This window comes from Bacillus sp. JUb11 (assembly GCF_024807925.1).
GTDB classification, from domain to species: domain Bacteria; phylum Bacillota; class Bacilli; order Bacillales; family Bacillaceae; genus Bacillus; species Bacillus altitudinis.
In genome coordinates, this window is sequence record NZ_JANUEZ010000001.1 from 288358 (window position 1) to 403700 (window position 115343).

Below are 115343 nucleotides of genomic sequence, written 5' to 3' on the forward strand. Positions count from 1 at the left end.
TGCGATCGAATCAGCTAAAACGGTTCAGACGATGGCGCCCTATGATGTGATCTTCATTGATGCGGCAAAAGGCCAGTATCAACGCTTTTTTGAGCTGTTTGAACCGATGCTGTCCGATGACGGAATGATTATTACAGACAACGTATTATTTAAAGGCTTAGTTGCGACAAATTATGAAGAAGAAATTGAAGATAAACGAAAAAAACAATTAATAGGCAAAATTGATCGATACAATCAATGGCTGATGTCAAATCCTGACTACCAAACGTGTATCATTCCGGTTGGAGATGGGATCGCTATTAGTACAAAAAGAGGTGACCAATCATGAAAAAACCAGAATTGCTTGTGACGCCAAGCAAGGTGTCGGATGTACTGCCGCTCATTGAAGCGGGTGCTGACGCATTTTTAATAGGTGAACAAACATATGGAATCCGTCTTGCAGGTGAGTTTTCAAGAGAAGATGTGAAACAAACGGTTCAACTTGCACATGCACATCACAAAAAAGTATATGTCGCCATGAATGCGATTTTTCATAATGACCGTGTGGCACTGCTTGGAGATTATTTAACCTTTCTCGATGGGTTAAACGTGGATGGTGTCGTTTTTGGAGATCCGGCAGTGATCATGGCCGCAAAAGAAACAGGTGTCAACTTGAATCTGCACTGGAGTACAGAAACAACTGGGACAAACTATTACACTTGTAACTACTGGGGCAGAAAAGGCGCAACACGTGCTGTTCTTGCCAAAGAACTCAATATGGATAGCGTGATTGATATCAAAGAAAACGCTGAAGTGGAGATTGAAATTCAAGTCCACGGCATGACCTGTATGTTCCAATCCAAACGGACACTTGTTGGCAACTATTTTGAATATCAAGGTAAACAAATGGACGTGGAAGGAAGAAATATGGAAGAAGGTCTATTCCTTCACGACCAGGAGCGTCAAAACAAATATCCTATTTTTGAGGATGAAAATGGCACACACATTATGAGTCCAAATGATGTATGTATGATTGATGAATTGGAAGAATTTGTCGACGCAGGCATTGACTCATTTAAAATTGACGGAATTTTAAAGTCACTTTCTTATATGACAGAGGTGACATCCCTCTATCGAAAAGCCATTGATTTACTAGTGACTGATAAGGAAGCCTATGAAGATCAGAAAGATGAATGGGTGGAGCGTATTGAAGAGATCCAGCCTGTCAACCGTTCAATCGATACAGGGTTCTTCTTTAAAGAAACGGTTTATTAAGATAAAAGGAGGCAGAGGAAATGGCACTTTTAAAAGATGGAATTTCTGAAATGATCGATGGAAAACGTGTCATTACAAAAAAACCAGAACTGCTAGCGCCAGCAGGAAACTTAGAAAAACTAAAAATTGCTGTGCATTATGGAGCAGACGCTGTTTTTATTGGTGGGAAAGAATTTGGACTTCGTTCAAATGCAGATAACTTTTCAATCGAAGAAATGGCAGAAGGTGTCGCATTTGCGAACAAATACGGTGCTCGTATTTATGTGACAACGAATATTTTCGCCCACAACGAAAACATGGACGGGCTGGAAGAATATCTTCAAGGGATTGAAGGAGCGGGTGTAGCGGGAATTATTGTCGCTGATCCACTCATCATTGAAACATGCAAACGAGTAGCTCCAAAGCTTGAAGTTCACTTGAGCACACAGCAGTCTCTTTCAAATTGGAAAGCGGTGCAGTTTTGGAAGGAAGAGGGGCTTGAGCGTGTGGTCCTTGCACGTGAAACAAGCGCCCTAGAGATTAAAGAAATGAAAGAAAAAGTGGATATTGAAATCGAAACGTTCATTCACGGGGCGATGTGTATTGCTTATTCTGGCCGCTGCGTGCTCAGTAACCATATGACAGCGAGAGATTCAAACCGCGGAGGCTGCTGCCAATCTTGCCGCTGGGATTATGATCTTTATAAACTAGAAGGCTCTGAGGAAGCGCCTTTATTCAGTGAAGAAGACGCACCATTTGCGATGAGTCCAAAAGATTTAAAACTCATCGAATCCATACCGCAAATGATCGAAATGGGAATTGATAGCTTAAAGATCGAAGGACGAATGAAGTCCATTCATTATGTAGCAACAGTTGTCAGTGTCTATCGTAAAGTCATTGATGCTTACTGTGCGGATCCAGACAATTTCGTCATTCAACAAGAATGGCTCGATGAATTAGACAAATGTGCCAACCGTGACACGGCTCCTGCCTTTTTTGAAGGTGTACCAGGAACGGATGAACAAATGTTTGGCATTCACGGAAAGAAAACGACCTTTGATTTCGTCGGTCTTGTACTTCATTATGATGAACAAGAACAAATTGTCACATTACAGCAGCGTAATTTCTTTAAAGCTGGCGACGAAGTTGAATTTTTCGGTCCAGAAATTGAAAATTTCACATGCAAGATTGAGACGATTTGGGACGAAAAAGGGAACGAACTCGATGCCGCTCGTCATCCACTGCAAATTGTGAAATTTAAGCTTGATCAAAAAGTATACCCTAGCAACATGATGAGAAAGGGGAAATAACCGGCACATGGGGAAAAAACCAGTGGTGATTGGAATCGCTGGCGGCTCGGGTTCAGGTAAAACGAGCGTCACCAATTCCATTTACGAAAAATTTAAAGGACATTCAATCCTCATGCTTCAGCAAGATTTATATTATAAAAATCAAAGTCATATGCCATTTGAAGAGCGCCTGCTGACCAATTATGATCATCCGCTTGCATTTGACAATGACCTGATGATTGAGCATGTAGAAGCGCTGCTAAAGTACGAGTCCATTGAAAAACCGATTTATGATTTTAAACTAAACACACGTTCAGAAGAGACGGTACATGTTGAGCCCAAAGATGTCATCATCGTTGAAGGAATCTTTGCTCTTGAAAATGAACGTCTAAGAAACTTAATGGATATTAAACTGTATGTGGATACAGATGCAGATCTTCGGATCATTCGCCGTATTTTACGTGATACGAAAGAAAGAGGCAGATCGATTGATTCCGTGATTGAACAATATGTATCTGTCGTCAGACCGATGCACAATCAATTCATTGAACCGTCAAAACGATACGCGGATATCATCATTCCAGAAGGTGGACAAAACCATGTGGCCATTGACCTCATGGTGACAAAAATTCAAACGATTCTTCAAAACCGCGGAGAGTAAATGGTGGAGAAGAACAAAGACCTTTACGACGTAAAGGTCTTTTCAACATCATGCTCTTGTAGTCAATACTTTAGTAATGGCTAGTCCGAAATCATCGGTGAGCATTGTAAGAAGCAGTCCTCTGAGTAAAAGATTTGATATGATAGGAAAACAATGCTGCGAAATGGAGACAGGAAAATCACGATGGGATGCTGAAAGTTTCAGTTATTCCTGCTTTGTAAAAGTATATTAAAAAAACGACAAACAAATCATCACAAATTTTCAAACAATTCTTGATCAAAATGCAATTTTGTAATAATATAGCATAGACATATCGTACACTGACCATATTATGTATTGGAAGATGGAGAATGGATAAGCTATTCTTCTACATATGATCGAAATGGCCGAACGAGGTACAGGAGCTTCCTGTGCCTTTCCACAGTTTGTGCGATGAAGATAATATATCATCATGAGACCGCTGCTGTTCCTGCCTAATAAAAAGGCATAATAGTTGCATCTAAAAGGGACGCCATGTAAGATGGACTTTTACGAATATGGGACAGAAGGAATGAGGGCCGGAATATGTCCTCATTCTTGTATATTTCAGTCGTCACTCACATGCAGAAAGCTTGTATGATGAGGATTAATAGAAGGAGTGAATGATTCATGGCACAAGAGAAAGTATTTCCAATGACAGAAGAAGGAAAGCGCAAATTAGAGGAAGAGCTTGAATATTTGAAAACGGTTAAACGTAAAGAGGTTGTAGAGCGTATTAAAATCGCTAGAAGTTTTGGAGACCTCTCTGAAAACTCGGAATATGATTCTGCTAAAGAAGAGCAAGCGTTTGTAGAAGGTCGTATTACAACGCTTGATAATATGATTCGTAATGCCAAAATTATTGAAGATGAAGGTAACTCAAATATTGTTTCACTCGGTAAAACGGTGACATTCGTTGAATTACCGGACGGTGAAGAAGAGTCTTATACGATTGTAGGAAGTGCAGAAGCTGATCCGTTTGAAGGCAAAATTTCAAACGATTCACCAATTGCAAAAAGCCTTTTAGGCAAACAAGTAGACGACAAAGTCACGGTTCAAACACCTGGCGGAGAAATGTTCGTCCAAATTGTAAAAATTTCATAATTACGTTTATACGATCAACACCTCGTCCACAATAGGGACGAGGTGTTTTTATGCTGAAAACAAGAAGAATCCAATGGACAGGTGTCATTATTTTTATCTTATTGCTCGGTCTCCTATTTAGACTAGCGGAAATTCAGTTGTTTTTCACAGAATCTTTTTCAAAGCTGGATATTAATTTGATCCAAGAAAGTGTCAGGCAGCGGACAGAAGAAGTAGTCATTTCAGACGGACGCGGCGAATTTTTAGATCGAAACGGCGAGGCACTTCTCACAAAAGAAGAGCCTGCGGTCATCATATTTCCTTTCCTGCAATATGACCTCCCTCACTTAAAACAAACCGCTTCTATACTTGAGATGGAAGAAGATGAATTGAAGAGCCAGCTGACAGAAACGAAGAAACCACTCATTTTAAAAGATGAGATCACGAAAAAAAAGCTAAAAGACATCAATGATATGAAATATTCAGGTGTTTACGGCGTATATATGAAAGAGAAGGACAAAAAAAGACTTGCCCTCCACACATTAGGTTTCACAAGCGAGAATCCAGAACTCTTGAGAAAACGTTATCCGGACAAAAAAGAACTTTCAATCCGCACTGAGATCGGTACATTCGGTTTGGAAAGTACATTTGACGAATTTCTATTACCAGAGCAAGACACAAAATTGTTATACCATGTGGACGGAAGGGGAAACCCTTTGTTTGGGATGGACGTCAAATATACAGCAGAAGCTCATTCGTTTTATCCGCTGCAAGTGCAGACAACCATGGACGAAGACATGCAAAGGGAAATGGAGAATGTTCTCAAAGCACAAGGTGTTGAAAAAGGCGGAGCGGTTCTGCTCGACATCCAAAATAGCAGTGTGCTAGCGATGGCGAGTGTTCCAAATGTGACCAGCAAAAACCGGAATGAGGCAAGAAATTACATGCTGACCGCAATGGCTCCCGGTTCTGTATTTAAAACGGTCGTGCTTGCCGCAGCGATTGAAAAAAACTTGAACCAACCACAAACGATGTATGATTGTCGAAAGAATTTATATGGAGAGCCAGAAGGAAAGCAGGAAGTACTGAATCTGTCTGAAAGCTTTGCGCAAAGCTGTAATTATACATTTGCGACACTCGCTGAGCAGCTCATCCAAACAGATGATCAAATCCTTGAAAAGACAGCTTCAAAGCTTGGGCTTGTGGATCGAGCTGGCTGGGAAGGGGATGTATACCATAAGCAACAATTCAAACAGTTTGATCGTGAAGAAACAGGCAGTGTGTGGGGAGATAAAAGAGACAAGCATGTCAAAAAAGCCATTGCGCAAACGGCAATTGGTCAAAAAAATGTCAAAACAACCCCCTTACAAATTGCCAATATGATGGCAACGATTGCAAGGGGTGGAGAACGAAAAGAAGTGAGGATTGCAGATAAAGTGATGTATCAAAACGGAACAACGATGCTATCCTTTCAAAACAAACGACCTGATGGTGACAGTATTGACCGCTATACAGCTCAAACCTTGCAAAAGTACTTAAGGCAGGTGGTGACGTCTGACAAAGGAACAGGAAGAAGATTTCAAGACCTGCCGTTCCATATAGCAGGGAAATCAGGCACGGCCCAAACCGGCAGCAAAGACAAACAGGGGAATCCACTTTATCACAAATGGTTTGCCGGATACTTTCCGGCAGAAAAACCAAAATACGCTCTCGTCGTTATTCACCTTGATGAGGCAAGTGGCCGGGCTAAGACAAATGAAGCGTTTTATGATATTGTAAAAAAGGTCAATGAAATTGAAAAGAAACAGACATAGAACATCCCTTCATGTCATGTTAGAATAGTAACGACTTAGGGAACAGAGGCAAAGGAGTGCAGAGATTTTGAGTAGAAATTCTCGATTTGAACATCGTGATAAGCGCAGAAAGGCGAATATGGTGCTTAACATATTAATTGGTATCGTTGTGGTGCTTATTTTGGTTGTCGCATCGAGTTTGTTAATTTTTAATAAACCGAAAGATACAAATGTAGCAGACGAACCATCCAAAACAGCACCTGCATCGAGTGAAAATAAACAAAACTCAGAAGAAGATGTGAAAGATCAAAAGAAAGATACATCCGATGATGCGGATGCGAAAAAAGACGATTCATCTGACAAAAAAGACGATACAAAGAAAACAGATGATGAAGAAGAGCCAAACAAAGATGCGTTAAAAGATGCCACAGAAACAGATGGCGGTAAAACAAGTGACGTAGACAAAACATATGAAAACGATAACTGGGAGCCTGTAGGAACAGAGCAATCGGGATCACATACAGCAACCTATGATGCTAACTCAAAAGACTGGAAAGAAATGATCAAAGCCATGTCCTATGCGACAGGAATCTCAGAAGATCAAATGACTGTTATTTGGTTAGGAAATAACGGAGGACCTCAAGATGCAAAAGGAACCATCCGTGATAAATCAACAGGTGAACGCTACCGTGTAGAAATTACGTGGGTGGACGAAAAAGGCTGGAAACCTGTGAAGGTTGAAAAATTAAAATAAAAAAGATGCATGCAAAAAGGCTAAAATGAACTTCATTTTAGCCTTTTTCTTCTTTTCAGCGTGATAGAAAACCTTTGCAGTCTAGGAAGGACTAGCACCGGCGCACAGACCTGACTGCCTATACGCTGATCTTTTTTTATGAGACATTCGCTTTAAAATGAACAACTGCTGTATACAAAATCTTATCATCAATGACAGTCGTTTGATGACTCACAGAATGAACAGTCAGCAAGATCGCCTGATTATGTTCAATTTGTTTTTGGATCTTTTGTTCAAGCTCTTTTAAAGACGTTGCTTCAAAAAATTCAATTTTGTCCTTTAAAAAATCCAGTTGAAAATCCATTTCATTCATCCCTCCATGCTCTAGATTCATCATAATCTCTCCCATTCAAAAGGGCAAATATTTTTCCACCCCACTCAGTATTTTTTAGTAGGAAAGAATCAGAAGATGTGGTAGGATAGGAACTGTTCGACGGAATAAAACATACTATACGGATAGGAATAAATAGATAAAGTGGAGGGAAAGAAAAATGGGACGTGAGTTTCTTTCTTTATTTGATCATTGGGCTGAATCTTATGATGACACTGTAAGTGGTCATGACGAGCAGTATAAAGAAGTGTTTCGCCGGTATCCGGCCATTCTAAAAGAGATTACTCGCCGTGCAGGTCAACATGTCATTGAGTTTGGAAGCGGCACAGGAAACCTAACGGCGGCACTGCTTCAAGCAGATAAGAAAGTGTTTGGCGTTGAACCTTCAGAGGCCATGAAGAAAGCGGCTCTTCAAAAAGGAATACCAAATGTATTTCATGACGGAGATTTTTTATCGTTTCCAGCCCCACCTTTTGAGCCTGATACGATCGTCAGTTCATATGCTTTCCATCATTTAACGGACGAAGAAAAAAAACAAGCCATCCACACCTATGGCAACATCCTTCCCTCAGGTGGTAAAATAGTCTTTGCTGATACAATGTTTCAAAATCAAGCAGCACATCAAGCTGCAACGAACAAAGCGAAAGCCGCTGGGTTCGATCAGCTTGCAGAGGATTTAGAAACGGAATATTATCCATCCATAGGTGTGTTAAAGCAAATCTTTGAAGAAGAAGGTTTTAGCACATCTTTTCATCAAATGAATGATTTTGTGTGGATCGTAGAAGCGAAGAAAAGGGAATGAAAGGATGTTTTTGATTTGAAAATCGCAGTGATAGGTGCAATGGAAGAAGAAGTGACGATTTTAAGAGATCAACTAAAGAATGCCACACAAGAAAACATCGCTGGGTGTGAATTTACAACAGGTGTTTATGAAGATAAAGAAGTGATTTTATTAAAATCAGGGATTGGAAAAGTAAATGCAGCGGTCAGCACAACACTTCTGCTTGACCGCTTTCAGCCAGATTATGTGATCAATACAGGATCAGCTGGCGGTTTCCATCACTCATTAAATGTAGGTGATATTGTCATCTCTACAGATGTTAGACATCATGATGTGGACGTGACGATCTTTAATTACGAATATGGACAAGTGCCAGGATTACCAGCTGCTTTCATCGCAGATGATCAGCTTGTGAAGCTGGCAGAGGAATCTGCTTCAGAAATCGATCATATTCAAGTGGCAAAAGGAACGATTGCAACAGGAGATTCATTTATGGATGATCCTGGTCGTGTCGCGTTTGTGAGAGAGAAATTTCCAGAGCTGTATGCAGTGGAAATGGAGGCAGCAGCAGTTGCGCAAGTTTGCCATCTATTTGAAACGCCATTTGTGGTCGTTCGAGCGTTGTCAGATATTGCTGGGAAAGAATCCAATATCTCTTTTGATCAATTTCTAGAGCAAGCAGCGATTCACTCAACAGACCTTGTCCTGCGTATGATAAAGCAAACACAATAAAAGAAGGGGTTTCCCCCTTCTTTTCCATACAAAGGAAGGGATTTATATGGCTGTCATACATGATATTACGGAATTAATTGGCCACACACCGCTTTTAAAACTGTCAGGGATGGGTGTGCCGGCAGGTGTTGATGTTTATGCAAAACTTGAAATGATGAACCCAGGCGGAAGTATTAAGGATCGCTTAGGTGATATGCTGATTAAAGAAGCGCTGGCATCGGGCAAACTGCGCCCAGGCGGAACCATTATTGAAGCAACTGCAGGAAACACAGGCATCGGGCTTGCGCTAAGTGCAAGAAAACATCAATTGCATCCGATCTTCTGTGTACCAGAACATTTTAGTCAAGAGAAACAACAGCTCATGAAGGCGCTTGGTGCAGAGATTATTCATACACCAAGAAAAGATGGGATGAAGGGTGCGATTGATCGAGCCCTTGAACTAGAGGCAAGCCTTGACAATGCTTATTGTGTCTTACAATTTAAAAACCAAGTAAATCCATTGACTTACTATAAAACGCTCGGGCCAGAAATATGGTCTGACCTCCAGGGAAACATAGACGTGTTTGTAGCAGGAGCGGGCTCTGGCGGAACGTTTCAAGGCTGTGCTGCCTATTTAAAAGAGCAGAAAGAAGCGCTAAAAACAGTGATCGTGGAACCAGAAGGATCTATTTTAAATGGCGGAAAGCCGGGACCGCATAGAACGGAAGGAATTGGCCTTGAATTTATTCCAGATTATATGGAATCGACTTTATTTGCCGAGATTTATACCGTCAGTGACGATGATGCTTTCCGAATGGTGAAAGAAGCAGCTGAAAAGGAAGGTGTTCTGATCGGAAGCTCGTCTGGAGCCGCTCTATTTGCCGCTTTAGAGGAAGCGAAAAAGGCATCACCTGGGACGGTGATCGTCACTATTTTTCCTGATAGCAGTGAGCGTTATCTAAGTAAAGGTATTTATGAGGGAGGAAAATAAAATGAAGCCAAAAACAATGATGATTCATAGTGGAATCACTGGTGATGAAAAAACAGGAGCCGTGTCTGTTCCCATTTACCAAGTCAGCACCTATAAGCAGCCTAAAGCAGGCGAGCACACAGGATATGAATATTCCAGAACTGCGAATCCAACAAGAACAGCACTGGAAACAGTCATTCGTGATCTTGAAGGCGGGGCAAACGGCTATGCATTCGGTTCAGGGATGGCTGCAATTACAGCTGTGATGATGCTGTTTAACAGCGGAGATCATATCGTACTGACTGACGACGTGTACGGCGGAACCTATCGTGTGATGACAAAGGTGCTCAACCGGATTGGCATTAAAGCCACATTTGTAGACACAAGTGATCCTGAAGCAGTGAAAAAAGCAATTTTACCAGAAACAAAAGCCGTCTATATTGAATCACCAACCAATCCATTGCTGAAAATGACCGATCTACAAGCCATAAGCCGGATCACAAAAGAAGCTGGCATCTTGATGATTGTCGATAATACGTTTTTTACCCCATATTTTCAAAAGCCGATTTCATATGGGGCTGACATTGTCTTGCACAGTGCCACAAAATATTTAGGCGGCCATAGTGATGTGGTGGGCGGACTTGTCGTGACAGCTACTGAAGAGCTTGGTGAAGAACTGCACTTTGTTCAAAACTCTACAGGCGGTATTCTTGGACCGCAAGATGCGTGGCTTCTAATGCGAGGGATGAAAACGCTCGGACTAAGAATGGAAGCACATCAACAAAACGCACAGAAAATTGCTGAGTTTTTAGAACAGCATCCTGCGATTACACGTGTCTATTACCCAGGTTTAACCGCTCACCCAGGTCATGAGCTTGCAAAAACTCAAGCAACAGGCTTTGGCGGTATGATTTCTTTTGATATTGGAAAAGAAGAAAATGTCGACGTGTTTTTAAGCCAATTGAAATTGTTTACAATCGCAGAAAGCCTAGGGGCGGTTGAAAGTTTAATCTCTGTTCCTGCTCGCATGACCCATGCATCCATTCCAAAAGAGCGCAGAGAAGAGCTTGGTATCACAGATGGTTTAATCCGTATTTCTGTCGGTATTGAGGATATTGATGACTTATTACATGATATTGAAAAAGGGCTCGACGCAGTAACGAATGGATAGATTTACATGCCCCTCACTTTCTCTCACTATGGTAAGCTATCAATAGACATTGATAACGGGAAGGTGAAACAAGTGAAGAAAAAGTGGGATGGTTTAGTGACAGATTACAAGCAATACGCTTTTATTTTGCTTGCTGTCAGCACCTTTTTATATATTGGTACGATTTTACCGAATCAGCACATAGAAGCATCACCAAAAATGCTGATGCTGGCAGTTGATTGTGTTTTCCTATTGGCTGCTTTTCTTTGCGTGAAACGTGCGATCTTTTTTCAAAAAAAGCTACAAGAACTAGATGAAGATTAAGCAAAAAGTCTCCTCATATGATGAGGAGACTTTCAGCGTGTAGACAAACCCTCGCATTCTTTGTCAGTCCTGCGTGCCGGTGCTCACGAATGTCAAATTCGCTCCGCGCCGGTACTCGTCCTTCCTAGAATTCAAAGGTTTTCTATCACGCTGAAAAGAAGACAAAGGGCTAAAATCAAGTTCATTTTAGCCCTTTGTCAACAGTCTGAAGTTTCCTCATGTGATGAGGAAACTTTTTTTAATTGCACTGGATAATCGGACAAGAATCACTGTAGAAATTTAGTCAAACACACAAAAATCATCTAATTTACTAAAAACAGGTTTACAAAATGGTGCTTGCTGGATATACTTACAAAGTAATTAAAAACGTAAAGGAGGCTGAAGAATATGTTATTCGTATCTACTTGTGATCAATTCAACAACCAATTTCATCATGTCATCAGCCTGTGGAAGAGTTCGTGTCCTTCCTTTACCTTTTACGGTTCACGCTACAAAACTGTTTAAGTAAACGAGGATTTCACGTATCATCCATCGCAGGTTAGAAGACACTGTCTTTTGATCTGCATTTTTGTGTGCCCGCAGGTCAACTGATAAAGAAGATCTGCGGGCTATTTCGCGTGCTGCGAACTGAAGGGAGGTGAGCGTATATGACAATCCATTTATTTTTTATTACTTTGACGATCCAACGTAAATACAAGGACATTGAAACCGTTCTTTATGAACAACAAGTCGAAACGTTTTATGAAGAAATGAAGCAGAAACAACTAAAGTACATGAACTAAAAAGGACAATAAAAACATGAAAAGGAGGAGATTGACATGTTTATGATGCTTGCAATGCTTGATTGTTATACAAGGGAGAAGGACCAGGTTTAGACACGCTCCACATTGATCACCTGCACATATGATAACCGTAAAAGGAGATTGTGAGGTGATCAATGAATGTCGATGTCACCATATATGAGATTTCCGTCAGTGGGGCACGGGTATGCGTCTATTCCGCATTCTTTAAAGCACGGATACGGCAATCCATACAGAATACAAAGAGAGCAAGAAGAAATGCTCAGACGCTATATGTACAATTATCCAACTTATTGGTATTAAAGAAAAGGAGCAGGAAACGTTATCGTTTCCTGCTCCTTTTACATTAGCAAATCCAGCTTGCACCGATGATGATTAACAAAATGAACAGTACAACAAGCAATGCGAATCCGCCTGCAAAACCGCCACCGTAGCCACCGCAGTAGCCTCCAGAATAACCGCCAAAGCCCATAATCTAGCACCACCTTTATCTAATCAAGATACATTCATAAAATATGCAGCTCATGCGGAAAACGAAATCAATCTGAGCACAATTAATGAAAATGCCTATTTGTTTAAATATTTTTCATTACGTGCGAAACATTTTCAGAAAAGGTGCCGTCTAATAAAAGACAAAGAAATTAGGACTAGGTCTTAACTTTTGTTAGGCGAGAGCCGATATGAAAAGTAAGAAAATTCGTAAATAGTTTTATTTACTGGTGCAAAGCAGGTGTTGACATTGATTCAAAGCTGGATTGGAAAACAAATGAGGGAACCAAAGGGCTTGTTCTCAAAATGGGTTGCCCGCTATATGGAAAAAAATCATCATAATATCAATCAATGGACGATTCAACTCTTAAATATACAAGAAAACGACCGGATTTTAGAAATTGGTACTGGAAGAGGTATGACATTATCTAAAGTAGCGGAAAAACTTGATCGAGGAAAAGTATATGGAATCGATGCTTCGCGTCATATGGTAAAATACGCGAAAAGAAAACATAAGAGGCTTGTCGAGCAGGAAAAAGCCGTTATCACACTTGGAAAAGCTGAGAAATTACCTTTTGAAGACAGATCATTCAATAAATTGTTCACAGTGCAGACCATCTATTACTTGCCAGATATCGAACAAGTCATGAAAGAGGTATATCGTGTTCTTCAAGTGGATGGAGAAGTATTCTTATCTTTTCAAAAGCAGGAACTAATGAAGGAACAAAAACGCTCACAGTCTCTTTCAACGTACAGTGAAGAAGACATCAGCTGTCTTTTTTCAGCGTATCACTTTAGAGACGTCTCTGTTTACCATTATGATACATACATCTGTATCAAAGCCTTAAAATGATGAAAATATTTCCCAGGTAATGAACAAGCACTCAAAAAAAGGCTCTTCGCCAGAAGGGCCTTTTTTGCATGTGGGAATTGATCATTCATCAATAAAAAAGACTCTTCACAAGAAGAGTCGATTGCATTCATTTCATATGTAGGGGCCAGCCAGGTGTGTAAGGAATGATAGTATATATAAGGAATTTGTTTGTCGATTAAGGATACCTGTCTGGCTTATTCCTTATATCGACAATGTTCTGCAAATGTTTAGCTTTTTTTTCAATATTTTCTTTTTTATTTGACTGGAAAATACATTTTTCTATCCTAGATAGACATTTGTCACTTATTTTTTGAGTCAATGTGCGGTTAAAAGAAGGAAAAAGCCCGAGAAAGAGAGAATTTTGGAGAGACTTCATTTTTAAACAAAAAGGGAGGAATGAAAACATGTCGGGAAACAAAGGTGTCGTTTACAAAGGAGCAGGAAATGTAGCAGTTGAGAATATTGGATACCCTGATTTGGTTTTAAGGGATGGCCCTGGTGTACCTAAAGCCAATGTTGGACGTAAGTGTGAGCATGGCGTCATTTTAAAAGTGGTGACAACAAACATTTGCGGGAGCGACCAGCATATGGTAAGAGGGCGTACAACTGCGCCTGAAGGACTTGTCCTTGGTCATGAAATTACTGGTGAAGTCGTTGAAGTTGGACGAGATGTAGAGTTTATCCAAAAGGGTGATCTCGTATCAGTTCCATTTAATATTGCCTGTGGTCGCTGCGTCATGTGTAAAGAACAAAAAACCCATGTGTGTTTAAATGTGAACCCCGATCGACCTGGCTCAGCTTATGGATATGTAGATATGGGCGGATGGGTTGGCGGCCAATCGGAGTACGTCATGGTGCCATATGCTGATTTCCAGCTACTCAAATTTCCGGACAAAGATCAGGCGATGGAAAAAATACTTGATTTGACGATGCTTTCTGATATATTCCCGACAGGTTTTCATGGTGCTTATACGGCTGGCGTAAAGCCGGGCTCTACCGTCTATATTGCTGGTGCAGGGCCAGTAGGTCTTGCAGCAGCGCATTCCGCTCAGCTCCTTGGCGCTTCTGCTGTCATCGTCGGCGATCTCAATGAACAAAGGCTCGAGCAGGCGAGAAGCTTTGGCTGCGAAACGATTAATTTACGAAAACATGATCGAATCGGTGAACAAATGACAAACATCCTTGGAGAGCCAGAAGTCGACTGTGCGGTCGATTGTGTCGGTTTTGAAGCTTCAGGTCATGGAGATCAAGGAGAAGCACCAGCCACCGTTTTAAATACAATTATGGATATTACCAAAGTTGGCGGTAAGCTTGGAATTCCAGGACTTTACGTCACAGAAGATCCAGGTGCTGTGGATGAAGATGCAAAAGTTGGATCTCTGAAAGTGCGAATTGGACTTGGCTGGGCAAAAGCCCATACTTTTGTGACAGGCCAAACCCCTGTCATGCAATATCACCGCAGCTTGATGAAATCTATTTTAAGCGGAAGAGCACAAATCGCCAAAGCCGTTAATGCAACCGTCATTTCCCTTGATCAAGCCCCTAAAGGATATAGCGATTTTGATTCGGGTGTGGCGAAGAAATTTGTGATTGACCCGCATGGCATGATTTCTAAATAATGATCCATCGAAAAAAACTTACAGGATTTTTCCTGTAAGTTTTTTGTGTTTTTAAATATAAAAAGGTGTTGCTATTTCTGATGCATTTCATGCTAAAAGCACAATCATCATAAAAGATTATGAAGATAACAAGTATTAAAAAGTGCCTCACTTGCTTTATTAGGGCCTAATGGTGAAGTAATTGATTGGCATGGTTCAATAAGTTGACTAGGTATCGTGTATACATGAGTGGTATGATAGACGACAACATCTCATGAGAGAAAGGATAGGATAAACGATGAACTTTCACAATAAAACAGTTGTCATCACTGGCGCAGCCAATGGAATTGGTGAGTCGATCGCGTATGGCTATGCGAAAGAAGGGGCGCGTGTTGTGCTTGCGGATATTGACGAAGAGAAGGGCAAGCGCTTGGAAGATCAGCTGAAAAAGGAGTCCTTTGAGGCTTTTTTTAAAAAAACGGATGTGAAACAAGAGAAGGATATTCAAGACATCATGTCGGCTGCTGTGGCTCGTTATCAAACGATCGATATTCTCATCAATAATGCAGGGGTTATGTGTACAAAATCGCCTTATGAGCTAACGGTTGATGAGTTTGATCATGTGCTACATACAAACCTACGAGGTGCTTTTTTATGTGCAAGGGAAGCGGCACGTTATATCAAAGAGAATCCAAACGGCGGTTCCATTGTGAATATTTCATCTACCCGTGCGACCATGTCAGAGCCTCATACAGAAGCGTATGCTGCATCAAAAGGCGGGATATCAGCACTTACTCATGCGCTGGCTGCTTCTTTTAGTCAGGATCACATAACAGTAAACAGCATTTCCCCTGGATGGATTGAAACGAAGGATAAGAAAAGCCTGCGAGAAATTGACCATCAGCAGCATCTTTCCAATCGAGTAGGAACGCCAAAGGATATTGTCAAAGCTTGTTTTTATTTAACAGATGAAGACAATCAATTTGTGACAGGAACAGATTTGGTTGTTGATGGCGGCATGACGAGAAAAATGATTTATGCGGATTAACATGAAAAAACATTGACGCCTTGACGGAGGCGCAGTACAATATAGAACAATTCAGCTGAAGATCGTGATGAAAAAAAGATAAAGCGCAAATAGAGAAGAGTATGTAATGGCTGCCTCACACAGAGAACTCCGTGAAGCTGAGAAGGAGCTGGGAAGCGTTACAGAACCAAGCCTCTTAGCTCTGCACCGGATTCATTGTGATGGTGGTGCAGCGGCATTCTCCCGTTATAGAGAAGGGTTAGCGATAACCTGCTAAGGTTCATCTGGTAACAGGTGAATGAACTGAGGTGGCAACGCGGAGTCAATCCCGTCCTCAAGACAGAAATGTCTTGGGGGCGGGATTTTTTTATGACAAAAAGGAGGGCACCACGATGAAAAAACATTGGCGGGATATGAGCATGTTACTTGGAGCGATTGGTATTGCGAACATAGGAGAATGGATTTATATGATTGCTCTCCATCTGCTGATTTTTCAGGAAACGGGCTCCGTTCTTGCTGTAACAGCCGTCTATATGTTAAGACCTGTCTCGGCTCTTTTAACAAATAGCTGGTCTGGTAGTTTAATAGATAGACTGAATCAGCGGAATGTCATGATCAGTCTAGATCTATGCCGGGCCATTCTGATTGCTTGTTTACCCTTTGCCTTATTTTCAGGCCACTTATTGATCGTATATGTGATGCTATTTCTCATTCATATGGCACAAGCCATGTTTCATCCAGCTTCGATGGTCTATATGACAGCACTAATCCCGGCGGATAAACGAAAACGGTTTAATGCCATTCGATCTTTGCTTCAGTCTGGTGGATTTTTACTCGGACCCGCCGTAGCAGGGTTGCTTTTTCTCATTGGTACACCAGTCCTTTCAATTTATGTAAATGCAATCTGCCTTTTGATATCTGCTGTTTTGACGATGTGTTTACCGATTTTGTCAAAAGTAGCCGGGGCACAAAAAGGCTTTTCTCTCTCAGTATTAAAGGAAGATGCAAAACTTGTGTTTCGTTTCAGTCTCTCATCCCGCCAAGTGATGGTGGTGTATTTATTATTTAGTGCCGCTATCACAGTGCTGCCGACTGCCATTGACTCACTTGAAGCAGCTTTTGCAAAGGAAGTGCTGATGTTGACCAATACCGAATATGGGTTTCTTGTCAGTGTAGCTGGAGCAGGGATTATCGCAGGGGCATGTCTTAATACGGTCATTGTCGAAAGGCTGCCTATTTCAGTGATGCTTGGTGCGGGGAGTTTGTTTGTGGCTTTTGGATACTTGATCTATGCTTTTTCAAGCACATTGACTGTCGCAGCAGCTGGCTTCTTTGTTCTCGCTTTCTTTTTAGCATTTGCAAACACCGGTTTTATGACTTTTTATCAAACGAATATCCCGGTAGAGGTTATGGGGAGAGTGGCAAGTTTTTATGCGTTATGTGAAGCTGTTCTGACGATGATGATGACAGGAATATGCGGCGCATTGGCGCATGTTTTATCGATACGTACTTCTGTCATGATTGGCTGCCTATGTATGCTTCTTATTTGTCTGTTGCTATGTTTTGTCATTTTTCGTCCATTGACTGTCAAAAAAATAGTGCATCTTACTTAGAAAATTAAAAAAATTATGTTATCATTATTTAAGTAAGTTAATTAAATTGATGAGAAAAGGAGTCTTACAAATGAAAGCACTACGCTGGCACGATCAAAAGGACATTCGACTAGAGGAAATTGACGAACCAACAGTTGCTCCAGGAAAAGTGAAACTGAAAGTAAAATGGTGCGGCATTTGTGGTAGTGATTTACATGAATATTTAGGCGGACCGATCTTCATTCCTGTGAATGAACCTCATCCACTTACAAAAGAAAAAGCACCCATTACACTGGGACACGAGTTCTCTGGTGAAATTGTAGAAGTTGGAGAAGGCGTGAGTAATTACAAAGTAGGCGATCGAGTGGTTGTTGAACCTATTTTTGCAACTCACGGGCACCAAGGTGCTTACAACTTAGATGAAAACATGGGCTTCTTAGGACTTGCTGGTGGCGGCGGAGGATTCTCTGAATATGTATCTGTCGATGAAGAATTACTTCATTTGTTACCAGACGAAATTTCATATGAGCAAGGTGCACTTGTTGAACCTTCTGCAGTTGCTTTATATGCCGTTCGTTCTAGTAAAGTACAAGCTGGGGATACAGCAGCTGTGTTTGGCTGTGGACCAATCGGTTTACTTGTCATTGAAGCATTAAAAGCAGCTGGTGCTACTGACATTTATGCAGTGGAATTATCAAAAGAGCGCCAAGAAAAAGCAAAAGAACTTGGAGCGATCATTGTAGATCCTTCTCAGTATGAAGATGTTGTTCAAGAAATCTCACGCCGCACAAATGGTGGAGTCGATGTTTCTTTTGAAGTGACAGGTGTACCTGTTGTATTGAAGCAAGCAATCCAATCAACTAGAATTTCAGGTGAAACAGTCATTGTAAGCATTTGGGAAAAAGGCGCAGAAATTATGCCGAATGACATTGTCATTAAAGAACGTACAGTCAAAGGAATCATCGGCTACAGAGATGTTTTCCCATCTGTATTAAACTTAATGAGAAAAGGCTATTTCTCTGCAGATACACTCGTCACGAAGAAAATCAAGCTGGACGATGTGATCGAAGATGGCTTCCATGCATTAATCAATGAAAAAGATCAAGTGAAAATTTTAGTCAGTGCTGAATAAGTAGGACGATAAAGAGAATGGCAGATGCCGTTCTCTTTTTTTAACGTCCAAGAGATTTTCCGTACACGCTGACTCGTTTCTCTAACAAAGCAAAAGCGAGTTCAAAGAAAATACTAAGCATCCAATAGATCAAAGCAGAGACAAGATACGTTTCTAAAAATTTGTAGCCGTCATTTGCAATGATTCGAGAGATCCCCATGATTTCCAGTACACCAATTGTAAACGAAAGGGATGTGGCTTTTAACAGCTGAATGAGCTGATTCCCTAGGTTTGGCAGGGCAACCACAAACGCTTGCGGTAAAATAATGCGCATCATCGCCTGTCTGGTGGTCATGCCAACGATTTTCGCCGCTTCAAGCTGCCCTCTGTCTACCGCAAGGAGTGCGCTGCGGGCCACTTCTGTTAAATGTGCGGCTGAATGCAGGCTGAAGGTGATAAGGGCAACGGTAAGCGGGGAGACCATATCCGGGTGAAAGGTCAACCCAAAAGTGCTATTCATTTTGGTCAGAACAAATGGAATGCCATAAAAGAAAGCAAACAACTGAACAATGAGAGGTGTTCCTCTAAAAAATGAGACATAGAGCGTGACCAGCTGGCGGAGCACAGGGATACGAAAGAGGCGAATGAAAGCAAAAACAGATCCAATCAAAAGGCTCATAGTCATAGAAACAAGTGCAATCAATAAGGTAAAGGGAACGCCTTTTAGAATATGTGGTATTTGATCAATCGCAAATGATATATCAATGGTTTGCATCAAATCGCCTCCTTAGCGTGACAGGCTGGTACGGCCTTTCACAAATTTTCTTTCCAGTAGCATCGTGATCAGTTCAATACTGATGCAAATCAGCCAATACACAATTGCAATGATGACGTACACTTCAAACATCCCTATCCCGTAGTTATTGCCTAGGATGATTTTGACCTGTCCCATCATATCAATGAGTCCGATTGTAAATGCAATGGCGGTATCTTTCACGAGATCAATGGTGTAATTTCCGAGGTTCGGAAGTGCAATGAGAAAGGCTTGCGGAATAATGATCCTCATTAATGCCTGCGAATCTGTCATCCCAACAATGTAAGCTGCTTCAAGCTGATCTTTCCCAACAGAAGAATATGCACTGCGAAAGACTTCAGATAAATAAGCGCCCGTATGTAACGAGAATGTGATCATCACAAATAACACACGATCCCAATGATTGATTTGAATTCCGGCCATGAGTAAAAGCTGAGGCAGGCCAAAATAAATGAGGAATAACTGAACAATGAGCGGCGTACTTCGTGTAAATGACAAATAAATGACCGCCAATTGTTTCAGCACTGGAATTTGTTTGATTCGAATGCAAGCAAACAGCAATCCGATGATGATGGCAAAAAACAATGACACCACAATCATCAGAAATGTGAGTGGCAGACGATCCACCACTTGTAAAAAGATTCTTAGCCAATCTCCAGCTGTAAACGTCATGGCGTTTCCTTCCTTTCTTCATATTGATAGCCTTGCTCTGATATATAGTCAATATCTTGAAAGAAATCAACGCCAAACCATTTCTTCGCAAGGTCAGGTAATGTTCCGTCTTCTATCATCTCTTGTGTCACTCGGTCCAATTGTGATGCTAGTTTCTTTTGACTAGGCTGTAAGACAAGATAAATAGGTTCCTTTGAGACAATGCCGCCCACTTTGACTTTCAGGTGAAGATGTTTTTGAATCGTATCAAAGGTCGAAATATTCATAAAAGCCGCATCGGACCGTCCACTTTCGACTCGTTTTAAATTGAGTTCGTTTGAAGGGCTTTCAATGGTCGTGAGCGGAATTTTCGGATCATTTTCTTCATTATATTGATTTAATATGGAACGAAGGCCGCCGCTAGGACTGACGGGAGCGAGCTTTTTTGATGTCATATCGTCTAGAGATTCAATATCTTGCTCTGATTCATTCACAATTAAACCTGTCATCGAATAGCCGTATGGAACCTTAGGATAAAGAAAGCGTTTTTCACGTTCAGGATTACTAAAAAACCAATTAGCCGCCATTTCAAATTTCCCAGCGCCGATCCCAATTAAATTGGATTCTTCCTCGCCAAAGATATAATCAAAATGAATGTGTGGCAAACGTTTCTCGACTTCATTTAAATAATCGATGTTATAGCCAATCGGTTCGTTGCGGTCATTTGTGGCTAAAAAAGGCGGATTGACTTCTGCGCTTAGTGCGACTTTGACAATTTGTCTGCCATCATCTGTTGTCGTTTTCACACTGCTGCAGCCAATGAGAGAGAGGAGAAACAGAAGGATACTAGCGGCAGTGAATAAAGTCTTGCGCTTCATCTGTCTTCCTCCAATCCTTGCCACATCCCGCGATGAATTCTTGATAAAAATTGTTTCGTCCGTTCATGCTGAGGCTTCATCAGGACGTCTTCTGGTGAGCCTTTTTCAACGATTTCCCCATCTGCCATAAAGATCACTGTATCCGCTACATCTTTTGCAAACGAGATTTCATGCGTCACAATGACCATCGTCATGCCTTGGCTCGCAATATCTTTCATCATTTCAAGGATTTCTCCGACCATCTCTGGGTCCAGTGCGGACGTTGGTTCATCAAACAAAAGCACCGCAGGATTCATGGCAAGAGCACGAGCAATCCCAATCCGCTGCTGTTGACCGCCGGATAATTCACTTGGAAACGCATCTTTTTTATGAAGTAGCCCAATTCGCGTTAACAATTGCTCTCCGATTTTTTCCGCCTCTTTTTTAGACATGTTTTGAGACACAATCAATCCTTCTGTGATGTTTTCAAGTGCTCGTTTATTTTGAAACAAGTGATAATGCTGAAACACCATAGACGATTGCTGTCTGAGTTTTAGAAGATCTTTTTTTCGATATTGTTCAAATTGAATCGTGGCTTCTCCAACTGTCAGCGTTCCTTTGTCTGGGATATCAAGGCTGTTTAAACTGCGGAGAAGGGTTGTTTTTCCTGATCCGCTCGGTCCAATAATGGCGACCACTTCACCTTCTTGTACGGTGAAATCAATTCCTTTTAACACATGAGTTGACCCATAGGATTTATGTAGATTAGTAGCAGAAATCATAAAAGCATCACGTTCCTTTGACATATGTACTTAATATTGATAAAATTTAACACATTAAATCCTATAAGTAAAGTGTGTTTTAATAATACCCATTGGATAAATCGGATATGATAGATTGCGAGAAACAGAGGAGTTGGATACGTTTTGTCTAAAGCATTATTTGTCGATACAGATTTTCAAAAAAATTGGCTAGATCAACTAGAATCCCTTCGTGAAACGATCGAACAATCTGCAAAAGAACATGATGAGGGTGCCTATTTTCCTAAACAGAATATCGAATCATTAGTTAAACTGGGCTATACAACGTTGTCTCTGCCTGTTGAGTACGGGGGCGGGGGTCAATCTGTAAAGGATATGGTCCTTTTTCAAGAAACACTAGGAAGTATGGATGGAGCAACTGCCTTATCGATCGGCTGGCACCAAGGAGTTGTTGGTGAAATTTATGAAAAGAAACTATGGAATGAGAAACAGCTGCAATTTTTTGCTGAAGAAATCAAAAATGGGGCTCTTGTGAACCGGGCTGTCAGTGAAGCGCAGACAGGTAGTCCAACAAGAGGAGGCAAACCTGGAACAACTGCAACGAGATCAGGAGATCAATGGGTGATCAGCGGCAGGAAAACATTCACAACGATGTCACCAGCACTCACATATTTTCTCGTCGGTGTATGGATCGAAGAAAAAGAAGCGATGGGCTTCTTCTTAATTCACCGTGATACAAAAGGTGTTTCTATAGAAGAAACTTGGGATGTTGTTGGCATGAGAGGAACAGAGAGCCATGATTTAATTCTAGATCATGTGGAAGTTCCAGATGACATGTTGGTTGAAGTGCAAAAAGGACCTCGGGGCGGTACGTTAAACCCTTGGATCGCACATATTCCTTCCTGCTATTTAGGGATTGCACAAGCGGCAAGAGACTATGCTGTTCAGTATGCCATCACCCATTCACCGAACAGTATTAGCGGAACGATTAGCGAACTGCCAAATGTCCAAACACTGATTGGCGAAATTGATTTACTACTAAAGCAAGCACGCCATGTCATCTATTCAACGACAACATTGTATGAGCAGCCAGAGAAAAGAGAGCTGTTAATCAATGAATTCGGTGCTGTGAAGCATACAGTCGTTAATGATAGTCTGCAAGTGGTCGATAAAGCCATGCGTTTAGTCGGTGCAAAAAGCTTAAGCCTTAGCTGCCCGCTTCAACGTTACTATCGAGACATTCGTGCTGGCCTTCATAACCCACCAATGGACGATATGACGATTTCGAAAATTGCAAAGCAAGCGATAGAAGAGAAAAAATTGAACGTACAATAAACAGAAAGCCGGATAAAACCGGCTTTTTTTATTGAAAAAGAGGACGAGCGGCTCTTATTTCTGATCAGTCAGCATGCTACAATCGATTGCAATCATGAGCAAAGAGGGTGATTGTTTGCAAAAAAAGAAGATGAAATGGCTGATTGCTGGCGTGATGCTTGCAGCACTTTGTATGAGCGAGCCTGCATCAAGTGAAGGAACATCTCCAAAATGGTCCGTCGATGAATTCATGAAAGAGCGGGCAGGCACATTTGTGATTCAAGAAGTAAAAGAAAAATCACCATGGGTGTATAACAAAAAAAGAGCGAACAAGCGCTTTGCACCACAATCAACGTTTAAAATAGCAAATGCCTTAATCGGACTTCAAACTGGCGCAGTTAAAGATGAATACGACATTAAATATTGGGACGGAGTAAAAAGAGAGATTGATAACTGGAATAAGGACCATACACTGGGCACTGGTATGAGAGATTCAGTCGTCTGGTATTATCAAGCTATGGCACGTGACATCGGGAAAGAACGCATGGGCCATTGGATAAAAGCCATTCATTATGGGAATCAAGACATATCTGGCGGAATTGATCAGTTTTGGCTAAGCAGTACGTTGCGCATTTCTCCAGTAGAACAAGTCCATTTCCTAAAACAGCTATATGAAGAAAGTCTCCCATTTGACCTATCGGTTATGAGAACCGTCAAACGAATGATGATACAAGAAGAAGAGAAACACACCACGTTATACGGAAAAACAGGCTCCGGATCAGGAATCGGCTGGTACGCAGGCTTCATCAAACATGAAAACAAAACCTACATCTTCACCACAAATATAGAAGGCACCGGACTAGAAGCAAAAGAAATCACCTATCGTATTTTGAAAAAATATCATTTGGTAGAAGCATCCGTTTAGGATGCTTTTTTTATGAGTAGAAATGGAGACTTTTTGATAAAATGATGATATATGGATTCGTTTGGATATGTCATATAAACGACATAATTGTCTAAATATCTTAAATGGGATAATGACGAGAAAAGAAGTTTCTATTATTTAAAAACTGTAAGAAACAGAGAAAGAATTAAATAAACTACTAGATCGTCTTAAAAGGTGAAAAGAGAGGAGCAAAGATTTGAAGCGGCTTGAACACTTATTTATGCATTCAGAAAATGAATTCAGATCCTATCAGTCTTTAGTCGAGAATGTGTTTTATCAAAATGAACATCTGCCACAACAAGTATTTCAAAAGAATTTTGATTGTTTTTTGTTTCAAGAGTTTGATTGGGCATTGAGTGATGAGGTTTTAACAACAATAAAAAAGCTATCAGTTTTAACACAAGATAAGGACTTTTTAACGGCGGTCCTTAAGCCAGATCCAGTAGAATACTATATGAAGGAATTTGGTTATTATAATTGGCTGAGGACGAGTGTTGACATTTCTGGTGAGGACTATGTAAATGCCTTATGGACCAGTCCAGAAAGCTCCATAGCTGATGCTATTATCACTAACTCAAATATCGTTGTTTGGTTATCTCATTCTTTGGAGTGGGCAATTTGGGGAGATAGAGAGCTGGAAATTTGTATATTAGGTTTGGCATCTAAAAAAGCACCAAAGACATTCTTAGAAGAAGGATGGAAACCATTAGATCATCCTAGCTTAACAGATTGGTTAGAGCTATTATTAAATGACAAAAAGAAAGTCAATGATTATGTCACTCAATTTGCAACTCATTATTCTTCAAAAGGGGCATAAAATTGTTTATCACTAATCCGAAAGAATTTGAACATTATTTATCATTTATTCATTCGCTAGTTCATTGTAAAAAACATTCCCTGAACAAGTGTTTAAAACGACAGCATGATTATTTATTTGAAGAATTTCATTGGTTATTATCTGATGACAGCTGGGATATGTTAAAGCATGTGGCTTTGATTCATGGTGACGACAATATATTTATGGCTGTATTAGAAGATTAGAAAAGTATGGATCATTTTTATCAGGATTTTGGTTATTATCCTTGGGTGAAAATACCGTTACATATCTCATCTAGTGATTACCTTGATATTTTAGCGGATTACCCGCAGCAGAGTTTGAATGACAGCATCATGAATACTGCATCTCGCATCTTATGGGTGTCTCCTTCTGCGAAATGGAAGATTTATGGAGAGAGATTATGAAATCGGAGTATTAGCAACTCATAAAATTGAAATCAAGGACAATCATATGTTGAAAACGTGGAGACCTTTAGATGAGGTTGTATTAGGTTGGGTTTCAGTTGTATTTCCGAATCAAAAACTTCCTGATGATTTTAAAAATAAACTCTTTAGAAACTATAAAAATTAGATGGTAAATTTCACGATCTACATTGTTCTGTGTATTCAAATATTAGGTTCCTTTCATTTAAACAGAGGTTACTATTACAGGAAAGTAGAAAATTTTAAATGAATCTGTAAAAAGGTGGACTTTATTTCATTTGAAGAATATTTACAAACCCTGTGACAGAATAGGATTCATTATCAAAAAACAAGAGAATACGTTAGAGAGTGAATGAGTTGTTTAGTAGTGTAGAAAAATGGATCGATTATCTAGATGGGGTTGTAATGTACTCGGAGTCACATTTGATTTGTTTCATAAAGAATTAGTACTGAGCTTAAAAGTATCAGAATTAAATAAAGTTACTCAACATGAATTGCGATTTATGAATGTGGCGAGTCTTTATTATAATGGGGGTGAAGGTAATGATAGATTTGAAGAATTGATACAAGAAGAGATGAATTGGCAAATTTTTGAATGCAGTTACCATCCTAATGGGATAGGGAACCTTAAAAATGTACTTCTTGAAGAATTTGATTCAAATGCAAATTTTCTATTTAACATCAATGGGATGTTACTCGCAATAGAATCGAAAAACGTATGTTTCGATTCACAAGAATTTATTTGCAGTGTATAGGAAGATCTCATTAGCGTCTAAATAAGAATTAAAAACAATGAGAGATTGGGGGAAAATCCATGAGAATCAGCCGTGATAAACAAGGTTTATTCGATGATGTAAAACAACGTTATCAATACTTATTAGATTCATCTTATCCAGATGAAATCGTCTCTTTTGAAGCAGAAACTGGTATATTTTCAGATGACTTTTATTTATTTTTTTCACTTGTTGCAGGTAGCCTAAGTTATGTGATCGATCATAAACGAATACCGAAAAAACAGTTAAACGTGCTACGTCAGTCATTTGAAGAGCAATATCCCCAAATCAAATCATATCAACAGATCCTTGAATCGTATCCTTTATTGCATTCCTATGTTCAATACCATGAAGAAACAAGAAAACGAATCATTGCACTTATACAATAACCTCTTGGAGGCCAAACAATGACATGATTTTTAGATGAAAAAATCCAGAAACAAATCCCTGATTTCAATATCAACCATCTAAAGCAAATCAATGAATTTCACTACTTTAAAGAGTATAATGAACATTACGACTTGATCAACTGTATTGTAATGCACATCCCATATGATTCCCCGAATCTGCAAGCAGACATTCATCTGAAATTTACCAATGTCTCTTCTGTTCAAATCAAAGATTTGGAGTTAACAAACGATTCCTATCTTTTTTTGAACATTCAACTTTTGGATAGAGGCTGGGAATATTTGAATTACTTTGTCGAAGATTATGAAGAACAGTATTTTTCTTTTTACTGTCAGATGGTTCAAGTCATACAAGTCGTATCAAATGAATCGGGCTAGTCGCTCTACATATGTGCGAATCATGCTTCCCCATCCCAACACAGAAAGGTGCAATGACATTGAATCGAATCATGAAATGGCTCTTATTTGCGGCAGTCATCGCTGGCTTATTGGTGTGCGCATTTTTTGTGTTCCGCTTCAACCAGCCTAAGCCGACGACGAACATCCATTATGCAGACACACAAAACAAACAACAAACACTGGATATATATATGCCAAAGGGAAAAGATGAAGACAAAAAGAAGAAGCATCCAGTCATGATCTATCTCCATGGCGGCGGCTGGACAGGCGGCGATAAGAATAGAGTCGCTTCAAAGGCTGATTATTTTACGGGTCAAGGGTATGTGTTTGTTTCAATGAATTACAGGCTTCACCCTGATGCCAATTATGGGCAGATGGCAGATGATACGGCGAATGCTATTAAGTGGGTCAAGGATCATGCAGATGAATATCAAATCGATTCGTCAAAAATCAATGTCATGGGTCACTCAGCGGGTGGTCATTTGACAGCATTGGTTGCTACAGATTCGACTTACTTAAAACGTGTGGGGCTGTCGCCAAAAACGATTAATTCTATCGTGATTTTAGATGGGCCGTTAAACATCAATCAATTTATACAAGCCATTCCATCGTATAAAAAAGTGTTTGGCAAACAGGAGAAGAACTGGACAAAGGCATCACCGGTCACTTATATGAATCAAAAGAATGTACCGCCTGTTTATTTGGTCACAGGCTGGGAAAATCCAGAGGTGTACCGATTTGCAGAAAAACTGAACCATGATCAAGGCTCTCGGTTTGTGTTTCGGGTTCATTCGCTGAGCCACAGTGATTTAAATAAATGGTTTGGATCTGACAGAGCGCCAAAAGAAGCGCAAGAGATGACAAAGGCTGTGATGGCTTTCGTCAAAAAACAAAATCAATAACAAAGACTGTATGCTAGGGCAATCCATTTTGCCGCAGTATATGATAAAGTGGTTTGAAATTAAAGGAGTGTATGTTGTTGTCATCACGTATGGAAAATAAAGTGTTCAATTGCGAAAAAGAGCTGACGCTGAATATTATCGGCGGTAAGTGGAAAATGCTGATCCTATGGCACCTTGGCAGAGAAGGGACAAAACGGTTTGGTGAGTTAAAGTCGTTAATGCCTGGGATTACGCAAAGAATGCTTGTCAATCAGCTAAGAGAATTAGAGGAAGATCACATTGTGCACCGGGAGGTTTATCCTGTCGTTCCGCCAAAGGTTGAGTATTCTCTCACAGAACTCGGAGAAAGCTTAATGCCAATTTTAGAGGCGATGTATGATTGGGGCAAACAATATCTCGACAGCAATTTCTTAAAGGATGATAAATAGAATTACCTACAATAGATACTGGTCGAAAGACAGTATCTTTTTTGTGCCCATATGCGAAAAAGTATAGTATGTAAAAAAAAAGTGCGTACTAGGATTGCGCCATTCCTGTTGTTATACTCGTTTCATGCAAGAAAGATTCAAGATGCACCATCCGCGGAGCTCTTGAAGGTGAAATAAATGAACAGGAGTGAATGTAGATGAAATTACAATTAGCGTTAGATTTAGTGAATATACCAGAAGCGATCGAGCTGATCAAAGAAGTAGAAGCGTCTATTGATGTGGTGGAAATTGGGACACCTGTTGTGATCAACGAAGGGCTTCGTGCTGTGAAAGAAGTCAAACAGGCGTTTCCGAATTTACGTGTGCTGGCGGATCTCAAAATTATGGATGCTGCCGGGTATGAAGTGCAGCAGGCATCTGAAGCTGGAGCGGATATCGTCACCATTCTTGCGGCAGCGGAAGATATGTCTATCCAAGGAGCGGTGAAAGAAGCAAAAGCAAGAGGGAAACAAATTTTAGTCGATATGATTGGGATCAAAGATATCGCCGGCCGCGCGAAAGAGCTTGATGAGCTTGGGGTAGATTATATTTGTGTGCACACAGGCTATGACCTGCAAGCGGTTGGTCAAAACTCATTTGATGACCTCATGACCATTAAACAAGTGGTCAAACAGGCGAAAACAGCGATTGCAGGCGGTATTAAACTTGATACGTTACCTGAAGTCGTCAAATTAAACCCTGATTTGATTATTGTCGGCGGCGGCATTGCGAGCCAAGACAATAAAGCAGAAGTGGCTGCGCAAATGAAGCAGTTGATTGCACAATCATGAAAACAAGTGACTATGTGAGAGCGATTCTAAGCGAGCTTTCTGAGCACTCGCCCGCGATTCAAGACGTACAAGCAGAGCAGCTTGTCAAAAGCATTTTAGCGGCTCGAAAGGTCTTCGTCGCAGGGGCTGGCAGGTCTGGTTTGATGGGGAAATCGTTTGCGATGAGACTCACGCATATTGGTGTCGAAGCTTATGTGATCGGTGAAACGAATACGCCTGCTTTTACATCTGAGGATTTATTGATTGTAGGGAGCGGTTCTGGCCGAACAGAGACGCTGCTTGTGCTCGCGAAAAAGGCAAGGGCGATTGGCGGAAGCGTGGCGTCGTTCACACTTTCAGCTGAGTCACCCATAGCTGATCTATCGGATGAAGTCATCTTACTGTCAGGTGCGCCAAAGGATCAACATGAAGGAAACCATCATACGATTCAGCCGATGGGCTCATTATTTGAGCAAACTTTGCTTCTTATGTACGATGCGGTCATCTTGAGATTGATGGAAATGAAAGAGCTTGACACCCATAAAATGTACGGTCACCATGCGAACTTAGAATAGCCGTGATGAAAACCTTTCCTTTTTTGAAGGAAAGGTTTTTTTAATACATGGTACTTAAAAAGAAGGATCACTTGACATAAAGGATAAGATGTAACTATAATAGTTACATCTTGAAAGAAAAAACGTAAGCAACGGAAGGAAGATGAAGATGAAAGTGCAAATATGGTCAGATATCGCCTGTCCTTTTTGTTATATAGGAAAAAAACAGTTGGAAACAGCGCTTCAGCAATTCCCTCATAAAGAACAGGTAGAAGTAGAGTTTAAAAGCTTTGAGCTTGATCCGAATGCACCTGTTGCAGTGGATTATGATGTGCATGATATGCTTGTCAAAAAATATGGCATGAGCCGTAGCCGGGCCATCGCAATGAATGAACAGGTGAAACAGGCGGGCAAGGAGAAAGGAATCGATTTTCAATTCGATCCACTCGTTTTGACAAACACCTTTGATGCCCACCAGCTCGCACAATATGCTGGAAAAATGGGAAAAGGCGATCTCGTCATGGGTGAGCTGTTTCAAGCGTATTTTACAGATGGAAAGCATGTAGGTGATCGTCAAACCCTTTTAGATATTGCAGAAAAAGCAGGTCTTGATCAGAACGAAGTACAAAAGGCTCTAGACGGGCAAGAATTTGCAGACGATGTACGAGAAGACGAAAAAGAAGCAAGACAGCTCGGGATTTCTGCTGTGCCTTTTTTCTTGATCAATGATCAATATTCGGTTGCTGGTGCACAGCCAGCAGATACGTTCCTTCGTGCACTTGAAACGGCTTGGACAGAAGAGGCAGCACAAACAGAGAAAGCGGCTGATGCTTCATTTGAAGAAGCATGTGCAGATGGCGTATGTGCAGTACCTTCACCTAAAGAAGAAGTATAATCGGCATTTTCCCTATCTTTGATAAAAGATAGGGATTTTTGTTGATTAATAATTAACATACCTTTATATTTAAGTTATCTTAATTATGAAGGTGATGACAGTGACATCCAAAACAACGATGATCCAAGAATTAAACCAAATCGAAGCGCGCATCCATCAAAAGCTCCGATTAGAGTTTGAAGAGTTATTTGTAGATGAGTTAACTGATAAACAGCACATTGTCCTTGATTTCGTAGAGCGAAAAGGGGGGAGCTCACCTATTCAAATTGCTCAGCAACTAGGCATCACCCAAAGTGCTGTGAGCCAGTTGTTAAACACGCTTGAAAAAAAAGAATGGGTTCGCCGCAGCATCAACCCGCAAAATCGTCGGGAATTGCACGTTGAACTTTCTAAAAAGGCAAAGACGTACTTGGAGAATATGAGAAAGATAGAACTTGCGATCATTGAAAAATACTATTCAAAATTAAGCCTCGAAGAGATCAACACATTGACATCCATTTATACAAAGCTTGATCAATTGATTGTAGATCAAAATGAAGGGGAAGGATGATGATCCATTGATGATGCTCAAACAAGAAGTACAGCGAATTGCCTCTTCTTATACGGAGAAAAAGAAACAGGCACTGCTCGTGATCGGACTGATTCATCAAGGAAAAAGACACGTTTTTCATTTCGGAGATCACCCCATACAGCAGCGCGTGCAGCCTGAGGAGGTCATTTTTGAAATCGGCTCTATTTCAAAAGTCTTTACGACAAGTATATTGGCAAGAATGATTCAAAAAGGGCAGGTGAAGCTAGACGATTCCATTTCACTGTATTGTCCAGAAATAAGAAAGAATCACCCCATCCAATTGGAACAGCTGGCAACCCATACGTCTGGACTTCCTTCACATCGTTTTCTCAGAGATTTACAACTAAGGTTTCTTCCAAAAGTGAGAAGAGATATGTACTGTCAATACTCCCTTGATGAATTAATGAAACTGTTACACTCGAAAAAATGGAATGAGCGAAAAGAATACCCATCTCGTTACTCCAATGTAGGGATGGGACTCCTCGGGTTGATCATGGGATGGTCTCTTCACAAAACATATGAAGAGCTGCTGACTGAATATATCGTGGATGAGCTGAAACTATCGAACACCTTTATTACGATCAAGGAGGACGTCAAAGAGAAGATGATCCTCGGTCATCAAGAGAATGGAAAGGAGGTTCCTCCGCTTCAGATGCATGACTATCAAGGGGCTGGTGCGATTCGTTCGACGGTCACTGATTTGCTTTCATTTCTCTCTGCGCATATGAGTGCAGACGTCGCTTCTCCATGGAAAATGACCCACGAGCCAAAGGTAAAGATAGGGAAAAACATGTCAATGGGACTTGGGTGGGTCATAGATGATACGGGATTGATTTGCCATAATGGTGCAACTTCTGGTTTCTCCAGCTTCATGGGCTTCCGCCCTCATTCAAAAACAGGAGTGGTCGTCTTGTCTAACTATCGCAATCGTATCACGCAAGATTCTCCTGACCGAATTGCCTATGACGTGATGAATATGCTTGAACAAGAGCATAAAGCCAAATGAGCCTCCTATGAAGAGGGCTCATTTTTTCTTGCGTTCAGCGCTTTAATCGTTTCACCAGGAACGAGTTCAGGCTCATAAAATGTTTGATCAGGGAGATTCTTTTTCCCTTGTACTTTTTTAATCATCCAGTCTGCCGCATCTCGTCCCATTTGCTCTTGAGGGTGTGTCAGCGTTGTCAGTTTCACATGGGCATTTTTTTGGGCAATATACGAGTTATCCTGTCCAATAATGGAAAGATCATCTGGAATAGATAAACCTATTTCACTACATACATTTGCTACTTCTAATCCTACCTCATCGTTATAGCAAACAAGGGCTGTCAGCTCATGCTGGTGCGCTTGTAAAAAGGTTTTGATATGATCCCCCAAATACTGCTTCGATTCTGTATCGAAAAAAAGAACATGCTCTGGTAGGAAATTGAGCTTCGCTTCACCGAGTGCCTGAATATAGCCTTTCATTCGATATTTTCCTTGTAAATCATCTGTTTTTGAAATCAGTCCAATGTGGTGATGCCCAGAGGTGATCAGCTCCTTTGTCGCTAAATAGCTGGACTTTACATCATCCAAACAAAGGAAGGGGACCTCTAACTGCTCATAGTAGGCATTGATCATAATAAGCGGTACATCCTGTTCTTTAAAGGATAGGTAGTACGAAATGTTTGGATTATATAAGTTGCTTTTTGTCGGTTCGACAATTAATCCGTCCACACCAAAGGACAGCATCATTTCAAGCGCTTTTTTCTCCTGCTCCACATCGTTATTCGTACTCGCCAGTAACAAAGAATAGTTCTCTTCATTTAATCGGCTTTCGATGCCCCGAATGATCGACGGGAAAATGTAATCGGATATGTATGTGGTGATGACGCCAATCGTTTTCATATGAGCATGTCCAGCAGGTTTTGTTTGATATTGATTGGTGACAAATGTGCCTGAGCCTTTTTCACTTCTTAAAAAACCTTCACTCGATAATTCCAAGATGGCTTTTCGCACCGTATGTCTGCTTACTTGATACATCTCTTGTAAGCTTGATTCGGTTGGAATACGCTCCCCGATCCGGTAATCTCCTGTCAGTATTTTGCTTTTTATATCATCTATAATGATCTGGTACTTCTTTTTCATCGTTTCACTTCTTTCACAGTTGATCCTCTACTCGGGTTGAGAAGAACTTGTATGGACATATTCTAACATGGTTGCTTAATCAAAAACAGGCGCTTACAGTGTCTATCGTCTGTTCCTTAGAGAATATGAAAGTTTTTGTCTGATTGTGTATGTACAAATATATTTATTATTGACATATGTACGGACAAATATTATATTATTTTTGTGCACAGGTAAAGATGAATCAAACGAAAAAGATATTTGAAACCGCTATCATCTTGGAGGTGAACAAAATGAATCGTGAAAAGACGGCCAAAGCCATTAGAGAAGGACGGACATCTTTGGGTATTGAATTTGGTTCCACACGAATTAAAGCGATTTTAATAGATGAAGAGTTTCAGCCAATTGCGCAAGGTGCATTTGAATGGGAAAGTTCTCTTCAAGAAGGATTATGGACGTACAACTTAATTGAGATCATTACAGGTCTTCAAGTGGCGTACCGTCAGATGAAAGAACAGGCTGCACAATTGTATGGGGTGACGATTCAAACCATTGGCTCCATCGGGATATCTGCGATGATGCATGGCTACGTCGCCTGTCATCATACAGGAGAGCTCCTCGTCCCGTTTCGAACGTGGCGGAACGGAACAACGACCGAGGCGAGTCAAAAGCTAACAGATGTATTTCAATTTCATATTCCAGAAAGATGGAGCATTGCTCACTTATATCAAGCGATACTAGGAGAGGAAAAACATCTGTACCGGTTGGAGTATGTGACAACATTGTCCGGCTACATTCACTGGCTGCTAACAGGGAAGCAGGCCATCGGAATTGGCGATGCGTCGGGAATGTTCCCCATTGATGAAAAAACGAAGGATTACAACGAAGTGATGCTTCATCAATTTGAAGCATTGATTGCAGAAAAAGGCTACCCGTGGAAGCTTCGTCATCTTTTGCCGCGCATCTATTTAGCAGGCGAAGAAGCTGGTGTGTTAACAGCAGCTGGAGCAGCGATTTTAGACCAAGGCAAACAGTTGCAGCCAGGTATCCCTTTTTGCCCGCCAGAGGGTGATGCAGGAACAGGGATGGTCGCAACAAACAGTGTGGAAAAGAGAACTGGGAATATTTCAGTTGGGACATCTGTATTTGCCATGATTGTGTTAGAGCATCATCTAAAAGGTGTGTACCCAGAAGTGGATCTTGTCACGACACCAGATGGCCTGCCAGTCGCGATGGTTCATGCCAACAATTGTACAAGTGACCTCAACGCTTGGATGAATCTATTCAGAGAAGCGTTTGAAGCAATGGGTCAGCCAGTTGAAACAGAAAGATTGTACGAAACTCTATTAAATCAAGCTTTAGAAGCAGATCATGATGGGGGCGGGCTTTTAAGCTATGGCTATTATTCTGGTGAAAATATTACGAGACTAAAAGAAGGAAGACCTCTTTTTGTTAGATCTCCTCAAAGCCGGTTTACCCTTGCTAATTTCATTCGGACGCATCTCTTCTCTGCATTTGGCGCAATGAAAATCGGGATGGATCGGTTAAAAGCACATGAACAAGTCAAGATTGATCGTTTACTAGGACATGGCGGTTTATTTAAAACACCAGTAGTTGGGCAAAAAATGGTCGCTGCTACACTTGGGACACCTGTATCCGTCGTATCAACGGCGGGAGAAGGCGGTGCGTTTGGGATGGCGGTCCTTGCTTCGTATATGCTCAATCACCAGCAGCAAACACTGAGCCATTTTCTCAAGCATCAAGTATTTGCCCATACATTAGAAGAGCTTATTGATCCTGATCCACTGGATGTTAAAGGTTTTGAGGCATTTATAAAGCGCTATCAAGAAGGACTCCCGATAGAAAAAGCGGCAGTAGAACATTTGACGCCACAGAAAGGAACGGCACCTGTATGTTAGAGCGGTTAAAAGAAGAAGTGTTTCAAGCGAATCTAGATCTACCAAAGTACGGACTTGTGAAATTTACATGGGGCAATGTCAGTGCGTGCGATCGTGACAGTGGACTGTTTGTCATTAAGCCAAGCGGCATAGCGTATGACAAATTATCAGCAAAAGACATGGTCGTGGTCGATTTTGACGGTCAAGTGGTCGAGGGGGAATTCAATCCTTCTTCCGATACTGCCACACATGCTGTTCTTTACAAACACTTTGAGGAAATTGGCGGCATTTCACATAGCCATTCAATGTGGGCAACGGTATGGGCGCAAGCTGGACTTGATTTACCAGCAATGGGCACAACACATGCAGATACATTTTACGGACCTGTTCCGTGCGCTCGATTTCTCACAGAAGAAGAGGTGAATCGCGGGTATGAGGTGGAAACAGGACACTTGATCATTGAAACGTTTGAGAAAAGACAAATAGATGTCATGGCGGTTCCTGGTATTTTGCTACAAGGTCATGGTCCCTTTACGTGGGGAAAAGATGCAAAAAGTGCGGTAACGAACAGTGTCATTTTAGATGAAGTAGCGAAAATGAACCTGTTTGCAAAGCAATTGAACGAATATGCGGAGCCTCTTCCGCAGGTGATTTTAGATAAACATTATTTAAGAAAACATGGAACACATGCGTATTACGGACAAAAACCTTCAAGATAAAGAAAAGAGGGATTTCTATGTTAACAAGTCAGAAGAAAGAATGTTGGTTTGTCGTCGGGTCACAGCACTTATATGGGGACGAGGCACTGAAGCAAGTGAAGGCAGATGCGCAAAAGATAACAGATGCCTTAAATGAGAGCGGTTTGCTGCCTTATCCAATTATTCTGCAGGAACTGGCGGTCAGTGCGGATCAAATCACACAGCTGATGAAAGAGGTCAACTATCGTGATGAGGTCATCGGTGTGATGACTTGGATGCATACGTTTTCTCCAGCAAAAATGTGGATACGTGGTACGTCTCTTTTGCAAAAGCCTCTTTTGCATCTCGTCACGCAATACTATGAAAACATTCCGTGGGACACGATTGATATGGACTATATGAATCTCCATCAATCGGCACATGGAGACAGAGAGTATGGCTATATCAATGCACGTTTAAATAAGCAAAACCAAATCGTTGCAGGTCATTGGTCGAAGCAGGAGGTGAAGCAGCAAATCGCTGATTGGATGGACGTTGCGGCTGCCTATCATGAGAGCTTCCACATTAAAGTGGCTCGGTTTGGTGACAATATGCGCCACGTTGCTGTGACAGAAGGAGATAAAATTGAAGCGCAGATCCAGCTGGGATGGACCGTTGATTACTTTGGAATTGGCGATCTTGTGAACTATGTAAATGCTGTGGAAGAAGCAGAAGTTAATGCTCTGTTTGCTGAGTACTTAACGTTATATGACGTGGATTATGGGAGCTATTCGGCGGAAGAATGGGAACAAAGTGTGAAAGTGCAGGCACGATATGAAATTGCCATCAAGCGTTTTTTAGATGAAGGCGGCTACAATGCCTTTACGACAAACTTTGAAGATTTACATGGTATGAAGCAGCTTCCGGGTTTAGCCGTTCAGCGACTGATGGCAAAGGGATATGGCTTTGCGGGTGAAGGGGATTGGAAAACCGCCGCACTGGATCGTTTATTAAAGGTGATGAGCCATCATCAATCGACTGGTTTTATGGAAGATTACACATATGAAATGACTGCTGGTCAGGAAGCAGTGCTGCAATCTCATATGCTAGAAGTAGATCCTGCGCTTGCACATACAAAACCTGTCATTGTCGTGTCTCCGCTAGGCATTGGAAACCGGGAAGACCCAGCACGTCTTGTGTTTGATGGAAAAGCAGGCGAGGGCGTTGTTGTCTCCATTGCTGATTTTGGAACACATTTCAAATGGCTGATTCAAGAAGTGGAAGCCTTTGAGCCGCAGGAAGCAGCACCACATTTACCGGTGGCACGAGTCCTCTGGAAAATCAAACCGAACTTTCAAGATGGCGTCAAAGCATGGATTAAGCACGGCGGAGGTCATCATACAGTCGTATCTCTCAATTTAACGGTTGATCAAATTGTTCATTTTGCAAAGCTTGTGAATGCAGAATATGTGGTTTTATAAAGAAGGGTGAAATGCATTCTACTGTGAACGGTAGAATGGCAGGGAGAAATGAAAGCGGTTTATTAAGTGAGGGGGGTCATCCACTTGGAGAAAAAAGTATCAAGTAAATTTATCTTCTTTTTCGGGTCCTTTGCAGGTATCTTATTTGGATATGATATTGGTATTATCGCAGGGGCAGAAGGGCACATTCAGGAAGAATTTCAGCTCAGCCCGTTATGGCTTGGCATCGTCGTTTCTTCATTAATGGGCGGGGCGATCATTGGTTCCATTTTAAGCGGTCTGATGGGGGATAAGTTTGGCCGCAGAAAGCTCATTTTGGTGTCATCGATTATCTTTTTTGTCGGTGCGCTTGGCTCAGCCATTGCACCAGAAGAAATCTCATTAACCATTGCCCGGATTTTCTTAGGAACAGCTGTAGGGACAGCCTCATCGCTCGTGCCTGCTTACATGTCTGAAATCGCTCCAGCTAAAATTCGCGGGAAATTGTCCGGCCTGAATCAGCTGATGATTGTGAGTGGATTATTGCTTAGCTATATCGTCGCATTTGTGTTTGAACCAATTCCAGACAGCTGGCGCTGGATGCTGGGAAGCGCTGCTTTATTTGCGATCGTGCTTTATATTGGCATGCTGAAACTTCCTGAATCTCCAAGATATTTAATTAAACACGGAATGGCTCATAAGGCACGTGAAGTATTAGGATCACTTCGTTCATCACGTGAAGAGATTGAAGCAGAAATGCAAGAAATTTTAGAAGTGGCAAAAGAAGAACGCTCAGGCATTCGTGAATTATTTCAAAAGAAATTCCGAATGGCTCTCTTTATTGGGGTCGGAATGGCGACACTCCAGCAAATACAGGGGGCGAACTCCATTGTGTATTATGCAACGAGTATCGCAAGAAATGTAGGTCTTGCTCCGCAAGTTGCCGCAGGTTTTACCGTCATTGTTGGTGTCATATTTGTTGTGACGACCGTGATCTTTTTACAATTCGTTGACCGGTTCGACCGCCGAACGATTCTCACAGTTGGGGGAACGGGGATGGCCCTGTCTTTCTTTGCACCAGCGGCATTAGGTGCGCTCGGAGTGAGTGAAGGCATATTAAACTGGGTCACATTGATTTCACTTTGCTGCTTTATTTTGTGCTATGCCTTCTCATGGGCACCGATCACATGGATTATCATTGGTGAAATTTTCCCACTTTCTGTCAGGGGTATTGGAGCGGGCATTTCCTCTGCCTTTAACTGGACGGGATCATTAGCAGTTGGCCTTGTGTTTCCTATCTTGGCTGACCAATTTAGCTTTGGCGTCATTTTCTCTTCATTTGGGGTCATCTGCTTAATTGGCCTGTTGTTCACGCGCTTTGTATTAGTCGAAACAAAAGGAAGAAGCTTAGAGCAAATCGAAACCGATATGGCTGCACGTGTCTAAAGGAAACCATCTATCCTGTGTGGATAGATGGCTTTTTTAATCAAGTATTTGTTTCAGTTCATCTGGCAGTAAATCCATTAATTGATCAGATGAGGATACGTCCAGTACTTCAAGAAGCGCATAATATTTCGCATAAATTTCACTCAGCTGATCAGGATGATTTGCTTCATATCGATTCAAATGCAATTGCGTCAGTTCAAGTGCAATGTCCAGTTTGTTTCGTTCGATGGTTTGTGTTGTGTTGATCAAATCGTTCACCTCTAATTTTAAAGTTATTGAAAAATGTTATGGTGCAGTTCCGCAGCTGACCTTATATTCATGGTCTTCTATCTTTTTTGAATAACAGACGGAAGGTGTCATTCCTGTCTCGCTTTTCCAAGCCTGCCAATACACATCATACAGCTGACCATATTGAGGGTCTACATCGTCCTTTTTTTGCAAAATAGCAAAATAGCTTTGGTAAGGGTAGCCTTCTTGATAGATCGTCTGCCGAATGGCTCCTCTTTCAGTCGCATTTGTAAAAATCATAGGCGACAGCAAGGGAAGGGTGATAACTACGACGAGCAGGATGAAAAATGAAAAAAGCTTATGTCTTGTTTTCATCAATGAATGTCCTTTCCTTCACAAGAGATCATTTGTATAATATGTTAAAATTGTCCTATTGTAAAGAAAGACACTACTAGATCACAAGCGGATTTTTTCAAAAATAGACAAGCATCTAATCACTAATCGTGCCTCTGACATACGATAGAGTGTAAGTGAAAGACAACTTGAAGGGGTGTTGAGAATGAGCCGGAATCGATTAGACAATTTTTTCTTTGGGCCTCGCAGAGGGAATCATGGAGAAGTTGAAACGGTTGTATCCCCTACACGTCAAATTGTCAACACGACAACAAATGAACAAACGATTAGAAAAATTCATCCAACTCATATCACAAACGTCAATAAAAACATCAAAAGAATTGAAAACTACTACCCTGTGACGCAATCTACTCGAAATGAGTATATTGTGGAAGAATATGACTGTGGCAGTGATATCAAGAACCCTTGCTGCCGCCCGGTCAAACGCTGTAAATGGTAAGATAATGGTATAAAGAAGTGAGGCATCCTGTGATGGGATGCCTTTTTATTTTTGTATAAAAATTTTGATCAAAAGCGCCTTTCAAGATAAAATTGGAAGTATCAATTCATTCTGATGGAGGCGATTTTCTGAATATTCGATTGTTAACACCAGAAGATGCTCAAGAATATGCGAACTTGAGATTAGAAGCACTCCGATTAAACCCAGAGAGTTTTGCTATGAGCTTTGAAGAAGAGAAAATAGATACAGAGAGCAAATATAGAATGCGTTTTGCTTCACCACAATCTATGTGGACATTTGGCGCCTTTCATCAAGGTCAGCTGGTGGGTGCGGTTACACTCATACAAGAAACCTTGCAGAAATTAAAGCACCGTGCCAATGTGGTAGCGATGTATGTAACGACCGATGGACGCGGAAAAGGAATGGGGAAGGCACTCCTGACAAAAGTTCTTTCTTTTGCACGCGAAAAAAAAGACATCGAACAAATATATTTAACAGTGGTCACAACAAATGACCCAGCCAAACATCTTTACAGGTCTGTTGGATTTAAGTCGTATGCGGTAGAAGAAAAAGCACTAAAAATAAATGGTGCTTATGTAGATGAGGAAAAAATGGTGCTATGTTTATCATCGTTTGGAGGGGATATAAATGAGCCAGCCAGTCATGCGCATCACATTGGCAGCCGGACCAAATAGTGAGCTGGAATCGTTTGCGCTTCGTGCATCACTTGAAAACTTTGGTGCAAAAGTCGATATGCATTGGATAGGCAGACCGAATGACCTGATTGATGTATTATCCGGGAGGAATAGAGGCGAGACGGATTTCATTCTTTTATCCTTTCACGGAGAAGAAGGAGCGTTTCTCATGCCGGAGTTAGGAGAAGATGTATACGAAGAGGGTGAGCCGAGAGGTGCTGCTTTTGGTGCGGATGACATAAAGCGGTATGCTTCGTTAAATGGAGTCCACATTATATGTACAGGCTGTACACTAGGCGAAAAAAAGGTGGCAGAAGCTTTTTTAGAAACAGGGGCGATATCCTATACAGCGCCCGATGACTACATTGATGGAAATGCGTCATTTATTTTTGTTCTCACCATGCTGTATGAGCTGGTGAACAACTCAAAGACAGTCAGAGCAGCTTTTGACCAGGCACGCTCTATTGATGAAGAAACAAAGTTATTCCAACTGTATATGAAAAAATAAGGGCTGAGCGATCAAGCCCTTTTTATATGTCTCTCGTAAAATATGTCGAAAATGTGACAAATGTGTTTTTTGCAAACTAAAAAGGGGCTGAGAAAAGTCTATCCTACAAACACACGCCATTTAGACAGGACGGCATCACGAGAGGAGAATCATTGTGTCAATCAAAGGGAAAGTCATTCTTGTTCTATGCGGACTTGCGATTGTCATCGGAATCGCTGGATTTTATCATAATCAGCAAGCAAGCGGGACAGAGAGAAAAAAAGTAGAACAAGATGCGAGCTACAAACAAGTTGAAATAGTCACACTTGTGAATGACGGGAAATTCATGAGATATGCTGTCAACTATCCGCTGTTTCATCAAGAAAAACTAGATCAGGAGATCAAAAGATTTGCAGAGACCGCGTTAGAAAGGTTTAAAACATCGTTTAGTCAAGCGAGTGATGTCAATGAAGAGAAACGATACGAGTTAAACATCGATTATGAGATCATTCATTATGCCAAGCAAACAGTCGCAATCAAATTCAATACATATGAAGTGAAGGGCGGAAAGCAAGGCGTCAATCAAACGAAGGTGATGAACTTTGATTTCAAGAAACAGACATTTTTATCAATCAACGATATCTTTCTATCAAAGAAGGACAATCTTCAAAAATTATCTCATATGACTTTTGAGGAATTAAAAAAAGATCGAACGCTAGCTGAAAATCAGCCGCTACTCAAACAGGGAACGTCTCCTGTGGCGAAGAACTATCAGTATTTTGCCATCAAAGATCGTTTTATTGAATTCTACTTTCCAAGAGGACAAATTGCTCCAAATCATCAAGGCCCTCAAGTGTTAGCGATTAAGAAAACACTGCTGAAAGGAATATTAAAACCTGAATATATGAAGAAAGAAATGAACAAAAACGAGAAAAAAGAACCGATTCCAACAAGAAAGATTGTGAAACTGCCGAAAACATCCACATTTCATCCGAATCAAAAAGCCATTGCACTCACATTTGATGATGGGCCCAATCCATCAACGACCTCAAAAATTTTAACAGCATTAAAAGAGAACAAAGGACATGCCACATTTTTTGTATTAGGCAGCAGGGTTCAGTATTATCCCGATATGCTAGGTGAAATTAGAAAGGGTGGAAATGAAATTGGAAACCATTCCTATAACCACCCTTTGCTCACAAGACTTCCTTTAAAACAAGCGGTCAAACAAGTAGAAGACACGCAGCAAATCATTGAAAAAGCGAGCGGGTTCACACCGACTCATTTTAGACCACCATATGGCGGGACAAACGGGCAAATCAACGAAGCTCTTCACATGAAAGTGATCCTTTGGGATGTGGATCCTGAAGACTGGAAATATCGAAACAGCCAATACGTCGCGAACTACATTCTAACTCATGCATCTAGCGGTGAAACGATCTTAATGCACGACATCTATGACACCTCAGCCAACGCAGCCGTCACGATTATCAAAGAACTCACCAAACAAGGATATCAATTATTGACGGTGTCTGAGCTTGAGCAGTGGAAGGAAGCGCGTGAGAAGAGAAGTGAGTCGAATAGGTAATACCCCTTTTGGTGTGAATCTTAGCGGATTCGCATCTTTTTTTAGGCAGGTCATGAAAATAAAGGGAAAATCTGTTATGGTGAATATGAAGGGGGACTTCAAGTGGTATTGATAAGATTTTTAAGTCTCGTTATGCTGACAGTGGTTGGTTTGGCTTTTGTCATAAACAATGTACCTAGTTTGATGCTGCCCATCTATATACTTTCAATGATCGGGCTTATGTTCTGTCTCGGTCATATTGCGCTCCATTATCTACAGCGGATCAGATATTTGTTATACGATGAGAAACAATTGAAAGAGAATCAAATAAACAAACCTCCCGCTAAATGAAGGAGGTTTTTTACTTGTCGTTTTTCAATGATTTTCTCGTTTGACTCCTTGAATTGTCTCAAAAGAGAGACGATGTTCCTCGTAAATCTGATTTGGACATATTTTCGACAATGGGTGAGGAGGATTCAGTTGAAGAGAGTAGACGTGGTGTCAGCTTTGATTTATGACATGGATGAACATATTCTCATGGTGAAAAATGTGAAAGGTTATTGGGAGTTTCCCGGTGGTGCAGTGGAAAAAGGAGAACATCTGCAGCAAGCTGTGATCCGTGAGGTGAGAGAAGAAACAGGATATGTGATCAAAGTAAATGAACTTCATTCTGTTAGAGAAATACTTTTTCAAGATAACATGCATCATGCACTTATTTTTACGTTTTTTGCGGAAATCATCGGGGGAGAGATGAATATTTTAGATCCTGATCATGATATTGAAGAAGTAAAATGGGTAAGCATCCAAGATGCTGAAAAATTAAATCCACAGTTATTCAGCATGCTAAAATTAAATAAACAGACGTGTGCATTTTACACATTTGAAGGAAAGAGAACAAGGGATCAATAAATGAATAAGGAGAGAATGGAATGTTTTTGTATTATGGACCAACCGGTGCTCCAGTGGAAAATCCAGGAGAAGAATGGATGAAAGAAATCTTCTTCCATAAGGGTGAAGACTATTGGAAACAAGGGAATGGAGAATCTTCTATTGAAGTGGATGAAGATTGGGAAACGGAAAGTCTTGTTTTCTTTTATCATGAACCTTATGGCTTTTTTCTCATGAGATATCCAGATTTTTTGGTTCCTTTTAAAAAAGTAGAGAAGATAGAAACGATCAAGCATGTCGTTGCAGGCGCACCATTGTATGTACCTTCATGCAGCTACGTCGATCGACATCAAGCTTATGAAATCGTTCAACATTTTCTAAAAACAAAATCGATACCTGATAGTGTTGAATGGGTGGAGTTGAGGACGATTGATTTTCAGCAAGATCTATAAATTCTTACGGGGAACGAGAAGGAGAATAAAATGTGTCGTTTAGATGATACCATGCATGTACATGTTGGCTATTACGAACAGGGTCTTGATGTTGAAGGAGTGTTTTTTAAGAGTTTAGAAACAGGAAAGTGGCAATTATTCTTTGACCATACATGGTATCAGATAACGCTTTTAAAGCATTATGAAAAATATGAAGATTTAGGGCTGTTGATTGGCGAGTATTCTATTGAAGATGACAAAATTGAAGGTGAAGGAAATCAGCTGTTTGAGCGTTTTTTAAAAGAAAACGGGGTAGTGAGATAAATACAGAATGTGAAACATCACTCAATGAAAATGACGAGTGATGTTTTTTTATGTTGGATACTGATTTTATAAAATTTTGCTCTATGTAATCTAAAGAACATCTAATACAAATCCGCATTGATTTTTTAAAAATTCAAAAAATAGATAGACAAATGCTTGCAAGAATTGTATAGTGTTCTCATAAATTACTTGTCATACAAGTGAACAAGTAACTAAGAATATAAGGTTGGATTTCAAATAATAAAATGAGGTGATCCAGTGAAAGATGTAAGTTTGGCGAATTTAAAAGCAAAAGCGATTGAACTTAGACAAACGGCGATTACGATGATTTATGAAGCGCAATCGGGGCATCCTGGCGGCTCTTTATCAGCTGCTGATATCATCACGGCCCTTTATTTCAAAGAGATGAATATCGATCCTCAAAATCCTAACTGGGAAGATCGAGATCGTTTTGTTTTATCGAAAGGCCATGTTGCACCTATTCAATATGCTGCCTTAGCGCTAAAAGGTTATGTCCCTTTTGAAAACGTATACAAATTGAGACAGTACGGTTCACCGTTCCAAGGTCATCCTGATATGAAGAAATGCCCTGGAATTGATATTTCAACAGGTTCATTAGGCCAAGGACTTTCTTGTGGGGTTGGTATGGCGCTTGCGGGTAAACGGGATGAAAAAGATTATCGGGTATTTGCGATGGTAGGCGATGGCGAATGTCAAGAAGGACAAATTTGGGAAGCGGTTCAAACCGCAGTCAAATATCGTCTTGATAATTTAATTGTTTTTGTTGACAATAACCGTCTGCAAATTGATGGTTTCTGCGAGGAAATCATGCCGCTGCAAGACATAGAAATGAAGTTTGAAGTATTCGGGTTTGAAACAAAGCGAATTGACGGACATTCGATGGAAGAGATAGTAGAAACATTGAATCAAGTGAAAAACATGAAAAATGGAAAGCCGAAATGTATTGTAGCAGACACGATTAAAGGCAAAGGCGTTTCCTACATGGAAAATATCTGCTCATGGCACGGTGTTGCGCCAAATGAGAAAGAATATGAACAGGCATTAGAAGAATTAGCAGGAGGTTTGAGATCATGAGCCAAACTGAAAAAGCGGTCATTAAGAAAAAAGCGACACGTGAAGCCTTCGGTGATGAAATTGTTAAGTTAGGAAAAGAGAATCAACATATTTACGTGATTGATATTGATATCGGAAAATCATGCAAAACAGGAGAATTCATCAAACAGCTTCCCAATCAGCATGTGAACGTTGGAATTGCCGAACAAAATGGTGCCGGGCTGGCAGCTGGTCTTGCGACAACTGGAAAAATTCCATTTGTAAGCACTTACGCAGTTTTTGGCTCGCTGCGCATGGCAGAGCAAATCCGCCAAGAAATATGCTATCCGAATTTGAATGTAAAGATTGCCTGCTCGCACGGAGGATTGACACCGGGAAATGACGGTGGAAGTCATCAAGCGATAGAAGATATGGGCGTTTTAAGAACATTTCCCAACATGACGGTCATCATGGGCTCTGATTACTATTCGACGAGAAAATTGATCAAAGAGGCAGCGAATACGTATGGCCCCATGTATTTGCGCTTTACCCGAGATGCTGTGCCGATGATTTATGATGAACATGAGGAGTTTGTGATTGGAAAAGCCAAAAAATTAAGGTCTGGCAAAGATATTGCGATCATTGCAAATGGTGATACAGTATATCTTGCTTTGGAAGCGGTTAAAAAACTAGAAGAACAAGGGATTGAAGCATCACTTTTAGATATGCATACGATCAAACCTCTAGATCGAGAGGCGGTTTTGGAGTGTCTTGATATTGGACGTATGATCACTGTAGAGGATCATAACATTTTGAACGGATTAGGCAGTGCTGTATGTGAAGTAGCAGCAGAAGAAGGTCGAGGAAAAGTCAAACGGATCGGAGTGCAAGACCGTTTTGGAGAATCTGCACCTTACGAAAAACTTTTAGAAATAAATGGAATAACAATCGAAAACATCATAAATACAGCAAAAGACATGCTGAACAATCACATTTGAAAGTAGGTTATTTACAATGTTTACATTAAACAATCAAGTAGCTATTGTAACAGGGAGCGGTTCTGAAAAAGGAATTGGCCGAACAATCGCTCTAACACTTGCTAAACAGGGTGCTGCTGTCGTGGTAGCAGATATCAATGAAGAAGGGATTCGCTTCACAGTAGAAGCCATTCAAAAAGCCGGAGGAAAAGCGTTAGGCGTAGTAGTAAATGTAACAAATAAGGAATCAATTGATCAAATGGTGGCTGTAACGCTTGAGACGTTTGGCCGCATTGACATATTGGTGAATAATGCAGGTATTTCTCAAAAAGTAACCGTTCAGAACATGACACTTGAAGATATGACAAGAGTCTTTAATGTAAATATGTTTGGTTTGTTTTTGTGTACACAAGCCGTGCTAGAACCAATGATCAAGCAGCAATATGGGCGTATTATCAACCTGTCTTCTGTATCGGCTAAAAGGGGAGGAGGCGTATTTGGAGGAGCACATTATTCAGCTTCCAAAGCAGCAGTATTAGGTTTTTCTAAAAACCTTGCCCGTGAAGTAGGGAAAGATGGTATCACAGTGAATTGTGTGGCACCAGGCCTTGTGAATACGGATATTTGGAAGTCACTTCCTAGCGATGAAGCCGAAAAAGTAATTGATAATATACCACTTGGCCGACCAGGTGAAACGAAAGAAATCGCAGCCGCTATTACATTTTTGGCTACTAAAGAAGCATCCTACATCACAGGAGAAGAAATCGATATCAATGGTGGTTCACATATGGACTAGTAGAAAGAAATGGAGCAGGCACATGAACATGCCTGACTCTATTTTAAATAAAAAGGAAGTAGAGTCACAGTCAAAATGATTGATGAAATGATATTTTGTAAGCGCTTAATAAAGATGTGTCATGCCATTTAGACATCTTCACGCAGTTGGCCAAAGCAACTTGAAGGGGGAATCATGTTGAATCAACAAGCATTAGAAAAGTCGACGACTCGTAAAGTTACACTTCGCCTTATCCCATTTTTATCCTTATGTTTTGTTATCGCTATTTTAGATCGTGTGAATATTGGATTTGCTGCTCTTCAAATGAATGAAGATTTAGGGTTTTCAAATGCTGTATTTGGACTTGGGGCTGGAATATTCTTTTTAGGGTATTTTTTATTAGAAGTTCCGGGAAGTGCCATTATGGCAAAGATCGGTGCGAGTAAATGGATCAGCCGAATTATGGTGACATGGGCAATTATTGCGATTTTAATGGCTTTTGTCCAAGAACCATGGCAGTTTTATACAGCACGTTTCTTATTGGGTGCGGCAGAAGCTAGTTTTTATCCATGTATGGTGTTTTATTTGAGCGGTTTTTATCAAACCAAACATCATGCCAAAGCCATTGCTGGATTTATGCTGGCGATTCCGGGAGCGAATGCCCTAGGTGCACCACTTTCTACATTTCTATTAGGTGTTGATTGGCTGGATATGTCTGGATGGCAGTGGCTGTTTATTTTAGAAGCGATTCCAGCACTCATTCTTGGAGTAATTGCATTCTTTTATTTGGATGACAAACTTGAAGATGTAAAATGGCTGAATCAAGATGAAAAAGAGTGGCTGATTCATGTCACAACAAAAGAAAAGCTTGAAAAAGAACAGGTCAAGCGATATACATTTACTCAAGCTTTAAAAGATCGAGATGTACTCATTTTATCGGCAGGCTATTTCTGCTGGATGGTTGGGTTTTACGGCATCAATATGTTTTTGCCGACAATCTCTAAAGGATTATCAGACACCATTTCCTTAAGTACGCAGGGAATGGGCTGGCTGTTAGGTTTCATGTATACCGTCGCTATCATTGTAATGGTGCTGGTCGGGAATCATTCTGACAAGAAAAACGAGAGGCGATGGCATGTATCTGCCTGCTTAACTGTCAGTGCGATGGCCATGATCATTAGCAGTTATATAGCAAATTCCAGTGTGATCTTATCCTTTGTGTTTTTAACCATTGCCTTGTGCGGAGCCTTTGGTGCTTATTCTCCATTTTGGGCCATTCCCCCTTCTTTTCTAACAGGAGCAGCCGCCGGTGGAGCGATCGCACTAATCAACAGTATTGGCAATCTTGGCGGTTTCTTTGGGCCATATATAGTCGGGTACATTAAGGATGTCACAGGTTCTTTTCACATCAGTATGATTTTTTTAGGTATTAGTATGATACTGGCTTCTTTTATTATTGTGTTTTTAGTTAAACAGTCAGGAAAAGCACTAGTTGTAAAAGCAAGTACAGAAAAATCCAGTATAGAAAAGTCTATTTAAACGAGGGTCATAAAAAAACTATGATGGAAGTAGTAAGGGGAAATATTATGGTGATTTAGCTGTCAGGAGAAGTTCTGAAAGAAAACGAGACAATACATGAGAATAAAACGATTGGAGCTGAAATTTTCATGGAAAAAGAGACAAATGTACCACAAAATACGATCGTTTGCCGGGAATGTGGAGAAATCATTGACATCGCTTATGGCTCTGAAGGGGTTAAAGTCTTATACGGAATATGCGAAGGGTGCCGAGCATCGGAAAATAAATGAACTTAAAAAGACAAAGACGCATAACAGCAAGGCTTCTACTTGTTGTATGCGTCTTATTTTTCGATTAAATAAAAAGAAGCTTCTCATATCGTATTTGGAAGTGGAAGATCCTAGCTTTTCCAATATCGATCATATAGGTTTTGCATGTGGGCAGTCATACGTTTCACAGCTTCTGCTGCGTTCCGTTCTTCGAGTGCTTCTATAATCAGTTTATGCTCCTGAAAGTTGACCTCACGATAGTCAGAACGGGTAACGGTTCGATCACGTATAAACCTCCACATTTCCTGCTGCTTCATAGCATTCGTAATGGAAGACATAAAGGTAATGAATAAATCATTATGTGACGCTTTTGCAATTCCCATATGTAGCTGCTCGTCAGTTGCCGGGACGTATACACCTGAATGTGTTTCTTCTTCCATTTTTTTGATGGTTTGTTTCAGTTCTAAAATATCTTCGTCAGTCGCTCTCAAAGCCGCAAAATGAATAATTAAAGGCTCGATATGCATTCTAGCTTCCACGATATCCTCAGGTGATGCTGATTTCATAGAGATGGACCCTTCATTGTGTATGGTCGTACTCTTAACGAAAACACCTTCTCCTTGACGTGAATAAATAATACCATTCATTTCTAGTGCACTGAGGGCTTGTCTAACAGGTGCGCGGCTGACACCAAATTGTTCGCATAATTCCCTTTCTGAAGGAAGTTTATCTCCTATTTGAAAAGAGCCTAACTGTATTTCAGAAAGGATCTGATTATAAATTTGTATGTATAATTTTTTATTGGAAACAGGATTGAATGTAATAGAAATCACCCCTCTTTATTTGTCATACAAGTATATTAATTATATACTTTTCAGATTTGAAGGGCAAAAAAATATACCGAAACCTTATCCAAAATTAAAAGCCAATACATAGATGTGAAGAGTGTAAACAAAGAAAACCAGACCAGACCTCATAAGGTCTGGTCTGTAGAAAAATGTTTTCCATTAAAATGTCTCGCTCATTTTGCTTTCTCTTTTTTTAACTTCAAACCGAACCGGTCATGTAAGCTAAATGATATCAGTCACGTCTTCATTTTTAGATGGAATTTCGTTGTAATTTAAAAATCGAATTTAACTTTTGATCCATCATGTAATAATTCAAGTTCGTCATCAAGATATACTTCACTTAAGTGAAGTGTAATTGAACTTAAATCCGAAACATCATCCACAAATAGAGGAACTAAAACCATACCTTCATTTTCAACTTTACCATAAAAAGAACCAACACCTGTTTCCGAAGTCAAATTAGAGTTACTGACTTCAATTTGTTTTTTTGTATTAGTGGTAATAACATCAACACCAGTAAAAAAAATATTTTTATCAGAAGTGTTTTCAGTTGTATAAGTGATTTGTATTCTATGATATTTATCTTTTTTATAATTATTATCTGAAAGCAATAATTCATCCTGAGCCTCTAAATCAGTGTACTCAAATACTTTAACATCATTAATTTTCATCTTAATAGGTTTTAAATCTATTTCTGTTTCTTTGTTATTTATCTTTTTTAAAGTTAGTGTAGAACCATTTTCGTCTTTCTTCCATTGGCCAATTTCGGTTAGAAGTCCTGATGTTGGTTTGTTTTCTTTTTTTGAAGTTTCTTTTGAGGTTTCTTGACTCGTTTCTTTTTTACTGGATTCTTCTTTGTTTGCGTTTGCTGACCCATTTGAACTTGTAGTGTTGCCACAAGCTGTTAGAAGTACCATGAAGCATAAAAATAAGACTAGTTTAGTTTTTTTCATTAGTTTAACCCTTCCTGCATACAAAATTTAGAAACATAGACAATATTATAAAGGAAAAAAAGTTAGATTGTTGATTTTCGACAAAATTAGACAAAATATCTTACGACTTAGAGCATGGGTTTAAAGTCATGTATTTTCTATTTGTAAATGTATATGTCGTATTGAAAAGAGATATTATTTCAAAAGAAGCCAAGGATCCTATAACCCTTGGCTTTTTCTATCGTATCTAATGTTAAACGTCAGTTCTTACATAAACAGTATAAACAGCGCTTGTAGCCGGTGTAGGAGATATAAATAACGATAGTGAGTCATCTCTAACTACGGGTGCCGTCGGTACATTAGATGTCCATGTGACAGTTGCAGGTGCTACAGTATAAACTCCGTTATTTGAGACAAAGACACTTTGGGCACCTACATCTGTTGGTTTACTTGAAAATTTAATAGTACCAGTGATGGTTGCGGTCACAACAAGTGACACTGTAGCAAGGACATTAGCAGGCGACGGAGTACCGGTATTGTTTGGAACGTTAGTAACCATTTCATAGGTATAGGTGCCGGCTGTTAAGTTATTTGCGTTTATACTTCCTGATAAAGCAACTAAATTCCCTGTAATACCAGCGACCACATAAGGTAGAACTTCCGATGTTTGACCTGGGGAACCTGCTAATCTAGCAAACCCGGTATTGGTTCCTCCAAAGAAAATAGGTTTTGTTGATAATGTTGAAGCTGGTCCGGTGTCTCCAGTAGCGCCAGTCGGTCCAGTATCTCCAGTAGCGCCAGTCGGTCCAGTATCTCCAGTAGCGCCAGTAGGCCCAGTATCTCCAGTGGCACCGGTAGGTCCAGTATCTCCGGTAGCACCGGTAGGCCCAGTATCTCCAGTGGCACCGGTAGGTCCAGTATCTCCAGTGGCGCCGGTCGGTCCAGTATCACCAGTTGCACCGGTCGGTCCAGTATCACCAGTTGCACCGGTAGGTCCAGTATCGCCAGTGGCGCCGGTCGGTCCGGTATCGCCAGTTGCACCAGTCGGTCCAGTGTCTCCAGTGGCGCCAGTAGGTCCAGTATCGCCAGTGGCGCCGGTCGGTCCGGTATCACCAGTTGCACCAGTCGGTCCAGTGTCTCCAGTGGCGCCAGTAGGCCCGGTGTCTCCAGTTGCACCAGTCGGTCCAGTGTCTCCAGTGGCGCCAGTGGCGCCAGTAGGCCCGGTGTCTCCAGTTGCACCAGTCGGTCCAGTATCGCCAGTTGCACCAGTCGGTCCAGTGTCTCCAGTGTCTCCAGTGGCGCCAGTAGGCCCGGTGTCTCCAGTTGCACCAGTCGGTCCAGTATCGCCAGTTGCACCAGTCGGTCCAGTATCTCCTGTAGCGCCAGCCAATCCAGTATCCCCAGTGGCGCCAGTAGGCCCAGTATCTCCGGTAGCACCAGTCGGTCCAGTATCCCCAGTTGCGCCAGTCGGTCCGGTATCTCCGGTCGGTCCAGTATCCCCAGTTGCGCCAGTAGGTCCGGTATCGCCAGTTGCACCAGTAGGTCCAGTGTCTCCAGTATCGCCGGTCGGTCCAGTATCCCCAGTTGCGCCAGTCGGTCCGGTATCGCCAGTTGCACCAGTAGGTCCAGTGTCTCCAGTGTCTCCAGTTGCGCCAGTAGGTCCAGTATCCCCAGTTGCGCCGGTCGGTCCGGTATCTCCAGTTGCACCAGTTGCACCAGTAGGTCCAGTGTCTCCAGTTGCACCAGTCGGTCCAGTATCGCCAGTTGCACCGGTCGGTCCGGTATCTCCAGTTGCACCGGTCGGTCCGGTATCGCCAGTTGCACCAGTCGGTCCGGTATCTCCAGTTGCGCCAGTCGGTCCAGTGTCTCCAGTTGCGCCAGTCGGTCCGGTGTCTCCGGTATCTCCAGTCGGTCCGGTATCTCCAGTTGCACCGGTCGGTCCAGTATCTCCTGTAGCGCCAGCCAATCCAGTATCCCCAGTTGCGCCAGTCGGTCCGGTATCTCCAGTCGGTCCGGTATCGCCAGTTGCACCAGTAGGTCCAGTGTCTCCAGTATCGCCGGTCGGTCCAGTATCCCCAGTTGCGCCAGTCGGTCCGGTATCACCAGTTGCGCCAGTCGGTCCAGTATCGCCAGTTGCACCAGTAGGTCCAGTGTCTCCAGTTGCGCCAGTAGGTCCAGTGTCTCCAGTTGCACCAGTAGGTCCAGTATCGCCAGTTGCACCGGTCGGTCCGGTATCGCCAGTTGCGCCAGTCGGTCCAGTATCGCCAGTTGCGCCAGTCGGTCCGGTATCTCCGGTGACACCGGGATCGGGATCACCAGTCGGCCCAGTCGGTCCAATCGGCCCGGTCGGCCCAGTAGGTCCGGTTGCACCAGGATCTCCGATACGACCAGTTCGCCCCGGACGCCCACGTCTTCCAGGAACGATGATGGTTTTTATACAGCAACAATATTCAAAACATTTCCCACAGCGACAACAATAATATTTATTTTTCATCATAACGCTTCCTTTTAAAAAGTAGTTATACATATCATATTGAACATGTAAATATATGTAAGGGCTAAAGTGGAAAAGAATAAAATAAAGTTTTTACTATGCAGTTCATCTTATTTGAGAAGTTTGAAATAGAATATCATCATAAGAATGAGGAAATGGAGAAACAAGGTCGCTGATCATTGCGCATAAGAGATGTTGTTTTTGTATCTTTCTTCATCAAGGAGTAGGAGGGAGTGAATTCTTTTAAGTAAGATACTGCTAAAGCACTAATAAGTGCCATGAATACAAGGACCAAACACGATTAGGAACTAGTCTCGGCGAGGACTTCATTGGAAAAGGTGCCGATGACATCAAAAGCTTCTATCAGGAGCTGGCGAGAAATGTGGATATGTTCATTAGCAATTTAAGGATGCAGTTAAAAAGGCAGGACTTACACCAGAAGAAATAAAAGGTATACAGGAATATGCATCAATCCAAATGGAGATTGTCATAAATGTACAACACAAATATGGCTGATAGTCAGTTCTAGATGCAGTTTCTTATACAGCGTATCAACGAGAAGCTTGAATAGAGGCATAAAAAGCAATGCAGAGAGACAGTAGTATAGAGCTAAAATAAAAAAACAGACCTAATGCGGTCTGTTGTTTATCACACAAAATGAAGTGGTTCTTTTACATCTTTCAAATCACTTCCCCTTCTCCCGCTTCCGTTTCTCCTTCTCCGCCCGGTAAAACTCATGAAACATCTTCATCAGCGCTCGCTTCTCAATCCGGGACACATAACTCCGCGATATCCCGAGCTCCTTGGCTATTTCCCGCTGCGTTTTTTCTTTCTTTAAATCAAGGCCGAACCGGCCGACGATCACTTCTTTTTCCCGGCCGTCGAGAATGTCGATATATTCTTTTACTTTTTCAAGCTCCATGTTGAGCTGAATGGTATCAATCACGTCTTCATTTTCTGATTTTAAGACGTCAATTAATGAAATTTCATTACCTTCTTTATCCTGACCGATGGGGTCATGCAGAGAGACGTCCTTTTTTGTTTTTTTGAGTGCGCGTAAATGCATGAGGATTTCGTTCTCAATACACCGCGCAGCATATGTCGCCAGCTTTGTTCCTTTTCCAGAGGAATAGCTTTCTATGGCTTTAATGAGTCCGATCGTCCCGATGGAGATGAGGTCTTCAGCGTCTTCCCCGGTATTTTCAAATTTCTTGACAATATGGGCGACGAGCCGAAGGTTATGTTCAATCAGCATGTTTCTTGCGTGTTCATCGCCCTCTGCCATAAGGGCTAAGTATTTTTTTTCATCATCTCCCGAAAGGGGCTGTGGAAAGGCATTGTTTTTGACATAGGACACTAAAAACACCAATTCTTTGACCATCAATCCCATCGCTGTAAATACTCCTGCCACGATTTTCACCTCCACCATGTTTAGGCCGTTGCCTATATCCTCAAATGTATGTGAAGGAAGGATTGTCTGTGTCTGTACGATGAAAAAATCATCTTTTTCGAAAGAAACGTGCTTATGCGTATGTTTTTGCTGCACCTCTCATATGTTTGCGGTTTCTTTGCGGTGCTTGGCGGTCTAGAAGCGTGCTAAAATATGTAATATTAGACCGAAAAGGAAGGGGTTTTTTCGGAACATGGGGAAGGTTCTTTCTTCACATGTCGGTATGAAAATTAATGAATGGTATCGAATGATACGGCAGTTCAGTGTTCCAGATGCGGAAATCTTGAAAGCGGAAGTAGAAGCGGAAATTGAACGTATGGAAGAGGACCAGCATTTACTGATTTATTATCAGCTCATGTGTTTTCGGCACCAAATTATGCTCGACTATATACACCCTTCAAAATATCAACCTTTCTCAGTATCTAACCTTGTCGATAAAATCGAAAATTCCAATCATGAGTTATCTGATATGCTGCATTATTACCATGCATTTTTTCGTGGCATGCATGAGTTTAGTCAAAAAGAATATTTGGAGGCCGTCAAATATTATCGCATGGCAGAAAAACAGCTGTCTATGGTATTTGATGATATTGAGCAGGCCGAGTTTCATTTTAAAGTAGCAGAAGCCTACTATATAATGAAACAAACGCATGTCTCCATGCACCATATTTTAAAAGCGCTTGAAATATACGATCAGCATGATGCATATTCCATTCGCATTATTCAGTGCCTCTTTGTCATCTCGGGAAATTATCAAGATTTAAAACGTAAAGATCGAGCACTGCCTCACTTGAAAAAGGCGAAACAACTCGCATCCGAAATTGACCACCCGCGCATTTATAGCTCAGCACTCTATAATTTAGGGAAATGTTACGGGGAGTTAGGTTATCGAGAAGAAGCAGAACGATATTTAACCGAATCGGCTGACCTCGCCAAAAAAGAACTGCTTCCCACGCTGCCTCATACACTTTATACACTGGCCAAGCTGCTTTTTAGACAAAATGAGCAGACTGAAGCAAGGCGCATATTAGAGGATGGGAAATTGGCCGCAAAGAAGCATGAAGACCAGCTGTTCTGTCATATGTTTGAGTATCTGGATGCTTTATATGTTCAGGAAATCAATGAAGAACAACTGCAAAAAACCATTGATTATTTGGAAAAACTTAGCCTATACTCTTATATAGAGGATATCTCACTAGAAATTGCGACAGCCTTAGAAACCTCTCAACAATACCAGAAGTCCAACCAGTATTATCGAAAATTGCTATGGGCTCAAAATCAAATCCAAGAAGGAGAGTGTCTGTATGAATTCTAAGCAACGTTCGACAGTTGAAGAGAGAAACCAAACGTGAGACAAAAAGCGGGCCTGATGGGCCGGCTTTTTTTATGTGAAAAAGAAGAATAGACGATCACGAAACTTGAATGAATTCGTCAGAAAGCGGGCAATTTAATGTGTAATGATGTTCTGTGGAGGCGGTCTGATGAAAGGGTTGCATATCTTGTTATGTATATTGGTATTATGCACTTTTGTTCCTGATAACATAGAGGCGCGTACATTAAAAAGAATCGACCTAGAAAAAACGGGACGAGCCTTTTGGGACATGAGAGAGGAACGGAAAAAGATTGCGTTAACCTTTGATGATGGGCCTTATCCGGTATACACAAATCAAATACTAGATGTACTGAGAGAGCATGAAGTGAATGCCAGCTTTTTTGTCATCGGAAGCCGTATTCATGCATATCCCCTGCTCGCAGAGCGGATTGTGAGCGAAGGAAATGAGCTTGGCAATCACACGATGAACCATACGTATTTTGACCTTTTGTCATCGAAAGAAATCAAGCAAGAATTAAAAGAATCAGCGGCTCATATCGCTTCTCTCCAGCCTGGCGGACCCTTATTATTTCGTCCCCCGGGCGGGCGCTTGACGATGAAGTCATTCCGCATTCTTTCAAAGCAAGGATACGATGTCGTGATGTGGTCCTTTACTCAAGATCCGAAGGACTGGTCTAGGCCAGGTGCACACAAAATTGCCAGCCGTATTATTGAGAATATTCAGGGCGGTGATATCATCCTTTTACATGATGGCGGAGGAAATCGTAAGCAGACAGTAGAAGCGCTGAAACAAGTCGTACCTGAACTAAAGAAAAGGGGCTATGAGTTTGTGAAAGTAAGCGAACTGGTGCACCATGACAGAGATTATCTGCCGGTTCAATTACAATAAGAAAACAGTCATTCATTGAAACCAAAAGTCTTGTCGTTTACTATATGAAGAGGGCTTTTGGAGGTGAATGTTGTGAAGAAATTTGTTTTTCTTTTCATCCTGTTATGTGTTGCTGCTGGGTGCTCAAAACCAGTGCAGGAAAGCGTGATTGCATTTGGTGACAGTAACACAAGAGGATCGAACTGGGATTTTCGAGATTATCCCACATCTGAAAAATGGGTGAATCTCATGAAAAACGTCGAGCGTGGCCAAATCAAGGTACAGAATGCCGGGATTGGCGGGCAGACAACAGAAGATGCGAAGCTGCGCTTTGAGCAGGATATTTTAAAACAAAAACCAACTTACGTCCTCATCATGTTCGGTACAAATGATGCGGCGATTCTAGACGGGAAACATCCCCGTGTGACCAAAAAACGATTTAAAGAAAACTTATCCTACTTCATTTCTGAAAGTAGGAAAGAGGGAATTACCCCGATCCTCATGACGTGCGTGCCTGTGGTGGAAGGAGGCAAAAAGGGCTTGTATTATTATTCTAGATATAAGTCATCTTATTTTGCTGAGAGAGGCGGGGCGAGAGCTTGGCAAAACTCATACAATGACATCACAAGACAAGTAGCTGAAAAACAGCAAGTGCCGCTTGTCGACAATTGGAAAGCGTTCATCCGAGAAGCGGGTGAAGATAGTGACAGCGCCTTGATTCAGTCTGGCCTCATTGACCCTTCTGGCAATCATATGACACCAAAAGGGGCAAGAATCATTTATAACGAAATCAAAGAGCGTGATATCATTAAACATTTTTAAATACAGGCCATCTGCCTAAACAAGACGATCCATCCAGCATAGTCTAACAGTATATCTTCTTAGAAGGAGGTAACTGATATGTGGGGATGTCCTTATCCTTACCCTGCGTGTTCACCTTATCCAGCTCAAGGAGCAGGAATCGGTTACGCTTTTCTTGTTGTGTTCCTTGTCGTTATTTTGGTCGTAGGTGGAGGGTTATGGTTTTGGAATGAACAGCCTTGCAAATAAGACACCTCTTCTTTGATCAGAAGGGGTGTTTTTTACGGAAAATAGTAGTAAGCCTATAGCGCAAGTGATATAATATCAGTCACCTGAGTTTAAAAAGGAGAGTGCTCGGGAGGCATGGTTCCTGGATATATGGAATTAAGAGGAAACAGAGAGCATATGCCCGAGCGAACGTCTTTTCATTTCTGTCTCAATTAATTCAATGAAGTCGCGATTTAAGTTCATTTCATTTGCTTTATAATACGATTCTATAAGTAAATCATCTGACAGCTTTTTCATACTAGAAACCCATATGATGGGAAAAACACCTCCCCTGAAAAAGTTGGCATAAAACTTGAGGAAAAGACATATCATCATAGGTTGATCGAATGTCTTTGAAGTACCTTTAATCTACCATGAATGGGAAACAAGAACAATCGTTCTGTTATCCACATGGTTAAGTGGATAACTTGTGGGTAGAGTGTTTATAATTGAATGAAAGCGTGATGAAATATAGGTGGATAATGTGTGTAAAATTATCCACACCTGTTGAAGGTCCTCATCATATGTCGAAAACTTTTTCATTGTATTCGATAGACAGACAAATTGTGATTTGATTCGACACAATCGCTGAAAAACCAATGGAAGAAAGGGTGCAAATTGTGCTAAAGAAGTATTTCTTACCGGATGAATTTGTGAAAAGTATTTTCCACATTTCGCCGCAAAAACTAAAAGAACGAAATGTAAAAGGAATTATTACGGATTTAGATAACACACTAGTAGAATGGGATCGTCCAAGTGCGACCCCGCGTTTAATTGAATGGTTTCAAGAGATGAAAGATCACGGGATACAGGTGACGATTGTATCGAACAATAATGAAAAAAGGGTCAAGCTTTTTTCTGAGCCGGTTCATATCCCGTTTATTTATAAAGCGAGAAAACCGATGGGAAGAGCCTTTAATAAGGCCGTCGCTGATATGCAATTGAAGAAAGAAGATGTGGTTGTCATTGGCGATCAGCTTATGACAGATGTGCTTGGCGGAAACAGGCATGGCTTCCATACCATTTTGGTTGTACCTGTTGCGGCATCGGACGGATTTTTCACGAAGTTTAACAGGCAGATTGAACGCAGAATTTTAGGAGCCTTAAAGCGTAAGGGCCACATTCAGTGGGAGGAAGAGTAATAATGGAAAAGGTTGTTTGTATTGGCTGCGGTGTAGCCATTCAGACGGAAGATAAAGATCAATTAGGATATGCGCCGGCAGCATCTCTATTGAAAGAAGATGTGATCTGTCAGCGCTGTTTTAGGTTAAAGAACTACAATGAAATTCAGGATGTATCTTTAACAGAAGACGACTTTTTAAATATTTTACACAGCATTGGCGAGACTGATTCTCTGATCGTCAAGGTCGTTGATATTTTTGACTTTAACGGAAGCTGGATTAATGGACTGAGCCGTATTGTTGGTGGTAATCCCATTTTACTTGTCGGCAACAAGGTAGATATTTTACCGAAATCCGTGAAAAAAGACCGTCTTGTTCAATGGATGAAGCGGGAAGCAAAAGAAAATGGGCTCAATCCGATTGATGTGTTTTTAATCAGTGCGAGCAGAGGACAAGGTGTGCCTGAGGTTATGGAGGCCATTGATCATTACCGTGAGGGCAGAAATGTCTATGTTGTCGGCTGTACAAATGTTGGGAAATCAACATTTATTAACCGCATTATCAAAGAGGTGTCTGGAGAAGAGAATGTGATCACCACATCCCAATACCCAGGGACAACACTTGATGCGATTGAAATCCCGCTTGATGACGGGTCTGCTTTATTCGATACACCGGGGATCATCAACCGCCATCAAATGGCGCACTATGTCGGCAAAAATGACTTAAAGATTTTAACGCCGAAAAAAGAATTGAAACCGAGAACGTTCCAGTTAAATGAAGCTCAAACGCTTTACTTTGGCGGACTGGCTCGATTTGATTATGTAAAAGGCGGCAGAACATCCTTTGTTTGCTATATGCCAAATGAACTCAACATTCATAGAACGAAGATGGAGAATGCAGATGACTTATATGAAAAGCATGCAGGTGAGCTGCTTTCACCGCCATCAAAAGAGGGAATGGAAGATTTCCCGCCGCTCGTTCCGCACACTTTCACCATCGATCAGCCAAAAATGGACATTGTCTTTTCAGGATTAGGCTGGGTGACTGCGAATGATGCTGGAAAACAAATCAAAGTGTATGCGCCAAAAGGCGTGCACGTGTTTATGAGACGTTCGTTAATTTAAATGTTCAGAGGGGGAGAGACCTTGAAACCTTTATACGGAGTAATCGGTAACCCTGTTGGCCATTCAATGTCTCCAGATATTCATAATGCAGCATTAAAGGATGCTGGAATTGATGGACATTATCATGGCTTTCAAGTAGAAGAAAACGACCTGAAAGATGCCATTAGCGGTATGAAAGCCTTAGGAATCAGCGGCTTTAACGTCACTGTTCCGCACAAGGTAGACATCATGCAGTACCTTGACAAAATTGATGTGACAGCTGAACGTCTGCGTGCCGTCAATACGGTTCGCCTCGAAAATGGTCAGCTCGTTGGGTACAATACAGATGGAGAGGGTTTTCTTCATTCATTGCTTGAAGCCTTGGATCAGCCGTTATCAGAGCTGTCATTTCTCCTGCTTGGTGCTGGTGGAGCAGCAAGAGCGATTTACACGACAATTGCTGAGTATGCACCGAAACAATTTGATATCGCCAACCGCACCATTGAAAAAGCTGAGGCTTTAATTGAAAGTGCCGATGGGAAAATCACATCTCATGCCATTGCATTAAATACAGCAGAAGAGCGGCTTGGGGAATATGATGTCATCATCCATACGACCTCGATTGGTATGTATCCGAATGTTGAAGAAACCCCCATTTCTTTAGCGAACGCAAAAAAAACAGCGGTCGTTTGTGATATTGTGTATAATCCAATAGAAACAAAGCTGCTAAACGAAGCAGCCGGGTTAGGTTTGAAAACAGTCGATGGCGTCGGCATGTTTGTTGGTCAGGCGGTAAGAGCCTTTGAACTGTGGACGGGCATTACACCTGACGCCCGAAAAATGAAGTCAATTGTCATAGAGAAATTAGGAGGAACACCATGTTAAAAGGTAAGCAAAAACGTTTTTTACGTGCGCAAGCACATCATTTATCACCTATTTTTCAAGTTGGAAAAGGCGGGGTAAATGACAATATGGTCAAGCAAATTTCCGAGGCGCTTGAAGCAAGAGAACTTTTGAAAGTCAGCGTATTGCAAAACTGCGACGAGGACAAAACAGAGGTTGCAAAAGCACTTGTAAAAGGTGCAAAAGCTGAACTCGTTCAAACGATCGGAAATGTGATTGTCCTTTATAAGGAATCAAAGGAAAATAAACAAATTAAGCTGCCGTAAAGGTGGATATGATATGAAAAAAATAGGATTGTTCGGCGGTACGTTTGATCCCCCGCATAATGGGCATTTGCTGATGGCAAGTGAGGTGCGTTTCCAAGTAGGGCTTGATGAAATTTGGTTTATCCCAAATCACCAGCCCCCTCATAAAACGGGCCGAAAACGAGCAGAGAGTCATCACCGCGTAAAAATGGTGGAAAAAGCGATTCAGACAAATCCTCATTTTCGAGTTGAGCTTATTGAAATGGAGCGGGAGGGCCCATCTTATACAGTAGATACGGTTGAGCTGTTAAAGAAGCGCCATCCTGAAGATGAGTTCTTTTTTATGATTGGAGCGGACATGGTCGAGTATTTGCCGAAATGGCACAGAATCGATGATTTGCTTCAGATGATCACCTTTATTGGGATGAAAAGACCAGGTTATGAAGGAAGTACGGCGTATCCTCTTTTGTTTGCAGATGTTCCGGCTTTTGATGTATCATCGACATTGATTAGGCAGCGAATGAAGCAGGGGCAACCTGTTGATTATTTGATTCCGAAAGCGGTTGAGTGTTATATAAAGGAGCATCATTTATATGAATCGTGAAGAAGCTTTAAACTGTGTCAAACAGCAGTTAACAGAGCATAGATATACACATACAATTGGGGTAATGGAGACGGCCATTTCATTAGCTGAACGTTTTGGTGCAGATGTGAAAAAAGCAGAGGTCGCGGCTATTTTCCACGATTATGCTAAATTTAGACCGAAAGAAGAAATGAAGGGCATCATCCAGCAAGAACAGATGAACCCTCTATTGCTTAAATATTCATCTGAGCTTTGGCATGCCCCAGTTGGTGCCTATTTGGTCAAAAAAGAAGTTGGAATTGACGACCAAGATATTTTAACAGCCATTGAATTCCATACATCCGGCAGACGGAACATGACATTGCTTGAAAAAGTGATTTATGTCGCCGACTATATAGAGCCAGGACGCCATTTTCCTGGTGTGGAGGAAGTAAGAGAGTTAGCAGAGCAGGATTTGGACCTTGCCTTGATTCAATCTTTAAAAAACACCGTCAGCTTTTTAATGAAAAAGAATCAGCCAGTTTTCCCAGATACACTTGCTACTTATAACTCACTTGTGCAAAAGAACAACTAAGGAGGAATTTTGATGGATGCATCATCAATTTTAAACATCGCAGCAGGAGCGTGCGATGATAAACGGGCAGAGGATATTATTGCCCTGAATATGCAAGGGATCTCACTTGTTGCAGATTATTTTCTTATTTGTCACGGGAATTCTGACAAACAAGTACAGGCCATTGCAAGAGAAGTGAAACACCTTGCAGAAGAAGGCGGCATCGAAGTTAAAAAGATGGAGGGCTTTGACGAAGCAAGATGGGTCTTGATTGATTTAGGAGATGTCATTGCCCATGTGTTCCACAAAGAAGAAAGAGGATACTACAATCTAGAAAAGCTATGGGGAGATGCGCCGAGAGAAACGCTTTCACTTGGCATTAACTCATGATTTATCAAGGGTTTGCAGGTGTGTATGATGAGCTCATGACACATGCCCCTTATGATGAATGGGTTCAGTGGATACAGCGGTATATCAAGCCGAATAGTGCGATTATCGATGTAGGTTGTGGAACTGGAGAAATCTCTCTTCGGTTAGCTGCAAAAGGTCACATGGTCACAGGAATTGACCTAAGTGAAGAGATGCTGGCATTTGCGCAGCAAAAAGCACAGGCTCATAAGCAGTCTATTCAATTTTTACATCAAGATATGAGAGAGCTTGAGGGGTTTGAACAAACCTTTCAAGCAGCGGTTATTTGTTGTGATTCTTTGAATTATCTAAAAAACGAAAATGACGTCAAAAAAACCTTTAAAAACATGTTTCAGCTTTTAGAGACAGATGGGGTTTTATTGTTTGATGTTCATACCCCTTATAAAATGGAAGAGGTATTTCCTGGCTCTACTTATGCCGATCAAGATGAAGAAATCAGCTACATTTGGCAGAGTGATAAAGGAGATCATCCATATTCGATCATTCATGATTTAAGCTTCTTTGTAAAAGACGGAGACTTGTATGAACGTTATGATGAAACGCACGAACAACGTACATTTCCTTTTGAGACATATGCAGCGTTCCTTGAGTCCGCTGGCTTTGAACAGATTGAAGTGACCGCTGATTTTACAAATGAAGCACCTCAGGAATGTGCAGAAAGATATTTTATTTCAGCGAAGAAACCAAAAACCATCGTTTAATGGACGATGGTTTTTTAAAACCCTTTTTTCGCTTGTTGCGAACATGTTTAATTTCTGAGATCATCAGTAAACACACTCGGTGGGTATTGATGCGCAACCGCTTCTACATCCTCATCGAACTTGTCATGAGTGTTCTGAAAAAGCTGATGGAACATATCTTGAACACCTGCATCAAGTGCTTTAATGCCCTCGCCGGTGACGCCGCCTTTTACACACACCTTCTCTTGCAGTGTCGGCAGGGTATACACCCTTTTTTCAATCAAACGGCCAAGTCCTACAAGCATATCTTCTGATAAGGTGGTGGCTTCTTCTTTTGAAATATCCGTTTCTTCAACAGCGGCTTCAATCATTTTCTGAACAAGAAAGCTAATAAAGGCAGGACCGCAGCTGACAATATCTGAGGCTGCCCGTGTGATTGAATGATGAATTTCTATTGGTGTTGAAATGCGGGAAGCGAGTTGTCTGAGCGCTGCTTTTGTCGTGACATTGCATGATGAACCAAATGTTAAAAGTGATGCGCCTGATAATGCGCGGTTGGTGATGCTTGGGATCAGTCTGGCTGTTTGACAAGGAACAATGTCTTGAAGCTGTTCAGGATGAACCGGACTTGTAATGATGACAATGGTTTGCTGTTCTTTTAAAAGTGGGCTCAGCTCTTTTAAAAGCGGATAAATATCAAGTGGTTTGACACAAACAAAGATGAAATCTTTATCCGTTACAGCTCCTGAAAGCTGTTTCGTCACTTCGACCTCTGGGTGATTCTTTTTTATATTGAACGCTTTTTCGATGGTCCGATTTGTAATGGTGATGGATGAGGGATTGACTGCTTTTGATTCAATAAATGCCTCAGTAAGTATGGTACCCATGTTTCCTGTACCGATTAACCCTATATTCAAACGTTCTCCCTCCTTAGACGCATAGGATCTGTTATCTTCTAAACAGTATGTGAAGTAGCGTGAAAATATGATTGAAAGAAGCGTGAACAAGTGAAGCAACTCATTTCGTTGAAAAAATACCGTCTTTATCTGATAGCGGGAATCATCCTCCTCCTCATCATCTGTTTCTGCTTTTTAGTAGGAAAAGAGAAAGGCAGCGCCGAGCCAAGTGTATTGAAAGAACAACATGAAACGCGGGTCACATTAGAAGAAAAACAAGAGAGTGCAGAAAAAGAGCCAACATCCATCGTAGTAGAGGTCAAAGGAGCTGTACGGAAGCCTGGCGTTTATGCATTTATGGCTGAGGACAGAGTTGAAGAAGCGATTAAAAGAGCAGGTGGTTTTACGAGCAAGGCAGATACAGTTGACATCAATCAAGCAGCAAGATTAGAGGACAGTATGATGATTTATGTACAAAAGAAGGGGGAAGGTGACAAGCAGGGACAAACAGCAGCGGCTAATACGCCGCCGGGAAATGAACAGAGTCAAGGGGTGAATGTCAATCAAGCTGATGCAGCGGAATTGCAGACCATTAACGGAATAGGCCCAGCCAAAGCGGAAGCTATCATTGCGTATAGAGAAGAACATGGAGAATTTCAGCAAATTGAAGATTTGCGGAATATTTCGGGTTTTGGAGAGAAGACCATTGAACGACTAAAAAATCAACTGACGGTTAAGTAGAATTGACGGTATAGAAGAAAGGCATGTACACTTAATACCATACATCATTCTGGAGGGATCAGCTCGTGGAGAGAATTTCATGGAATCAATATTTTATGGCTCAAAGCCATCTGCTTGCTTTGCGAAGCACCTGTGAGCGGCTAGCTGTTGGGGCAACGATCGTAAGAGACAAGCGCATCATCGCAGGTGGATATAATGGATCCATTGCCGGCGACGTACATTGTGCAGATGTAGGATGCTATGTCATAGATCATCACTGCGTTCGTACAATCCATGCGGAGATGAACGCTATTTTACAATGTGCCAAATTTGGTGCACCAACGGCTGATGCTGAAATATATGTGACGCATTTTCCTTGCTTGCAGTGCTGTAAAGCGATTATTCAAGCAGGTATTCGAACAGTGTATTATGCGAAGGATTATAAAAATCATCCATATGCTGTTGATTTATTTGAACAGGCCGGAGTTCAAACAGAACAGGTTGAACTAGATGAGATGATTATTGACTTAAAAAACCAAGAAAAATTAGCCTTTGTTGCGGATTTAATAGGCAAACTAAGTGAATCAGGACTTAGCGAAACAGAAATTCGTCAAATGCATGAAAAGGCGAATCAATTATTTACTTCCTATGTTTAAGTATTTGCCGTTCGGGGCGATTTCAGCAGCTGTTGGAATTGCTCTGGCCGCATATCATCTTCATTTGTATTTTCTCCTTTTTCTTCTTGTATGTCTTCTTTTCAGTCTGCTGAAAAAAACACCCCAGCTCTTTCTAATGGTCAGTTTGTGTGGAATGATCTATATGCTCATTTTTATGGTGCATCAGTCTTTTGAAACGGATCATCCTGTACAAGAAAAAGCATTTTCTGATTCGGTTGAGATTGAAACGATTCCGAAAATAGATGGCAATCGCTTTTCAGCGACTGTTTCATCAGAGAATCGTCGACTAGCGGCATTTTATACGATTCAAACGGAGCGTGAAAAAGAAGCGCTAAAAGATGTTGGGCCAGGTATGAGCTGTCATATGACAGGTGAGATGCGGTTGCCCAAACATGCAACCATACCGAATGGCTTTCAATATGATCAATTTCTAAAAACAAAAGGCATTGATGCTATTTTCCTAACGCAGTCTATGAAAAGCTGCACGAAACATGACAGCTCTTCACATTACCTTTCATCTATTAGGCAGAAGGGGTTGAAATTTCTAGAAGATCACGTTCCGAAGAGTTCTGTTGGGATTGTGCAGGCACTTATTTTTGGCGATCGTGATTTAATAGACCCTGATACATTAAGAGATTATCAAATGCTTGGCATCATTCATTTATTAGCCATTTCAGGACTTCATGTTCAAACATTGCTCGCTTGTCTATTTTGGTGTCTACTCCGCGCTGGCGTGACAAGAGAGACAGCGCGTATTCTTTTATTATCCTTTTTGCCGGTTTATGCTTGTTTAACAGGTGCTGCACCGTCTGTGTTAAGAGCCTGTCTCATGGCTGGAATTTATTTAGTCATCACAAGCCTGCCAAAAGAAATGAAACAGCCTTCTGCGGTCGTGTTAAGTGCAGCGTTCTTGCTTTTATTAGCCATTCAACCACTTTATATATTTGATGTCGGTTTTCAACTGTCATTTGTGGTGACCTTATTTATTTTGCTATCCACTAGTATTTTATCAAAAGCAAAAAGTTCGGTGATGCAGTTATTCCTCATTTCCTTGATTGCACAGCTTGCTTCGCTTCCTGTTCTTTTATATTATTTTCAACAATTTTCCTTGCTGAGTGTTCCTTTAAATATGATGTTTGTTCCTTTTTATACAATGGTTGTCATGCCTCTGTCCTTATTCTTTTTTCTTTTATCTATCATTTATCTTCCGCTTGGACAAACACTGTTTCAGCTGCTTGATTGGGTGATCCAGTTTAGTCATCAATTGTCAGCACATATGGCTGCTTACGATGGTCTTACTCTGATTTTTATGAAATCGACATGGTGGCATGTTCTCCTAGAGGTTTCCTCCATTGTTTTTCTATTCATTGTGATGGAATGTAAAACTTCTATCAAATCTTATTTTGTGCCGATTTTGATTCTCATTTGTGTGCTGGCTGTACACTATTTCACGCCGAATTTTCTTCAAAAAGGAGAGGTCACGATGTTAGATATAGGACAAGGGGATAGTTTGTTTATTCAGCTACCTTATCGAACCGGGCATATATTAGTCGATACAGGAGGCAGACTTTCTTTTGAAGAAGAGCCATGGAAAAAAAGACGTAAAGTATCTACAATTGGGGATCAAACGCTTATTCCATTTTTGCATTCTAAAGGCATAGCAAAACTTGATGTCCTCATCCTTACCCATGCAGATCAAGATCATATGGGAGAAGCGATGCGGTTAATAAAGCGAAATAAAGTCAAACGTCTTGCAATCCCAAAAGGCTTTGCTCGAAATCCAGAGGATGCGCAGCTTTTAAAGGAAGCGGCTGATCAAAGGATTCCTATAGATGAGTTAGAAAGAGGGGATCAGCTGAGAATTGGAGGACAAAAATTTGACGTTCTGCATCCCGCACGTGACCAGGTGACGAGTAAAAATAATGATTCACTGGTCCTCACCTTTACGCTTGGCGGCAAGCGTTTTATGCTGACTGGGGATCTTGAACAAGAAGGGGAACGAGACATCATTCAAGCTTACCCTGAGCTACGAGCGGATGTCTTGAAGGTTGGGCATCACGGGAGTAAAGGATCAACAAGTGAAGAATGGCTTCAGCATTTGAACCCGTCATATGCACTGATTTCAGTAGGTGAACGAAATCGGTATCACCATCCTCATCAAGAAGTTTTGAAAAAATTAAATGATCATCAAACAAAGGTGTATCGTACAGATATCGATGGAAGTGTGACCTATGAATTTCTTGAAGAGGATGGAACATTTTACGCTCATCCTCCATATGATATCTTACAAAATCAATAAAAAAACTGCCAAAACGGCAGTCATCTTGCATTCATGTAGTTAAGATCCAACGAGGTGTATCACTGTTGCCAAAATAAACATTGAGGCGAAAAATCCGAATGTGACGATAAAACCAACAGCTGAGTCGGTCACATCATTCCGCTTGCTTTGAACATTCTTTTCAAATTCATTCATTTTCATCCCTCCTGGCTATTTTTAGTATACTTGAACTCATTTGGAATTGCTAGAAGGTAAAGTAACCGTTTTCCGTTTTCATGATCATTTTGTGAATATCGTCTGACTGTAAGCTGACCCGGGAGCTTACGTGAGACGTTTACTATAAATGAGGAGGCGGCACTTTCAGCTTCCTCTTTACTAATGTCTCTACACACTTTAGGATAGAGGAGGAAGTGAAAGAGAGGGATTTAAGCGAATGGTCTTTGAGGTATGGAACAATTTAAAAAAAGGGGATATCCATCCCGTTTATTGCTTATATGGAAAAGAAACGTATTTACTTCAAGAGACAGCTGCAAAATTGAGACAAGCTGTCGTCGACGAAGAAACAAAGGATTTTAATTACTCTGTCTTCGATATGGAAGAGGTGCCGCTTGAGCAGGCTGTGACGGACGCAGAAACATTTCCGTTTATGGGAGAGCGGCGTCTCGTTGTGATCAAGAACCCTTATTTCCTCACTGCAGAAAAGAAAAAAGAAAAGATTGAGCATCAGCTTTCTGTGTTAGAAGCTTATTTAGAAAAGCCAGCACCCTATACGATTCTCGTGTTATTAGCGCCATATGAAAAACTGGACGAACGTAAGAAAATCACCAAATTGTTAAAAAAGAAAGCGGCTGTGGTTGAGGCGAAAGAGTTAAATCCGAAAGAAACAACGGATTTCACCATCACATTAGTGAAAACAGAAGGAAAAACAATCTCGGCTGAAGCGGCAGAACAGCTTGTCATGTTATGTGGCGGGAGCCTGTCCTCACTTTTTCAAGAGGTTCGAAAGCTAAGTACATATATTGGGCAGCGAGAGGAAATTGAGCTGGCGGATGTCAATCAGCTCGTTGCACGAAGTTTGGAACAGAATATTTTCGAACTGATTAACCAAATCGTGAACAGGCGCCGGTCTGAAGCGATGCAAATGTTTTATGACCTCCTAAAGCAAAATGAGGAACCCATTAAAATATTGGCACTCATTTCAAATCAATTTCGGTTGATATTGCAGACAAAGTACTTTGCTCAGCAGGGATACGGGCAAAAACAAATTGCGTCAAACCTGAAAGTCCACCCATTCCGGGTCAAACTCGCGATGGATCAAGCAAGACTGTTTTCAGAAGAAGAGCTAAAGTACATCGTCAAAGAGCTCTCCACGATTGATTATGAAATGAAAACGGGTAAAAAGGACAAGCAGCTATTATTAGAATTGTTCCTGCTTCGGTTATTAGGGGCTTGAACATAAAAAAACGACCTTCTCAAAAGAGGGTCGTTTTTGTTTAGATGTATAATTGCCAGTCTGTCCTTAGGCTCGGCCGTTCAGGACGGACGTACAGTTAAACAGGTGCCTCATCACTGAGGCGTTGCAAACATTATGCAGAAAGTCCGTTTACTTGTTTCGCAAGTCTTGATTTGTAACGCGCAGCTGCGTTTTTGTGTACAAGACCAGTTTTAACGGCTTTGTCAATGCGTTTTGCAGCAGAAGAAAGAGCAGCTTTTGCTTGCTCAGCATCGTTGTTAGCTACAGAAACTTCAACTTGTTTAATCGCAGTACGCATCGCAGACTTGATTGTTGCGTTGTGTGCACGGCGTTCGTTATTCGTTTTTGTACGTTTGATCGCTGATTTAATATTTGGCATGTGTTTCACCTCCTAAGATACAACCTAAACACAATTGTCTTAAGGTTAAATCTTCACAATAGAACAAATTGTATTCTATCAAACACACCTTTAGAATGCAATATAAATGTAAAGTATTTTTCATTGATGAAGCGCTCGAATGTTTCTTGAAAGAGATGGAAAGACTACTGTTAATTACTTGATGGAAGGAGCCTTTTCATGAAGAAACAGAAACTCGATTTAAGCGCTTATCAAATCCGGACCGATTTGGCCGTTGAAACAAAAGAGATACTAGAACAAGAGAACGATCCGAATGTGGTCAAAAAGGACGGTATTCAAGGAATTGTTGAGAAGGAGAAGGAAGAGCACGGCATCCGCATTCGCACTGTGGAGATTACGACAGAAGGAGAAGAGTTGACCGGAAAAAAGGCAGGGACATACTTGACGCTTGAGGCGCAAGGAATTCGGGAGAAAGACTCTGAGATGCAAGAAAAAGTGGTCGAAGTTTTTGCCCATCATTTTGCTCAGTTTTTAAAAGATCACGGCATTCAGGCTGATGCGAGCTGTCTTGTCGTAGGACTCGGAAACTGGAATGTCACGCCTGATGCTTTAGGGCCGCTCACAGTTGAGAATTTGCTGGTGACACGCCACTTATTTGAATTACAGCCTGAGAATGTGCAGGAAGGCTATCGCCCGGTGTCTTCACTATCGCCTGGGGTCATGGGACTGACTGGTATAGAAACAAGTGACATTATACAAGGTGTCATTGAACGATCTAAACCAGATTTTGTGATCGCCATCGATGCACTAGCTGCACGTGCAGTAGAACGGGTGAATACGACGATTCAAATTTCTGATACAGGTATACATCCAGGATCGGGTGTCGGAAATAAACGAAAAGAATTAAGCAAAGAGACCTTGGGGATTCCTGTCATTGCCATTGGTGTACCGACAGTGGTCGATGCAGTGACGATCGCAAGTGACACGATTGATTACGTGTTAAAGCATTTTGGTAGAGAACTGAAAGATGATAGACCTTCCCGATCTTTAGTACCAGCGGGTCTGACATTTGGGAAGAAAAAAGTGCTGAATGAAGAAGATTTGCCAGATGATGAAACGCGTCAATCCTTTTTAGGAATCGTCGGAACGCTTCCTGAAGAAGAAAAAAGACAGTTGATCCATGAAGTGCTTGCACCGCTTGGACAAAATCTAATGGTCACACCGAAGGAAGTGGATACATTCATTGATGACATGGCGAACGTACTCGCCAATGGGTTAAATACAGCACTTCATCAAAAAATCTCTCAAGACAACATGGGTTCTTATAATCATTAATCAGTTCTACTTTCTCTAGCTCGCTCATAGTGTAATTACTAGAAAGCGTGCTGGAGGGAGTAAATCATGAAAAAAAGACCTCGCCGTCCTCGACAATTGGTCGTTGCGATTAATGGAACAAAAGTAGTGAAGAGTATTTTTTTGTTTATTGTCTCTCTGGTGGTTGTGTTTGTCATGTCAGGGGCTTTGACGTCTTTAAAACCTGAGCTTAGGCCTCAAGCATCATTATATGGTGTGGCAGATGAGCTGTCAGGGGCATTCTTTGCAACTCTAATGGGGATGGAAAATCAATATTTTGCCTCAGCAGTCCCTGAAGATCAAAAAGGATTTCATTTCTCCGGGCTGTCACTCAAACTTGCCACAAGTATCAATTTAGAAGACCCCCGCAGTTTTCTAGGAAGAGAGCTGCCAGGCTTTGAACATTTTGATACAAAAATCATCCTAGCAGGTGAAGGTACAGACTATACGAATATGCCAATGGAATCGCCGCCTCCAAGTGAAGTCATCAAAGATGAAAAAGAAGCAAATCTAGCTGAGCTGGACAAGCTTGATGAAGATGAACCGAAAACGCCTGCAAAAGAGCCTGACCAGTCGACAGGAAAACGAAAGGCTGTGTACATTTATCACACACATAATACGGAATCATATTTACCATTTTTAAAAGGAGAAACAAACCCAAACAATGCGCGCCACTCAAAAGTGAACGTCACCCTTGTCGGGGAGATGTTTGGTAAAGCGCTCGATCAGCAAGGAATTGGCAACACAGTGGATAAAACAGAAATCGAAAAAAGACTGCTGAAAAAAGGGTTGAAGTACCCACAATCGTATAATGAATCCAGATTGGTTGTAAAAGAAGCTCTCGCTAAAAATGATGACTTAGATTACTTAATCGATATTCACCGGGATTCAAGAAGAAAGAAAGATACGACAGTAGAAATCAAAGGCAAGAAATATGCGAGAATCGCGTTTGTTGTAGGGAAGAAGAATCAAAGCTATGAGAAAAACTTAAAGCTGGCGACAGAGTTCCACCATTTGATGGAGAAAAAATATAAAGGACTTAGTGTCGGTGTGTTTGCCAAAGGAGAAATTGGTGATAATGGAATCTATAATCAAGATTTATCTGACAAAGCCCTCCTATTAGAATTTGGTGGTGTGGATAATAATATGGAAGAACTGAAAAACGCATCCAATGCAGCAGCTGATGTGTTCAGTGAAATTTTCTGGGACGCAGAAAAGGTAGACGGCAAAGCAAAGGATGAGAAAAAACGGTCTTAAGGTGGTGGAGGACATGGGCTCATTTATCGGAAAAACCATTATGTTATCGCTCGTATTGCTATTCGGTGTCTTTTTAGGAATGCAGCAAGCCAATAATGGCATGCTGCAAATGAAAGGGTATCATGATCCGCAATTAAAAGGGGCCTTCACTGTGCAAACGAATGATGATCAAGAAAAAGAAGCTTCTATCCTCGGAACAGCTGTCACACAAAAAGACTTAGCAGAAAAACAAAAGCAGCTAGAAGAAATGGAGAGCTTTAACGCCTTCTCTAAGGCCGGAAAAGCATTATCAGATGGTATGACGCATGCAGCCCGTACACTTTATGATTGGGTGAATGGTAAATAAACTGTAGTAAGCATCATGTTGGATGTTATTTCATAAGATATCACACCTTTTCGCAAAAGCCGCTAACCGATGAGCGGCTTTTCTTGATTTCGATTGAATCTTTACAGCCCTATTGATATAATCTAACCTAGCGCAACCCGCGTTTTATAGTAGGAGTGATAGATTGTGACAGATAAAGAAAAACGATTAGAACGGCAATCAAGAATTCGAAATTTCTCCATTATCGCCCATATTGACCATGGGAAATCCACATTGGCTGACCGTATTTTGGAAAAAACAGCGGCGATTACGCAACGAGAAATGAAAGAACAATTACTTGATTCCATGGACTTAGAGCGTGAACGCGGCATTACGATCAAATTAAACTCTGTCCAGCTGAAATATCAGGCGAAGGATGGAGAAGAATATATTATGCACCTGATTGATACACCAGGGCATGTCGACTTCACCTATGAGGTATCTCGAAGCCTAGCTGCCTGTGAAGGTGCAATTCTTGTGGTGGATGCAGCACAAGGCATTGAAGCACAGACACTAGCGAACGTTTATTTAGCTCTTGATAACAACTTAGAAATCCTGCCGATCATTAACAAAATTGATCTGCCGAGTGCAGAACCTGAACGTGTAAGACAAGAAATTGAAGATGTCATCGGGTTGGATGCATCTGAAGCTGTTCTTACCTCTGCTAAGGCGGGCATCGGGATCGAGGATATTTTAGAACAAATTGTCGAAAAGGTGCCGGCACCAGCTGGAGATCCAGAAGCACCACTCCAAGCCCTCATTTTTGATTCTCTCTACGATGCGTATCGTGGCGTCATTGCTTACATACGAATTGTCGAAGGAACCGTCAAACCAGGTCAAAAAATCAAGATGATGGCGACAGGCAAAGAATTTGAAGTGCTTGAAGTCGGCGTATTTACACCGAAAGCAATGCCAACAGACGAACTCACTGTTGGAGATGTTGGCTATTTAACAGCTGCTATTAAAAATGTTGGCGATACACGTGTAGGGGATACGATCACAAGTGCGGTAAACCCTGCGAAAGAAGCTCTACCTGGATATAGAAAGCTGAACCCAATGGTGTACTGCGGCCTTTATCCAATTGACACAGCGAAATATAACGACTTGCGTGAAGCGTTAGAAAAGCTTGAATTAAACGATTCTTCACTTCAATATGAGGCAGAGACATCCCAAGCACTGGGCTTCGGTTTCCGCTGCGGCTTCCTTGGCATGCTTCATATGGAAATCATCCAAGAACGGATTGAACGTGAATTTAAAATCGACCTTATTACGACAGCGCCAAGTGTTATTTACGATGTGTATATGACAGACGGAGAAAAAATCGTCGTAGATAACCCGTCCAATTTGCCTGATCCGCAAAAGATTGAGCGAATTGAAGAGCCATACGTGAAGGCAACAATGATGGTGCCAAATGATTATGTTGGTTCTGTGATGGAGCTTTGCCAAGGAAAGCGCGGCAATTTCATTGATATGCAATATCTTGATGCAAACCGCGTGAGCATTGTGTACGAAATTCCTCTGGCAGAGATCGTATACGAATTCTTTGATCAATTAAAGTCCAATACAAAAGGGTATGCATCCTTTGATTACGAGCTGATCGGCTATCGCCCATCCACTCTAGTGAAAATGGATATCATGCTTAATGGCGAAAAAATCGATGCGCTTTCCTTTATTGTTCACCGCGATTATGCATATGAACGCGGAAAGATCATTGTAGAAAAGCTGAAAGAATTGATTCCGCGCCAGCACTTTGAAGTACCAGTTCAGGCAGCGATCGGTCAAAAGATTGTTGCTCGGTCTACCATTAAAGCAATGCGCAAGAACGTACTAGCGAAGTGTTATGGTGGAGATATTTCCCGGAAAAGAAAGCTTCTTGAGAAGCAAAAAGAAGGGAAAAAGCGCATGAAGCAAGTGGGTTCTGTAGAAGTCCCACAAGAAGCATTTATGGCCGTGCTGAAAATGGACGACAGCACACCGAAAAAATAACATCCTCAAGGCAACCTGCTTTACAATGCTCGCCTTGACGTTTATAGTCGAAAACAAACGAAGAGGCCGCAGCGATAAACTGCGGCTCTTTACCTGTAAAGAAGGTGTCAACAAATGAAAGCAGCATACATTCACATTCCATTTTGTGAGCACATTTGTCACTATTGTGATTTTAATAAATTTTTCATTAAAACCCAGCCGGTCGATGAATACTTAGCCGCTCTTGAAAAAGAAATGCAGCACACGATCGATCAAAAAGGGGAGCAAGAACTAAAGACGATCTTTATTGGCGGGGGAACCCCGACATCACTGACAACCAGCCAGTTAGATCAGCTTATGGACAGCATTCACCGCGTATTAAAACCAACCAAAAACTTAATCGAGTTTGCAGTAGAAGCAAACCCAGACGAACTATCGCTTGAGAAATTGAATGTCTTAAAATCAGCAGGCGTTAATCGGCTGAGCTTTGGTGTTCAAACATTTGAAGATGACCTGCTCAAAAAAATCGGACGGGTTCATCAAAAGAAAGATGTTCTCACATCTTTCGAGCGAGCAAGAGCAGTTGGGTTTGACAACATTAGTCTTGATCTTATGTTTGGTTTGCCTCATCAAGAGAAGCATCATGTCATGCATTCACTAGAGACCGCTTTTTCATTAGGTGCAGAACATTATTCGGTTTATTCGCTGATTGTCGAGCCAAAGACGGTCTTTTACAATTTGATGCAAAAAGGGAAACTGCATTTACCACCGCAAGAACGTGAGGCTGAAATGTATGAGCTCGTCATGGATGAAATGGAGCGGCACGGACTCAAACAATATGAGATTAGCAATTACGCCAAACCAGGTTTTGAAAGCCAGCATAACCTCACCTATTGGAGCAACGAAGATTACTTTGGTTTTGGCGCAGGAGCGCACGGGTATGTAGATGGCGTCCGCAATGTGAACGCTGGACCAGTGAAGCATTACTTAGAGCTCATTGAACAAACAGGGTTTCCATATAAGGAAACGCATCAGGTGACAAAAGCAGAACAGATCGAAGAAGAAATGTTCTTAGGTTTGCGGAAAATTGAAGGCGTGAAAAGTGCTCACTTTCAAGCGAAATTTGGAGCATCACCAGAAGCACTCTTTCCCGCCATTCTTGAAGAATTAGCAGAAAAAGGTCTCATTGAACAGGATGAGATTGGCATTCGTTTAACAAGAAAAGGAAAATTGTTAGGGAATGAAGTATTTCAAGCGTTTCTCGGTGAGTTATAATTGACATTTTAATTTGAGTTTGGTAATTTTGTTTATACAATTAGCACTCGTTGAAAGAGAGTGCTAACAGGGGTGATGATGATGTTAACAAATCGTCAGCTTTTGATTCTACAAGTCATTATTAATGACTTTATTCGTTCGGCGCAGCCAGTTGGATCAAGGACTCTTTCCAAAAAAGAAGACATTACATTCAGCTCTGCGACGATTAGAAACGAAATGGCTGATTTGGAGGAACTCGGTTTTATTGAAAAGACCCATTCTTCATCAGGAAGAATTCCTTCCGAAAAAGGATATCGTTATTATGTAGATCATTTGCTCTCTCCGCGAAAACTGTCATCTAAAGAGCTTGTGCTCATCCAGTCAGTATTTCAGGAGAAAATTTTTGAGCTGGAAAAAACAGTTCAAAAATCGGCGGAAATTTTATCAGATCTCACAAACTACACATCGATTGTCCTTGGTCCAAAGCTAAGTGAAAATCGATTGAAGCAAATTCAGCTTGTCCCTGTCCAGCCTAATAAAGCAGTAGCGATTATGATTACAGACAGCGGGCATGTTGAAAACAAAACCATTACCTTCTCTGAGCATCTTGATGTCTCCGATATTGAGAAGCTGATGAATATTTTAAACAGCCGCTTAGCCGGAGTCCCGATGGATCAGCTGAAGGACAGGATGTATAAAGAAGTAGTGATGCTCCTTCGCACGCATTTAAAAGACTATGATCATATTTTAGATGCACTTGGTAACACATTCACTTCAACACAAAATGAATCAAAACTTTTCTTTGGCGGGAAGATTAATATGTTGAACCAGCCAGAGTTTCATGACATTGACCGCATTCGTTCACTCATGATGCTGATTGAACAAAAGAATGATGTCATGCAGCTGTTTCATCCAAATCAGCAAGGAATCACCATTAAAATCGGTTCAGAAAACAATTTGGAAGCAATGGAGAACTGCAGTTTAATCACAGCAACTTATGCGATTGATCAAAAATCACTCGGCTCCATCGCTGTCATTGGTCCAACCCGTATGGATTACGGGCGAGTCGTTAGTCTTTTGCATCATGTATCAAAAGACTTGTCAAACGCACTTTCCAATTTGTATGATGAGTAGGGTGATAAAAGGTGGGGGGCACAGCCCCTTCATATAATTGAATCTTTTGAGGGAGGTGAACACAATGTCAGAAGAAAAACAGACACCTGAGCAAGCAGCAGAGGTTGAAGCACAAGAAGAAGCAGTTCAAGCAGAAACTGAGGAAGTAAAGCACGATGAACAGTCTGCCTTCCAAGAGAAGATTGATGAATTGCAGCAGCTTCTAGATGAAAAAGAAAACAAAATTCTGCGTGTTCAAGCAGATTTTGAAAACTATAAACGCCGTGCTCGAACTGAAGTGGAGACCGTGCAAAAATATCGTTCTCAACATGTTGTCAGCGACCTTCTCCCAGCTCTCGACAACTTTGAAAGAGCGCTTGGAATCGATCCAGACAATGAGCAGACGAAAAGTTTGTTAGAAGGGATGCAAATGGTTTACCGCCAGCTGGTAGAAGCGTTGAAAAATGAAGGCGTTGAACCAATTGAAGCTGTCGGCAAAGAGTTCGATCCAAACCTTCATCAAGCCGTCATGCAAGTTGAAGATGAAAACTACGATTCAAACATCGTTGTAGAAGAATTGCAAAAGGGCTATAAACTCAAAGACCGAGTTATTCGTCCATCAATGGTAAAAGTAAATCAATAACTACATAATGGGAGGTCATCGAATATGAGTAAAATCATTGGTATTGACTTAGGAACAACAAACTCATGCGTTGCAGTACTCGAAGGCGGCGAGCCAAAAGTTATTGCAAATGCTGAAGGAGCACGTACAACACCATCTGTTGTCGCTTTTAAAAATGGAGAGCGCCAAGTAGGTGAAGTAGCAAAACGTCAATCAATTACAAACCCAAACACCATCATGTCTGTTAAAAGACATATGGGTACAGATTATAAAGTAGAAGTTGAGGGCAAGAACTACACGCCGCAGGAAATCTCTGCAATCATCCTTCAACACCTTAAATCTTACGCTGAAGCTTATCTTGGCGAAGAAGTAACAAAAGCGGTTATTACAGTTCCTGCTTACTTCAACGATGCAGAGCGCCAAGCAACAAAAGATGCTGGTAAAATTGCTGGTCTTGAAGTAGAACGTATCATCAACGAACCAACAGCAGCTGCACTTGCTTATGGTTTAGATAAAACAGATGAAGATCAAACGATCCTTGTATACGACCTTGGCGGCGGTACATTTGACGTGTCAATCCTTGAGCTTGGAGACGGCGTCTTTGAAGTACGCTCAACTGCTGGGGACAACCGTCTAGGTGGAGACGATTTTGACCAAGTCATCATCGATCATCTAGTGGCTGAGTTCAAAAAAGAAAACGGCATTGATCTTTCTAAAGATAAAATGGCGCTTCAGCGTTTAAAAGATGCTGCTGAAAAAGCGAAAAAAGATCTTTCTGGTGTATCTTCTACACAAATCTCACTGCCATTTATCACAGCTGGAGATGCAGGTCCTCTTCACCTAGAATTAACGCTAACGCGTGCTAAATTCGAAGAGCTTTCTGCAGACCTTGTAGAGCGTACAATGACACCTGTACGTCAATCACTGAAAGATGCTGGTCTATCTGCTAGTGAGATTGATAAAGTTATCCTTGTTGGTGGATCAACTCGTATTCCTGCAGTACAAGAAGCAATCAAAAAAGAAACAGGTAAAGAGCCTCATAAAGGCGTAAACCCTGATGAAGTGGTTGCACTTGGTGCAGCAATTCAAGGTGGAGTTATCACAGGAGATGTCAAAGACGTTGTTCTTCTTGACGTCACACCACTTTCTTTAGGAATTGAAACAATGGGCGGCGTATTCACAAAGCTGATTGAACGTAATACAACAATTCCAACAAGTAAATCTCAAGTATTCTCAACGGCTGCTGACAACCAAACTGCTGTAGACATTCACGTCTTACAAGGTGAGCGTCCAATGGCAGCAGACAACAAAACATTAGGTCGTTTCCAATTGACTGACATTCCACCAGCACCACGCGGCGTACCACAAATCGAAGTATCTTTTGATATCGATAAAAACGGTATCGTCAACGTACGTGCGAAAGATATGGGTACTGGAAAAGAACAAAACATCACAATCAAATCTTCTTCAGGTCTTTCTGATGATGAGATCGAAAAAATGGTCAAAGAAGCAGAAGAAAATGCTGAAGCAGATGCGAAGAAAAAAGAAGAAATCGAAGTGCGCAATGAAGCAGATCAATTAGTGTTTACAACAGAAAAAACATTAAAAGATCTTGAAGGCAAAATCGATGAAGAGCAAGTGAAAAAAGCAAACGACGCGAAAGATGCACTAAAAGCTGCGATCGAAAAAGGCGAGCTTGAAGACATCAAAGCGAAAAAAGATGAGCTGCAAACAATCGTTCAAGAACTAACGACAAAGCTCTATGAAGAAGCTGCAAAACAAGCACAAGCTCAGCAAGAAGGCGCTGAAGGTGCTCAAAAAGCAGATGACAATGTAGTGGATGCAGAATACGAAGAAGTAAACGACGATCAAGAGAAAAAATAATCACCTTTACTTTTGAAAAAGACTGCTGAAACGTACTCGTCAGAAAGTCAAAGTCAGGATCTCTTGGCTTTGACTTTTTTCTTTTCAACGATGAAAAGGAATTGAAAAAGATCAATTTAAAATGATACAATCGTATTTATGTGAGAAAATCGGGAGTGTGAAGAGATGAGTAAGCGTGATTACTATGAAGTGCTTGGCGTGAGTAAGAGCGCCTCAAAGGACGAAATCAAAAAGGCATACCGCAAGCTTTCAAAAAAGTATCACCCTGATATTAATAAAGAAGCTGGCTCAGATGAGAAATTCAAAGAAGTAAAAGAAGCCTATGAAACCCTTTCTGACGATCAAAAACGTTCACAGTATGACCAGTTCGGTCACACCGATCCAAACCAAGGATTTGGTGGCGGCGGATTTGGCGGTGGAGGAGACTTTGGCGGCTTCGGCGGATTTGATGACATCTTCTCTAGTATTTTTGGCGGCGGAGCCAGAAGAAGAGATCCAAATGCACCGCGTCAAGGAGCGGACCTTCAATATACAATGACCCTTTCATTTGAAGAAGCGGCATTTGGGAAAGAAGCAACGATCGAGATTCCCCGCGAGGAATCATGTGAAACGTGTCATGGATCAGGTGCAAAACCTGGAACACAGGCGAAGACATGCTCACATTGCGGCGGATCAGGTCAACTAAATGTCGAGCAATCCACGCCATTTGGTAAAGTAGTCAACCGCAGAGTATGTAACTACTGTAGCGGAACTGGTAAACAAATTGAACATAAGTGTTCAACATGTGGTGGATCTGGTAAAGTGCGTAAGCGTAAGAAAATCAATGTGACGATCCCAGCAGGTGTGGACGATGGTCAGCAGCTTAGAGTATCTGGTCAAGGTGAACCAGGTGTAAATGGAGGACCTCCAGGCGATCTATTTGTTGTTTTCCATGTGAGGGCGCATGAATTCTTCGAACGAGATGGAGATGACATCTACTGCGAAATGCCGCTTACCTTTGCGCAGGCTGCACTAGGTGATGAAATTGAAGTGCCGACATTACATGGGAAAGTCAAATTAAAAGTTCCTGCGGGCACACAAACGGGCACGAAGTTTAGACTCAAAGGAAAAGGTGTAAAAAATGTACGCGGTTATGGTCAAGGCGATCAGCATATCGTTGTACGCGTCGTAACACCGACGAATTTAACTGAAAATCAAAAAGATATCATTAGAAAATTTGCTGAAGTGAGCGGAAATAAACCGGACGAACAAGAAATGAGCTTTTTCGATAAGGTGAAACGCGCATTTAAAGGCGAGTAAGACGGATAAGGAGTTGGTAGTATTGAAGTGGTCAGAAATAAGCGTCCATACAACAAATGAAGCGGTGGAACCGATCACCAATATTTTGCATGAAGCAGGTGCAAGTGGTGTCGTGATTGAGGACCCGCTTGATTTAGTCAAGGAACGTGAAAATGTATACGGTGAGATCTACCAGCTCGATCCGAATGATTATCCTGAGGAAGGGGTTATCGTCAAAGCCTACCTTCCGATGAATAGCTTTTTGATGGAAACGGTAGATGAGATCAAAGAAGCCATCAATAATCTTCTTCTATACGATATTGACCTTGGACGAAATACACTGTCAATTTGTGAAGTAAACGAAGAAGAATGGGCGACTGCATGGAAGAAATACTATCATCCTGTGAAAATCTCTGAGAAATTTACCATCGTCCCAACATGGGAAGAGTACACACCCGTTCATTCTGATGAATTGATCATCGAAATGGACCCTGGAATGGCATTTGGAACCGGTACACATCCAACAACGGTTCTTTGCATTCAGGCGCTTGAGCGCTATGTGAAGGAAAACGACACGGTGATTGACGTTGGAACAGGATCTGGCATTTTAAGTGTTGCCGCTGCAATGCTCGGTGCAAAAGACATTCATGCATTTGATCTCGACACCGTTGCAGTGGAAAGTGCAAAGCAGAACATCGAATTAAATGGTGTGAGCGAGCAAGTAACGGTAAAACAAAATAATTTACTTGATGGGATTTCAGGTGAACGCGATGTGATTGTGGCCAACATCCTTGCAGAGGTCATCATGCGCTTTACAGATCAAGCGTATGATCTATTGAAGAAAGACGGTTACTTCATTACATCAGGCATTATCGGACAAAAGAAATTACAAGTCAAAACTGCTTTAGAAGAAGCCGGTTTTGAGATTGTTGAAGTGCTGTCAATGGAAGATTGGGTCAGCATAATAGCGAAAAAATAAAGCGAGTAGGTGTCAGGACACGTATGCAACGATATTTTATCGACCTCACAAAAGAAGAAGTGACGGAAAAGGGAAACATCGTCATAAAGGGTGAAGATGTTCATCACCTTGCAAACGTCATGCGGATGAAAGCAGGAGAAGACATCCTTTGCTTAACGACAGACGGCTTTGAAGCGCTCAGTAAAATTGATACAATAACAAAGGAAGAAGTGATTTGTCACTTGGAAGGCTGGACGAATCAGAATCGAGAACTTCCGATCAAGGTGACGATTGCAAGCGGTCTGCCAAAAGGGGATAAGCTTGAATGGATTATCCAAAAAGGCACCGAGCTTGGCGCAAGTGCTTTTATTCCGTTTCAAGCGACTCGTTCGATTACAAAACTTGACCAAAAAAAGTCATTAAAAAAACGAGATCGCTGGGAAAAAATTGCGAAAGAAGCTGCGGAGCAGTCTTACCGGAATATCATTCCGCGCGTTTATCCAGTATCAACATTTAAAGAGCTGATTCAACTGGCCGGTGAATTCGATAAATGTGTCGTTGCATACGAAGAATCATCGAAAGAAGGCGAGCAAAGCCGGTTTCAAACGGTGCTCCAACAGATGAAGGGCGGACAAACCTTATTAGTGGTTTTTGGTCCAGAAGGCGGTTTAGCAGAAAAGGAAATTGAAGAACTTGAAGCGCATGGTGCAGTCATTTGCGGGCTTGGACCACGCATTTTAAGAACAGAAACAGCTCCTCTTTACGCGCTTTCTGCTATATCTTATCAAACAGAGTTATTAAGAGGTGAATCATGATGGGAACAGTAGCGTTCCATACACTTGGCTGTAAGGTCAATCACTACGAAACAGAAGCCATCTGGCAGCTGTTTAAAGAAGCTGGCTATGAAAGAAAAGATTATGAATCAAAAGCAGACGTATATGTCATTAATACATGTACCGTCACCAATACAGGCGATAAAAAAAGCCGCCAAGTCATTAGAAGAGCCATTCGTCATAATCCGGATGGTGTCATTTGTGTAACAGGCTGTTACGCACAAACGTCTCCGGCAGAAATCATGGCGATTCCTGGTGTTGATATTGTGGTTGGCACACAAGACAGACATAAACTGCTTGGTTATATTGAAGAATACAGAAGAGAAAGACAGCCGATCAACGGAGTTGGCAATATCATGAAAGCACGGGTCTTTGAAGAACTAGATGTTCCTGCGTTTACTGACAGAACACGTGCTTCATTAAAAATCCAAGAAGGCTGTAACAATTTCTGTACATTCTGCATTATCCCTTGGGCTCGCGGATTACTGCGTTCTCGCGATCCAGAAGAAGTCATCAATCAAGCGCAGCAGCTTGTCGATGCTGGCTACAAAGAAATTGTATTAACAGGTATTCATACAGGTGGATACGGTGAAGATTTAAAGGATTATAACTTTGCTAAGCTTCTGAAAGAATTAGATGAACGTGTGGCGGGATTAAAACGAATCCGCATTTCATCCATTGAAGCAAGTCAAATTACAGACGAAGTGATTGAAGTGCTCGATCAGTCAGATAAAATTGTGAGACACTTGCATATTCCGCTTCAATCTGGCTCTAATACTGTACTGAAAAGAATGCGCCGTAAATACACAATGGAATTCTTTGCAGAGCGTTTAACGAAGCTCAAAAAAGCATTGCCAGGTCTTGCTGTCACTTCAGATGTGATCGTTGGATTCCCAGGAGAAACAGAAGAAGAATTTATGGAAACATACAATTTTGTCAAAGACCATCAATTCTCTGAGCTCCATGTGTTCCCTTACAGCAAACGGACAGGTACGCCTGCTGCAAGAATGGAAGATCAAGTAGATGAGAATGTGAAAAACGAACGCGTTCACCGCCTCATTGCTCTTTCTGATCAGCTTGCAAAAGAATATGCATCGGCATATGAAGGCGACGTCTTAGAGATTATTCCAGAAGAATCCTTCAAAGAACAAGACGGAACGCACAATCTGTATGTAGGTTATACTGATAACTACATGAAGGTCGTATTTGAAGGAACAGAGGACATGATCGGCCGTTTGGTAAAAGTGAAGATTACGAAAGCAGGTTATCCTTATAACGAAGGGCAATTCGTCCGTATAAGTGATGACGTGCAGACGGATCAAGTGAGAATGACCTCATAATGAATGAAAAACCGGCAGCCATTAGGCAAGCCGGTTTCTTTTATGTTGACTGATTTGGAAGAAGGAACAAAATCAAGGCGTGAAAAGGGCGGATGAACGGGAAAAAGAGGAGAGAACTTGCAACATTAAACAGCAGACTAAAGTGCGCAATCTGCTGGGCAGGAGAGCTTGCTAAAAGTGCAACAAACTCTGTGATAAAGGTGAGAAAAGGAAGACATAAAAGAACACCTAGAACATTAAACACGACGTGTGCATACGCGGTTTGGCGGGCTGCATAACCGCCAGAGATAGCAGCCATCACGGCAGTAATACATGTTCCGATATTGGACCCTAAAACAAAGCTGATGCCTTCTTTTAGAGCGACAGTCCCTTCATTCATAAATCCCATCAAAATACCGATACATACAGAACTTGAATGAACAATCGCCGTGAACACTGTACCAGAGAGAAGAGCTGTCCAATCGGAATGCTGCATCATTTCAAGGAAACGCAGTGTCTCTGGCTGACTGGTCATCATACCTGCAATTTTTGAAAAACCTTGAATACAAAAAAAGATCATGCCAAGCCCAAATAAACTTTTTCCTGCATATCGAAAAGACTTCCTGCCCAAAATGATACATAAAAGACCAGCTGCAATCAGAACCCACATAAACACGTCCATCTTAATGGCAATAAATTCTGTCGTAAATGTTGAGCCGATATTCGTTCCAAGAATCATGGGTATGGATTTTTTAAACGTGAGAATGCCTGTACTCACAAAGCCGATAACGATGACCATAAACGCCGAACTGCTTTGAAGAACCCCTGTAAACACAATACTGACCAAGAATGCTTTGACTGGATGATCTGTAAAGAGAAGAAGTGATTTCTCAATACGAGACGACGTGAGTGCCATTAATCCTTTCCTAAGCAAACCCATTGCCCATAAAAAAATGAAAATAAGTGCACAAAAATAAATGATCGCCATCATAGAAAAGTCCTCCTCTTACCAATGAATATATGGACTTGTCTACCTGCTCATGACGAAAATATATTTCCAAATCACTTAGTTGACCTCAACCTAGGCTTATATTATAATGTCTAGGTACATGTTTTGCATATGTATATCTTTTTTTAATGCAGTCGATTGGTGTATTCGGAGGGAGGGAAAGAGAATGTCAAAAACGGTCGTTAGAAAAAACGAATCGCTTGAAGATGCTCTTCGTCGCTTTAAACGCAGTGTATCCAAAACTGGAACATTGCAAGAAGCAAGAAAGCGTGAATTTTATGAAAAGCCTAGCGTAAAGCGTAAGAAAAAGTCTGAAGCTGCTAGAAAACGTAAATTCTAAAGAGGGTGGATTTTATGAGTCTTCTTGAGCAATTAAATTCTGATATGAAGCTTTTTATGAAAAACCGAGAGAAAGACAAGCTTATTGTCATTCGTATGGTAAAGGCTTCACTGCAAAATGAAGCAATAAAGCTTAAGAAAGACAGTTTGACCGGAGATGAGGAACTAACCGTCCTTTCCCGCGAGATTAAGCAACGTAAAGACTCCCTCCATGAATTTTCGAAAGCTAATCGCTTAGATTTAGTAGATAAAGTTCAAAAAGAGATTGACATTTTAGACGTTTATTTACCTGAACAGCTTTCTGAAGAAGAACTGCAGGCGGTTGTGAAAGAAACAATCGCCGAAACCGGTGCTTCATCGAAAGCTGATATGGGTAAAGTGATGAGCGCTATTATGCCAAAAGTAAAAGGTAAAGCTGATGGGGCTGTGATTAACAGACTTGTCAGCGAGCAACTGTCTCAATAAAAAAGTATCCTTCTCATGTTAGAAGGGTACTTTTTTTATGCCTCCATAAACTTGTCATATAAAAATGAAACCTATGATACATTTGTAACGTATGTAAAGGAACGGTAAAATGAAAGAAAGAGAGGGGGGATCACCAAATAGATGAAAAAAATGAAAATTTCTATTGCTCTCTTCAGTTGTTTTATAATATGCTTGTTATTAGGGGTTCAATTGACCGCGAAATCAGCAGATCAGAAAGTTCATGTTATCCCAATTGAAGATACAGTAGAAAAAGGACTTTCTAAATTCATTGAACGATCATTTGAGCAGGCAAAGTCGGAACGGGCGAAGCACATCATTCTCGACATCAATACACCAGGTGGTGCAGTCGATGCGGCGCTTGAAATAGCCGATACCATTCGTGCATCCGACATCCCAGTGACAGCGTTTGTGAATCATAGAGCGCTTTCAGCCGGGGCATTCATTGCCCTAAATGCCGATCAAATTTATATGACCCCAAACGGAAAGATGGGGGCTGCTGCGATCATTGACGGTGAAGGCAACGCTGCCGATCAAAAATCTGAATCTGTATGGCTTGCTGAAATGAGTGACGCTGCTGAAAAGCAGGGGCGTGATCCAAAATATGCTCTTGCGATGGCAGATGTAGATATAGACGCAAAAGAAGCTGGTGCACCAAAAGGAGAATTGTTGACCTTTAACACAGATCGGGCGCTTCAGTTCGGTTATGCAGAAGGAGAAGCGAAAAATATGGATGACTTGCTTCAGAAGCTGAACTTAGCAGGTACCTCTGTTCAATACGATGAAGTGAGCTTTGCTGAAAAGGTTGCGCGTTTTCTCACGCATCCGATCGTCATTCCTATCCTTTTATCCATTGCGAGCTTAGGGTTAATTGTTGAATTATATTCTCCGGGCTTTGGGGTCCCGGGCACCATGGGAGTCACAGCGCTTCTTCTATTCTTTTATGGTCATCTCGTGGCAGGTTTTGCAGGATATGAGACATTGTTCCTGTTTTTGGCAGGGATTGTGTTGATCATTCTGGAATTATTTTTGCCAGGGGGAATCGTGGGTGTCATTGGACTAATCTGTGTCGTTGTCAGCTTATTTTTAGCAGCTGGAAGCTTTACAGAAATGGCGATTTCCATCTTGATTGCCACTGCTGTTTCAATCATAGCAGTTATTTTATTGACAAAGGTGTTGGGGAAACGTATGAAATTTTTTAAAAAGTTCATTTTAACCGATTCAACCAATAAAGAAAGTGGTTATGTCTCAAATGAAACAAGAGATGATCTTGTAGGACAAATCGCAGTGACAGCAACAGCACTTCGTCCATCTGGTACGATTGTATTCGGAGACGAGCGCATTGATGTTGTGTCAGAAGGTGCTTTTATCGATAAGGATGAACAAGTAAAAATTGTGAAAGCGGAAGGCTCACGCATTGTCGTGAGGAAAGTATAGATATACTGATTTTATAGGAGGAATAAAATGGATCCATCTACTTTACTATTATTTGTGATTATCGCAGCAGGTTTGATCGTTCTATCGATCTTCTTCACCTTTGTACCGGTGATGCTGTGGATTTCTGCCCTAGCGGCTGGCGTAAGAGTGAGCATTTTTACACTTGTAGGAATGAGACTTCGCCGAGTCATTCCAAACCGAGTGGTCAATCCGCTCATCAAAGCACATAAAGCAGGTCTTGATGTGACGATTAACCAATTAGAAAGTCACTACCTTGCAGGTGGTAACGTTGACCGTGTTGTCAATGCATTGATCGCGGCTCAACGTGCGAATATCGAATTGAACTTTGCTCGCTGTGCGGCAATCGACCTAGCAGGCCGTGACGTACTTGAAGCTGTCCAAATGAGTGTAAACCCTAAAGTCATTGAAACACCATTTATCTCTGGTGTGGCAATGGACGGGATTGAAGTAAAAGCAAAAGCACGTATTACAGTTCGTGCAAACATTGACAGACTTGTCGGTGGTGCAGGGGAAGAAACGATCATTGCTCGTGTAGGTGAAGGGATTGTTTCGACAATCGGTTCATCAGATAATCATAAAAAGGTTCTTGAAAATCCTGATATGATTTCTCAAACGGTTCTTGGTAAAGGATTAGATTCAGGTACAGCATTTGAAATTCTCTCGATTGATATCGCAGATGTTGATATCGGTAAGAACATCGGGGCAATTCTGCAAACAGACCAAGCAGAAGCCGACAAAAACATTGCACAGGCGAAAGCAGAAGAACGCCGGGCAATGGCTGTTGCACAAGAACAAGAAATGCGTGCGAGAGTTGAAGAAATGCGCGCGAAAGTAGTAGAAGCAGAGGCTGAAGTACCACTTGCAATGGCCGAAGCACTACGTGAAGGTAATATTGGAGTTATGGACTACATGAACATTAAGAATATCGATGCTGATACGGATATGAGAGATTCATTTGGCAAAATGACAAAAGGTCCATCTGATAATGAAAACAAATAAGCATCCTCTCACGCTTTAAGGAGGGAGCCCATTGGACATTCTATTTGAAAATCCGTTACTAATAGCGATTATCATCGGTATTATCTCTGCGGTCTTTGGGAAAATCGGCAAACAAGAGGAGAACGAACAAAAGAACCAGCAAAACAAACCGGCTCCTCAGCGTAAACCAGTGCCGCAAAAGCAAACAAAACAAACAAGTCCAGATCCGGTCGTAACGGACCAGCTTGACGATTTTGGCGATGTACATGATCATGGCGGGATGAAGAAACAAGGTTCACAATCCTTACAGGATCGTTATACCGCTACACTTGCCGAAATGGAAGAAAGAAAAAGCGAGCTGAATAAAGAGTTTCAATCGCTTGAAAGAGAACTTACAAGGCCAAAAGCAGCATCTGCTGGAATGAAGCCGAAAATGATTGAGAAACTCAACCAAGATACGGTCGTTCAAGGGATGATCCTTGGTGAAGTATTTGGAGAGCCTCGTGCCAAAAAGCCGCATCGAACGATGAAACGACCATATAAAAGATAAAGAAGTAAGCCCCCTCATCCTTAAGGGGGCTTTTTTGTTGTGTAATGGAGACTTTTCTTAGTCAAAATGATGAAACGGCTGTTTTACGGGATTCATTAGCATGATATGAACCGCTGAGGAATAGGATGATATAGAGGCTTTCTCATCAGTCTCACCATCTTTCAGTTTGATCTCATACACATGAGGTGGGAAGGGGTTCTTATTGAATGGGAAAAAGAAAAAATCGACTTAAAGCATGGCTGACAAGAACACTTGAAATCCCTCCGGACGTGATGATGGATCTTCCCCGTATTACGATGGTTGGCAGACTCCATATTTACATAGAGAACCATAAAGGGCTTTTACTTTTCAGTGATCAAGAGGTAAGGCTGATGCTCAAGCAAGGACAGTGCATTATTTCAGGAAAAGACTTTGTGATTAAAACGATTTTGCCAGAAGAGATCTTATTAGAGGGGAAAATCGATGAGGTCCGTTATATTGATTCTTAACTGACGGAGGGGAGAAACGTGAAGAACAAATGGTTTGCCTATTTTATTGGCAGAGTGGAAGTGGAGATAAGAGGAAGCGGTATTGAGCGGCTAATCAATGAGTGCACGAGACAGGGGATCACAATTTTTCAAGTGAGCCGCCGTCAAGACAGCGTGCGCTTATTTATTCGCCTCTCAGATGTACATGCCTTTAGAAAAGTGCGCAGACATCATGAGGTGAAATGTTCATTTCATCAAAAGAAAGGGTTCCCGTTTCTTCTTCTATGGTCGAGAAGAAATATTGGATTCACCCTCGGGATAGCTTTTTTCCTAGTGACGATATTGGCTCTTTCAAATATGGTGTGGAAAATTGAGATTAAAGGTGCGAATCCAGAAACAGAACACCAAATGAGAAAGCATTTAGATGAAATTGGGGTACAAAAAGGGCGTTTTCAGTTTCTCATGGGGACCCCTGAAAAAATACAAAAGTCATTGACGACCAATATTCAGAGCATTACATGGGTCGGAGTTGAACTAAACGGAACGACGTTTCAAATGAAAGTGGTCGAAAAAAATGAACCTGAAAAGGAGAAATATACGAGTCCTCAGCACATCGTTGCCAAGAAAAAGGCGGTCATCACGAGAATGTATGTAGAAAAGGGGGAACCGCTTGCCCAGGTCGATGAACATGTGAAAAAAGGGCAGATGCTCGTCTCAGGTTTAATTGGGAGTGAAGATCAGAAAAAAACGGTCGGAGCCAAAGCGAAAATATATGGTGAAACATGGTACCGATCTGAAGTTTCTGTCCCTCTCCGAACATCTTTTGATGTCTTTACGGGTAAAATGAAGACAAAGCACAAGCTCTCCTTGTTTGGAGGCTCCATTCCATTTTGGGGATTTTCCTTTAAAAAAGATGATTTTCAGCAGCCGAAAACAGAAAAAGAAGTTCACCCGCTTCATTTTTTGAATATGCAACTACCGTTCTCTTATGAAAAGGAAATCACACGAGAAAGTGAAAAAATAAATCGAGAATACACAAATAAAGAAGCGGTTCAAGCAGGGATTAAAATGGGTAAAAAAGAATTAGAAGAAAAGCTAGGTCAAACAGGTGAGGTGAAAAGTGAAAAAGTTTTGCACGAGACAACAGGGAATGGTAAAGTTAAGTTAATCATCCTTTACCAAGTAATAGAAGATATTGTTCAACCAACACCTATTGTTCAGGGAGACTAGAGAATGACAGAACATTTACTTGAGATTCAACAAAAATTGGATAGCCCAAACGAAGCCATTGCTTTATTTGGCAATCAAGATGCTTATCTGAAACTGATGGAAAACGAGCTGAATGTCTCCATTATCACACGTGGAGAGAAAGTGTATGTTTCTGGTCAGGAAGCATCAAGAGATACTGTGAGCCGTTTGATTACATCTCTCTTACATCTCATTCGTAAAGGAATTGAGATTTCTGAACGGGATGTCGTCTATGCCATTAAAATGGCGCAAAAAGACAAGCTCAATTATTTTGAAAATATGTATGAAGATGAAATTACGAAAAATGCCAAAGGAAAGTCGATCAGAGTCAAAACGATCGGCCAGCGTGAATATGCTGCGGCAATGAAAAAAGATGATCTGGTCTTTGGGATTGGACCTGCTGGTACAGGTAAAACGTATTTGGCAGTGGTCAACGCCGTACATGCCCTGAAAAATGGACATGTCAAACGAATTATCCTGACAAGGCCAGCTGTTGAAGCAGGAGAAAGTCTTGGCTTTTTGCCAGGAGATTTAAAAGAAAAAGTCGATCCTTATTTAAGACCGCTATATGATGCTTTGCACGATGTGCTTGGTAGTGATCATACGGAACGTTTAATTGAGCGTGGAGTGATTGAAATTGCCCCTCTTGCCTATATGAGAGGGCGGACGCTTGATGATGCATTTGTGATTTTAGATGAAGCGCAGAATACAACGCCAGCTCAAATGAAAATGTTTTTGACGAGACTGGGCTTTGGTTCTAAAATGGTCATTACAGGAGATATTACACAAATTGATCTGCCTAAAGGTATGCAGTCAGGCCTTGCAGCTGCAAAGGACATGCTTGCTGAGATCAAGGGTATCTCATTCATTGAATTAGATCAGACAGATGTGGTCAGACACCCGCTTGTGGCGAAGATCATTGGAGCATACGAAAAGCAAAAATGAACTGAGTGACCCGATCGCCTTAATCGGGTCATTTTGTTTCGATCGTGGTTTAAAGTAAAAAAGGAGGTACTTTCCTTGAGAAAGAATCAGAAAGGCAGTAAGCGCAAAAGGCTGCTGTCTAAAAAAGAACCTCAGAAAATGGAGCGCTCACGCTATTTAAACGTACTGCTATACGCTGGTTTAGCAGCCATCATGTTTGTGGTGCTCTTCTTCCATGTAAAGCCTGAATCGCTCGACCTAGATTTGTTTTCAGTGAGCGAACAGACCATCTATTCTCCGTCTACCGTTGATGACCAAGAAGCAACAGAAGAAAAGAAACAAGAAGCAACGGATCAAGTGGAAGACCAATATACACTCAAAAAAGCGTATTCTGATAATCGTGTTGACCTCATTTCATCCCTCTTTGAAGCCATTAAAGAAGAGAAGAAAGCAGCAGCTGATGACAAAGAGAACCCGCCAACAGATCAAGAGATGGTGAAGCGTGTAAAAGAGAAACTCACAACCGATATGCAGGAAGCTGTTTCGGATCAATCGATTAAAGCACTGCTCCAAGCAAGCGACGAAAACCTTTCTTTTACAAAGGATTCCATCATCACAGTGGTCAATTCTCTCATGAGTAAAGAAATCACAGCTTCTAAGCTGCAAGATGAAAAGAAACAAGTGAAAGCAGAGCTTGAAAACAATTCGATTCCATCAAAATATTTAAATGCAGCGAAAGAAATTGGTGAATTTGCGATTATTCCAAACTATGTATTTGACCCGGTCGCAACAGAGAAGAAAAGACAAGAAGCAGCTGATAATATCCAGCCGGTTCAAATCAAGCAAGGGCAAATTTTAGTGGAAGAAGGAGAGCTCATTGACCGTGAAGTGTATCGCAAATTAGAACTGACCGGCCTTTTAAACAGCTCCAATTTGTTTAAGCCTGTAAGCGGTCTAATCATCTTAATCGGTCTCTTCTTAGCGGCGATTGTCCACTCACTGGAATCGAGGAAAAAGTCACTCGTCCATAAGAATAAATCGTTACTGCTGTACTCGCTCATTTTCACCATCATTTTAATCATCATGGAAGTATTCAGTCTCTTCCAGGAAACGAAGTATACGACCATAGGCTATGTCGTGCCTGTGGCACTTGGCACGATGCTGATTAAGCTGCTGATCAATGAGCGGCTGGCGATCTTCTCCGGTCTTGTATTTGCCCTTTGCGGCAGTATGATGTTTAATCAAGGAGTAACAGGTGTCTTTAACTATGTCATCTGTGCTTATTATCTAATAAGCGGGATGGCGGGAATTTTATTTTTGAGAAAACACAATGCAAGATCGAAAATTTTGCAGGCGGGGCTTTGGGTAGCTTTGGTGAATGTACTTGTCGTGCTGTCCATTACGCTGATTCAAAATTCTTCTCCATCAGGGCTTGAAATAGGTGTAAACCTCATCATGGCGATTGTGTCAGGGTTTGCATCGGCTATTTTGGTTATTGGGTTAATGCCAGTCTTTGAGAGCATGTTTGGCATTCTTTCGACCATGAAGCTTATTGAATTATCGAACCCGAATCATCCGCTGCTGAAAAAGATCTTAACAGAGACGCCAGGTACATATCATCATAGTGTCATGGTGGCGAATTTAGCGGATGCTGCATGTGAAGCAGTCGGTGCAAATGGATTGTTAGCAAGGGTTGGGGCTTATTATCATGACATTGGGAAAACGAAAAGGCCACAATACTTTATTGAAAACCAAATGAACATTGATAATCCGCACGACAAGCTTTCTCCTCAGCTGAGCAAAAATATTATTATTGCCCATACGACAGATGGTGCTGAAATGCTGAGAGAAAAGAAGTTTCCAGAGGAACTTGTGGACATTGCAGAACAGCATCACGGAAAGTCCTTGCTGAAGTTCTTTTACTATAAGGCAAAAGAACGGGATGATCAGGTGACAGAAGAAGAATTTCGTTATCCTGGTCCAAAACCGCAATCGAAAGAAGCGGCCATTATTTCTGTAGCTGACAGCGTGGAGGCGGCGGTTCGTTCGATGCATAATCCAAACCCTGAGCGGATTGAAAAGCTTGTGAAAGGCATTATTTCAGATAAGATGCAGGATGGGCAATTTAGTGAATGTGATCTGACATTTAAAGAATTAAATATTATTAGCCAAACAATTTGTACAACATTAAAGGGGATTTTCCATTCTCGGATTGAATATCCAGATGCCCCGAAGCAGAAGGTGAAGTAAATGACATTGTTAATCGATTTAATAGATGAAACAGGACAAGTATCGAAAGAGCAGCTTGAAGAAGTGGAAAAGCTTCTTCAATTTGCTGCGGATGCTCTTGAAGTAAAAGATCAAGCAGAAGTATCAGTATCGATCGTTTCAAATGAAGAAATACATCAAATTAATAAAGAATACCGAGGAAAAGATGCACCAACAGATGTAATTTCATTTGCCCTTGAGGAAGAAGGCGAAGGGGAAATTGAAATCATTGGAGCTGATGACATTCCGCCTGTACTTGGTGACATTATCATTAGTGTTGATCGTACGAAAGAGCAAGCAGAGGAATATGGACATTCCTTCATGAGAGAGCTAGGGTTTTTAACGATTCATGGTTTTCTTCATTTGCTTGGTTATGATCATATGACAGAAGAAGATGAAAAAGAAATGTTCGCCAAACAGACAAAAATCTTGGATGATTATGGCCTTTCGAGATCATCGTAAGAAGCGAACGCCGCTTGTCCGTTTTTTTCGGAGTTTTTATTATGCATTTAGAGGAATATGGCGAACTTTCTTGAATGAACGGAATTTTCGGTTTCACACAGTCGCAGCCATCATCGTGGTGATTTGCGGCTTTTGGTTTCACATTCATCCGGTTGAATGGATGATCATTCTGCTTTTATGCGGCGGGATGTTTGCGTTAGAACTTGTGAATACAGCGATTGAACATACAGTAGATCTTTTCACAGAAGAGAAGCATCCTCTTGCTGAGAGAGCGAAGGACGCGGCAGCAGGCGCTGTTTGCGTTTACGCCGCCATTTCGGTTATGATTGGGTTGATGATCTTCTTACCGAAGATCATGCAATAGAACAATATTACTATTTATTAACATTTTTAGAAATGGGCGTGAAAATGTCACGTGAATTATGTAAAATATAAATGTGACAGTGGTACCATTTCTTCTGAAAGTGGGAACTAGAATGAACAAACAAGAGTTGATTTCAGAAGCAGTCAAAGCAAGAGATTTTGCATATGTACCCTATTCTAAATTCAAAGTCGGTGCAGCATTATTATCGCATGACGGAAAAGTGTATGGCGGCTGCAATATTGAAAATGCAGCATATGGTATGTGTAATTGTGCGGAAAGAACAGCACTTTTTAAAGCTTACTCAGAGGGCATCACATCTTTTCAAATGCTTGCAGTAGTGGCTGATACAGATCGACCTGTTTCGCCATGCGGCGCATGCAGACAGGTCATTTCAGAGCTATGTGCACCTGATATGCCAGTGATTCTAACGAACTTAAAAGGACATATATACGAAACGACAGTAAACGAACTATTGCCAGGCGCATTTTCACCGGAGGATTTAAATGACTAACGAAAGCTTCAAATCAGGATTTGTATCAATTATTGGAAGACCAAATGTAGGGAAATCGACCTTTCTTAATCGTGTGATTGGGCAAAAGATTGCGATTATGAGTGATAAGCCCCAAACGACTCGAAACAAAGTGCAAGGTGTACTGACAACGAACACGTCACAAACGATTTTTATCGATACACCAGGAATTCATAAACCGAAGCACAAACTTGGCGATTTTATGATGAGGGTGGCTCAAAATACACTCAAGGAAGTCGACCTGATCTTGTTTATGATCAACGCACAGGAAGGCTATGGAAAAGGTGATGAATTCATCATTGAACGACTAAAGCAAACATCGACACCGGTGTTCCTTGTCGTCAATAAAATTGACCAAATTCATCCGGATGAACTGTTCCTTTTAATTGATGAATACCGCACACGTTACCCATTTAAGGAAATTGTGCCAATTTCAGCACTTGAAGGCAACAACATTGATACGCTTCTTCAGCAAATTGAAGGTTATCTTCCAGAAGGCCCTCAATTTTATCCGGCAGATCAAGTAACAGATCACCCAGAGCGATTTATTATTTCTGAATTAATTCGTGAAAAAGTGCTGCATTTAACGAGAGAAGAGATCCCTCACAGTATTGCGGTTGCGATTGAATCGATCAAGCCAGATGAAAACGGCAAGATTCATGTTGCAGCGACCATCGTCGTCGAACGTGATTCACAAAAAGGGATTGTGATTGGTAAGCGCGGCAGCTTATTAAAAGAAGTGGGACAAAAAGCGCGCAGAGACATTGAAGCACTTTTAGGCTCAAAGGTGTATTTAGAGCTTTGGGTAAAAGTGCAGAAGGACTGGCGTAATAAATCCACACATCTTCGTGATTTCGGATTTAGAGAAGACGAATATTAAAAACCGATACAGTTGTTAGTAGATCTGACAATGGTGCGGTTCGATTAGTAAAAATTGTTTATCATGAAATGGAGGTAGCCTGGTCAAGATAAAGTTAATATGTTGGATGTAGCGTTGCTGCTTCTAATAAAGAAAGGTGGGGTTTTTATGTTGAATTTTACATGGAACGTATTTTCACAAACAGGAAGCGTTGACACGTATCTGCTTTTCAAAGAGTTAGAAAAGGAGAACCTGGAAAGACCCGATGTACTTGAAGAAGAAATAGCACGACTTGATTTTCCAATCTTATAATTCTTGACCCCCTCCAACGCTCGGAGTGTAGACAAATGCTCATTAAAAGTGAAGGAATCGTCCTTAGAACAACAGATTATGGCGAAACAAACAAAATTGTCATGCTGCTCACTAGAGAACATGGGAAAATTGGTGTGATGGCAAGGGGCGCTAAGAAATCGAACAGCCGCCTGTCAGCCATAAGCCAGCCGTTTTTATACGGAACCTTCCTGATCCAATCATCAACAGGACTTGGAACGCTCCAGCAAGGTGAAATGATGGAAAGCATGCGAACCATTCGGGAAGATTTATTTCTGACCGCATATGCCGCATATATGACAGAATTACTTGATAAAGGAACAGAAGAAAAGAAGCCAAACCCTTACTTGTTTGAACTTCTTCTTCAATCTTTACGCCATCTCAATGAAGGCACAGATGCTGATATTATTTTATTTATCGTAGAGGTTAAAATGCTGTCAGTGATGGGGTTGAAGCCTGAACTGGACCAATGTGTACACTGCGGTCAAAAAGAAGGGCAGTTCCATTTCTCAATTAGAGATAACGGATTCATCTGTAGGCAATGCTTTTCTAAAGATCCATATAAACTGCCCTTATCCCCAGCAGCAGCAAGACTGCTCCGTTTGTTTCATTATTTTGATTTATCAAGGCTTGGTCAGGTTGACGTGAAACCGCAAACGAAACAAGAAATTCGTCAAGTGCTCGATCATTATTATGAAGAGTATTCAGGTCTTTATTTAAAATCAAAAAAATTCATGAATCAAATGGAATCCATGAAAAAGCTAATGGACGGTGAAAACAAAAGTTGACATCTCTCGTGACTTTTTGTAAGATCATCTAAGATCAAATATGTTGCATTGACAGAAAGAAGTACTTACGTATCAGCCATAAAAGCGACCTTAGGGCGGTGTGAGCTAAGGATGGACACGTAACGAAAGGCATTCTTGAGCAACGTAAAACAAAGCGGCTGGGTGCTACGACACCAGCAAATAGGGTGGAACCGCGGGAAAAACTCTCGTCCCTATGTTTGCAAGGAACCTTGTGAGCATAGAGACGGGAGTTTTTGTGTTTTGCAAAAAGGTTCTAGGCCCCACCGCCATACATAGCGGATGGTGTAAAAAAGATGGAGGTGCGATCATTGAATATTCAAGACATGATTTTGACACTGCAAAAGCATTGGTCAAATGAAGGCTGCGTATTAATGCAGGCATATGACACAGAAAAAGGTGCTGGAACGATGAGTCCATACACGTTCCTCAGAAGCATTGGGCCAGAGCCATGGAAGGTAGCTTATGTAGAACCTTCAAGACGCCCGGCTGACGGCAGATATGGAGAAAACCCAAACAGATTGTATCAACATCATCAATTTCAAGTGATCATTAAGCCATCACCTGACAATATTCAAGAACTGTATCTAGAATCATTGAAGGCGCTTGGCATTGACCCGCTGAAACATGATATTCGTTTTGTTGAAGACAACTGGGAGAACCCATCTCTTGGCTGCGCAGGACTTGGCTGGGAAGTTTGGCTTGATGGAATGGAAATTACGCAATTTACGTATTTCCAGCAAGTCGGCGGTTTAGAATGTAAGCCAGTTTCTGTTGAAATCACATACGGAATTGAGCGTCTTGCTTCTTACATCCAGGACAAAGAAAATGTATTTGACCTTGAATGGACAGATGGCTTTACTGTAAGAGATTTATTCTTAATGGCTGAATACGAGCATTCTGTGTATACGTTTGAAACATCTAATACGGATATGCTGTTCGATTTATTTACAACATATGAAAAAGAAGCACATAGCCAAATGGACAAAGGGCTTGTTCACCCGGCATATGATTATGTACTCAAATGTTCTCACACATTTAACCTGCTTGATGCCAAAGGCGCGATTTCTGTGACTGAGCGAACAGGTTATATCGGAAGAGTACGTCAGTTAGCGAGAAAAGTAGCCAAAACATATTACGAAGAACGAGAAAAACTAGGATTCCCTATGCTAAAAGAGGAGGCGGCTTCTCATGAATAAACAAGATGTATTACTTGAAATCGGCTTAGAAGAGATGCCGGCTCGTTTCATGCCAGAAAGCACAAAGCAGCTAGGTGACAAAGTAAAAGCTTGGTTCGTAGCGCAAAATATTTCATTCGAAGACGTTGCTTTATTTAATTCACCAAGACGTCTAGCTGTACTCGTCAAAGGTGTTGCAGAAAAACAAGAGGACATCAAAGAAGAAGCAAAAGGACCGGCTAAAAAGATTGCTCAAGATGCTGAAGGCAATTGGACAAAAGCTGCCGAAGGTTTTGCCCGCGGACAAGGCGCTTCAACTGATGATCTGTATTTCAAAGACATCAAAGGTGTGGATTATGTCCATGTCCAAAAGTTTCAAGAAGGAAAACAAGTCAAAGACCTTCTTCCAGCATTGGGGGACATTGCCGCTTCATTGAGTTTTCCAAAGAACATGAGATGGGGAAGCGAGGATTTACGCTATATCCGTCCAATTAAATGGATTGTTTGTTTATTTGGTCAAGAGATCATTCCTGTCGAAATTGCAGGAGTGAAAAGCGGACGGGAGACTAGAGGACATCGTTTCCTAGGGACGACAGCCAGCATTGACACACCAGCTTCTTATGAGCAAACATTAAGAGATCAATTTGTCATTGTAGATTCAGATAAAAGAAAACAATTAATTACTGAGCAATTACATGCCCTTTCTTCCGAAAAAGGCTGGGTCATTCCAGTTGATCCTGAGCTTCTAGAAGAAGTGAACGATCTCGTTGAATATCCAACCGTTCTATTTGGTTCTTTTGAAGAAGAATTTCTTGCGCTGCCAGAAGAAGTGCTTGTCACGACAATGAAAGAGCATCAGCGTTATTTCCCTGTGAAAAATGAACAAGGGGAATTACTGCCGCACTTTATTACGGTCAGAAACGGGAACAGTGAGGCACTTGAAAATGTGGCAAGAGGGAACGAAAAGGTCCTTCGTGCACGTTTATCAGATGCGGCATTTTTCTATAAAGAAGACGAAAAACTCGTCATTGAAGACAACATTCAAAAGCTTGATAAAGTCGTATTCCATGAGAAACTTGGCACGATTGGCGACAAGCTGAAAAGAGTAACAGACATTGCCGTCCGCCTTGCTAGTCATGTGGGTGCAGATGAAGAAACGTCTAAACGCGCTGCAAGAGCAGCCAGTATTTCTAAATTTGACCTTGTGACTCAGATGGTCTATGAATTCCCAGAACTGCAAGGAATCATGGGTGAAAAATATGCTAGAGCACTTGGCGAACATGAAGAAGTGGCAAAGAGTATCAACGAGCACTATATGCCGCGTTTTGCCGGTGACGATGCGCCGTCAACACTTATTGGGGCGATTGTTGCAGTGGCGGATAAGCTAGATTCTATTTGTTCATTCTTCTCAATTGATGTCATTCCAACGGGCTCTCAAGATCCTTATGGATTAAGAAGACAAGCGAGCGGTATCGTTCAAATCCTGCTCGACCGCCAATGGAATCTTTCATTTAAAGAGCTTTTAGCACTAGCTCAAGTAGATGAAAAACATGAAGCGGCTCTCATTGAATTTTTAACACACCGTTTGAAATATGTCCTTCAAGCAGAACATATCCGTCATGACGTGGTGGAAGCAGTCCTTGATGTTGAAAATATTGAACCATATGCGGTTGTGAAAAAAGCGGCTGTTCTTGAAGAGAGCGTGAAACAGGAGAGTTTCAAAGAAACGGCTAAGGCACTAGGCCGCGTCATTTCAATCAGTAAAAAAGGGGAAGACGCACAGATTCAGCCTGAACTGTTTGAAAATGAACACGAACAAAAGCTATTTGAAGCGTATCAGCAAGCGGAAAAAGCCGTCAACGAGTATATGGCAAAAGGTCAGTACCAATCAGCACTTGAAGCGCTAGATACATTAAAAGCACCAATTGTTCATTATTTCGACCATACCATGGTTCATGCGGATGATGAAAAACTGAAACAAAATCGTTTGGCACAAATGGTCAAACTTGCAAAAGTCATTCAATCATTTGCGAATATGAACAATTTAATTGTAAAATAAATACCTAAGAACGGTTGCCTTTTTCGAAGGGCAATCGTTTTTTACTCATTTAATTCACGGTTTTTGAGTGGATTTTTGTTTCATTCGGACGAAGATGCGCTATAATATGATGAGTTATGAAATTGATATACATAAAGTAAGGATTCGCTCTCTCTATTTAAAGGTGGTGAGTACAATCGAGTTAAATAAACGGCAAGAGCAGATTTTACAGATTGTCAAAGAGAATGGTCCGATCACTGGAGAGCATATCGCCGATCGGCTGAACTTAACAAGGGCTACCCTCAGGCCGGATTTAGCCATTTTAACGATGTCTGGCTTTTTAGAAGCAAGACCAAGGGTCGGCTACTTTTTTACAGGCAAAACAGGCACGCAGCTTCTGGCAGATAAGCTGAAAAAACTTCAAGTGAAAGATTTTCAGTCCATTCCGGTCGTGATACACGAGAATGTTTCGGTTTATGATGCGATTTGTACGATGTTTTTAGAGGATGTGGGCACATTATTCGTTGTGGACGATCACTCTATTTTAACAGGCGTGTTATCAAGAAAAGACCTCCTTCGAGCAAGTATTGGGAAACAAGAGCTTCCATCTATACCTGTCCATATTATTATGACAAGAATGCCGAACATTACCGTTTGCCGCAAAGAAGATTTTATTATGGATGTGGCCAAGCACTTGATTGAAAAGCAAATAGATGCACTTCCTGTTATAAAAGATACGGATAAAGGCTTTGAAGTGGTCGGCAGAATTACGAAAACAAACATGACGAAAATACTTGTTAGCTTATCAGAGAACGAAATTATCTAATTACAGAAGACTGCGAGGGGATGTTATGAGTAATCGCGTAATTTTTGTTGTATCAGATTCAGTAGGAGAAACGGCAGAGCTCGTGGTCAAAGCGGCACTTAGCCAATTTGATGGCGGCTCATCCGACCATTCAAATATTAGAAGAATCCCATATGTAGAGGATGTCGGTACGATTAAAGAAGTGATTTCATTGGCGAAAGCAGATAATGGGATCGTTTGCTTTACTCTTGTTGTGCCAGAAATGCGCCAATTCTTAATAGAAGAAGCAGAAGCGAATGGCGTCGTGTACTATGACATTATCGGTCCACTTATTGATAAAATGGAGACGGCATATGGAAATGAAGCGAAACATGAGCCAGGTCGTGTACGTCAATTAGATGAGGACTATTTTAAAAAGGTAGAAGCCATTGAGTTCGCTGTGAAATATGATGATGGCCGGGACCCAAGAGGTATTCTAAAGGCTGATATTGTGCTGATTGGTGTATCGCGTACGTCTAAGACACCACTTTCTCAATACTTAGCACATAAACGCTTGAAGGTAGCAAACGTTCCGATTGTTCCTGAAGTTGATCCGCCAGAGGAGTTATTCTCAGTTGATCCAAAAAAATGCATCGGCCTGAAAATTAGTCCAGATAAACTAAATCATATCCGTAAAGAACGTTTAAAATCACTCGGTTTAAATGACCGTGCCATTTATGCGAATATCGAGCGGATTAAAGAGGAACTAGAATATTTTGAAAAAGTGGTTGACCGCATTAACTGTCAAGTTGTTGATGTATCGAATAAAGCAGTTGAGGAGACAGCAAATGTCATTCATCAAATGCTGACCAAAAGAGGTTCCGAATAAACTCAGGATGCTCCTCCTGGGTTTTTCCTATGGTGGGAAACGGGTAAACAAAAACAATGGCATATTTGCTGCATTTGTATTATAATAAAAAATTGTGATAAAATGATTGATTTTAGGTTTAAGTTAAGTCAAGAACGAATAAACTAATATTGGCAGAAGTCAAGTGATTCTGAACATAACTTTTCGACAAAATGAGTTTTACTGTTGATTGCTTTATGGGGGAAAAGTATGGTCTTTTTGCTTCTCTAAAGCAGGAATAAGGTGGAGGGATGGAGAATTAGTCACCTGAATGAACGTAAAAAAGAAAGGACGATTTATGTCGATGCAGATGCTTGTCCTGTAAAAGACGAAATCCTTTCTGTCGCATCTCAATTTGAAGTACCTGTGACTTTCATTGCTTCATATGAGCATTTTCAAACCAAACGATCACCACTTGAAGATTGGCGGTTTGTTGATACACATAAGGAAGCAGCAGATTTAGTCATTGCAAACTTAGCTGTCAAGCACGATATTGTTGTCACCCAGGATATTGGTCTGGCCTCCTTACTGCTTCCAAGACAAGTCATTGTTCTGTCTGAAAGAGGACGAATGTACACAAACGAAACAATTGATTTTGATTTGGAACGCAGGCATGTTTCCAGTAAACAGCGAAGAAAAGGTGTATACGGAAAAGGTCCCAAAAAGCTTTTAGAAGAGGATAAAAAGCGATTTATTGCCCAACTACAAAAAATCCTGTCGAATCATGAAGGATTTTTGAATTAAAAGGCGAATAATGTACGACGGAGTGTTATTAGGATGAGCAAACGTATACCAGATGAACTTTTGGAGCAAATCCAAAAAAACGCAGACATTGTCGAAGTGATTGGAGAATACGTACAGCTTAGAAAACAAGGTCGGAATTACTTCGGTCTTTGTCCATTCCATGGTGAAAATACTCCTTCATTCTCTGTTTCAGCAGATAAGCAAATCTTCCATTGTTTTGGCTGTGGTGCAGGAGGCAATGTATTTTCGTTCCTCAGACAAATGGAAGGCTACTCATTTATTGAAGCCGTTTCACATGTTGCTGATAAGTACCATATTGATTTGCCGGATCATGTAGCGAATGCGCAGATCAGTTCCTCACAGCAAGAGGATACAGCAGATCATAAAATGATTGAGGCGCATGAGCTTCTTAAGAAATTTTACCACCATTTGCTGGTAAATACAAAGGAAGGTCAAAACGCACTCGATTATTTAAGGTCCAGGGGCTTTACGGATGAAACAATTGCCAAGTTTGAGATCGGGTATGCTCTCGACTCGTGGGATTTCGTGACCAAGTTTTTAGAAAAACGAGGGTTTGATCCTGCGATGATGGAGAAGGCTGGTCTTTTGATTCAACGAGAAAACGGCACAGGTTTTTTTGACCGCTTTAGAGATCGTGTCATGTTTCCAATTCATGATCATCACGGGACGGTCGTCGCTTTTTCTGGAAGATCACTTGGTGATCAGCAGCCAAAGTATATGAATAGTCCTGAAACGCCACTTTTTCATAAAAGTAAGCTGCTTTATCACTTTCATGACGCGCGTATGCATATTAGAAAACGCGAACGTGCAGTCCTTTTCGAAGGATTTGCTGACGTCATCTCGGCTGTCACAAGTGGTGTTGGCGAAAGTGTTGCAACAATGGGTACGTCTTTAACAGAAGAGCACGTAAAGCTTCTTAGGCGGAACGTTGAAGAGATCATTTTATGTTATGACTCTGACACGGCCGGGTATGAAGCGACCATGAAAGCATCAGATTTGCTTGGAAAAAGAGGATGTAAAGTTCGCGTTGCCATGATACCAGATGGACTTGATCCAGATGATTACATTCGTAAATATGGCGGCGAGAAATTTAGGAATGACATCATAGATGCAAGTGTGACATTAATGACATTTAAGATGAACTTTTTCCGAAGAGGAAAGAATTTGTCTGACGAAGGAGACCGCCTGACTTACATGAAGCAGGTTCTCCGAGAAATTAGCCGATTAAACGGTTCCTTGGAACAAGAGATTTACATGAAGCAGCTGGCTGGGGAGTTCTCCATTTCACTTGACTCATTAAAGGAGCAATTGGAGCTTTTTGAAAAGCAGCAGCGACAAGAGGCCAAGAGCTCGCAAGAAGAAAATGGACTTGAAAAGCGGCGTGCACATCTGTCAACACAGGTAAGACGAAAACGTCTAAGGCCGGCATATGAAAACGCAGAGCGAATGCTCCTTGCACATATGTTGAAAAATGATGACGTGATCCGAAAAGTGCTTGATAGGATAGGGTTTGAATTTAATATAGATTCGCACAGAGCGCTGGCAACATACATTTATGCATTGTATGAAGAAGGCAAGGAGCCGACCCCGCAGCATCTGATGAACCGTATAGAAGATGATGTGATTAATCAGCTCCTGACGGATATATTCATGATTCAAGTTGGAGACGAACTAAGTGAAGCTGAATTAAGTGATTATGTAAAAAAAGTGTTGAATCATCGGAATTTGTCAATGATAAAGGAAAAAGAACTAGAACGTGCAGAGGCGGAGAGGCAAAAAGATTTCTTCAAAGCGGCAACACTTGCAAAAGAAATTATTCAGTTGAACCGTTCGCTGAAGTAATACGTCTACTATTTATGACAAGACTTACGGCTGGCAATGAATCCTTTAATGGGAGGAGCATAAGACCGCAAGCATCTTGCCTTCATCATTATTTATTTTATTCCTATTTGCTCATTCTGTTTGATAGAGAGAGAAAGGCAGAGCAGAAGCAAATCGCAAGTTACTTTAGAATTCGTTGCAAGCTTTGGAAGGAGGGATCCATAATGGCTGATAAACAAGCCCACGAAACTGAAACTGAATTAACCTTTGAACAGGTGAGAGATAAGCTCACTGAAACGGGTAAAAAACGGGGCGTTTTAACATACGAAGAAATTGCAGAGCGTATGTCTAGCTTTGAAATTGAATCAGACCAGATGGATGAATACTATGAATACTTAGGCGAACAGGGTGTAGAACTCATCAGTGAAAATGAAGAGACTGAAGACCCAAATGTTCAGCAGCTGGCTAAGGCAGAAGAAGAATTTGACCTGAATGATTTAAGCGTACCACCAGGTGTCAAAATTAATGACCCTGTTCGTATGTACTTAAAAGAGATCGGGCGCGTCAATTTGCTATCTGCTAAAGAAGAGATTACGTATGCTCAAAAGATTGAAGAAGGCGATGAGGAATCAAAAAGAAGATTAGCGGAAGCGAACCTTCGTCTCGTTGTCAGCATTGCGAAACGTTATGTTGGTCGTGGTATGCTGTTCCTTGACTTGATTCAAGAAGGAAACATGGGGCTCATGAAGGCGGTTGAGAAGTTTGATTACCGCAAAGGATACAAATTCTCAACATATGCGACTTGGTGGATTAGACAGGCGATCACACGTGCGATTGCCGATCAGGCGAGAACAATCCGGATCCCGGTTCATATGGTGGAAACCATTAATAAATTAATCCGTGTTCAAAGACAGCTTCTACAAGATCTAGGTAGAGAACCAACGCCAGAAGAAATTGCGGAAGACATGGATTTAACACCAGAGAAAGTAAGAGAAATTCTTAAAATTGCGCAAGAGCCAGTATCTTTAGAAACACCTATTGGTGAGGAAGATGACTCACATCTTGGTGATTTTATCGAAGACCAAGAGGCGACTTCTCCATCAGACCATGCTGCCTATGAGCTTTTAAAAGAGCAGCTTGAAGATGTATTAGATACGCTAACGGACCGTGAAGAAAATGTGCTGAGACTGCGTTTCGGACTAGATGACGGAAGAACACGCACATTAGAAGAGGTAGGAAAGGTGTTTGGCGTAACAAGAGAGCGTATTCGCCAAATTGAAGCGAAAGCTCTTCGTAAATTAAGACACCCAAGCAGAAGTAAACGATTAAAAGACTTCTTAGAATAGAAACCGGACGGATCTTGAGAGAGATCCGTTCTTTCTTCATCAAAATGAAAACGCTTTTTTGATCTGATTATATTTTACTGAATAACAAATGAATTTGCAACGTTCTTAGAGAAAAGATGTATAAAAAATACATCTAAATGTGCTGAAGGCTTTATTTCTCATTTTGAATCATTTTTGTCTAATCTGTGAACTTGACCAAAGTTTTGTATCATAATTCGTTTACTTTTTGTAAAATTAAAGTAGAATTAGAATTGTTTGCATAGTCTCAAAGGGGTTTTTCACAAAGGGGAGGATGAAAGAAATGAAACGGAATCCACTTATACCATTCTTATTGATTGCCATTTTAGGTATTGGACTCACTTTTTTCTTATCAATGAAGGGACTGAAAGATGAAGACAAAATTGCCTCTGGGGGCAAAGAGCAAAAGCAAGAAGAGACCGCAAATGCAACGCCGGAAGAATTGTATAAGCAGAACTGTATTAGCTGTCATGGGGAAAACTACGAAGGTGGCGCTGGTCCTGCATTAAAAGGTGTTGGCGACAAGCTTGAAGTGGCAGACATCAAGAAGAAAATTCAAGAGGGCGGAAATGGAATGCCGGGCGGGCTAATTCCGAATGAAAAGCTCGATGAAATGTCAGAATGGGTATCCAAAATTAAATAATAAAGCGCAAAAAGCTCTTTTTCATCAGAAGAGCTTTTTTCATTTGAAAACGACTTTTAAAAAGTCCATAATTTATATAAGATAGACAAGTATGAACATTAAAGAAAAGTAGTGATATGGATGAATGAAATGAATTTGTCAAAACGATTAAAAAGAGTCGCAGACTTTTTACCAAAAGAGGCGGTCTTTGCTGATATTGGCTCAGATCATGCCTATTTGCCATGTTATGCGATATTACATCATAAAGCATTGAAAGCCATTGCTGGTGAAATTACTGATGGACCGCTTCAATCTGCGAAGCAGCAAGTACATAGGCTTGAATTAGATGAGCAGATTTCAGTCAGAAAAGGAAATGGCCTTGAAGTGATTGAAAAAGGCGAGGTGAATGCTGTCACGATTGCAGGAATGGGCGGAGCACTCATTGCAAGCATTCTAAATGAAGGTAAACACAAGCTCACAGGGCAGGAGCGGCTTATTCTTCAGCCTAATATTCATGCCCACCATATTCGTTTATGGCTCTATCAAGAGGGGTATGAACTGATGGATGAAGTGATTTTAGAAGAAGATGGCAAAATATACGAAATCATCATTGCCGAAACTGGCGACAAAGATAAAGCCTATGAAGGCATGTCGATTGAAACAGGCATGCTCGTTGGTCCGTTTCTTGCCAAAGAGCAAAATGATGTCTTCCGGCGCAAATGGATGAATGAGCTTCAGCACATGGAGCATATAGAAAGCCAGATTCAACAAGCAGCGCCGACGGAAGAGAACAAAGAACGTCTGAAAGAGCTGAATGCGAAAATAAAAATTCTAAAGGAGGTTTTGACTGTTGGCTAAAACAGTGAACGGGCATGAAATCATCCAATTATTTGAGCAATTTTCACCAAAGGCATATGCGGTGGAAGGTGATAAAATCGGGCTCCAGATTGGAACGCTGAATAAAAAAGTGACCAATGTCATGATCACCTTAGATGTATTAGAAAATGTGGTAGATGAGGCAATTGAGCGGAAGGTGGATCTCATTATTGCCCACCATCCGCCAATTTTCCGTCCATTAAAACATGTGGCGACAGATCAGCCGGCAGGACGGATCATTGAGAAATGCATCAAACATGATATTGCGGTGTATGTAGCACATACAAACCTGGATGTGGCTGATGGAGGAGTCAATGACTTGCTTGCAGACGCTTTAGAGCTCGGGGAAACAAAAGTGCTAGTTCCAACATACGAAGATCCAATTAAGCAGCTAGCCTTGTATGTTCCAGTGGAATTTGAAGAGGCCATCAGGACGGCTTTAGGAAATGCGGGAGCTGGCCATATTGGCAACTACAGTCATTGCGCTTTTTCAAATGAAGGGACAGGCAGTTTTCTGCCATCAGAAGAAGCTGTGCCATTTATTGGTGAGACGGGTAAATTGGAATTTGTGAAAGAAGTACGAATCGAAACCATTTTCCCAGCAAGTATTGAAAAACAAGTGATTCGTGAAATGATCAAAGCACACCCTTATGAAGAAGTGGCTTACAGTGTACACACGACAGATCTTCCTCCTATTCAAAAAGGCCTTGGCCGTATTGGAGAATTAAAAGAACCTATGACACTTAAAGACTTCACTCAATTTGTGAAAACGAAGTTAGATGTGAATGGAGCGCGTTTTGTAGGAGATCAGGAAGCGGTCGTGAAAAAAGTAGCTGTGCTTGGAGGAGACGGAAATAAATATATCCATCAAGCGAAAAGAATGGGGGCAGATGTGTACGTGACTGGCGACCTTTATTTCCATGTCGCTCACGATGCCATGATGCTCGGACTGAATGTAGTGGACCCGGGTCATTACGCAGAAAAGATCATGAAAGAAGGCGTGAAGACAAAACTAGAATCGCTATGTACAGATAAAAAATATGATGTGCAGTTCTTTGTATCAGAATCAAACACAAACCCGTTTCAATTTGTGTAAGCAAAAACGTCAGAGCATAGCAGCTCTGACGTTTTTTTATTTCTTTGTTTTCACGCGAGGTAATATCTTAGAAAGAGGAACCGTCCGTTCAATTTTCCATGTTGATTCATCATCAGGTTCGTAGTTTTCTAAGAAACGAATGACTTCTTTTGTAATAGGTGTTGGTGTGGAAGCACCTGCAGTAACGGCAACGGTTTTTACCCCTTGGAGCCATTCAAGCTTTAACTCACTGAGATCACCAATTCGGTAAGCCTGCGTTCCTGCAATCTCCATTGACACTTGCGCCAGACGATTTGAGTTATTGCTTTTTGGATCGCCGACCACAATGGTCAGATCGGCTTGGCCTGCTTGCTGTGACACAGCTTCCTGACGTACCTGTGTCGCAAGGCAGATTTCTTGATGGTACTCGACGTGAGGATATTTTTCTTTAATGAGCTCCATCAGATCATGAACATCCCACTGAGACATTGTCGTCTGATTGGTGATGAGCAGTTTATCTGACGTTAAATCGAGCGCTTTAATATCAGCTTCTGTTTCGACAAGGTGCACTTTGTCAGGTGCAACACCGACGGCTCCTTCTGGCTCAGGGTGACCCTTTTTCCCGATATAAATAATGTCATATCCATCAGCTGTTTTTTCTGAAATGAGTTCATGTGTTTTCGTGACATCTGGACAGGTCGCATCAATGGCGACAAGGCCTTTTTCTTCTGCAATTTGACGGACTTCAGGAGATACGCCGTGAGCGGTGAAAATCACTGTGCCACTTTCAACCTGCTTTAAAATATCCAGACGGTTTGGTCCGTCCAGTGTGTAAATTCCATCTTCTTCGAAGGCATCTGTGACATGTTTGTTGTGCACAATCATACCTAATATATAAATTGGGCGTGGCAAGTTTTTATCAAGTGCGGCATTTTTAGCAATGACCATTGCATCTACAACGCCATAGCAATAGCCACGCGGCGAAATTTTAATTACATTCATTTATTCGTCCTCCTGTAGGGAAGTGCTGCTAGAGAAGAACAATATAAAAAGCCGTGAAAAACGGCTTTTGATCATTCTCTTCCTTCATTATAGCCAAAGTAAGCGCATATATCAAAGATTGTTATACATGGGAAACACTTCGCCTTTAAAAGATCACTAGACATATAGTTTCGGAATGGAACTGCCCGATCTTTTTTTCGGTTTTGCTTCAGGAGCAGCTGATGTGTGTACAGTGGTTTTTTTGACAAGGATGTCCTCTGGTTCTTCTTCATTTCCTTCTTCTATTTCATCATCAACCGGTGCTGTTTGTTCGTGCGGAACGTCTGTTTCTGCAGTGATTTCTTTTGGTTCTTCGTCTGCATCATTCGTATTTGTTTCATCGTCATCCGCACTGCCAAGCTGGCTATAGAGTTTAATCATGGCAGGCAAATTTCTGACTAAAGGACCGTATTGCTGAATCATAGGCGTGAATTGCTGCGCCATTCCGAGTACTTTTTGAACATTTCCTAACATGCTTGAAAGGTTCGCAGGGTTTGCGAAGCTCTGGATTCCTTGTAATCCCGCACCACCTCCAGCGCCGGAGATCCCTGCTCCTCCAGCTCCAGGAAGAAATTTTGCCAGCATGCCCTTAATTCCGGCTCCGCCGCCTAGTGCACGGCTTTCGCCTCCAGGAATGCCACCCATCCCGCGTAGACCGCCGCCTTGTACAGACGGAGAGCGAGGCATCATTTGTTGAAATTGGTTGCCTTGCCCTTGAAAAGGCTGTTCGATCGGAGCCTGCTGTCTCCGTTGAAAAATCCCGGGCTGTCCGCCATTTCCAAGGTGCCGGCGTGAGGGACGATGCGGCTGAAAATCGCCCATAGGCCTTTGCCCTAACATACTTGTACCTCCCTTACTGCATTCTCTTTCTCTTCATAGGTTATGCAGGGAAGTATCATTTGGTTTCCTGTGAGAAAAGCGGACATGGTTTTTTTGGTGAAAATCAGCTATAATGAGGAGATGAGCAAAAAGGCATTGCCTTAAGGAGTGAAAACATGAAAGAAACGAAATTTACGACATATGAATTAAAGTCTTTTATTATAGATGCTATTCATGAACTGGGCTTTTATGAGCCGACTGATATTCAAAAAAGAATCATACCTGCTGTTTTAAAAGGTGAAAGCGTGATTGGACAGTCTCAAACAGGGACAGGGAAAACCCATGCGTATTTATTGCCGCTTATTCATTCAATTGATCCAAGCAAAGAGCAAGTACAAGTGGTCATTACTGCACCAACACGAGAATTAGCGAATCAAATTTTTAAAGAAGCACAAACGATCTTAAAAAATACGCCTCCAGAAGAAGAAATCAAGGCAAAGCTTTACATTGGCGGAACGGACAAGCAGAAATCCATTCAAAAGCTAAAGAATCAGCCGCACTTAGTGGTCGGCACTCCTGGACGTATTGCTGATCTTATTCATGAGCAAGCGCTGAATGTGTACAAAGCGACATCTCTTGTCATTGATGAAGCAGACCTTATGCTGGATATGGGCTTTTTAGAAGATGTGGATCGTATTGGCTCACAAATGCCAGAACAGTTGCAAATGCTCGTGTTCTCAGCAACTATTCCAGAAAAATTAAAACCTTTCCTCAAAAAATATATGGATAATCCGAAATATGCACATGTTGAACCGAAACGCATTACGGCTGAAAACATTCAGCATATTTTAGTTCCATCTAAACAGCGTGATAAATTAAAATTACTTCATGAAATGGTGACGAATGTACAGCCTTATTTAGGGATCATCTTTGCCAACACGAAATCAACTGTTGATGAAATTGCCTCATTCCTACAGGAAAAAGGAATGAAAATTGGGGTACTTCATGGTGGTTTAACGCCTCGTGAACGTAAAAAAGTGATGAAACAAATTGAAGATTTGGAGTTCACCTATATTGTGGCATCTGATCTTGCTGCCCGCGGGATTGATATTAAGGGCGTCAGCCACGTGATTAACTATGAGCTCCCATCCGATCTTGATTTCTATGTTCATCGTGTGGGAAGAACGGCTCGCGCTGGTTCATCTGGCATTGCGATGACCATTTATGATCTTGCTGATGAGGATGCACTCGTTCAAATTGAAAAAATGGGTGTTGTATTTGAAAACAAAACGATTGTTCATGGCGAATGGCGAGATGCAGATGATCGTTTGAAGCGTCAAAGACGTAAAAAAGCACCAAATGAAATTGAAGAAAAAGCAAAACGCCTTGTCAGAAAACCGAAAGCCGTCAAACCTGGATATAAAAAGAAAATGACACGTGAGATGGATAAGATCAAAAGACAAGAACGTAGAAAGTCAAAGCGTAACGGAAAGTAGGGGGACACATTGTTGAAGATTGGATCACATGTATCCATGAGCGGAAAACATATGCTACTTGCAGCGAGTGAGGAAGCTGCCTCTTATGGTTCAAATACTTTTATGATTTATACAGGTGCACCGCAAAATACGCGCCGTAAAAAAATTGAAGATCTCAATATTGAAGCTGGACAAGCGCATATGAAAGAGCATGGTATGACAGATATCGTCGTTCATGCACCGTATATTATCAATATTGGGAACACAGTGAATCCAGCGACATTTGAGCTTGGAGTGGACTTCCTTCGCTCTGAGATAGAGCGTACAGAAGCGCTAGGTGCAAGACAAATTGTTCTTCATCCAGGTGCGCATGTCGGAGCAGGTGCAGATGCTGGAATTCAAAAAATCATTGAAGGTCTCAATGAAGTCATTGTGAAGGGGCAGGAGGTTCAAATTGCGCTGGAAACAATGGCGGGAAAAGGATCAGAGTGCGGAAGAAGCTTTGAAGAGCTTGCCCAAATTATTGACGGTGTGACACATAACGAAGCACTTTCTGTTTGCTTTGATACGTGTCACACGCACGATGCAGGTTATCCCATTGTGAGTGATTTTGATGGAGTTTTAGAAGAATTTGATCGAATTGTCGGGATCGACCGAATCAAAGTTCTTCATATTAATGATAGTAAAAATGTACAAGGCGCAAGAAAAGACCGACATGAAAATATCGGTTTTGGAGAAATTGGTTTTGATGCCCTGAGCTATATCGTTCATCATCCACAGCTTCAAGATGTGCCGAAGATTCTAGAAACGCCTTATGTAGGTGAAGATAAAAAGAACAAGAAACCACCTTATAAATTCGAAATTGCGATGCTGAAAGAAAAGCAATTTGATGAAGGTTTACTAGATAAGATTACGGGTCAATAAAAAGTGCATGCAATGTGATGAGGTGCCGCTAAATGCGGCCCTTTTTTGCCTAATTTGTGAATTGATTAAACAGATCATTGACGGTCTGTGCTGTCTGTTTAGACGTAATCGCTTCCACTTGCTTAAGCAGCCGGTTGCGCTCTGCATCATTAAAAATATTGACGTTTTTCCCATTCATGAGTTTGGCGACCTCTGCAGCCTGATTGGATGTTAAGCTGATCCCATACTGTTTTGCATACCTTAACAAGTCATTTGCTGTGATCTGATTCAGACGCTGCAACACAATTTTTTGAATTAAAATCAATTCCATTCCTCCCCTCTGTATCAATGTATGGGCGAAAACGGAAAATGTGCAAAAAATTTTATTTTACTCTGTGAAATGATAAAATAGTAAAGTGAATAAAATGTTCATTGAAAACTAAACATGTGTAGAAGGGAGAACGTATGGCAAATAGTAAACAGCATAAAAAGGAATCAGTGCCTCATTTTATTTTGAGAATTTTTCTGATTCTAGTAGGAGCTGCATGTGCAGCAGTCAGCATTGAATTATTTTTAGTGCCAAACAATATTATTGATGGAGGCATCATCGGTATTTCGCTTATTTTGGATTATCTTTTTACGGATAACCCATTCATTAATTTTGCGACGATTGTTGTCATTTTAAATATTCCATTTATGATATCAGGATACAAACATATTGGGAAAACCTTCTTGATTTCCACTGTGATTGGAATTGTCAGCTTGGCCGTGATTGAATCTTCACTCCATCATGTAGAAGCATTTACGACGCAGCCGATTTTAGCTACTGTATTTGGAGGGCTGTTACTCGGGTTTGGCGTTGGGCTTGTGATACGGAATGGAGGCTCAATGGACGGAACGGAAATCTTAGGAATTCTTCTGACGAAAAAAATTCCTTTCTCCGTCGGTGAGTTTGTCATGATCGTCAATGTGTTCATTTTTATTTGGGCGGGCTTTGTCTTCGGACCGGAGCAAGCTATGTATTCTGTCATGACATATTATTTGGCAATGAAAACAATTGATGCTGTCATTCAGGGACTAGATGAAACAAAAGCTGTCATTATCGTTTCGGATTATTATGATGAAATTTCAGATGCGATCCTTCATCGTCTCGGCAGGGGAACCACCAAGCTTAGAGGAAAAGGCGGCTATACCGATGAAGAAAAAGATGTCATTTACGCCGTCGTGACAAGACTTGAAATTACGAAGCTGAAATCTATCGTGTTTGAAATTGATGGTCAAGCCTTTATTACGATTATGGATACGCATGAAACAAAAGGCGGTAAATTCAAAACAGCCATTCATTAGCTTTTATTTTACTTTTTTATCTTTCTTTTATATAATGAAATGTATGTATGGACAAAGAAAATGGCTTTTGCCATTTTCTTTTTGTTGTATAAATCGTAATCATTCTTTTTATATTGGATTAAAGGTGGAAGATTTATGGCAAAGCCAATTATTGAAATGAAGGACATTTCGTATTCATATGGACAGCGAAATGTCATTGATCACATTCATTTAACGGTAGAGGAAGGAAACTTTCTAGCACTTGTTGGACCGAATGGATCTGGTAAAACAACCTTATTAAAATGCCTGCTTGGCTTGATTAAACCCCAGCAGGGAGAATTGAAGCTCTTTGGCACACCAGCTCAAAAATTTAAAGACTGGGATCAAATTGGATTTGTTTCTCAAAAGGCGAATAGCTTTAATACAGGGTTTCCTGCTTCTGTATACGAGGTCGTGGCAAGTGGTTTAACGGCGAAGATTGGTTTATTCAAACGCATGAGTAAGCAGGATAAGCTTCAAGTAGATGAGGCCATACGCTCAGTTGGTATACAAGACTTAAAACATCAAAACATTGGTGAGCTTTCAGGCGGTCAGCAGCAGCGTACATTTATTGCCCGTGCACTCGTCAGTCAGCCAAAGCTGCTTATTTTAGATGAGCCGACTGTGGGTGTAGACCAAAGAACAGTAGAGGGCTTTTATCAGCTGTTAGAAACATTGAACAAAGAAAAAGGAATGTCTTTAATTCTCGTTACACATGATGTAGGAACCGTTTCTGACAAAGTCACGCATGTGGCTTGTTTAAATCAGACACTTCATTTTCATGGAGATGCGGAAACGTTTGATTCGATGGATGATCAGGCGCTTTCTCAGTTTTACGGGCATGACATTCAAGTGATTCATCACGATCATCACCATCATGGGGGACATGAATAATGCTATTTCCATTTTTTCATTATGAATTTTTACAAAATGCGTTTATCGCAGGTATGCTGATCGGCTTTATTGCGCCCTTACTTGGTGTATTTATTGTCGTGAGAAGGCTCTCTCTCATCGCAGATGCGCTTAGTCACGTGTCACTTGCTGGGATAGCGGCAAGTTTATTCCTTGATAAAAAGTTTGGACTTTTGACAGGGGTTAGCCCGCTTTACTTAGGAATGGCTTTTTCTGTGGCTGGCTCATTGTTTATCGAACGTCTGCGCTCTGTGTATAAACATTATCAGGAGCTGGCGATTCCCATTATTTTATCGGGTGGTATTGGGATCTCTGTTATTTTCATTTCACTTGCAAATGGTTTTAATACAGATTTGTTCAGTTATTTGTTCGGAAGTGTCAGTGCGGTTTCAAGGCTCGATCTTTGGATTATTGTTGGGATCTCACTTGTCGTTGTATTAGTGGTTGTGCTCTTGTATAAAGAATTGTTTTTGCTTTCTTTTGATGAAGAACA

The 115343-nt window shown here is 41.3% G+C and carries 126 protein-coding genes and 2 pseudogenes (2 of these 128 only partly in view); 107 read left to right on the plus strand and 21 right to left on the minus strand.

Going from position 1 to position 115343, the window contains the following annotated elements; translation table 11 throughout:
* The 7 genes from M2369_RS01410 to M2369_RS01440 form a co-directional block, all read left to right on the plus strand.
* On the plus strand, positions 1–328 hold the end of the coding sequence (locus tag M2369_RS01410) for an O-methyltransferase (RefSeq protein WP_041506823.1). The gene continues 338 nt to the left of window position 1, outside the view; 328 of the gene's 666 nt are visible here — the last part of the coding sequence; its start codon lies off the left edge, out of view; it ends in the stop codon at positions 326–328.
* A complete protein-coding gene (locus M2369_RS01415) occupies positions 325–1254 on the plus strand; it encodes a peptidase U32 family protein (protein ID WP_008342670.1) in 930 nt (309 codons plus the stop codon). The genes M2369_RS01410 and M2369_RS01415 overlap by 4 nt, the downstream gene beginning before the upstream one ends.
* A 20-nt stretch (positions 1255–1274) precedes the next feature.
* Complete coding sequence (locus tag M2369_RS01420) at positions 1275–2543, plus strand: peptidase U32 family protein (protein ID WP_041506824.1); 1269 nt, start codon at positions 1275–1277, stop codon at positions 2541–2543.
* Between the two features lie 7 nt (positions 2544–2550).
* Positions 2551–3183: a uridine kinase gene (gene udk, locus M2369_RS01425; protein ID WP_007501435.1), complete on the plus strand. Its 633-nt coding sequence runs from the start codon at positions 2551–2553 to the stop codon at positions 3181–3183.
* A 648-nt stretch (positions 3184–3831) separates the two neighbouring features.
* Positions 3832–4305, plus strand: coding sequence for a transcription elongation factor GreA (greA, locus tag M2369_RS01430; RefSeq protein ID WP_007501433.1), 474 nt, complete (start codon positions 3832–3834; stop codon positions 4303–4305).
* A 50-nt stretch (positions 4306–4355) separates the two neighbouring features.
* A complete protein-coding gene (locus tag M2369_RS01435) occupies positions 4356–6098 on the plus strand; it encodes a peptidoglycan D,D-transpeptidase FtsI family protein (protein ID WP_041506825.1) in 1743 nt (580 codons plus the stop codon).
* Positions 6099–6165: 67 nt separating this feature from the next.
* Positions 6166–6831, plus strand: a complete 666-nt coding sequence (locus M2369_RS01440) for a YrrS family protein (RefSeq protein ID WP_017367687.1) — start codon at positions 6166–6168, stop codon at positions 6829–6831.
* A 136-nt stretch (positions 6832–6967) separates the two neighbouring features.
* Here M2369_RS01440 and M2369_RS01445 read toward each other — a convergent pair whose 3' ends face one another.
* A complete protein-coding gene (locus M2369_RS01445) occupies positions 6968–7174 on the minus strand; it encodes a YrzA family protein (RefSeq protein WP_024718362.1) in 207 nt (68 codons plus the stop codon).
* A 187-nt stretch (positions 7175–7361) separates the two neighbouring features.
* On the opposite strand from M2369_RS01445, the gene M2369_RS01450 reads away from it, so the two are divergent.
* The 7 genes from M2369_RS01450 to M2369_RS01480 all read left to right on the plus strand — a co-directional run bounded on the left by M2369_RS01450 (position 7362) and on the right by M2369_RS01480 (position 12240).
* Entirely contained in the window at positions 7362–8003 is a 642-nt protein-coding gene (locus M2369_RS01450) for a class I SAM-dependent DNA methyltransferase (protein WP_041506826.1), read from the plus strand.
* Between the two features lie 15 nt (positions 8004–8018).
* Positions 8019–8714: a 5'-methylthioadenosine/S-adenosylhomocysteine nucleosidase gene (gene mtnN / locus M2369_RS01455; protein ID WP_019743016.1), complete on the plus strand. Its 696-nt coding sequence runs from the start codon at positions 8019–8021 to the stop codon at positions 8712–8714.
* Positions 8715–8760: 46 nt separating this feature from the next.
* Entirely contained in the window at positions 8761–9684 is a 924-nt protein-coding gene (locus tag M2369_RS01460) for a PLP-dependent cysteine synthase family protein (RefSeq protein WP_041506827.1), read from the plus strand.
* 1 nt (position 9685) lies between these two features.
* On the plus strand, positions 9686–10834 hold the full coding sequence (locus M2369_RS01465) for a bifunctional cystathionine gamma-lyase/homocysteine desulfhydrase (RefSeq protein WP_041506828.1): 1149 nt from the start codon (positions 9686–9688) through the stop codon (positions 10832–10834).
* 72 nt (positions 10835–10906) lie between these two features.
* Positions 10907–11137: a YrhC family protein gene (locus tag M2369_RS01470; protein WP_017358091.1), complete on the plus strand. Its 231-nt coding sequence runs from the start codon at positions 10907–10909 to the stop codon at positions 11135–11137.
* A 647-nt stretch (positions 11138–11784) separates the two neighbouring features.
* On the plus strand, positions 11785–11919 hold the full coding sequence (locus tag M2369_RS01475; protein ID WP_008342648.1) for a YrzI family small protein: 135 nt from the start codon (positions 11785–11787) through the stop codon (positions 11917–11919).
* Positions 11920–12078: 159 nt separating this feature from the next.
* Complete coding sequence (locus M2369_RS01480; protein ID WP_159144949.1) at positions 12079–12240, plus strand: hypothetical protein; 162 nt, start codon at positions 12079–12081, stop codon at positions 12238–12240.
* A gap of 43 nt (positions 12241–12283) precedes the next feature.
* Here M2369_RS01480 and M2369_RS19390 read toward each other — a convergent pair whose 3' ends face one another.
* Positions 12284–12409 (minus strand): YjcZ family sporulation protein, encoded by a 126-nt coding sequence (locus tag M2369_RS19390; RefSeq protein WP_008342643.1) that lies wholly within the window; start codon positions 12407–12409, stop codon positions 12284–12286.
* Positions 12410–12676: 267 nt separating this feature from the next.
* Between M2369_RS19390 and M2369_RS01490 the strand changes: the two genes are divergently transcribed.
* The 5 genes from M2369_RS01490 to M2369_RS01510 all read left to right on the plus strand — a co-directional run bounded on the left by M2369_RS01490 (position 12677) and on the right by M2369_RS01510 (position 18649).
* Entirely contained in the window at positions 12677–13279 is a 603-nt protein-coding gene (locus M2369_RS01490) for a class I SAM-dependent methyltransferase (protein WP_081114971.1), read from the plus strand.
* Positions 13280–13704: 425 nt separating this feature from the next.
* The gene (gene fdhA, locus M2369_RS01495) at positions 13705–14919 is read left to right on the plus strand and encodes a formaldehyde dehydrogenase, glutathione-independent (protein WP_159144948.1); all 1215 of its coding nucleotides are present in this window, start codon (positions 13705–13707) and stop codon (positions 14917–14919) included.
* 277 nt (positions 14920–15196) lie between these two features.
* On the plus strand, positions 15197–15946 hold the full coding sequence (locus M2369_RS01500; protein WP_159144943.1) for a glucose 1-dehydrogenase: 750 nt from the start codon (positions 15197–15199) through the stop codon (positions 15944–15946).
* A gap of 371 nt (positions 15947–16317) precedes the next feature.
* On the plus strand, positions 16318–17538 hold the full coding sequence (locus tag M2369_RS01505; RefSeq protein ID WP_039167141.1) for an MFS transporter: 1221 nt from the start codon (positions 16318–16320) through the stop codon (positions 17536–17538).
* 70 nt (positions 17539–17608) lie between these two features.
* Positions 17609–18649, plus strand: coding sequence for a 2,3-butanediol dehydrogenase (locus M2369_RS01510; protein WP_058336599.1), 1041 nt, complete (start codon positions 17609–17611; stop codon positions 18647–18649).
* Positions 18650–18689: 40 nt separating this feature from the next.
* Here the strand turns inward: M2369_RS01510 and M2369_RS01515 are convergent, their stop codons facing one another.
* The 4 genes from M2369_RS01515 to M2369_RS01530 are packed head-to-tail and all read right to left on the minus strand — an operon-like array spanning position 18690 to position 21732.
* Positions 18690–19403 (minus strand): amino acid ABC transporter permease, encoded by a 714-nt coding sequence (locus M2369_RS01515; protein WP_159144941.1) that lies wholly within the window; start codon positions 19401–19403, stop codon positions 18690–18692.
* Between the two features lie 12 nt (positions 19404–19415).
* A complete protein-coding gene (locus tag M2369_RS01520; RefSeq protein WP_041506838.1) occupies positions 19416–20114 on the minus strand; it encodes an amino acid ABC transporter permease in 699 nt (232 codons plus the stop codon).
* Positions 20111–20971, minus strand: a complete 861-nt coding sequence (locus M2369_RS01525) for an amino acid ABC transporter substrate-binding protein (protein ID WP_047946480.1) — start codon at positions 20969–20971, stop codon at positions 20111–20113. Before M2369_RS01525 ends, M2369_RS01520 begins: the two co-directional genes overlap by 4 nt.
* A complete protein-coding gene (locus M2369_RS01530) occupies positions 20968–21732 on the minus strand; it encodes an amino acid ABC transporter ATP-binding protein (protein WP_024718348.1) in 765 nt (254 codons plus the stop codon). The genes M2369_RS01525 and M2369_RS01530 overlap by 4 nt, the downstream gene beginning before the upstream one ends.
* 144 nt (positions 21733–21876) lie before the next feature.
* Between M2369_RS01530 and M2369_RS01535 the strand changes: the two genes are divergently transcribed.
* The 13 genes and pseudogenes from M2369_RS01535 (at position 21877) to M2369_RS01595 (ending at position 31975) form a co-directional block, all read left to right on the plus strand.
* The gene (locus tag M2369_RS01535) at positions 21877–23046 is read left to right on the plus strand and encodes an acyl-CoA dehydrogenase family protein (RefSeq protein WP_041090868.1); all 1170 of its coding nucleotides are present in this window, start codon (positions 21877–21879) and stop codon (positions 23044–23046) included.
* Between the two features lie 115 nt (positions 23047–23161).
* On the plus strand, positions 23162–23950 hold the full coding sequence (blaBPU, locus tag M2369_RS01540; RefSeq protein ID WP_259253308.1) for a BPU family class D beta-lactamase: 789 nt from the start codon (positions 23162–23164) through the stop codon (positions 23948–23950).
* Between the two features lie 217 nt (positions 23951–24167).
* Complete coding sequence (locus M2369_RS01545) at positions 24168–24788, plus strand: hypothetical protein (protein WP_035702662.1); 621 nt, start codon at positions 24168–24170, stop codon at positions 24786–24788.
* Positions 24785–25379: pseudogene (locus M2369_RS19395) on the plus strand (hypothetical protein). Before M2369_RS01545 ends, M2369_RS19395 begins: the two are co-directional and overlap by 4 nt.
* Positions 25380–25588: 209 nt before the next feature.
* Positions 25589–25986 (plus strand): annotated as a pseudogene (locus tag M2369_RS01555) (YxiG family protein).
* A 59-nt stretch (positions 25987–26045) separates the two neighbouring features.
* Positions 26046–26393: a YxiJ family protein gene (locus M2369_RS01560; RefSeq protein WP_159144939.1), complete on the plus strand. Its 348-nt coding sequence runs from the start codon at positions 26046–26048 to the stop codon at positions 26391–26393.
* A 449-nt stretch (positions 26394–26842) separates the two neighbouring features.
* Positions 26843–27712, plus strand: coding sequence for an alpha/beta hydrolase (locus M2369_RS01565; protein WP_159144938.1), 870 nt, complete (start codon positions 26843–26845; stop codon positions 27710–27712).
* Positions 27713–27783: 71 nt separating this feature from the next.
* Positions 27784–28140 (plus strand): transcriptional activator HxlR, encoded by a 357-nt coding sequence (hxlR, locus tag M2369_RS01570; protein WP_029708013.1) that lies wholly within the window; start codon positions 27784–27786, stop codon positions 28138–28140.
* Positions 28141–28337: 197 nt separating this feature from the next.
* Positions 28338–28970: a 3-hexulose-6-phosphate synthase gene (gene hxlA, locus M2369_RS01575; RefSeq protein ID WP_045034095.1), complete on the plus strand. Its 633-nt coding sequence runs from the start codon at positions 28338–28340 to the stop codon at positions 28968–28970.
* On the plus strand, positions 28967–29524 hold the full coding sequence (gene hxlB, locus M2369_RS01580) for a 6-phospho-3-hexuloisomerase (RefSeq protein WP_159144937.1): 558 nt from the start codon (positions 28967–28969) through the stop codon (positions 29522–29524). The genes hxlA and hxlB overlap by 4 nt, the downstream gene beginning before the upstream one ends.
* A gap of 148 nt (positions 29525–29672) precedes the next feature.
* Positions 29673–30398, plus strand: a complete 726-nt coding sequence (locus tag M2369_RS01585) for a DsbA family oxidoreductase (protein WP_159144936.1) — start codon at positions 29673–29675, stop codon at positions 30396–30398.
* A 94-nt stretch (positions 30399–30492) separates the two neighbouring features.
* Positions 30493–30948, plus strand: coding sequence for a MarR family winged helix-turn-helix transcriptional regulator (locus tag M2369_RS01590; protein ID WP_234925062.1), 456 nt, complete (start codon positions 30493–30495; stop codon positions 30946–30948).
* A 10-nt stretch (positions 30949–30958) separates the two neighbouring features.
* Positions 30959–31975 carry a serine hydrolase domain-containing protein gene (locus M2369_RS01595; RefSeq protein ID WP_259253383.1) on the plus strand — a complete coding sequence of 339 codons (1017 nt, stop codon included), beginning with the start codon at positions 30959–30961 and terminating at the stop codon, positions 31973–31975.
* Between the two features lie 5 nt (positions 31976–31980).
* On the opposite strand, the gene M2369_RS01600 is transcribed toward M2369_RS01595, so the two are convergent.
* Positions 31981–33093, minus strand: a complete 1113-nt coding sequence (locus tag M2369_RS01600) for a GntR family transcriptional regulator (RefSeq protein ID WP_259253309.1) — start codon at positions 33091–33093, stop codon at positions 31981–31983.
* 272 nt (positions 33094–33365) lie between these two features.
* Between M2369_RS01600 and M2369_RS01605 the strand changes: the two genes are divergently transcribed.
* From M2369_RS01605 to M2369_RS01620, 4 genes are all read left to right on the plus strand, one after another.
* Positions 33366–34991 (plus strand): xylulokinase, encoded by a 1626-nt coding sequence (locus tag M2369_RS01605; protein ID WP_259253310.1) that lies wholly within the window; start codon positions 33366–33368, stop codon positions 34989–34991.
* Positions 34985–35689, plus strand: a complete 705-nt coding sequence (locus tag M2369_RS01610; protein ID WP_007501382.1) for an L-ribulose-5-phosphate 4-epimerase — start codon at positions 34985–34987, stop codon at positions 35687–35689. The genes M2369_RS01605 and M2369_RS01610 overlap by 7 nt, the downstream gene beginning before the upstream one ends.
* Positions 35690–35706: 17 nt before the next feature.
* On the plus strand, positions 35707–37128 hold the full coding sequence (gene araA, locus M2369_RS01615; RefSeq protein WP_259253311.1) for an L-arabinose isomerase: 1422 nt from the start codon (positions 35707–35709) through the stop codon (positions 37126–37128).
* Positions 37129–37212: 84 nt separating this feature from the next.
* Positions 37213–38553 (plus strand): sugar porter family MFS transporter, encoded by a 1341-nt coding sequence (locus M2369_RS01620; RefSeq protein ID WP_007501378.1) that lies wholly within the window; start codon positions 37213–37215, stop codon positions 38551–38553.
* A gap of 36 nt (positions 38554–38589) precedes the next feature.
* Here the strand turns inward: M2369_RS01620 and M2369_RS01625 are convergent, their stop codons facing one another.
* Together M2369_RS01625 and M2369_RS01630 are read right to left on the minus strand one after the other, a co-directional pair.
* Positions 38590–38802 (minus strand): hypothetical protein, encoded by a 213-nt coding sequence (locus M2369_RS01625; RefSeq protein WP_008342562.1) that lies wholly within the window; start codon positions 38800–38802, stop codon positions 38590–38592.
* A gap of 36 nt (positions 38803–38838) precedes the next feature.
* Positions 38839–39156 (minus strand): hypothetical protein, encoded by a 318-nt coding sequence (locus M2369_RS01630; protein WP_041507117.1) that lies wholly within the window; start codon positions 39154–39156, stop codon positions 38839–38841.
* A 184-nt stretch (positions 39157–39340) separates the two neighbouring features.
* Here M2369_RS01630 and M2369_RS01635 point away from each other — a divergent pair, with 184 nt between their 5' ends.
* From M2369_RS01635 to M2369_RS01695, 13 genes are all read left to right on the plus strand, one after another.
* The gene (locus M2369_RS01635; protein ID WP_008342559.1) at positions 39341–39634 is read left to right on the plus strand and encodes a CotD family spore coat protein; all 294 of its coding nucleotides are present in this window, start codon (positions 39341–39343) and stop codon (positions 39632–39634) included.
* A gap of 92 nt (positions 39635–39726) precedes the next feature.
* The gene (locus tag M2369_RS01640) at positions 39727–40329 is read left to right on the plus strand and encodes a GNAT family N-acetyltransferase (RefSeq protein ID WP_259253312.1); all 603 of its coding nucleotides are present in this window, start codon (positions 39727–39729) and stop codon (positions 40327–40329) included.
* Positions 40283–40837, plus strand: a complete 555-nt coding sequence (locus M2369_RS01645; protein WP_259253313.1) for a delta-aminolevulinic acid dehydratase — start codon at positions 40283–40285, stop codon at positions 40835–40837. Before M2369_RS01640 ends, M2369_RS01645 begins: the two co-directional genes overlap by 47 nt.
* Before the next feature lie 154 nt (positions 40838–40991).
* Entirely contained in the window at positions 40992–42404 is a 1413-nt protein-coding gene (locus M2369_RS01650) for a polysaccharide deacetylase family protein (RefSeq protein WP_259253314.1), read from the plus strand.
* 102 nt (positions 42405–42506) lie between these two features.
* Positions 42507–42734, plus strand: coding sequence for a hypothetical protein (locus tag M2369_RS01655; protein WP_125589811.1), 228 nt, complete (start codon positions 42507–42509; stop codon positions 42732–42734).
* A 129-nt stretch (positions 42735–42863) separates the two neighbouring features.
* Positions 42864–43292, plus strand: coding sequence for an NUDIX hydrolase (locus tag M2369_RS01660; protein WP_259253315.1), 429 nt, complete (start codon positions 42864–42866; stop codon positions 43290–43292).
* 20 nt (positions 43293–43312) lie between these two features.
* Complete coding sequence (locus M2369_RS01665; RefSeq protein WP_058336613.1) at positions 43313–43723, plus strand: Imm1 family immunity protein; 411 nt, start codon at positions 43313–43315, stop codon at positions 43721–43723.
* A gap of 30 nt (positions 43724–43753) precedes the next feature.
* A complete protein-coding gene (locus tag M2369_RS01670; RefSeq protein ID WP_024718793.1) occupies positions 43754–44026 on the plus strand; it encodes a DUF3986 family protein in 273 nt (90 codons plus the stop codon).
* Between the two features lie 258 nt (positions 44027–44284).
* Positions 44285–45121 carry a transketolase gene (locus M2369_RS01675; protein WP_017358041.1) on the plus strand — a complete coding sequence of 279 codons (837 nt, stop codon included), beginning with the start codon at positions 44285–44287 and terminating at the stop codon, positions 45119–45121.
* Complete coding sequence (locus M2369_RS01680; RefSeq protein WP_259253317.1) at positions 45118–46077, plus strand: transketolase family protein; 960 nt, start codon at positions 45118–45120, stop codon at positions 46075–46077. Before M2369_RS01675 ends, M2369_RS01680 begins: the two co-directional genes overlap by 4 nt.
* Positions 46078–46093: 16 nt before the next feature.
* On the plus strand, positions 46094–46852 hold the full coding sequence (locus M2369_RS01685) for an SDR family NAD(P)-dependent oxidoreductase (protein WP_259253318.1): 759 nt from the start codon (positions 46094–46096) through the stop codon (positions 46850–46852).
* A 177-nt stretch (positions 46853–47029) separates the two neighbouring features.
* Positions 47030–48370 carry an MFS transporter gene (locus M2369_RS01690; RefSeq protein ID WP_024718794.1) on the plus strand — a complete coding sequence of 447 codons (1341 nt, stop codon included), beginning with the start codon at positions 47030–47032 and terminating at the stop codon, positions 48368–48370.
* 128 nt (positions 48371–48498) lie between these two features.
* On the plus strand, positions 48499–48639 hold the full coding sequence (locus M2369_RS01695; RefSeq protein ID WP_017358037.1) for a GapA-binding peptide SR1P: 141 nt from the start codon (positions 48499–48501) through the stop codon (positions 48637–48639).
* A gap of 110 nt (positions 48640–48749) precedes the next feature.
* On the opposite strand, the gene M2369_RS01700 is transcribed toward M2369_RS01695, so the two are convergent.
* The 4 genes from M2369_RS01700 to sigK all read right to left on the minus strand — a co-directional run bounded on the left by M2369_RS01700 (position 48750) and on the right by sigK (position 54306).
* Positions 48750–49451 carry a FadR/GntR family transcriptional regulator gene (locus M2369_RS01700; protein WP_008342522.1) on the minus strand — a complete coding sequence of 234 codons (702 nt, stop codon included), beginning with the start codon at positions 49449–49451 and terminating at the stop codon, positions 48750–48752.
* Between the two features lie 287 nt (positions 49452–49738).
* Positions 49739–50419 carry a hypothetical protein gene (locus M2369_RS01705; protein WP_259253319.1) on the minus strand — a complete coding sequence of 227 codons (681 nt, stop codon included), beginning with the start codon at positions 50417–50419 and terminating at the stop codon, positions 49739–49741.
* 232 nt (positions 50420–50651) lie between these two features.
* Positions 50652–52892, minus strand: coding sequence for a collagen-like triple helix repeat-containing protein (locus tag M2369_RS19480; RefSeq protein WP_259253320.1), 2241 nt, complete (start codon positions 52890–52892; stop codon positions 50652–50654).
* 685 nt (positions 52893–53577) lie between these two features.
* Positions 53578–54306 (minus strand): RNA polymerase sporulation sigma factor SigK, encoded by a 729-nt coding sequence (gene sigK, locus M2369_RS01715; protein WP_058014952.1) that lies wholly within the window; start codon positions 54304–54306, stop codon positions 53578–53580.
* Positions 54307–54535: 229 nt separating this feature from the next.
* On the opposite strand from sigK, the gene M2369_RS01720 reads away from it, so the two are divergent.
* The 4 genes from M2369_RS01720 (at position 54536) to M2369_RS01735 (ending at position 57593) form a co-directional block, all read left to right on the plus strand.
* Positions 54536–55657, plus strand: coding sequence for a response regulator aspartate phosphatase (locus tag M2369_RS01720; RefSeq protein ID WP_259253321.1), 1122 nt, complete (start codon positions 54536–54538; stop codon positions 55655–55657).
* A 166-nt stretch (positions 55658–55823) separates the two neighbouring features.
* Positions 55824–56564: a polysaccharide deacetylase family protein gene (locus tag M2369_RS01725; protein WP_159159781.1), complete on the plus strand. Its 741-nt coding sequence runs from the start codon at positions 55824–55826 to the stop codon at positions 56562–56564.
* A gap of 72 nt (positions 56565–56636) precedes the next feature.
* Positions 56637–57365, plus strand: coding sequence for an SGNH/GDSL hydrolase family protein (locus tag M2369_RS01730; protein ID WP_203143476.1), 729 nt, complete (start codon positions 56637–56639; stop codon positions 57363–57365).
* Positions 57366–57443: 78 nt separating this feature from the next.
* The gene (locus tag M2369_RS01735) at positions 57444–57593 is read left to right on the plus strand and encodes a hypothetical protein (RefSeq protein ID WP_003217499.1); all 150 of its coding nucleotides are present in this window, start codon (positions 57444–57446) and stop codon (positions 57591–57593) included.
* A gap of 135 nt (positions 57594–57728) precedes the next feature.
* On the opposite strand, the gene M2369_RS01740 is transcribed toward M2369_RS01735, so the two are convergent.
* Positions 57729–57869, minus strand: a complete 141-nt coding sequence (locus M2369_RS01740) for a sporulation histidine kinase inhibitor Sda (protein WP_003217327.1) — start codon at positions 57867–57869, stop codon at positions 57729–57731.
* 362 nt (positions 57870–58231) lie between these two features.
* Here M2369_RS01740 and M2369_RS01745 point away from each other — a divergent pair, with 362 nt between their 5' ends.
* The 8 genes from M2369_RS01745 to M2369_RS01780 are packed head-to-tail and all read left to right on the plus strand — an operon-like array spanning position 58232 to position 63249.
* Positions 58232–58753, plus strand: a complete 522-nt coding sequence (locus tag M2369_RS01745) for a YqeG family HAD IIIA-type phosphatase (RefSeq protein ID WP_008356191.1) — start codon at positions 58232–58234, stop codon at positions 58751–58753.
* Between the two features lie 2 nt (positions 58754–58755).
* Positions 58756–59856 (plus strand): ribosome biogenesis GTPase YqeH, encoded by a 1101-nt coding sequence (yqeH, locus tag M2369_RS01750; RefSeq protein ID WP_007501357.1) that lies wholly within the window; start codon positions 58756–58758, stop codon positions 59854–59856.
* Positions 59857–59877: 21 nt separating this feature from the next.
* Positions 59878–60720 carry a shikimate dehydrogenase gene (aroE, locus tag M2369_RS01755; RefSeq protein WP_259253322.1) on the plus strand — a complete coding sequence of 281 codons (843 nt, stop codon included), beginning with the start codon at positions 59878–59880 and terminating at the stop codon, positions 60718–60720.
* A complete protein-coding gene (gene yhbY, locus M2369_RS01760) occupies positions 60714–61004 on the plus strand; it encodes a ribosome assembly RNA-binding protein YhbY (protein WP_008342507.1) in 291 nt (96 codons plus the stop codon). Before aroE ends, yhbY begins: the two co-directional genes overlap by 7 nt.
* Before the next feature lie 13 nt (positions 61005–61017).
* A complete protein-coding gene (locus M2369_RS01765) occupies positions 61018–61587 on the plus strand; it encodes a nicotinate-nucleotide adenylyltransferase (protein ID WP_024718805.1) in 570 nt (189 codons plus the stop codon).
* Entirely contained in the window at positions 61577–62140 is a 564-nt protein-coding gene (gene yqeK, locus M2369_RS01770; RefSeq protein ID WP_259253323.1) for a bis(5'-nucleosyl)-tetraphosphatase (symmetrical) YqeK, read from the plus strand. Before M2369_RS01765 ends, yqeK begins: the two co-directional genes overlap by 11 nt.
* 12 nt (positions 62141–62152) lie before the next feature.
* Positions 62153–62509 carry a ribosome silencing factor gene (gene rsfS / locus M2369_RS01775; protein ID WP_008342502.1) on the plus strand — a complete coding sequence of 119 codons (357 nt, stop codon included), beginning with the start codon at positions 62153–62155 and terminating at the stop codon, positions 62507–62509.
* Positions 62506–63249, plus strand: a complete 744-nt coding sequence (locus tag M2369_RS01780; protein ID WP_259253324.1) for a class I SAM-dependent DNA methyltransferase — start codon at positions 62506–62508, stop codon at positions 63247–63249. The genes rsfS and M2369_RS01780 overlap by 4 nt, the downstream gene beginning before the upstream one ends.
* 47 nt (positions 63250–63296) lie before the next feature.
* Here M2369_RS01780 and comER read toward each other — a convergent pair whose 3' ends face one another.
* Positions 63297–64145: a late competence protein ComER gene (gene comER / locus M2369_RS01785; protein WP_110487673.1), complete on the minus strand. Its 849-nt coding sequence runs from the start codon at positions 64143–64145 to the stop codon at positions 63297–63299.
* Between the two features lie 90 nt (positions 64146–64235).
* On the opposite strand from comER, the gene M2369_RS01790 reads away from it, so the two are divergent.
* The 3 genes from M2369_RS01790 (at position 64236) to M2369_RS01800 (ending at position 67820) form a co-directional block, all read left to right on the plus strand.
* A complete protein-coding gene (locus M2369_RS01790) occupies positions 64236–64865 on the plus strand; it encodes a ComEA family DNA-binding protein (protein ID WP_259253325.1) in 630 nt (209 codons plus the stop codon).
* Between the two features lie 65 nt (positions 64866–64930).
* Positions 64931–65500, plus strand: a complete 570-nt coding sequence (locus M2369_RS01795) for a ComE operon protein 2 (RefSeq protein ID WP_008356210.1) — start codon at positions 64931–64933, stop codon at positions 65498–65500.
* Positions 65493–67820 (plus strand): DNA internalization-related competence protein ComEC/Rec2, encoded by a 2328-nt coding sequence (locus tag M2369_RS01800; protein ID WP_041506927.1) that lies wholly within the window; start codon positions 65493–65495, stop codon positions 67818–67820. The genes M2369_RS01795 and M2369_RS01800 overlap by 8 nt, the downstream gene beginning before the upstream one ends.
* Before the next feature lie 39 nt (positions 67821–67859).
* On the opposite strand, the gene M2369_RS01805 is transcribed toward M2369_RS01800, so the two are convergent.
* Complete coding sequence (locus M2369_RS01805) at positions 67860–67994, minus strand: YqzM family protein (protein ID WP_008342491.1); 135 nt, start codon at positions 67992–67994, stop codon at positions 67860–67862.
* A gap of 238 nt (positions 67995–68232) precedes the next feature.
* Here M2369_RS01805 and holA point away from each other — a divergent pair, with 238 nt between their 5' ends.
* Complete coding sequence (gene holA, locus M2369_RS01810; protein ID WP_017358025.1) at positions 68233–69252, plus strand: DNA polymerase III subunit delta; 1020 nt, start codon at positions 68233–68235, stop codon at positions 69250–69252.
* Between the two features lie 133 nt (positions 69253–69385).
* On the opposite strand, the gene rpsT is transcribed toward holA, so the two are convergent.
* Positions 69386–69652: a 30S ribosomal protein S20 gene (rpsT, locus tag M2369_RS01815; RefSeq protein ID WP_008342485.1), complete on the minus strand. Its 267-nt coding sequence runs from the start codon at positions 69650–69652 to the stop codon at positions 69386–69388.
* A gap of 198 nt (positions 69653–69850) precedes the next feature.
* Between rpsT and gpr the strand changes: the two genes are divergently transcribed.
* The 12 genes from gpr to mtaB all read left to right on the plus strand — a co-directional run bounded on the left by gpr (position 69851) and on the right by mtaB (position 83852).
* Positions 69851–70966 (plus strand): GPR endopeptidase, encoded by a 1116-nt coding sequence (gpr, locus tag M2369_RS01820; protein WP_008342483.1) that lies wholly within the window; start codon positions 69851–69853, stop codon positions 70964–70966.
* A 66-nt stretch (positions 70967–71032) separates the two neighbouring features.
* Positions 71033–72241 carry a stage II sporulation protein P gene (locus M2369_RS01825; protein WP_007501337.1) on the plus strand — a complete coding sequence of 403 codons (1209 nt, stop codon included), beginning with the start codon at positions 71033–71035 and terminating at the stop codon, positions 72239–72241.
* A 13-nt stretch (positions 72242–72254) separates the two neighbouring features.
* Positions 72255–72587: a YqxA family protein gene (locus M2369_RS01830; RefSeq protein WP_041506928.1), complete on the plus strand. Its 333-nt coding sequence runs from the start codon at positions 72255–72257 to the stop codon at positions 72585–72587.
* A 165-nt stretch (positions 72588–72752) separates the two neighbouring features.
* Positions 72753–74591: a translation elongation factor 4 gene (gene lepA, locus M2369_RS01835; RefSeq protein WP_008342476.1), complete on the plus strand. Its 1839-nt coding sequence runs from the start codon at positions 72753–72755 to the stop codon at positions 74589–74591.
* A gap of 114 nt (positions 74592–74705) precedes the next feature.
* Positions 74706–75845 carry a radical SAM family heme chaperone HemW gene (gene hemW / locus M2369_RS01840; RefSeq protein WP_035390855.1) on the plus strand — a complete coding sequence of 380 codons (1140 nt, stop codon included), beginning with the start codon at positions 74706–74708 and terminating at the stop codon, positions 75843–75845.
* An 81-nt stretch (positions 75846–75926) separates the two neighbouring features.
* Complete coding sequence (hrcA, locus tag M2369_RS01845) at positions 75927–76958, plus strand: heat-inducible transcriptional repressor HrcA (protein ID WP_008342473.1); 1032 nt, start codon at positions 75927–75929, stop codon at positions 76956–76958.
* 64 nt (positions 76959–77022) lie between these two features.
* A complete protein-coding gene (gene grpE, locus M2369_RS01850) occupies positions 77023–77580 on the plus strand; it encodes a nucleotide exchange factor GrpE (protein ID WP_008342471.1) in 558 nt (185 codons plus the stop codon).
* A 24-nt stretch (positions 77581–77604) separates the two neighbouring features.
* Positions 77605–79443 carry a molecular chaperone DnaK gene (gene dnaK, locus M2369_RS01855; RefSeq protein ID WP_056705287.1) on the plus strand — a complete coding sequence of 613 codons (1839 nt, stop codon included), beginning with the start codon at positions 77605–77607 and terminating at the stop codon, positions 79441–79443.
* Between the two features lie 165 nt (positions 79444–79608).
* Positions 79609–80742, plus strand: a complete 1134-nt coding sequence (gene dnaJ / locus M2369_RS01860; protein ID WP_217966985.1) for a molecular chaperone DnaJ — start codon at positions 79609–79611, stop codon at positions 80740–80742.
* Between the two features lie 22 nt (positions 80743–80764).
* Complete coding sequence (gene prmA / locus M2369_RS01865; RefSeq protein ID WP_017358022.1) at positions 80765–81700, plus strand: 50S ribosomal protein L11 methyltransferase; 936 nt, start codon at positions 80765–80767, stop codon at positions 81698–81700.
* Between the two features lie 23 nt (positions 81701–81723).
* On the plus strand, positions 81724–82494 hold the full coding sequence (locus M2369_RS01870; protein WP_024718812.1) for a 16S rRNA (uracil(1498)-N(3))-methyltransferase: 771 nt from the start codon (positions 81724–81726) through the stop codon (positions 82492–82494).
* The gene (gene mtaB / locus M2369_RS01875; protein WP_017367626.1) at positions 82494–83852 is read left to right on the plus strand and encodes a tRNA (N(6)-L-threonylcarbamoyladenosine(37)-C(2))-methylthiotransferase MtaB; all 1359 of its coding nucleotides are present in this window, start codon (positions 82494–82496) and stop codon (positions 83850–83852) included. Before M2369_RS01870 ends, mtaB begins: the two co-directional genes overlap by 1 nt.
* A 40-nt stretch (positions 83853–83892) precedes the next feature.
* On the opposite strand, the gene M2369_RS01880 is transcribed toward mtaB, so the two are convergent.
* On the minus strand, positions 83893–84822 hold the full coding sequence (locus M2369_RS01880; RefSeq protein ID WP_039167243.1) for a Na/Pi symporter: 930 nt from the start codon (positions 84820–84822) through the stop codon (positions 83893–83895).
* Positions 84823–85006: 184 nt separating this feature from the next.
* Here M2369_RS01880 and rpsU point away from each other — a divergent pair, with 184 nt between their 5' ends.
* The 25 genes from rpsU to M2369_RS02005 all read left to right on the plus strand — a co-directional run bounded on the left by rpsU (position 85007) and on the right by M2369_RS02005 (position 108356).
* Positions 85007–85180 (plus strand): 30S ribosomal protein S21, encoded by a 174-nt coding sequence (gene rpsU, locus M2369_RS01885; RefSeq protein WP_003152957.1) that lies wholly within the window; start codon positions 85007–85009, stop codon positions 85178–85180.
* A gap of 14 nt (positions 85181–85194) precedes the next feature.
* Entirely contained in the window at positions 85195–85644 is a 450-nt protein-coding gene (locus M2369_RS01890) for a GatB/YqeY domain-containing protein (protein WP_007501319.1), read from the plus strand.
* Between the two features lie 141 nt (positions 85645–85785).
* Positions 85786–87099 carry an NfeD family protein gene (locus M2369_RS01895; RefSeq protein ID WP_259253327.1) on the plus strand — a complete coding sequence of 438 codons (1314 nt, stop codon included), beginning with the start codon at positions 85786–85788 and terminating at the stop codon, positions 87097–87099.
* Positions 87100–87126: 27 nt separating this feature from the next.
* Positions 87127–88119 (plus strand): flotillin-like protein FloA, encoded by a 993-nt coding sequence (gene floA, locus M2369_RS01900; protein WP_168948521.1) that lies wholly within the window; start codon positions 87127–87129, stop codon positions 88117–88119.
* Positions 88120–88150: 31 nt separating this feature from the next.
* Entirely contained in the window at positions 88151–88648 is a 498-nt protein-coding gene (locus M2369_RS01905) for a hypothetical protein (RefSeq protein WP_024718815.1), read from the plus strand.
* A 206-nt stretch (positions 88649–88854) separates the two neighbouring features.
* Entirely contained in the window at positions 88855–89136 is a 282-nt protein-coding gene (gene yqfC / locus M2369_RS01910) for a sporulation protein YqfC (RefSeq protein WP_012010618.1), read from the plus strand.
* An 18-nt stretch (positions 89137–89154) separates the two neighbouring features.
* Entirely contained in the window at positions 89155–90345 is a 1191-nt protein-coding gene (gene yqfD, locus M2369_RS01915; RefSeq protein WP_159159779.1) for a sporulation protein YqfD, read from the plus strand.
* Between the two features lie 3 nt (positions 90346–90348).
* Positions 90349–91308 (plus strand): PhoH family protein, encoded by a 960-nt coding sequence (locus M2369_RS01920; RefSeq protein WP_008342419.1) that lies wholly within the window; start codon positions 90349–90351, stop codon positions 91306–91308.
* A 114-nt stretch (positions 91309–91422) separates the two neighbouring features.
* Positions 91423–93537: an HD family phosphohydrolase gene (locus tag M2369_RS01925; protein WP_375805738.1), complete on the plus strand. Its 2115-nt coding sequence runs from the start codon at positions 91423–91425 to the stop codon at positions 93535–93537.
* Positions 93538–94017, plus strand: coding sequence for an rRNA maturation RNase YbeY (gene ybeY, locus M2369_RS01930; protein WP_007501310.1), 480 nt, complete (start codon positions 93538–93540; stop codon positions 94015–94017).
* Positions 93995–94381 (plus strand): diacylglycerol kinase family protein, encoded by a 387-nt coding sequence (locus M2369_RS01935; protein WP_024718818.1) that lies wholly within the window; start codon positions 93995–93997, stop codon positions 94379–94381. Before ybeY ends, M2369_RS01935 begins: the two co-directional genes overlap by 23 nt.
* A 112-nt stretch (positions 94382–94493) precedes the next feature.
* Entirely contained in the window at positions 94494–94892 is a 399-nt protein-coding gene (locus tag M2369_RS01940) for a cytidine deaminase (protein ID WP_008342410.1), read from the plus strand.
* Positions 94885–95790, plus strand: coding sequence for a GTPase Era (gene era / locus M2369_RS01945; protein WP_007501305.1), 906 nt, complete (start codon positions 94885–94887; stop codon positions 95788–95790). The genes M2369_RS01940 and era overlap by 8 nt, the downstream gene beginning before the upstream one ends.
* Positions 95791–95937: 147 nt before the next feature.
* Positions 95938–96081 carry a YqzL family protein gene (locus tag M2369_RS01950; RefSeq protein ID WP_008342408.1) on the plus strand — a complete coding sequence of 48 codons (144 nt, stop codon included), beginning with the start codon at positions 95938–95940 and terminating at the stop codon, positions 96079–96081.
* A gap of 35 nt (positions 96082–96116) precedes the next feature.
* Positions 96117–96887 carry a DNA repair protein RecO gene (gene recO / locus M2369_RS01955; RefSeq protein ID WP_159159777.1) on the plus strand — a complete coding sequence of 257 codons (771 nt, stop codon included), beginning with the start codon at positions 96117–96119 and terminating at the stop codon, positions 96885–96887.
* Between the two features lie 329 nt (positions 96888–97216).
* Complete coding sequence (gene glyQ, locus M2369_RS01960) at positions 97217–98104, plus strand: glycine--tRNA ligase subunit alpha (protein ID WP_003217487.1); 888 nt, start codon at positions 97217–97219, stop codon at positions 98102–98104.
* Positions 98097–100142: a glycine--tRNA ligase subunit beta gene (gene glyS, locus M2369_RS01965; protein WP_259253329.1), complete on the plus strand. Its 2046-nt coding sequence runs from the start codon at positions 98097–98099 to the stop codon at positions 100140–100142. Before glyQ ends, glyS begins: the two co-directional genes overlap by 8 nt.
* A 166-nt stretch (positions 100143–100308) precedes the next feature.
* A complete protein-coding gene (gene ccpN / locus M2369_RS01970; RefSeq protein ID WP_024423017.1) occupies positions 100309–100947 on the plus strand; it encodes a transcriptional regulator CcpN in 639 nt (212 codons plus the stop codon).
* Positions 100948–100972: 25 nt separating this feature from the next.
* Positions 100973–101794 (plus strand): pyruvate, water dikinase regulatory protein, encoded by an 822-nt coding sequence (locus M2369_RS01975; protein ID WP_008342399.1) that lies wholly within the window; start codon positions 100973–100975, stop codon positions 101792–101794.
* A 261-nt stretch (positions 101795–102055) separates the two neighbouring features.
* Entirely contained in the window at positions 102056–102556 is a 501-nt protein-coding gene (locus tag M2369_RS01980; protein ID WP_178896841.1) for a YaiI/YqxD family protein, read from the plus strand.
* A 33-nt stretch (positions 102557–102589) separates the two neighbouring features.
* On the plus strand, positions 102590–104419 hold the full coding sequence (gene dnaG / locus M2369_RS01985; RefSeq protein WP_008342393.1) for a DNA primase: 1830 nt from the start codon (positions 102590–102592) through the stop codon (positions 104417–104419).
* 203 nt (positions 104420–104622) lie between these two features.
* Entirely contained in the window at positions 104623–105744 is a 1122-nt protein-coding gene (rpoD, locus tag M2369_RS01990; protein ID WP_008342392.1) for an RNA polymerase sigma factor RpoD, read from the plus strand.
* A 301-nt stretch (positions 105745–106045) separates the two neighbouring features.
* On the plus strand, positions 106046–106405 hold the full coding sequence (gene cccA, locus M2369_RS01995; RefSeq protein WP_008342390.1) for a cytochrome c550: 360 nt from the start codon (positions 106046–106048) through the stop codon (positions 106403–106405).
* Between the two features lie 120 nt (positions 106406–106525).
* The gene (locus M2369_RS02000; RefSeq protein WP_047945475.1) at positions 106526–107242 is read left to right on the plus strand and encodes a tRNA (adenine(22)-N(1))-methyltransferase; all 717 of its coding nucleotides are present in this window, start codon (positions 106526–106528) and stop codon (positions 107240–107242) included.
* Entirely contained in the window at positions 107235–108356 is a 1122-nt protein-coding gene (locus tag M2369_RS02005) for a Nif3-like dinuclear metal center hexameric protein (protein ID WP_017367619.1), read from the plus strand. Before M2369_RS02000 ends, M2369_RS02005 begins: the two co-directional genes overlap by 8 nt.
* 36 nt (positions 108357–108392) lie before the next feature.
* Here M2369_RS02005 and M2369_RS02010 read toward each other — a convergent pair whose 3' ends face one another.
* Positions 108393–109337 carry a 4-hydroxy-3-methylbut-2-enyl diphosphate reductase gene (locus M2369_RS02010; protein ID WP_007501283.1) on the minus strand — a complete coding sequence of 315 codons (945 nt, stop codon included), beginning with the start codon at positions 109335–109337 and terminating at the stop codon, positions 108393–108395.
* Positions 109338–109493: 156 nt separating this feature from the next.
* Entirely contained in the window at positions 109494–110216 is a 723-nt protein-coding gene (locus M2369_RS02015; RefSeq protein WP_259253331.1) for a YqfQ family protein, read from the minus strand.
* 155 nt (positions 110217–110371) lie between these two features.
* Here M2369_RS02015 and M2369_RS02020 point away from each other — a divergent pair, with 155 nt between their 5' ends.
* Together M2369_RS02020 and M2369_RS02025 are read left to right on the plus strand one after the other, a co-directional pair.
* A complete protein-coding gene (locus M2369_RS02020) occupies positions 110372–111691 on the plus strand; it encodes a DEAD/DEAH box helicase (protein WP_024718822.1) in 1320 nt (439 codons plus the stop codon).
* A gap of 9 nt (positions 111692–111700) precedes the next feature.
* Positions 111701–112594: a deoxyribonuclease IV gene (locus M2369_RS02025; protein ID WP_017358005.1), complete on the plus strand. Its 894-nt coding sequence runs from the start codon at positions 111701–111703 to the stop codon at positions 112592–112594.
* A gap of 49 nt (positions 112595–112643) precedes the next feature.
* On the opposite strand, the gene M2369_RS02030 is transcribed toward M2369_RS02025, so the two are convergent.
* Complete coding sequence (locus M2369_RS02030; protein ID WP_259253332.1) at positions 112644–112898, minus strand: DUF2624 domain-containing protein; 255 nt, start codon at positions 112896–112898, stop codon at positions 112644–112646.
* 140 nt (positions 112899–113038) lie between these two features.
* Here M2369_RS02030 and M2369_RS02035 point away from each other — a divergent pair, with 140 nt between their 5' ends.
* From M2369_RS02035 to M2369_RS02045, 3 genes are all read left to right on the plus strand, one after another.
* Positions 113039–113920: a YitT family protein gene (locus tag M2369_RS02035; RefSeq protein ID WP_007501276.1), complete on the plus strand. Its 882-nt coding sequence runs from the start codon at positions 113039–113041 to the stop codon at positions 113918–113920.
* A 135-nt stretch (positions 113921–114055) separates the two neighbouring features.
* Positions 114056–114832: a metal ABC transporter ATP-binding protein gene (locus M2369_RS02040; protein ID WP_008342368.1), complete on the plus strand. Its 777-nt coding sequence runs from the start codon at positions 114056–114058 to the stop codon at positions 114830–114832.
* A protein-coding gene (locus M2369_RS02045) for a metal ABC transporter permease (RefSeq protein ID WP_007501274.1) crosses the window boundary here: on the plus strand, positions 114832–115343 show its 5' portion. The gene runs 349 nt beyond the window's last position; only the first 512 of its 861 coding nucleotides appear in the window; it begins with the start codon at positions 114832–114834; the stop codon falls past the right edge of the window. The genes M2369_RS02040 and M2369_RS02045 overlap by 1 nt, the downstream gene beginning before the upstream one ends.

Excerpts from the sequence above, each read along its gene's own strand:
- greA (WP_007501433.1), top strand. The coding sequence starts at position 3,832 with ATGGCACAAGAGAAAGTATTTCCAATGACAGAAGAAGGAAAGCGCAAA.
- dnaG (WP_008342393.1), top strand. The coding sequence starts at position 102,590 with ATGAGCAAACGTATACCAGATGAACTTTTGGAGCAAATCCAAAAAAAC.
- M2369_RS01465 (WP_041506828.1), top strand. The coding sequence starts at position 9,686 with ATGAAGCCAAAAACAATGATGATTCATAGTGGAATCACTGGTGATGAA.
- dnaK (WP_056705287.1), top strand. The coding sequence starts at position 77,605 with ATGAGTAAAATCATTGGTATTGACTTAGGAACAACAAACTCATGCGTT.
- M2369_RS01645 (WP_259253313.1), top strand. The coding sequence starts at position 40,283 with ATGAGCCAGCCAGTCATGCGCATCACATTGGCAGCCGGACCAAATAGT.
- M2369_RS01950 (WP_008342408.1), top strand. The coding sequence starts at position 95,938 with ATGTTGAATTTTACATGGAACGTATTTTCACAAACAGGAAGCGTTGAC.
- rsfS (WP_008342502.1), top strand. The coding sequence starts at position 62,153 with ATGGATGCATCATCAATTTTAAACATCGCAGCAGGAGCGTGCGATGAT.
- M2369_RS01475 (WP_008342648.1), top strand. The coding sequence starts at position 11,785 with ATGACAATCCATTTATTTTTTATTACTTTGACGATCCAACGTAAATAC.
- M2369_RS01445 (WP_024718362.1), bottom strand. The coding sequence starts at position 7,174 with ATGGATTTTCAACTGGATTTTTTAAAGGACAAAATTGAATTTTTTGAA.
- M2369_RS01890 (WP_007501319.1), top strand. The coding sequence starts at position 85,195 with ATGAGTCTTCTTGAGCAATTAAATTCTGATATGAAGCTTTTTATGAAA.
- M2369_RS19390 (WP_008342643.1), bottom strand. The coding sequence starts at position 12,409 with ATGGGCTTTGGCGGTTATTCTGGAGGCTACTGCGGTGGCTACGGTGGC.
- M2369_RS01735 (WP_003217499.1), top strand. The coding sequence starts at position 57,444 with ATGTGGGGATGTCCTTATCCTTACCCTGCGTGTTCACCTTATCCAGCT.
- M2369_RS01500 (WP_159144943.1), top strand. The coding sequence starts at position 15,197 with ATGAACTTTCACAATAAAACAGTTGTCATCACTGGCGCAGCCAATGGA.
- M2369_RS01610 (WP_007501382.1), top strand. The coding sequence starts at position 34,985 with ATGTTAGAGCGGTTAAAAGAAGAAGTGTTTCAAGCGAATCTAGATCTA.
- M2369_RS01605 (WP_259253310.1), top strand. The coding sequence starts at position 33,366 with ATGAATCGTGAAAAGACGGCCAAAGCCATTAGAGAAGGACGGACATCT.
- M2369_RS01435 (WP_041506825.1), top strand. The coding sequence starts at position 4,356 with ATGCTGAAAACAAGAAGAATCCAATGGACAGGTGTCATTATTTTTATC.
- M2369_RS01630 (WP_041507117.1), bottom strand. The coding sequence starts at position 39,156 with ATGAAAACAAGACATAAGCTTTTTTCATTTTTCATCCTGCTCGTCGTA.
- M2369_RS01515 (WP_159144941.1), bottom strand. The coding sequence starts at position 19,403 with ATGCAAACCATTGATATATCATTTGCGATTGATCAAATACCACATATT.
- hrcA (WP_008342473.1), top strand. The coding sequence starts at position 75,927 with ATGTTAACAAATCGTCAGCTTTTGATTCTACAAGTCATTATTAATGAC.
- holA (WP_017358025.1), top strand. The coding sequence starts at position 68,233 with ATGGTCTTTGAGGTATGGAACAATTTAAAAAAAGGGGATATCCATCCC.
- M2369_RS01600 (WP_259253309.1), bottom strand. The coding sequence starts at position 33,093 with ATGAAAAAGAAGTACCAGATCATTATAGATGATATAAAAAGCAAAATA.
- hemW (WP_035390855.1), top strand. The coding sequence starts at position 74,706 with ATGAAAGCAGCATACATTCACATTCCATTTTGTGAGCACATTTGTCAC.
- M2369_RS01935 (WP_024718818.1), top strand. The coding sequence starts at position 93,995 with ATGGCCTTTCGAGATCATCGTAAGAAGCGAACGCCGCTTGTCCGTTTT.
- M2369_RS01975 (WP_008342399.1), top strand. The coding sequence starts at position 100,973 with ATGAGTAATCGCGTAATTTTTGTTGTATCAGATTCAGTAGGAGAAACG.
- M2369_RS01635 (WP_008342559.1), top strand. The coding sequence starts at position 39,341 with ATGAGCCGGAATCGATTAGACAATTTTTTCTTTGGGCCTCGCAGAGGG.
- grpE (WP_008342471.1), top strand. The coding sequence starts at position 77,023 with ATGTCAGAAGAAAAACAGACACCTGAGCAAGCAGCAGAGGTTGAAGCA.
- hxlA (WP_045034095.1), top strand. The coding sequence starts at position 28,338 with ATGAAATTACAATTAGCGTTAGATTTAGTGAATATACCAGAAGCGATC.
- glyS (WP_259253329.1), top strand. The coding sequence starts at position 98,097 with ATGAATAAACAAGATGTATTACTTGAAATCGGCTTAGAAGAGATGCCG.
- M2369_RS01420 (WP_041506824.1), top strand. The coding sequence starts at position 1,275 with ATGGCACTTTTAAAAGATGGAATTTCTGAAATGATCGATGGAAAACGT.
- M2369_RS01720 (WP_259253321.1), top strand. The coding sequence starts at position 54,536 with ATGGGGAAGGTTCTTTCTTCACATGTCGGTATGAAAATTAATGAATGG.
- M2369_RS01670 (WP_024718793.1), top strand. The coding sequence starts at position 43,754 with ATGTGTCGTTTAGATGATACCATGCATGTACATGTTGGCTATTACGAA.
- cccA (WP_008342390.1), top strand. The coding sequence starts at position 106,046 with ATGAAACGGAATCCACTTATACCATTCTTATTGATTGCCATTTTAGGT.
- M2369_RS01525 (WP_047946480.1), bottom strand. The coding sequence starts at position 20,971 with ATGAAGCGCAAGACTTTATTCACTGCCGCTAGTATCCTTCTGTTTCTC.
- M2369_RS01825 (WP_007501337.1), top strand. The coding sequence starts at position 71,033 with ATGAAAAAAAGACCTCGCCGTCCTCGACAATTGGTCGTTGCGATTAAT.
- M2369_RS01590 (WP_234925062.1), top strand. The coding sequence starts at position 30,493 with ATGACAGTGACATCCAAAACAACGATGATCCAAGAATTAAACCAAATC.
- yqeK (WP_259253323.1), top strand. The coding sequence starts at position 61,577 with ATGAATCGTGAAGAAGCTTTAAACTGTGTCAAACAGCAGTTAACAGAG.
- M2369_RS01805 (WP_008342491.1), bottom strand. The coding sequence starts at position 67,994 with ATGAATGAATTTGAAAAGAATGTTCAAAGCAAGCGGAATGATGTGACC.
- M2369_RS01680 (WP_259253317.1), top strand. The coding sequence starts at position 45,118 with ATGAGCCAAACTGAAAAAGCGGTCATTAAGAAAAAAGCGACACGTGAA.
- M2369_RS02020 (WP_024718822.1), top strand. The coding sequence starts at position 110,372 with ATGAAAGAAACGAAATTTACGACATATGAATTAAAGTCTTTTATTATA.
- M2369_RS01415 (WP_008342670.1), top strand. The coding sequence starts at position 325 with ATGAAAAAACCAGAATTGCTTGTGACGCCAAGCAAGGTGTCGGATGTA.
- yqeH (WP_007501357.1), top strand. The coding sequence starts at position 58,756 with ATGGAAAAGGTTGTTTGTATTGGCTGCGGTGTAGCCATTCAGACGGAA.
- M2369_RS02035 (WP_007501276.1), top strand. The coding sequence starts at position 113,039 with ATGGCAAATAGTAAACAGCATAAAAAGGAATCAGTGCCTCATTTTATT.
- rpsU (WP_003152957.1), top strand. The coding sequence starts at position 85,007 with ATGTCAAAAACGGTCGTTAGAAAAAACGAATCGCTTGAAGATGCTCTT.
- M2369_RS01830 (WP_041506928.1), top strand. The coding sequence starts at position 72,255 with ATGGGCTCATTTATCGGAAAAACCATTATGTTATCGCTCGTATTGCTA.
- rpoD (WP_008342392.1), top strand. The coding sequence starts at position 104,623 with ATGGCTGATAAACAAGCCCACGAAACTGAAACTGAATTAACCTTTGAA.
- M2369_RS01585 (WP_159144936.1), top strand. The coding sequence starts at position 29,673 with ATGAAAGTGCAAATATGGTCAGATATCGCCTGTCCTTTTTGTTATATA.
- M2369_RS01920 (WP_008342419.1), top strand. The coding sequence starts at position 90,349 with ATGACAGAACATTTACTTGAGATTCAACAAAAATTGGATAGCCCAAAC.
- M2369_RS19480 (WP_259253320.1), bottom strand. The coding sequence starts at position 52,892 with ATGAAAAATAAATATTATTGTTGTCGCTGTGGGAAATGTTTTGAATAT.
- yhbY (WP_008342507.1), top strand. The coding sequence starts at position 60,714 with ATGTTAAAAGGTAAGCAAAAACGTTTTTTACGTGCGCAAGCACATCAT.
- M2369_RS01530 (WP_024718348.1), bottom strand. The coding sequence starts at position 21,732 with ATGATTTCTGCTACTAATCTACATAAATCCTATGGGTCAACTCATGTG.
- M2369_RS01800 (WP_041506927.1), top strand. The coding sequence starts at position 65,493 with ATGTTTAAGTATTTGCCGTTCGGGGCGATTTCAGCAGCTGTTGGAATT.
- M2369_RS01505 (WP_039167141.1), top strand. The coding sequence starts at position 16,318 with ATGAAAAAACATTGGCGGGATATGAGCATGTTACTTGGAGCGATTGGT.
- M2369_RS01705 (WP_259253319.1), bottom strand. The coding sequence starts at position 50,419 with ATGAAAAAAACTAAACTAGTCTTATTTTTATGCTTCATGGTACTTCTA.
- mtaB (WP_017367626.1), top strand. The coding sequence starts at position 82,494 with ATGGGAACAGTAGCGTTCCATACACTTGGCTGTAAGGTCAATCACTAC.
- M2369_RS01695 (WP_017358037.1), top strand. The coding sequence starts at position 48,499 with ATGGAAAAAGAGACAAATGTACCACAAAATACGATCGTTTGCCGGGAA.
- era (WP_007501305.1), top strand. The coding sequence starts at position 94,885 with ATGACTAACGAAAGCTTCAAATCAGGATTTGTATCAATTATTGGAAGA.
- M2369_RS01870 (WP_024718812.1), top strand. The coding sequence starts at position 81,724 with ATGCAACGATATTTTATCGACCTCACAAAAGAAGAAGTGACGGAAAAG.
- araA (WP_259253311.1), top strand. The coding sequence starts at position 35,707 with ATGTTAACAAGTCAGAAGAAAGAATGTTGGTTTGTCGTCGGGTCACAG.
- M2369_RS01940 (WP_008342410.1), top strand. The coding sequence starts at position 94,494 with ATGAACAAACAAGAGTTGATTTCAGAAGCAGTCAAAGCAAGAGATTTT.
- gpr (WP_008342483.1), top strand. The coding sequence starts at position 69,851 with ATGAAGAAACAGAAACTCGATTTAAGCGCTTATCAAATCCGGACCGAT.
- M2369_RS01480 (WP_159144949.1), top strand. The coding sequence starts at position 12,079 with ATGTCGATGTCACCATATATGAGATTTCCGTCAGTGGGGCACGGGTAT.
- M2369_RS01665 (WP_058336613.1), top strand. The coding sequence starts at position 43,313 with ATGTTTTTGTATTATGGACCAACCGGTGCTCCAGTGGAAAATCCAGGA.
- M2369_RS01685 (WP_259253318.1), top strand. The coding sequence starts at position 46,094 with ATGTTTACATTAAACAATCAAGTAGCTATTGTAACAGGGAGCGGTTCT.
- M2369_RS02000 (WP_047945475.1), top strand. The coding sequence starts at position 106,526 with ATGAATGAAATGAATTTGTCAAAACGATTAAAAAGAGTCGCAGACTTT.
- hxlR (WP_029708013.1), top strand. The coding sequence starts at position 27,784 with ATGTTGTTGTCATCACGTATGGAAAATAAAGTGTTCAATTGCGAAAAA.
- M2369_RS01880 (WP_039167243.1), bottom strand. The coding sequence starts at position 84,822 with ATGATGGCGATCATTTATTTTTGTGCACTTATTTTCATTTTTTTATGG.
- M2369_RS01450 (WP_041506826.1), top strand. The coding sequence starts at position 7,362 with ATGGGACGTGAGTTTCTTTCTTTATTTGATCATTGGGCTGAATCTTAT.
- yqfC (WP_012010618.1), top strand. The coding sequence starts at position 88,855 with ATGGGAAAAAGAAAAAATCGACTTAAAGCATGGCTGACAAGAACACTT.
- fdhA (WP_159144948.1), top strand. The coding sequence starts at position 13,705 with ATGTCGGGAAACAAAGGTGTCGTTTACAAAGGAGCAGGAAATGTAGCA.
- M2369_RS02015 (WP_259253331.1), bottom strand. The coding sequence starts at position 110,216 with ATGTTAGGGCAAAGGCCTATGGGCGATTTTCAGCCGCATCGTCCCTCA.
- recO (WP_159159777.1), top strand. The coding sequence starts at position 96,117 with ATGCTCATTAAAAGTGAAGGAATCGTCCTTAGAACAACAGATTATGGC.
- udk (WP_007501435.1), top strand. The coding sequence starts at position 2,551 with ATGGGGAAAAAACCAGTGGTGATTGGAATCGCTGGCGGCTCGGGTTCA.
- M2369_RS01740 (WP_003217327.1), bottom strand. The coding sequence starts at position 57,869 with ATGAAAAAGCTGTCAGATGATTTACTTATAGAATCGTATTATAAAGCA.
- M2369_RS01595 (WP_259253383.1), top strand. The coding sequence starts at position 30,959 with ATGATGCTCAAACAAGAAGTACAGCGAATTGCCTCTTCTTATACGGAG.
- M2369_RS01565 (WP_159144938.1), top strand. The coding sequence starts at position 26,843 with ATGACATTGAATCGAATCATGAAATGGCTCTTATTTGCGGCAGTCATC.
- M2369_RS02010 (WP_007501283.1), bottom strand. The coding sequence starts at position 109,337 with ATGAATGTAATTAAAATTTCGCCGCGTGGCTATTGCTATGGCGTTGTA.
- floA (WP_168948521.1), top strand. The coding sequence starts at position 87,127 with ATGGATCCATCTACTTTACTATTATTTGTGATTATCGCAGCAGGTTTG.
- M2369_RS01895 (WP_259253327.1), top strand. The coding sequence starts at position 85,786 with ATGAAAAAAATGAAAATTTCTATTGCTCTCTTCAGTTGTTTTATAATA.
- M2369_RS02040 (WP_008342368.1), top strand. The coding sequence starts at position 114,056 with ATGGCAAAGCCAATTATTGAAATGAAGGACATTTCGTATTCATATGGA.
- M2369_RS01765 (WP_024718805.1), top strand. The coding sequence starts at position 61,018 with ATGAAAAAAATAGGATTGTTCGGCGGTACGTTTGATCCCCCGCATAAT.
- M2369_RS01780 (WP_259253324.1), top strand. The coding sequence starts at position 62,506 with ATGATTTATCAAGGGTTTGCAGGTGTGTATGATGAGCTCATGACACAT.
- M2369_RS01460 (WP_041506827.1), top strand. The coding sequence starts at position 8,761 with ATGGCTGTCATACATGATATTACGGAATTAATTGGCCACACACCGCTT.
- ybeY (WP_007501310.1), top strand. The coding sequence starts at position 93,538 with ATGACATTGTTAATCGATTTAATAGATGAAACAGGACAAGTATCGAAA.
- rpsT (WP_008342485.1), bottom strand. The coding sequence starts at position 69,652 with ATGCCAAATATTAAATCAGCGATCAAACGTACAAAAACGAATAACGAA.
- hxlB (WP_159144937.1), top strand. The coding sequence starts at position 28,967 with ATGAAAACAAGTGACTATGTGAGAGCGATTCTAAGCGAGCTTTCTGAG.
- M2369_RS01725 (WP_159159781.1), top strand. The coding sequence starts at position 55,824 with ATGAAAGGGTTGCATATCTTGTTATGTATATTGGTATTATGCACTTTT.
- dnaJ (WP_217966985.1), top strand. The coding sequence starts at position 79,609 with ATGAGTAAGCGTGATTACTATGAAGTGCTTGGCGTGAGTAAGAGCGCC.
- M2369_RS01520 (WP_041506838.1), bottom strand. The coding sequence starts at position 20,114 with ATGACGTTTACAGCTGGAGATTGGCTAAGAATCTTTTTACAAGTGGTG.
- M2369_RS01560 (WP_159144939.1), top strand. The coding sequence starts at position 26,046 with ATGAGAATCAGCCGTGATAAACAAGGTTTATTCGATGATGTAAAACAA.
- M2369_RS01510 (WP_058336599.1), top strand. The coding sequence starts at position 17,609 with ATGAAAGCACTACGCTGGCACGATCAAAAGGACATTCGACTAGAGGAA.